Annotated in this window: 122 protein-coding genes and 2 pseudogenes (1 of these 124 running past the window's edge); 60 read left to right on the forward strand and 64 right to left on the reverse strand. The window is 52.3% G+C overall.

Annotation, left to right across the window (positions count from 1 at the left end):
- The first annotated feature begins 46 nt into the window (after window positions 1-46).
- The gene (locus HMPREF9334_RS02350; protein WP_006691897.1) at window positions 47-1663 is read left to right on the forward strand and encodes a nucleoside kinase; all 1617 of its coding nucleotides are present in this window, start codon (window positions 47-49) and stop codon (window positions 1661-1663) included.
- A gap of 56 nt (window positions 1664-1719) precedes the next feature.
- On the opposite strand, the gene HMPREF9334_RS02355 is transcribed toward HMPREF9334_RS02350, so the two are convergent.
- The 3 genes from HMPREF9334_RS02355 to HMPREF9334_RS11345 form a co-directional block, all read right to left on the reverse strand.
- On the reverse strand, window positions 1720-3108 hold the full coding sequence (locus tag HMPREF9334_RS02355) for a pyruvate carboxylase subunit B (RefSeq protein ID WP_006691898.1): 1389 nt from the start codon (window positions 3106-3108) through the stop codon (window positions 1720-1722).
- A gap of 194 nt (window positions 3109-3302) precedes the next feature.
- Entirely contained in the window at window positions 3303-4508 is a 1206-nt protein-coding gene (locus HMPREF9334_RS02360) for a site-specific integrase (RefSeq protein WP_006691899.1), read from the reverse strand.
- Window positions 4509-4831: 323 nt separating this feature from the next.
- Window positions 4832-5293, reverse strand: a complete 462-nt coding sequence (locus tag HMPREF9334_RS11345; protein WP_050803394.1) for a helix-turn-helix domain-containing protein — start codon at window positions 5291-5293, stop codon at window positions 4832-4834.
- A gap of 122 nt (window positions 5294-5415) precedes the next feature.
- Here HMPREF9334_RS11345 and HMPREF9334_RS02370 point away from each other — a divergent pair, with 122 nt between their 5' ends.
- Complete coding sequence (locus tag HMPREF9334_RS02370) at window positions 5416-5622, forward strand: helix-turn-helix transcriptional regulator (protein ID WP_039957153.1); 207 nt, start codon at window positions 5416-5418, stop codon at window positions 5620-5622.
- A gap of 67 nt (window positions 5623-5689) precedes the next feature.
- Here the strand turns inward: HMPREF9334_RS02370 and HMPREF9334_RS02375 are convergent, their stop codons facing one another.
- Entirely contained in the window at window positions 5690-5917 is a 228-nt protein-coding gene (locus tag HMPREF9334_RS02375; protein WP_039957154.1) for a hypothetical protein, read from the reverse strand.
- A 72-nt stretch (window positions 5918-5989) separates the two neighbouring features.
- Here HMPREF9334_RS02375 and HMPREF9334_RS11350 point away from each other — a divergent pair, with 72 nt between their 5' ends.
- The 50 genes from HMPREF9334_RS11350 to HMPREF9334_RS02630 all read left to right on the forward strand — a co-directional run bounded on the left by HMPREF9334_RS11350 (window position 5990) and on the right by HMPREF9334_RS02630 (window position 38467).
- A complete protein-coding gene (locus HMPREF9334_RS11350; RefSeq protein WP_006691901.1) occupies window positions 5990-6370 on the forward strand; it encodes a hypothetical protein in 381 nt (126 codons plus the stop codon).
- Between the two features lie 29 nt (window positions 6371-6399).
- Window positions 6400-6738, forward strand: coding sequence for a hypothetical protein (locus tag HMPREF9334_RS02385; RefSeq protein ID WP_006691902.1), 339 nt, complete (start codon window positions 6400-6402; stop codon window positions 6736-6738).
- On the forward strand, window positions 6735-7049 hold the full coding sequence (locus tag HMPREF9334_RS02390; RefSeq protein WP_006691903.1) for a LysM peptidoglycan-binding domain-containing protein: 315 nt from the start codon (window positions 6735-6737) through the stop codon (window positions 7047-7049). The genes HMPREF9334_RS02385 and HMPREF9334_RS02390 overlap by 4 nt, the downstream gene beginning before the upstream one ends.
- A 7-nt stretch (window positions 7050-7056) precedes the next feature.
- Window positions 7057-7287 carry a hypothetical protein gene (locus HMPREF9334_RS02395; RefSeq protein WP_156792899.1) on the forward strand — a complete coding sequence of 77 codons (231 nt, stop codon included), beginning with the start codon at window positions 7057-7059 and terminating at the stop codon, window positions 7285-7287.
- Entirely contained in the window at window positions 7287-7532 is a 246-nt protein-coding gene (locus HMPREF9334_RS02400; RefSeq protein WP_245535205.1) for a hypothetical protein, read from the forward strand. The genes HMPREF9334_RS02395 and HMPREF9334_RS02400 overlap by 1 nt, the downstream gene beginning before the upstream one ends.
- Window positions 7529-7834: a hypothetical protein gene (locus HMPREF9334_RS02405; RefSeq protein WP_006691906.1), complete on the forward strand. Its 306-nt coding sequence runs from the start codon at window positions 7529-7531 to the stop codon at window positions 7832-7834. Before HMPREF9334_RS02400 ends, HMPREF9334_RS02405 begins: the two co-directional genes overlap by 4 nt.
- Window positions 7835-7935: 101 nt before the next feature.
- Window positions 7936-8076 carry a hypothetical protein gene (locus tag HMPREF9334_RS12440; RefSeq protein WP_245535206.1) on the forward strand — a complete coding sequence of 47 codons (141 nt, stop codon included), beginning with the start codon at window positions 7936-7938 and terminating at the stop codon, window positions 8074-8076.
- A 148-nt stretch (window positions 8077-8224) separates the two neighbouring features.
- Entirely contained in the window at window positions 8225-8461 is a 237-nt protein-coding gene (locus HMPREF9334_RS12255; protein ID WP_169311779.1) for a hypothetical protein, read from the forward strand.
- 184 nt (window positions 8462-8645) lie between these two features.
- A complete protein-coding gene (locus HMPREF9334_RS02420; RefSeq protein ID WP_006691909.1) occupies window positions 8646-8831 on the forward strand; it encodes an RNA-binding protein in 186 nt (61 codons plus the stop codon).
- 371 nt (window positions 8832-9202) lie between these two features.
- On the forward strand, window positions 9203-9550 hold the full coding sequence (locus tag HMPREF9334_RS02430) for a hypothetical protein (protein ID WP_006691910.1): 348 nt from the start codon (window positions 9203-9205) through the stop codon (window positions 9548-9550).
- A gap of 13 nt (window positions 9551-9563) precedes the next feature.
- Window positions 9564-10058 (forward strand): siphovirus Gp157 family protein, encoded by a 495-nt coding sequence (locus tag HMPREF9334_RS02435; RefSeq protein ID WP_006691911.1) that lies wholly within the window; start codon window positions 9564-9566, stop codon window positions 10056-10058.
- On the forward strand, window positions 10055-10741 hold the full coding sequence (locus HMPREF9334_RS02440; RefSeq protein WP_006691912.1) for an ERF family protein: 687 nt from the start codon (window positions 10055-10057) through the stop codon (window positions 10739-10741). Before HMPREF9334_RS02435 ends, HMPREF9334_RS02440 begins: the two co-directional genes overlap by 4 nt.
- 15 nt (window positions 10742-10756) lie before the next feature.
- Complete coding sequence (locus HMPREF9334_RS02445; RefSeq protein WP_006691913.1) at window positions 10757-11305, forward strand: single-stranded DNA-binding protein; 549 nt, start codon at window positions 10757-10759, stop codon at window positions 11303-11305.
- Between the two features lie 6 nt (window positions 11306-11311).
- Window positions 11312-12676 (forward strand): DEAD/DEAH box helicase, encoded by a 1365-nt coding sequence (locus HMPREF9334_RS02450; RefSeq protein WP_006691914.1) that lies wholly within the window; start codon window positions 11312-11314, stop codon window positions 12674-12676.
- A gap of 3 nt (window positions 12677-12679) precedes the next feature.
- Window positions 12680-13078 (forward strand): VRR-NUC domain-containing protein, encoded by a 399-nt coding sequence (locus tag HMPREF9334_RS02455; protein ID WP_006691915.1) that lies wholly within the window; start codon window positions 12680-12682, stop codon window positions 13076-13078.
- 19 nt (window positions 13079-13097) lie between these two features.
- A complete protein-coding gene (locus HMPREF9334_RS02460; protein WP_006691916.1) occupies window positions 13098-16043 on the forward strand; it encodes a DUF927 domain-containing protein in 2946 nt (981 codons plus the stop codon).
- A 345-nt stretch (window positions 16044-16388) separates the two neighbouring features.
- A complete protein-coding gene (locus HMPREF9334_RS02465) occupies window positions 16389-16835 on the forward strand; it encodes a hypothetical protein (protein WP_006691917.1) in 447 nt (148 codons plus the stop codon).
- Window positions 16836-16862: 27 nt separating this feature from the next.
- Window positions 16863-16988 (forward strand): hypothetical protein, encoded by a 126-nt coding sequence (locus tag HMPREF9334_RS12775; protein ID WP_281042389.1) that lies wholly within the window; start codon window positions 16863-16865, stop codon window positions 16986-16988.
- 154 nt (window positions 16989-17142) lie between these two features.
- Window positions 17143-17544, forward strand: a complete 402-nt coding sequence (locus HMPREF9334_RS12865) for a YopX family protein (RefSeq protein WP_006691918.1) — start codon at window positions 17143-17145, stop codon at window positions 17542-17544.
- Complete coding sequence (locus HMPREF9334_RS02485) at window positions 17528-18004, forward strand: hypothetical protein (protein WP_006691919.1); 477 nt, start codon at window positions 17528-17530, stop codon at window positions 18002-18004. The genes HMPREF9334_RS12865 and HMPREF9334_RS02485 overlap by 17 nt, the downstream gene beginning before the upstream one ends.
- A gap of 103 nt (window positions 18005-18107) precedes the next feature.
- Window positions 18108-18509 (forward strand): hypothetical protein, encoded by a 402-nt coding sequence (locus HMPREF9334_RS02490; protein WP_006691920.1) that lies wholly within the window; start codon window positions 18108-18110, stop codon window positions 18507-18509.
- The gene (locus tag HMPREF9334_RS11515) at window positions 18506-18637 is read left to right on the forward strand and encodes a single-stranded DNA-binding protein (protein ID WP_425358151.1); all 132 of its coding nucleotides are present in this window, start codon (window positions 18506-18508) and stop codon (window positions 18635-18637) included. The genes HMPREF9334_RS02490 and HMPREF9334_RS11515 overlap by 4 nt, the downstream gene beginning before the upstream one ends.
- A gap of 13 nt (window positions 18638-18650) precedes the next feature.
- A complete protein-coding gene (locus tag HMPREF9334_RS02495) occupies window positions 18651-18971 on the forward strand; it encodes a hypothetical protein (protein ID WP_039957159.1) in 321 nt (106 codons plus the stop codon).
- Between the two features lie 64 nt (window positions 18972-19035).
- Window positions 19036-19224 carry a hypothetical protein gene (locus HMPREF9334_RS02500; protein ID WP_169311780.1) on the forward strand — a complete coding sequence of 63 codons (189 nt, stop codon included), beginning with the start codon at window positions 19036-19038 and terminating at the stop codon, window positions 19222-19224.
- A gap of 64 nt (window positions 19225-19288) precedes the next feature.
- Window positions 19289-19717 carry a hypothetical protein gene (locus tag HMPREF9334_RS02505; protein ID WP_006691922.1) on the forward strand — a complete coding sequence of 143 codons (429 nt, stop codon included), beginning with the start codon at window positions 19289-19291 and terminating at the stop codon, window positions 19715-19717.
- Between the two features lie 110 nt (window positions 19718-19827).
- The gene (locus tag HMPREF9334_RS11520) at window positions 19828-20184 is read left to right on the forward strand and encodes an HNH endonuclease signature motif containing protein (RefSeq protein WP_039957160.1); all 357 of its coding nucleotides are present in this window, start codon (window positions 19828-19830) and stop codon (window positions 20182-20184) included.
- 110 nt (window positions 20185-20294) lie between these two features.
- Entirely contained in the window at window positions 20295-20861 is a 567-nt protein-coding gene (locus HMPREF9334_RS02515; RefSeq protein ID WP_006691924.1) for a P27 family phage terminase small subunit, read from the forward strand.
- A 12-nt stretch (window positions 20862-20873) separates the two neighbouring features.
- Window positions 20874-22475, forward strand: a complete 1602-nt coding sequence (locus HMPREF9334_RS02520) for a terminase large subunit (RefSeq protein ID WP_006691925.1) — start codon at window positions 20874-20876, stop codon at window positions 22473-22475.
- Between the two features lie 14 nt (window positions 22476-22489).
- A complete protein-coding gene (locus HMPREF9334_RS02525) occupies window positions 22490-23746 on the forward strand; it encodes a phage portal protein (protein ID WP_006691926.1) in 1257 nt (418 codons plus the stop codon).
- Window positions 23736-24431: a head maturation protease, ClpP-related gene (locus HMPREF9334_RS02530; protein WP_006691927.1), complete on the forward strand. Its 696-nt coding sequence runs from the start codon at window positions 23736-23738 to the stop codon at window positions 24429-24431. Before HMPREF9334_RS02525 ends, HMPREF9334_RS02530 begins: the two co-directional genes overlap by 11 nt.
- Before the next feature lie 13 nt (window positions 24432-24444).
- The gene (locus HMPREF9334_RS02535; RefSeq protein ID WP_006691928.1) at window positions 24445-25617 is read left to right on the forward strand and encodes a phage major capsid protein; all 1173 of its coding nucleotides are present in this window, start codon (window positions 24445-24447) and stop codon (window positions 25615-25617) included.
- A gap of 28 nt (window positions 25618-25645) precedes the next feature.
- Window positions 25646-25921: a head-tail connector protein gene (locus HMPREF9334_RS02540; RefSeq protein ID WP_006691929.1), complete on the forward strand. Its 276-nt coding sequence runs from the start codon at window positions 25646-25648 to the stop codon at window positions 25919-25921.
- Between the two features lie 12 nt (window positions 25922-25933).
- The gene (locus HMPREF9334_RS02545) at window positions 25934-26260 is read left to right on the forward strand and encodes a phage head closure protein (RefSeq protein ID WP_006691930.1); all 327 of its coding nucleotides are present in this window, start codon (window positions 25934-25936) and stop codon (window positions 26258-26260) included.
- Window positions 26253-26651, forward strand: coding sequence for an HK97 gp10 family phage protein (locus HMPREF9334_RS02550; protein WP_006691931.1), 399 nt, complete (start codon window positions 26253-26255; stop codon window positions 26649-26651). The genes HMPREF9334_RS02545 and HMPREF9334_RS02550 overlap by 8 nt, the downstream gene beginning before the upstream one ends.
- Complete coding sequence (gene gp17, locus HMPREF9334_RS02555; RefSeq protein ID WP_006691932.1) at window positions 26648-27010, forward strand: tail completion protein gp17; 363 nt, start codon at window positions 26648-26650, stop codon at window positions 27008-27010. Before HMPREF9334_RS02550 ends, gp17 begins: the two co-directional genes overlap by 4 nt.
- 1 nt (window position 27011) lies before the next feature.
- A complete protein-coding gene (locus HMPREF9334_RS02560) occupies window positions 27012-27611 on the forward strand; it encodes a major tail protein (RefSeq protein WP_006691933.1) in 600 nt (199 codons plus the stop codon).
- An 11-nt stretch (window positions 27612-27622) separates the two neighbouring features.
- The gene (gene gpG / locus HMPREF9334_RS02565; protein ID WP_006691934.1) at window positions 27623-27937 is read left to right on the forward strand and encodes a phage tail assembly chaperone G; all 315 of its coding nucleotides are present in this window, start codon (window positions 27623-27625) and stop codon (window positions 27935-27937) included.
- A 185-nt stretch (window positions 27938-28122) separates the two neighbouring features.
- A complete protein-coding gene (locus HMPREF9334_RS02570) occupies window positions 28123-30675 on the forward strand; it encodes a hypothetical protein (RefSeq protein ID WP_006691935.1) in 2553 nt (850 codons plus the stop codon).
- A complete protein-coding gene (locus tag HMPREF9334_RS02575; protein ID WP_006691936.1) occupies window positions 30647-30988 on the forward strand; it encodes a hypothetical protein in 342 nt (113 codons plus the stop codon). Before HMPREF9334_RS02570 ends, HMPREF9334_RS02575 begins: the two co-directional genes overlap by 29 nt.
- A 2-nt stretch (window positions 30989-30990) precedes the next feature.
- Window positions 30991-31404, forward strand: a complete 414-nt coding sequence (locus HMPREF9334_RS02580) for a hypothetical protein (RefSeq protein ID WP_006691937.1) — start codon at window positions 30991-30993, stop codon at window positions 31402-31404.
- 12 nt (window positions 31405-31416) lie between these two features.
- A complete protein-coding gene (locus HMPREF9334_RS02585) occupies window positions 31417-32325 on the forward strand; it encodes a hypothetical protein (RefSeq protein ID WP_006691938.1) in 909 nt (302 codons plus the stop codon).
- Window positions 32322-34058, forward strand: a complete 1737-nt coding sequence (locus HMPREF9334_RS02590; protein ID WP_039957162.1) for a hypothetical protein — start codon at window positions 32322-32324, stop codon at window positions 34056-34058. The genes HMPREF9334_RS02585 and HMPREF9334_RS02590 overlap by 4 nt, the downstream gene beginning before the upstream one ends.
- Entirely contained in the window at window positions 34055-34276 is a 222-nt protein-coding gene (locus tag HMPREF9334_RS02595; protein WP_039957163.1) for a hypothetical protein, read from the forward strand. The genes HMPREF9334_RS02590 and HMPREF9334_RS02595 overlap by 4 nt, the downstream gene beginning before the upstream one ends.
- A 5-nt stretch (window positions 34277-34281) precedes the next feature.
- Window positions 34282-35355 (forward strand): hypothetical protein, encoded by a 1074-nt coding sequence (locus tag HMPREF9334_RS02600; protein ID WP_039957164.1) that lies wholly within the window; start codon window positions 34282-34284, stop codon window positions 35353-35355.
- Between the two features lies 1 nt (window position 35356).
- Window positions 35357-35782 carry a phage holin family protein gene (locus HMPREF9334_RS02605; protein ID WP_006691942.1) on the forward strand — a complete coding sequence of 142 codons (426 nt, stop codon included), beginning with the start codon at window positions 35357-35359 and terminating at the stop codon, window positions 35780-35782.
- Window positions 35779-36315, forward strand: a complete 537-nt coding sequence (locus tag HMPREF9334_RS02610; RefSeq protein ID WP_006691943.1) for an N-acetylmuramoyl-L-alanine amidase family protein — start codon at window positions 35779-35781, stop codon at window positions 36313-36315. The genes HMPREF9334_RS02605 and HMPREF9334_RS02610 overlap by 4 nt, the downstream gene beginning before the upstream one ends.
- An 11-nt stretch (window positions 36316-36326) precedes the next feature.
- A complete protein-coding gene (locus tag HMPREF9334_RS02615) occupies window positions 36327-36941 on the forward strand; it encodes a hypothetical protein (RefSeq protein ID WP_006691944.1) in 615 nt (204 codons plus the stop codon).
- A 67-nt stretch (window positions 36942-37008) separates the two neighbouring features.
- Complete coding sequence (locus HMPREF9334_RS02620; RefSeq protein WP_039957165.1) at window positions 37009-37620, forward strand: HhH-GDP family DNA glycosylase; 612 nt, start codon at window positions 37009-37011, stop codon at window positions 37618-37620.
- Window positions 37621-37801: 181 nt separating this feature from the next.
- Window positions 37802-38074, forward strand: coding sequence for a hypothetical protein (locus HMPREF9334_RS02625; protein ID WP_006691946.1), 273 nt, complete (start codon window positions 37802-37804; stop codon window positions 38072-38074).
- A 48-nt stretch (window positions 38075-38122) separates the two neighbouring features.
- Window positions 38123-38467 carry a hypothetical protein gene (locus tag HMPREF9334_RS02630; RefSeq protein ID WP_006691947.1) on the forward strand — a complete coding sequence of 115 codons (345 nt, stop codon included), beginning with the start codon at window positions 38123-38125 and terminating at the stop codon, window positions 38465-38467.
- Window positions 38468-39473: 1006 nt separating this feature from the next.
- Here HMPREF9334_RS02630 and hisIE read toward each other — a convergent pair.
- Genes hisIE through hisG form a run of 8 tightly spaced genes read right to left on the reverse strand, consistent with a single transcriptional unit; the run spans window position 39474 to window position 45999 of the window.
- Entirely contained in the window at window positions 39474-40178 is a 705-nt protein-coding gene (gene hisIE / locus HMPREF9334_RS02635; RefSeq protein WP_006691948.1) for a bifunctional phosphoribosyl-AMP cyclohydrolase/phosphoribosyl-ATP diphosphatase HisIE, read from the reverse strand.
- Complete coding sequence (gene hisF / locus HMPREF9334_RS02640) at window positions 40178-40978, reverse strand: imidazole glycerol phosphate synthase subunit HisF (RefSeq protein WP_006691949.1); 801 nt, start codon at window positions 40976-40978, stop codon at window positions 40178-40180. Before hisF ends, hisIE begins: the two co-directional genes overlap by 1 nt.
- 1 nt (window position 40979) lies before the next feature.
- On the reverse strand, window positions 40980-41702 hold the full coding sequence (gene hisA / locus HMPREF9334_RS02645) for a 1-(5-phosphoribosyl)-5-[(5-phosphoribosylamino)methylideneamino]imidazole-4-carboxamide isomerase (RefSeq protein ID WP_006691950.1): 723 nt from the start codon (window positions 41700-41702) through the stop codon (window positions 40980-40982).
- Window positions 41699-42328 carry an imidazole glycerol phosphate synthase subunit HisH gene (gene hisH / locus HMPREF9334_RS02650; RefSeq protein WP_006691951.1) on the reverse strand — a complete coding sequence of 210 codons (630 nt, stop codon included), beginning with the start codon at window positions 42326-42328 and terminating at the stop codon, window positions 41699-41701. The genes hisA and hisH overlap by 4 nt, the downstream gene beginning before the upstream one ends.
- Window positions 42329-42337: 9 nt before the next feature.
- Entirely contained in the window at window positions 42338-42937 is a 600-nt protein-coding gene (gene hisB / locus HMPREF9334_RS02655; protein ID WP_006691952.1) for an imidazoleglycerol-phosphate dehydratase HisB, read from the reverse strand.
- Window positions 42934-43998 (reverse strand): histidinol-phosphate transaminase, encoded by a 1065-nt coding sequence (gene hisC, locus HMPREF9334_RS02660; protein ID WP_006691953.1) that lies wholly within the window; start codon window positions 43996-43998, stop codon window positions 42934-42936. Before hisC ends, hisB begins: the two co-directional genes overlap by 4 nt.
- Window positions 43982-45337: a histidinol dehydrogenase gene (gene hisD, locus HMPREF9334_RS02665; protein WP_006691954.1), complete on the reverse strand. Its 1356-nt coding sequence runs from the start codon at window positions 45335-45337 to the stop codon at window positions 43982-43984. The genes hisC and hisD overlap by 17 nt, the downstream gene beginning before the upstream one ends.
- Entirely contained in the window at window positions 45334-45999 is a 666-nt protein-coding gene (gene hisG / locus HMPREF9334_RS02670; RefSeq protein WP_006691955.1) for an ATP phosphoribosyltransferase, read from the reverse strand. Before hisG ends, hisD begins: the two co-directional genes overlap by 4 nt.
- Before the next feature lie 155 nt (window positions 46000-46154).
- Here hisG and HMPREF9334_RS02675 point away from each other — a divergent pair, with 155 nt between their 5' ends.
- On the forward strand, window positions 46155-47111 hold the full coding sequence (locus HMPREF9334_RS02675; RefSeq protein WP_006691956.1) for a D-2-hydroxyacid dehydrogenase: 957 nt from the start codon (window positions 46155-46157) through the stop codon (window positions 47109-47111).
- 9 nt (window positions 47112-47120) lie between these two features.
- Here HMPREF9334_RS02675 and HMPREF9334_RS02680 read toward each other — a convergent pair whose 3' ends face one another.
- The 17 genes from HMPREF9334_RS02680 to cobO all read right to left on the reverse strand — a co-directional run bounded on the left by HMPREF9334_RS02680 (window position 47121) and on the right by cobO (window position 66198).
- Complete coding sequence (locus HMPREF9334_RS02680) at window positions 47121-47657, reverse strand: HD domain-containing protein (RefSeq protein WP_006691957.1); 537 nt, start codon at window positions 47655-47657, stop codon at window positions 47121-47123.
- Window positions 47654-48832 carry an ATP phosphoribosyltransferase regulatory subunit gene (gene hisZ, locus HMPREF9334_RS02685; protein WP_006691958.1) on the reverse strand — a complete coding sequence of 393 codons (1179 nt, stop codon included), beginning with the start codon at window positions 48830-48832 and terminating at the stop codon, window positions 47654-47656. The genes HMPREF9334_RS02680 and hisZ overlap by 4 nt, the downstream gene beginning before the upstream one ends.
- The gene (locus HMPREF9334_RS02690) at window positions 48822-49148 is read right to left on the reverse strand and encodes a YerC/YecD family TrpR-related protein (RefSeq protein ID WP_006691959.1); all 327 of its coding nucleotides are present in this window, start codon (window positions 49146-49148) and stop codon (window positions 48822-48824) included. The genes hisZ and HMPREF9334_RS02690 overlap by 11 nt, the downstream gene beginning before the upstream one ends.
- A 95-nt stretch (window positions 49149-49243) precedes the next feature.
- Entirely contained in the window at window positions 49244-50230 is a 987-nt protein-coding gene (locus tag HMPREF9334_RS02695) for an HlyD family secretion protein (protein ID WP_245535208.1), read from the reverse strand.
- Window positions 50231-50235: 5 nt separating this feature from the next.
- Window positions 50236-52857, reverse strand: coding sequence for an alanine--tRNA ligase (alaS, locus tag HMPREF9334_RS02700; protein ID WP_006691961.1), 2622 nt, complete (start codon window positions 52855-52857; stop codon window positions 50236-50238).
- 133 nt (window positions 52858-52990) lie between these two features.
- Window positions 52991-53767, reverse strand: a complete 777-nt coding sequence (locus HMPREF9334_RS12870) for a DNA translocase FtsK (RefSeq protein WP_006691962.1) — start codon at window positions 53765-53767, stop codon at window positions 52991-52993.
- Complete coding sequence (locus HMPREF9334_RS02705) at window positions 53724-55586, reverse strand: DNA translocase FtsK 4TM domain-containing protein (protein WP_006691963.1); 1863 nt, start codon at window positions 55584-55586, stop codon at window positions 53724-53726. Before HMPREF9334_RS02705 ends, HMPREF9334_RS12870 begins: the two co-directional genes overlap by 44 nt.
- Window positions 55587-55662: 76 nt before the next feature.
- Window positions 55663-56940 carry an amidohydrolase gene (locus HMPREF9334_RS02710; RefSeq protein WP_006691964.1) on the reverse strand — a complete coding sequence of 426 codons (1278 nt, stop codon included), beginning with the start codon at window positions 56938-56940 and terminating at the stop codon, window positions 55663-55665.
- Between the two features lie 11 nt (window positions 56941-56951).
- Window positions 56952-58193, reverse strand: coding sequence for an adenosylhomocysteinase (locus HMPREF9334_RS02715; protein ID WP_006691965.1), 1242 nt, complete (start codon window positions 58191-58193; stop codon window positions 56952-56954).
- Window positions 58194-58206: 13 nt separating this feature from the next.
- On the reverse strand, window positions 58207-58776 hold the full coding sequence (locus HMPREF9334_RS02720; protein ID WP_006691966.1) for a cob(I)yrinic acid a,c-diamide adenosyltransferase: 570 nt from the start codon (window positions 58774-58776) through the stop codon (window positions 58207-58209).
- Window positions 58776-60845 (reverse strand): polyribonucleotide nucleotidyltransferase, encoded by a 2070-nt coding sequence (locus HMPREF9334_RS02725; RefSeq protein WP_006691967.1) that lies wholly within the window; start codon window positions 60843-60845, stop codon window positions 58776-58778. Before HMPREF9334_RS02725 ends, HMPREF9334_RS02720 begins: the two co-directional genes overlap by 1 nt.
- A 129-nt stretch (window positions 60846-60974) precedes the next feature.
- A complete protein-coding gene (gene rpsO / locus HMPREF9334_RS02730; protein ID WP_006691968.1) occupies window positions 60975-61241 on the reverse strand; it encodes a 30S ribosomal protein S15 in 267 nt (88 codons plus the stop codon).
- Window positions 61242-61325: 84 nt separating this feature from the next.
- Window positions 61326-62285: a bifunctional riboflavin kinase/FAD synthetase gene (locus tag HMPREF9334_RS02735; RefSeq protein WP_006691969.1), complete on the reverse strand. Its 960-nt coding sequence runs from the start codon at window positions 62283-62285 to the stop codon at window positions 61326-61328.
- Between the two features lie 38 nt (window positions 62286-62323).
- Entirely contained in the window at window positions 62324-63235 is a 912-nt protein-coding gene (gene murB / locus HMPREF9334_RS02740; protein ID WP_006691970.1) for a UDP-N-acetylmuramate dehydrogenase, read from the reverse strand.
- Window positions 63232-63726 (reverse strand): tRNA (cytidine(34)-2'-O)-methyltransferase, encoded by a 495-nt coding sequence (locus tag HMPREF9334_RS02745; protein WP_006691971.1) that lies wholly within the window; start codon window positions 63724-63726, stop codon window positions 63232-63234. Before HMPREF9334_RS02745 ends, murB begins: the two co-directional genes overlap by 4 nt.
- A 113-nt stretch (window positions 63727-63839) precedes the next feature.
- The gene (gene ilvD / locus HMPREF9334_RS02750) at window positions 63840-65492 is read right to left on the reverse strand and encodes a dihydroxy-acid dehydratase (RefSeq protein WP_006691972.1); all 1653 of its coding nucleotides are present in this window, start codon (window positions 65490-65492) and stop codon (window positions 63840-63842) included.
- Between the two features lie 169 nt (window positions 65493-65661).
- Entirely contained in the window at window positions 65662-66198 is a 537-nt protein-coding gene (cobO, locus tag HMPREF9334_RS02755) for a cob(I)yrinic acid a,c-diamide adenosyltransferase (RefSeq protein ID WP_006691973.1), read from the reverse strand.
- Between the two features lie 43 nt (window positions 66199-66241).
- Here cobO and HMPREF9334_RS02760 point away from each other — a divergent pair, with 43 nt between their 5' ends.
- The gene (locus HMPREF9334_RS02760; protein ID WP_006691974.1) at window positions 66242-67864 is read left to right on the forward strand and encodes an SGNH/GDSL hydrolase family protein; all 1623 of its coding nucleotides are present in this window, start codon (window positions 66242-66244) and stop codon (window positions 67862-67864) included.
- 34 nt (window positions 67865-67898) lie between these two features.
- On the opposite strand, the gene queA is transcribed toward HMPREF9334_RS02760, so the two are convergent.
- The 17 genes and pseudogenes from queA to smc all read right to left on the reverse strand — a co-directional run bounded on the left by queA (window position 67899) and on the right by smc (window position 89110).
- Complete coding sequence (gene queA, locus HMPREF9334_RS02765; protein ID WP_006691975.1) at window positions 67899-68930, reverse strand: tRNA preQ1(34) S-adenosylmethionine ribosyltransferase-isomerase QueA; 1032 nt, start codon at window positions 68928-68930, stop codon at window positions 67899-67901.
- A 17-nt stretch (window positions 68931-68947) separates the two neighbouring features.
- On the reverse strand, window positions 68948-70096 hold the full coding sequence (locus tag HMPREF9334_RS02770) for a SpoIID/LytB domain-containing protein (protein ID WP_006691976.1): 1149 nt from the start codon (window positions 70094-70096) through the stop codon (window positions 68948-68950).
- A 21-nt stretch (window positions 70097-70117) separates the two neighbouring features.
- On the reverse strand, window positions 70118-70714 hold the full coding sequence (locus HMPREF9334_RS02775; RefSeq protein ID WP_006691977.1) for an epoxyqueuosine reductase QueH: 597 nt from the start codon (window positions 70712-70714) through the stop codon (window positions 70118-70120).
- A gap of 1 nt (window position 70715) precedes the next feature.
- Window positions 70716-71744, reverse strand: coding sequence for a Holliday junction branch migration DNA helicase RuvB (gene ruvB / locus HMPREF9334_RS02780; protein ID WP_006691978.1), 1029 nt, complete (start codon window positions 71742-71744; stop codon window positions 70716-70718).
- A gap of 24 nt (window positions 71745-71768) precedes the next feature.
- Window positions 71769-72371: a Holliday junction branch migration protein RuvA gene (gene ruvA, locus HMPREF9334_RS02785; RefSeq protein ID WP_006691979.1), complete on the reverse strand. Its 603-nt coding sequence runs from the start codon at window positions 72369-72371 to the stop codon at window positions 71769-71771.
- An 18-nt stretch (window positions 72372-72389) separates the two neighbouring features.
- A complete protein-coding gene (gene ruvC, locus HMPREF9334_RS02790; RefSeq protein WP_006691980.1) occupies window positions 72390-72884 on the reverse strand; it encodes a crossover junction endodeoxyribonuclease RuvC in 495 nt (164 codons plus the stop codon).
- Window positions 72885-72942: 58 nt separating this feature from the next.
- Window positions 72943-73671 carry a YebC/PmpR family DNA-binding transcriptional regulator gene (locus tag HMPREF9334_RS12260; protein ID WP_169311784.1) on the reverse strand — a complete coding sequence of 243 codons (729 nt, stop codon included), beginning with the start codon at window positions 73669-73671 and terminating at the stop codon, window positions 72943-72945.
- Between the two features lie 16 nt (window positions 73672-73687).
- A pseudogene (tyrS, locus tag HMPREF9334_RS12265) lies at window positions 73688-74889 on the reverse strand (tyrosine--tRNA ligase).
- Between the two features lie 15 nt (window positions 74890-74904).
- On the reverse strand, window positions 74905-76989 hold the full coding sequence (locus HMPREF9334_RS02800; RefSeq protein ID WP_211204834.1) for a transglycosylase domain-containing protein: 2085 nt from the start codon (window positions 76987-76989) through the stop codon (window positions 74905-74907).
- Between the two features lie 117 nt (window positions 76990-77106).
- Window positions 77107-79461 (reverse strand): endonuclease MutS2, encoded by a 2355-nt coding sequence (locus HMPREF9334_RS02805; protein ID WP_006691983.1) that lies wholly within the window; start codon window positions 79459-79461, stop codon window positions 77107-77109.
- A gap of 9 nt (window positions 79462-79470) precedes the next feature.
- On the reverse strand, window positions 79471-81975 hold the full coding sequence (locus HMPREF9334_RS02810) for a U32 family peptidase (RefSeq protein WP_006691984.1): 2505 nt from the start codon (window positions 81973-81975) through the stop codon (window positions 79471-79473).
- A gap of 5 nt (window positions 81976-81980) precedes the next feature.
- Window positions 81981-82640: an SMC-Scp complex subunit ScpB gene (gene scpB / locus HMPREF9334_RS02815; RefSeq protein ID WP_006691985.1), complete on the reverse strand. Its 660-nt coding sequence runs from the start codon at window positions 82638-82640 to the stop codon at window positions 81981-81983.
- Window positions 82627-83355 carry a segregation and condensation protein A gene (locus HMPREF9334_RS02820; RefSeq protein ID WP_006691986.1) on the reverse strand — a complete coding sequence of 243 codons (729 nt, stop codon included), beginning with the start codon at window positions 83353-83355 and terminating at the stop codon, window positions 82627-82629. Before HMPREF9334_RS02820 ends, scpB begins: the two co-directional genes overlap by 14 nt.
- A gap of 8 nt (window positions 83356-83363) precedes the next feature.
- Complete coding sequence (locus HMPREF9334_RS02825; protein WP_006691987.1) at window positions 83364-83993, reverse strand: site-2 protease family protein; 630 nt, start codon at window positions 83991-83993, stop codon at window positions 83364-83366.
- Window positions 83994-84009: 16 nt separating this feature from the next.
- Window positions 84010-84555, reverse strand: a complete 546-nt coding sequence (locus tag HMPREF9334_RS02830) for an NUDIX domain-containing protein (protein ID WP_006691988.1) — start codon at window positions 84553-84555, stop codon at window positions 84010-84012.
- Window positions 84556-84590: 35 nt separating this feature from the next.
- On the reverse strand, window positions 84591-85526 hold the full coding sequence (gene ftsY / locus HMPREF9334_RS02835; RefSeq protein ID WP_006691989.1) for a signal recognition particle-docking protein FtsY: 936 nt from the start codon (window positions 85524-85526) through the stop codon (window positions 84591-84593).
- Window positions 85527-85543: 17 nt separating this feature from the next.
- Window positions 85544-89110, reverse strand: coding sequence for a chromosome segregation protein SMC (gene smc, locus HMPREF9334_RS02840; RefSeq protein WP_039957169.1), 3567 nt, complete (start codon window positions 89108-89110; stop codon window positions 85544-85546).
- 142 nt (window positions 89111-89252) lie between these two features.
- Between smc and fba the strand changes: the two genes are divergently transcribed.
- From fba to HMPREF9334_RS02870, 6 genes are all read left to right on the forward strand, one after another.
- Window positions 89253-90245: a class II fructose-1,6-bisphosphate aldolase gene (gene fba, locus HMPREF9334_RS02845; RefSeq protein ID WP_006691991.1), complete on the forward strand. Its 993-nt coding sequence runs from the start codon at window positions 89253-89255 to the stop codon at window positions 90243-90245.
- A gap of 192 nt (window positions 90246-90437) precedes the next feature.
- Window positions 90438-91667 (forward strand): aspartate kinase, encoded by a 1230-nt coding sequence (locus HMPREF9334_RS02850; RefSeq protein WP_006691992.1) that lies wholly within the window; start codon window positions 90438-90440, stop codon window positions 91665-91667.
- 158 nt (window positions 91668-91825) lie between these two features.
- Complete coding sequence (locus tag HMPREF9334_RS02855) at window positions 91826-93067, forward strand: pyridoxal phosphate-dependent aminotransferase (RefSeq protein WP_006691993.1); 1242 nt, start codon at window positions 91826-91828, stop codon at window positions 93065-93067.
- Window positions 93068-93212: 145 nt separating this feature from the next.
- Window positions 93213-93638, forward strand: a complete 426-nt coding sequence (gene rplM / locus HMPREF9334_RS02860) for a 50S ribosomal protein L13 (protein ID WP_006691994.1) — start codon at window positions 93213-93215, stop codon at window positions 93636-93638.
- Between the two features lie 26 nt (window positions 93639-93664).
- A complete protein-coding gene (gene rpsI, locus HMPREF9334_RS02865) occupies window positions 93665-94057 on the forward strand; it encodes a 30S ribosomal protein S9 (RefSeq protein ID WP_006691995.1) in 393 nt (130 codons plus the stop codon).
- A gap of 124 nt (window positions 94058-94181) precedes the next feature.
- Entirely contained in the window at window positions 94182-94625 is a 444-nt protein-coding gene (locus HMPREF9334_RS02870; protein ID WP_006691996.1) for an RrF2 family transcriptional regulator, read from the forward strand.
- Here HMPREF9334_RS02870 and HMPREF9334_RS02875 read toward each other — a convergent pair.
- The 18 genes and pseudogenes from HMPREF9334_RS02875 to argB form a co-directional block, all read right to left on the reverse strand.
- Window positions 94618-95912, reverse strand: a pseudogene (locus HMPREF9334_RS02875) (DUF445 family protein). The gene HMPREF9334_RS02870 and the pseudogene HMPREF9334_RS02875 overlap by 8 nt on opposite strands.
- On the reverse strand, window positions 95909-97138 hold the full coding sequence (locus HMPREF9334_RS02880; protein WP_006691999.1) for a DUF445 domain-containing protein: 1230 nt from the start codon (window positions 97136-97138) through the stop codon (window positions 95909-95911). Before HMPREF9334_RS02880 ends, HMPREF9334_RS02875 begins: the two are co-directional and overlap by 4 nt.
- Window positions 97139-97148: 10 nt before the next feature.
- On the reverse strand, window positions 97149-98030 hold the full coding sequence (gene galU, locus HMPREF9334_RS02885; RefSeq protein WP_006692000.1) for a UTP--glucose-1-phosphate uridylyltransferase GalU: 882 nt from the start codon (window positions 98028-98030) through the stop codon (window positions 97149-97151).
- A gap of 76 nt (window positions 98031-98106) precedes the next feature.
- Window positions 98107-99171 (reverse strand): tartrate dehydrogenase, encoded by a 1065-nt coding sequence (locus HMPREF9334_RS02890; protein WP_006692001.1) that lies wholly within the window; start codon window positions 99169-99171, stop codon window positions 98107-98109.
- Between the two features lie 30 nt (window positions 99172-99201).
- Window positions 99202-100380, reverse strand: a complete 1179-nt coding sequence (locus HMPREF9334_RS02895) for a flagellar biosynthesis protein FlhF (protein ID WP_006692002.1) — start codon at window positions 100378-100380, stop codon at window positions 99202-99204.
- A 43-nt stretch (window positions 100381-100423) separates the two neighbouring features.
- On the reverse strand, window positions 100424-101077 hold the full coding sequence (locus tag HMPREF9334_RS02900) for a hypothetical protein (protein WP_006692003.1): 654 nt from the start codon (window positions 101075-101077) through the stop codon (window positions 100424-100426).
- Entirely contained in the window at window positions 101074-101565 is a 492-nt protein-coding gene (locus HMPREF9334_RS02905) for a CinA family protein (RefSeq protein WP_006692004.1), read from the reverse strand. Before HMPREF9334_RS02905 ends, HMPREF9334_RS02900 begins: the two co-directional genes overlap by 4 nt.
- The gene (gene rimO / locus HMPREF9334_RS02910; protein WP_006692005.1) at window positions 101565-102893 is read right to left on the reverse strand and encodes a 30S ribosomal protein S12 methylthiotransferase RimO; all 1329 of its coding nucleotides are present in this window, start codon (window positions 102891-102893) and stop codon (window positions 101565-101567) included. The genes HMPREF9334_RS02905 and rimO overlap by 1 nt, the downstream gene beginning before the upstream one ends.
- A 24-nt stretch (window positions 102894-102917) precedes the next feature.
- Complete coding sequence (locus HMPREF9334_RS02915) at window positions 102918-103970, reverse strand: ABC transporter substrate-binding protein (protein ID WP_006692006.1); 1053 nt, start codon at window positions 103968-103970, stop codon at window positions 102918-102920.
- Between the two features lie 668 nt (window positions 103971-104638).
- On the reverse strand, window positions 104639-105580 hold the full coding sequence (locus HMPREF9334_RS02920) for a transketolase family protein (protein WP_006692007.1): 942 nt from the start codon (window positions 105578-105580) through the stop codon (window positions 104639-104641).
- Between the two features lie 2 nt (window positions 105581-105582).
- On the reverse strand, window positions 105583-106434 hold the full coding sequence (locus tag HMPREF9334_RS02925; RefSeq protein WP_006692008.1) for a transketolase: 852 nt from the start codon (window positions 106432-106434) through the stop codon (window positions 105583-105585).
- 390 nt (window positions 106435-106824) lie between these two features.
- Entirely contained in the window at window positions 106825-108528 is a 1704-nt protein-coding gene (locus HMPREF9334_RS02930; protein WP_039957176.1) for a ribonuclease J, read from the reverse strand.
- Window positions 108529-108856: 328 nt separating this feature from the next.
- The gene (locus tag HMPREF9334_RS02935; protein WP_006692010.1) at window positions 108857-109360 is read right to left on the reverse strand and encodes a hypothetical protein; all 504 of its coding nucleotides are present in this window, start codon (window positions 109358-109360) and stop codon (window positions 108857-108859) included.
- Window positions 109361-109466: 106 nt separating this feature from the next.
- Window positions 109467-110891 carry an argininosuccinate lyase gene (gene argH, locus HMPREF9334_RS02940; RefSeq protein WP_006692011.1) on the reverse strand — a complete coding sequence of 475 codons (1425 nt, stop codon included), beginning with the start codon at window positions 110889-110891 and terminating at the stop codon, window positions 109467-109469.
- A complete protein-coding gene (locus tag HMPREF9334_RS02945) occupies window positions 110891-112102 on the reverse strand; it encodes an argininosuccinate synthase (RefSeq protein ID WP_006692012.1) in 1212 nt (403 codons plus the stop codon). Before HMPREF9334_RS02945 ends, argH begins: the two co-directional genes overlap by 1 nt.
- A 28-nt stretch (window positions 112103-112130) precedes the next feature.
- Complete coding sequence (argF, locus tag HMPREF9334_RS02950; RefSeq protein WP_006692013.1) at window positions 112131-113072, reverse strand: ornithine carbamoyltransferase; 942 nt, start codon at window positions 113070-113072, stop codon at window positions 112131-112133.
- Complete coding sequence (locus HMPREF9334_RS02955; protein WP_006692014.1) at window positions 113072-114289, reverse strand: acetylornithine transaminase; 1218 nt, start codon at window positions 114287-114289, stop codon at window positions 113072-113074. The genes argF and HMPREF9334_RS02955 overlap by 1 nt, the downstream gene beginning before the upstream one ends.
- 12 nt (window positions 114290-114301) lie before the next feature.
- Window positions 114302-114334: the final stretch of an acetylglutamate kinase gene (gene argB, locus HMPREF9334_RS02960; RefSeq protein WP_006692015.1), read on the reverse strand. It continues 852 nt past the right edge of the window; 33 of the gene's 885 nt are visible here — the last part of the coding sequence; its start codon lies beyond the right edge, outside the window; its stop codon occupies window positions 114302-114304.

Here is a 114334-nt window from a genome sequence, read left to right on the forward strand (position 1 = left end):
GCTTGGAGAGAGATTTTTTATATAGAGGAAAGGAAAGGGAATCTCCATGGAAAAAGACTTGATAACAATGGCAAAGGAGAATCAAATCTTCTGTTCCGACTTGATTGTTGCAGCGAAAATCAATGGGGAAGTACATGATATCCAAACGTCCTATGAGGCTGCAGATCAAATCGAATTCATAGAATTGGATTCTCCCTTGGGATGGACCATCTATCGCCGTTCTGTACTCTTTCTTTTGATTGCAGCGGTAAACAAACTAGATAAAAAAAGTGATGTAATTGCTAAGTTCACGGTAAATAAAGGGTTATATTGCGAAATAAAAATCCCAAATCGCGTGATTGACCCACAGTTTATAACAGAAATAGATCATCAAATGAGAGAAATGATTGCGGCCAACCTTCCCATAGTCAAACACAGCATTCCACGTCAGGAAGCGATTGATATTTTCAAAAATCTCGGACGAACAGGCAAGGTAAACCTCATTTCTGCACTATCAAAGCCCATCATCAGCATATACACCTGTGAGGACTATACAGATTATCTATATGGTCCGATGCTCTCTGAGACAAGCGAGCTTGGCAGGTTTGAACTGGACTACGAGCCCGATGGGGTGTTAATTCGCACCCCTGATGAAATGACAAATGGTCAGGTCAGGGAGCGCATCAATCAGCCGAAATTCGGTTCAATCCTTGCAGAATCGAAGGCTTGGGCAGATATTTTGGACTGTCGCTTTATCTCTGATCTCAATCGAATCAACAAAGAAAATACGATAGGGGACCTCATTCGTGTTTCAGAGGCACTGCAAGAGAAACGTATCGCGCAGATTGCAGACCATATTTTCTCTCATCGTGAAAATATCCGTCTGATCCTGATTGCAGGACCGTCCTCATCCGGAAAGACCTCATTTGCACAGAGACTGCGGGTTCAATTGCGTGTCAACGGACTTCGCCCCGTTATGATTTCTTTGGATGACTATTTCCTCAACCGCGAGGATACGCCACTGAATGAGAAGGGGCAGTATGATTACGAATCCCTTGATGCACTCGACACAAAGCTCTTCAATCAGAACATGATCGACCTTCTTGAGGGGAAGGAGGTCCAAATTCCACGTTATAATTTCATAACAGGGAAAAGGGAATGGAAAAAGGAGGCTGTTCTGTCCATTCACAGCAATCAACCTATCATTATTGAAGGAATTCACGGACTAAATGAATATCTGACAAAGGATATCCCCCGCGTCAACAAATATAAAATTTATATCAGCGCGTTGACACAACTGAATATCGATGCACATAACAGGATTCCAACGACAGAAGTACGTTTTCTGCGTCGTCTGGTGCGTGACTATCAATTTCGTGGAGCAAAGGCGCTCAAAAGTATTCGCCAGTGGCCGGATGTCAGAGCAGGAGAGGAGAAATACATCTTTCCATTCCAAGAAGAGGCAGATGTCCTGTTCAACTCGGCACTGATCTATGAGATCGGTATCTTGAAGAAATATGCCGTTCCGCTCTTGGAAGAAATTCATCGAGGGGAAGAAGGTTATACCGAAGCCCGACTGATTCTACGTTTTCTTCAGTATGTCGACGAAATCAACGCCATAGACAATATTCCCAACAACTCCATTCTTCGTGAATTTATCGGGAAATCCGTATTCTTCTCATAAAAAAGCTCGGGCTCTTTTCATAGAGCTCGAGCTTTTTTTGAGAAAACCTCTACAGATTACTCTTTGACATAAGCGGTGATCGGCTTATAGTGTTTCTGGAAGAACTCCTCTGCGACCTGCGGGAAGAGTGCATAGGAGAGGACATCCTCATCCGACGGGTTGATATAACCCTTGTTCTTGAGCTCCTCTTTGAACTCTGCGAACGTCGTTGCTTTTGCATCTTCGATGGAGCAGTCATCAATGATGTCCTCAGGAGCGATACCGAGAGTGTCAGTCAGGAACTTGCGATCAATCTCAACAGGTGTCCTGCCAAACTTGCCGCGCGCGAGGTCTTTGAACTCGGTCGGTACCATCTTGTAGCGCTCACCAGTCATGACATTGAAGGTTGCCATCGTACCAACAATCTGCGAGGACGGCGTAACAAGCGGGGGATAGCCAACATCCTTGCGAACACGCGGCATCTCATCCAGAAGATCCTGATACTTGTCTTCCATGCCCGCTTCCTTGAGCTGATTCGCAAGGTTCGAGAGCATACCACCAGGAATCTGGAAGTCAAGAACATTCGGGTTCACATCAAAGTAGCCTTTGAGGTTGAAGGTCTTGATAAGATCCTGCTTAACCCCAAGGAAGTACTTGGAAATTGGCGTCATTGCCTGACGGTCAAGCCCTGTATCGCGCTCCTCCCCCTCAAGCATTGCCACCATTGTTTCCGTACACGGCTGTGAAGTGTCGCTGGAGAAGGGAGCAAGTGCAGTATCAATGATATCAACACCTGCTTCGACCGCCTTCAAATAGGTTGCATGGCCAAATCCGGAGGTGCAGTGCGTATGAAGGTCAATGGGAATCTTTACCGCAGCCTTAAGCTTCTTAACAAGATCCTCTGCCACATACGGCTTCAGAAGTCCCGACATATCCTTGATGCAGACGGAATGGCAGCCCATCTTTTCAAGCTCAACCGCCAGCTCAACAAAGCTCTCATTCGTGTGAACAGGGCTGATCGTATAGACCAGGCAGCCCTGAACATGTGGTTTCTCAGGGCACTTGAGTGCTGCATCAATCGCGACTTTGAGGTTACGAATATCGTTAAGTGCATCAAAGATGCGGAATACGCCGATACCATGCTCCGACGCCTTCTGAACGAACTTCTCTACCACGTCGTTGGAATAGTGGTTATAGCCGAGCAGGTTCTGACCACGGAGAAGCATCTGAATCGGCGTCTTGAGGTTTTTCTTCAGAATATCCAAGCGCTCCCACGGATCCTCATCAAGGAAGCGCAGGCAGCTATCAAACGTAGCACCACCCCATGCTTCAAGAGAATTGTAGCCAATGGCGTCGAGCGCCGCGAGCTGCGGAAGCATGTCCGAGATTCTCATGCGGGTTGCCAGCAGTGACTGGTGACCGTCACGGAGGACAGTCTCAGTGATTTTGACCGGATTCTTTGCCATAAAAGAACACTCTCCTTGATTAAAAGTATAATCAAAAATTATATAACCCAACATCTAAATTATAGATTCAAATTGCGTTATTGTCAATGACAAGTTATAAAATTCACATATTTTTACACAGTATTTTCAAGCCTTTTATTTTTCGCGGTTCTTCCGCAATTTAGAAGCGATTTGTCTACCGTTTGTCTACCATGTCACTTGTCTACGAAACGGGCGAAGATGGCGGCAGTTTCACGCTGCATCTCCTCGGTATCATGCGCATAAAGATTTTGCGTGATAGATACGTCCGCATGACCGAGACGGGCGGCGACATCAATGGGGTTCGCTCCGGCTTCAATGAGCCGTGTCGCATGCGTGTGCCTAAAACTGTGCGAGTTCAGCCCGTGCGCAGATAGGAGACGGCGCAGCGAAGCATAGCATATGGGGAGCCCGAAACGGTCAGAGCAGACAAGCGGGCGGCGTACCATGCCTTCAGGCGCGGCTTCAATTTTTGGCGCGGTGTAGACACGGCGATCAGGACACTCATAGACAATCTGATAGGCATTTCCAAGCCGCAGTTCATTTCGTGCCTGTATCGTTTTCCATTGCCGGAGCGCATTGACCATCCCGCCATCGATGTAGATCTTACGCGTGCTTGCGCTGCTCTTGGGCACTGAAAAGAACATGCGGCATCTGCGTCCAGCACTTGACAGTTGACGGCAGATATGGATAGTACTGTTTTGGAGATCCACATCGTCCCATGTCAGCCCCAGCACTTCACCGATACGCGCACCTGTATGGTAGGCGAGCCGCAGAAGTATGTGATACTTATGTCCGATAGGGCATTTCTTGAGGAGCGCCGCGAACTGCTCCGGCGTGATGATGCTCCGCTCAACGAGCTTCTTTGGTGCCGAGCGGGGGATGCTGATACCTGCACAAGGGTTAGATGTAATAATCTCTGCTGGATATACGGCGTATTTCAACGCGTTTGAAAGAACCGTACGGGAGAGTGATAACGAGTTTTTTGAAAGCCCCTTTTCCGCAAGCCTCTTCATCCAAGAATCGACATCGCGGGGACGCAGGTCTTGGACATAAATATCGCCAAGGATCGGATTGATCCGCACACGGATCGCGGACTCATAGTCGTAATGCGTCCCGCGTGAGACGTTTGGACGCATGACGTTCTCAAGCCATGCAGCGAGATAGTCGCGCAGCTTCACCCGCTCGCTCGTGATCCCGATGTTGCCGGACTTCCAGTCTGCATAAGCAGCGACACCTGCGTCATACGCCTCCTGCTCCGTCGCATAGCCGCCCTTCTCGATTGCTTTGCGCTTTCCCGTCATTGGGTTCTTTCCTGCGTCAAAGGAATAGGAGTAAGTCTTACCTCGTTTGCGGGTGCGGATAGTTGCTTTCTTTGCCATAATGTTATACCTCCAGAAATTATGTGGAATAATCCCCGAAGGTGTGATATACTTTGCTTGCTATGGCTTGTATATCTCTCCGGAGATTGCTTGCTTCACCGTTCATCGTGCGCCAACACGGTGGGCGGTTTTTTTTTATGTGGGAAGAAACGCGATTTTTTTCCCATACAATTATCTAACTAGGAAAAAAAGCCAAATTTTTCATAGTTGGTTGTCGTGACTGGATAAAGGTGTTTGACGAAATCCTTATTTTTCGCTGAGATTAACGCTGTCGAACTCCTTGTGCTACATGTCTCCTTTTTTGTGTGGATTTTTTGATTGAATTAGCCGCCGGTAGTTTCGCTCCACGATTCGTCGGATTTTGCGGAACGCTGTTCATGCAGAGTGTCGAGGAGCCCATCTACGAGCTCACGCCCATCTTCGTCCAGTGCACGGTATTTTTTAAGATGATCGGCTTCTTTTTGAGTGCAAACGTTCGTAGAAGGTGGGCTGGTAACAGGTGTTTGCATAGGAAGATTGTCAGAAGAACCATAATCCAAGGAAACTAATTGCCCCTTATCTACTGATCTCATCAACGCTTCAACACTTGTAGACATTGCTTTTGCGAGGCTTTGAAACGTTTGGATGGATGGTATGATTACTTTTCCCGTTTTTGGGTTTTTGTTTTTCTCAAGCATGGATATGTAGCCTTTACTTAAGGCGCTTCGTTTCGCAAATTCATCCATGCTTAGCTTATGACTTTTTCGATATGCTTTTATAACATCACCTAGCGTCACTAGTATCACCTCGCTAGCCTCTATTGTATAGTATGATAAACATTTTTTCAAGGATTTTGTTTATCTCACTTGACATTTTTTGTTTAATAGGCTAAACTTTTTCTTGAAAGAAGAAGGGAGGAGGAGAAACTATGGGGGGCGCCAATAGACTCAGGGAATACCGTAAGAAGAAGGGGTTGACACAACAAAAACTCGCGGATAAAGCTAATGTTTCCAGATCCATCATTATTGGTCTTGAGCGTGGTACTATTGCTACAACAACAACGGATACGCTTCTAAAGTTGTCTACTGCATTAAACGCGACTGTACCTCAAATTTTTTTTAGAGAGAATGTTTAATCTATTAAACATTCTCTCTAAAAAAAGAGTACGGCGTTCGCCGTACTCTTTGCACCGAGATTAGCTTTTAGCACTCTAAGAAAAAGGTGATATAGGAGATCAGCTTACCATCGACGATACACGTCTGCCGCTTGCCAATAAAAGAGTACCTATGTACTGCCAGCCAGAAAAAGTCAAAGAACTGTCCTGGCTTGATGGAGTCAAGATGTTCTTGCTCATCCAGTACTCGAATCTCTGTCAGACCGTGGACTGTAATCGTTTTTCCGGTAGTCAACGTAATATTGATTCCGTACATTCTAATCGCCTCCTTATTGTGATTGTATCACTGCAGGGAGGGAGCAGCAACCGAAACAAAGGAGGATCAGCCATGAAGCTCAAGTGGAACATGAACAACGTCGTTGCCGCACGGGGCAACACCTACACCTGCATCGCAAGGTTTGACAACAGCCGCTTTTGGCTCAAGGTCAATGCGATCACGTCCGTGCAGAACTTCAAGGGAGATATCCGCCGCATCGCGCAGCTTGTAGGGGCGAAGGAGGTCGAGATCAAGTACCTCCACATGGATGACGAGGCGGGCACGCTCACCGAGCCGCGCGAGAACATCGTACTCTTCTCCGATCGCGGTGGCGACGACTACAGGTATTTCACCGAGTCAATCGACCCCGTAACGAATCGGCGCACCATCCACTACCTCGCCCCCGAAGATGTCTTTATCCTTACAAGTGTAGGAGCAATCAAAGCGGCGTAATTGCCGCAACAGAGAGGAGGAAAGAAAAGATGGCGAACAACAACCCATTCGACGTATTGAAGGACGAATTTGCGGAAGTTGTCCGCAGTGTTGTCCGCGAGGAATTGCACAAGCTCCGTGCGCAGCAGCCAGAGGCACAGCCCGTACCGGAAGAGGACGATCGGCTCGTCGGGCGCGAGGAGATTGCGCGGCGTTTGGATCTGACACCAGATACGGTATCCGCCAAGATGGGGAAAGGTGAGCTGATCTGGACGATTGATCCGATCAGCGGTCAGCGAAAGATGAAAAAGAGTACGCTCGATCAGTACATTCGTGACCTGCCCGAATATACGGGACTTTTGAGCGCACGAAAGGAGGCAGTCGCATGAGCGGCAAGAAGGCGGTGACGGGCGCGGCGATCGCACTTGCGGCGATTATCTGTGCGGGTGCGGCAAGCGATCACGCGCAGGGCGATGTACGGGATGCGGTCTTGGTTGAAGAGGTCTACATCGTCAAGAATGGCGACACTCTTTGGGGGATCGCCGAAGAGTACATCAAAAAAAACACAGGCAGCCGTAGATATATCCTTGAATACAAAGAAGGTATCTACGAGAACAACCCTTGGCTTGTAGACCGTAAGGGCTTGATCCGTCCGGGTGACGAGCTGCGAATAACCTACTGGGTGAAGGAAGGAACGTGAGATGTGTATGGAAGGGTTATCACGCAAGACCATTTTTCGGCGTGATGAGGTAGAAGGCGTAATCCTCACGTACAAACTCCCCTGCGACGATGGCTGGACAACGAATCTCTGTGTGTATGCGGAGAATGAGAATCCGGGAATCTGGAACGAGGCGAGTACACGGGAAATGGCAGAACGTCAGCATGAGGAAACCATCCGCATGGTGAAACTGATGGGCTTTGAAACGGAGGACGCATGATGGAGTACATCGATGCACGCGGATGGCGATATCGTGTCATGCAGGGACTTGATGGCAGCTGGAAGGGACGCTATCGAAAGCCCGATAAGCCGTGGCAGAAGAATCGGGCAGACGATGTTGGCTGGAAGAACGTCGCTACTCTGCCTTGGCGCAAAACGCAGGAAGAGGCGGAACGTGACCTTGCTGAGTACGCGAAGCGCAAGGAGATGCGGGTTTATCAGAAAGACGCGGAGGACGTGACATGACTAAGTTTTTCACGATGAGCGGCGTGATTGCAGCTGCCGGCTCTTACACGAAGGTCGTCAAGCACATGTCATCGCATGAGGAGAAGGGCAGACGGTTCATCCAAGGCTATCGTGTCTGTACGTATTACACGGAGGGGGACGGCCGGGACTACAGTGTTCTGGCGGAGTTCCCAGGGACGCGGGAGGGGCATGCCGCTGCGGAATCTCTGGTGCTCTGGATCTGGGAGGAGATGCTGGAGGGCAAGGAGCACATCGTTATCCATGATGCGCCGCCGGTGCGAAAGTTTATGTCGATGGCATAAACAGAAAGGACGGAGATATGCATATCAAGAAAATTTTGCATCAATACCGACGCGACTTTCGGGCACTTTTTATCTGTGAGAATTGCGAGCACGAGTGTGAAATGCTGGGATACGACGATGCCTATTTCCATGCGAAGGTCATTCCCGACAAGGTATGCCCGAAGTGCGGAAAGACGGAGCGGGAGATCGACCCGAATTACCGCCCGCTCACCACAAAGTATCCTGAATGGATGCAGCTCTAGGAAGCAAGTGAAGGAGGGATCGCAGTGACCCCCGAGGAGCGGAGAGCGAAGGAGTGCGCGCAGCACCGGGAGCGCTATTATTGGTACAAAGCGCATGGGATCTGTGTGAGCTGTGGGCAAGCGGACGCCGCGCCAGGGAAGGTAAAATGTGAAGAGTGCGCTGCGAAAGTGGCAGACCGAAGCATGGCCGCCTACTACCGGAAAAGAGAGGAGCGGAAAGAGGCGATGCGTCGGCGGCAGAGAGAGCGGTATGCAAAGCGCAGGACAGAGGGGCTCTGTACTGATTGCGGCAAAAAAGCGTCCGCAGGAAAACGGCTTTGTCTGGATTGTTTTCTGCGACGCCGCCGCTATGACAAACGGTACTTCGATGCATATCGCCGCGTGAAGACGGATTTCTCTGACGGGCTCTGCCGCCTGTGCAATGAGCCAGTTGTACCGGGAAAAAAGCTCTGCGCAACGCATTGCGATATCTTGAGGGAGAACCTGAAAAAAGCGAATGCGCAGCAATCTAATGTCGACCATCCGTGGAGACATGGCAACCAGTTAATTTTTAAGAAAGGAGATACGCAGTGAAGAGTGAGTGGAAAATCTCAAGTATGTACCTCGGCGGCAAGAAGGTCTATCAGGTCTACCGCATCAAGGATATGCGCGTTGTCGATCACAGCGGCAACCGTGAGTATGCGGGCAGGTGGTACAAGGACAAAGCGGACGCGCAGGCGGTCGTAGATGAGATGAATGCGAAAGAAGGAGAATAGCATGGATCCATACACACAGCGCACAACGATTATGAAATGTGACAATCGCACCATGCGTATTATGACAAGTGTAGGTCGATTGCCTAGCGCATGGGACTTGTGCGCATCGTCCGAGGCGTGGGTAACAAGCCTCGCGGTCTCCGCTGGGGACAACAGTCTTAGCATCACAAGGTTTTCGTTGACGCAAGAGGAGGCCGACAAGAAGCACACGGATTTCGTGCACATGGCGTTCTTGATGGGGTTTGAACTGTCCAGCGGGCACACGTCCTATAGGCGCACAAACAAAAAGAACCCGTAACGGCGACAACCGTTACGGGCGACAAGAAAGATTTACAGACACAGTATAACACGACTCAAGGAGGATTTACAATATGACGAACTGCGAAAAACTCTATAACTACTTTCTCGAGCACCCGAAGGCGTCCGCCGACGAGGTGATGGAGGCGCTTAACTGGGAGCGCAAACAAGTGAGCAAGTACAAGCATCGCCTCAAAGAGCGTGGTTTCATCGATGTGGATGCAATCGAAGGAGTGAAGATCCTGCGTCCATACCGCAAGGAGGATAAAAACAATCCGATCCACGACTACAAGCAGGACGCATATATGGAGGCAGCGGACGCGTGCCTGGATCGGATCCACGACCCGGAGACGACGATCCCGCAACTGATTGAGCTGATCCGCGAGCTGCGGATGGTGCTCAAGGCAATCATTCCCGCGTAAGGAGGCACAGGTAATGAGAACATTATATGACCTTGGCGACGCCTTTAACGGCGTTATGGACATGGTGCTGGATGAGACGATGGATCTCACGGTACTCGAGGCGTGTCTGCAATCGATTGAGGCAGACATCGCCGTCAAATGTGAGAACGGCATCGGGCTGATCCGCTCGCTCGAGAATCTGCGCGACGGTATGAAGGCAGAGGCAGCCCGCCTTACGGATCGGCAGAAGATCATCGACAACCGCATCCGAAGCATTAAGGAGTGGTATCAGCGCAATCTTGACGCGATGGGCAAATCCAAGGTTACCACGACACGCGGCACGATGGCCGTGCAGAACAATTCGCCGGCACTCAAAGTCACGGATGAAGATCAAATTCCCCTCTGCTATCTGGATCTCATCCCTGCGCGGTATGAGGTGAATAAGGACGCTGTGAAGAATGCACTCAAAGCAGGTGAGGAGGTTCCGGGCGCACATCTTGAGCAGGGAAGGAGTCTTCACATTCGATGAATATTTTCGAAAAGATTCAGGCTGTCCGTGTGCAGCTCGCTGCGGACAATCTGAAGAAGGGGAAGAAGAACGAGTATGCGGGGTACACCTACTATGAACTCGGCGACTTCCTTCCGCGCATCATGACACTGTGCAGCGAGCAGAAAATCTTTCCCGTGATCTCATTCACGGCGGAGATGGCGACACTGACGATCTATGACTGCGAGAAGCCGGATGCGAAGGTGGAGATCACAACACCAATGTCCACGGCGCAGCTTAAGGCGTGTCATCCGGTGCAGAACCTCGGCGCAGTGCAGACGTATCTTCGGCGGTATCTCTACATCGCCATGTTCGAGATTGTGGAGTCGGACAAGATCGAGGCGACGATGAGCAAGGATCCCGTCGAAGTACCTGCAGCAACATCCGCACCGTCCGATATCTCTCCGAGCGGCCGCGCGTTCCGCTGCGATATCAATAAACCGGCGCGCGAGGAGCTAGTCCGTCTCTGGCAGTTCATGGGATGGGATACGGCGAATATCGAAAACTACCTTGCCACGCGGGCACTCAATATGAATACATCACAAACGCCCGCGTTTTTTCAAAAGGTCTTGCAGGAGCAGATCGAGTTCTGCATCACGGAGTCACGCAAGGGAACACCGGGCTATGCGGGACTGCTGTTTGATGACGGCTACCCGTTCCAATAAGAGAGGAGTATTTCAATGAATGTATCATTTTTTGGCCGACTGACAAGGAACCCCGAGGTCAAGACGAATCAGACGGGGACATCCTACACAACGTTCACGGTTGCGACACAGGTGCAGGCAAAGGGGCAGGACGGCAAGGCGAAGACGCTCTTTATCGATGTGTCGGCATTCGGCAAGCAGGGCGAAAATATTATGAAGTACTTCGGCAAGGGCAGCCGCATCGTGATCCACGGCGATATCTTCGACGCAAATGCGTGGGTCGGCAAGAATGACGGTCAGCCGCACATCGGCGTGAATGTGACGCTGAACGGCTTTGACTTTGTGGACACGCAGGCAGAATCGGCGGCACGTCAACAGAGCGCCCCGCAACAGATGGCACCGCCTCCGCAGGCTCCTCCACCGGTAGTACCTACGGGCTACGCAGCGCAGATTCCGGCACCGATGCAGACGGGCGTCGCACCGTGGGCACCGCCCGCATACGGGGGGCAACCGCAGCAGGGCGTCGCCTACGGAGCAGCCCCTCCGCCGCCCACAGGGCAGAACTATGCGGCAGCTCCGTACTGATGCGCTATGGATATCAGCCTCAGACCATATCAGCAGCAGTTCATTGATGATGTTGGGTATGAGTTCACGCAGGGGCGGCGGCGCGTGTGCGCTGTGGCACCCTGCGGCGCGGGCAAGACGATTATGACGGCATGGATGGCGCGCGGCACAGCACTTTCGGGGCGGCGCGCTATTTTCATGGTGCATCGACAGGAACTCATCGAGCAGACGTCTGCGACGTTCACGGCAATGGGCATTCAGCATGGTCTTATTGCTGCAGGGGCAGCGAAGGAATATGATTTGCCTGTGCAGATCGCCTCGGTGCAGACGCTCATTCATCGTCTGCACGAGGTGCAGCCGCCCGATCTTTTGATCTGCGATGAGTGTCATCATATCGTTGCCAATACATACCGCAGGATTTTGGAGCATTTCGCCGCTGCCTATGTGCTCGGCGTGACGGCGACGCCGGAGCGGATCGGCGGGCAGGGACTCGGTGAGATTTTCCAGTCGCTTGTGCTCGGACCAACCGCCGCAGAACTCATTGCCGCCGGCAATCTGACGCCGTACGACTACTACGCACCGCCCTCGAAGTTCGACCCCGCTGCGGCGCACGTGCGCTTCGGCGAGTACGTCAAGGGCGATCTCATCCATCAGATGGATGATGCGGATGTGATCGGCGACATTGTGAAAAACTATCAGAATCTCGCAGCAGGGCGGCGTGCGATCTGTTACTGCATCAACCGCGCGCACAGTGAGCACGTCGCAGCGTCGTTCCGCACAGTGGGCATTTCTGCCGTACACATTGACGGAGAGACGCACAAGACCGTCCGTGCGCGTACCGTCGAAGATTTTCGCCTCGGCAAGATTCGGATTCTATGCAACGCGGAGCTCCTCGGAGAGGGCTTTGACGTTCCGGCGATGGAGGCAGTGATTCTTGCTCGCCCTACGGCATCACTGACGCTCTATATCCAACAGAGTATGCGGCCGCTGCGTCCCGATCCTGCAAATCCCGATAAGCGTGCGGTCATTATCGATCATGTGGGCAATGTGTTCCGGCACGGTATGCCGGATGAGGAGCGCGCATGGACGCTTGAAACGAGGAAAAAGAAGCCGCGCAGTTCATCTATTAAGGTATGCCCCGCCTGTTATACCGCCGTTCCAAGTACGGCGCGTGTGTGTCCCTGCGGGCATGCTTTTGCTGCTGCGCCGGAGGAGCACAAATACACTGAGAGGGACGGTACACTCACGAAGATCGAGGAAATCAAGCGAAAGAAGCGGCAGGAGGTCGGTATGGCACGCAGCGTTGCAGACCTTACGGCAATCGCCTTAAAGCGCGGCTACTCGCTGCGCTGGGTGTCGCGCATGGCAGACCTGAAACGACTGAGAGGATAACGCATGAAGAAATCAGAGCATGACATTCAAAACGAGATTCGCGTCGCGATCGGCGCAAAGCAGACGGCGACACTCTTTCGCGCGAACGTCGGCGAGGCATGGACGGGGATTTGTCGAAGGATGAATTGGATACCGGATCGTGTTGTAATTGATGGTGCGCGGCGGTTTCAGAGCGGTCTGCCCGTCGGATTTCCGGACCTCTTCGGATTCCGAACCATCGAGGTAACGCCCGAGATGATCGGCAAAAAGATCGCCGTTTTTGTCTTCCTCGAGGTCAAAAAACCCGGCGGGCGCACGAGCAAGGCACAGAAGGAGATGCACGCATTCCTGCAATCGGCGGGTGCGATCGGCGGTGTGGCACGCTCCGCCGAGGAGGCGGCGGCTCTGCTGCAGCGTTTATAGCCGGGCGGGTTGAAACGAGGTGAGTGTCATTGACACCATAGAATTTTTCCGCGCGTTCTATCCGGAGGAGAGCGAGGGGCATACCTATCTCTGGACGCTGCCAGATAAGCGGACGCAAGTGTTTGCCGCCGCTGCGCACGCTGAGATCGCGCAGGCGGCGCGAAATACAGGGGACGCGGGCAAGGATGTGTATTTCTCTGTTGGGCTGTCTGAGCGCCTGTTCAAGGCGCATGAGCGGGCGAAGAGCGCGGACATTATCGCGATCCCTGCGCTCTGGGTGGACATCGATATCGCAGGTGACGCTCATGCAGCGAAGTCCCTGCCGCCGGACTATACAGCGGCGCGGGCACTTCTGCCGGAGATGCTTGACCCGTCGATCGTCGTACACAGCGGGCATGGGATCCATGCATACTATATTTTTCGCGAACTGCTCGACACGCGCACGGAGGAAGAGCGTAGCGCCGCCGAGGATCTATTGCGCCGTCTGCAGGGCGCTGTGCGTGCGCGTGCCGCCATCTATGGCTGGCATGTGGACAGCGTCCCCGATCTCTGCCGTGTGCTGCGCGTCCCTGGGACGCTAAACCGCAAGGGCGGCGATGCGGTGCCCTGCATGATTACGGAGTACTCCGAGGGGCTGCGGTACAACGCGGAGGATTTCGATGTGCTGCCCGAGGTGCAGGAGATCAGCAGGGCGGAGCGTGCGGAGAAATTCGAGCGACGACCGACGGACGGGGACGCGCGGCTGATGCTCGCGAACTGCGCGTTCCTGCAGCATTTTCAGCAGAACTATAAAACCCTCCCCGAGCCTGTCTGGAAGGCGGCGTGCACGAATCTCATGCGCGGTGTTGGCGGCGAGGAGATCATTTTGCCGCTCGTCAAGGAATGGCTCGGCACGAAGTACAACAAAGAGGATACCCGCAAGAAGCTCGCGCATTATCTAAACGAGTGCACGCCGCAGACGTGTGTACACATTCAGTCAGAACTTGGCTTCAAAGGCTGCGCGGATTGTCCCGACATCAAGTCGCCCTGCGCGTGGTCGCTCGGCAAGGTGCCGCAGGCAATCGCAAAGCTCCGGCAGATCGCGCTGCCGAATGCGGAGAATACACTGAATGAGGAGACGATCGGTGCGCTTGCGCTCGTCAAGAAGGAAAACGGGCTGGAATACGCACGCTTTAAGGAGCGGTGCAAGGGGAATGTCAATCTGAACGACCTGCAGCGCGAGGTAAAACGCGTGCAGGCGTCACAGGCGGGGCTTTCGGTCGTGGAGGGGGGCGCACTCGAGGCGGGGCAAAAGCTCGGCGATATCACCACGCGCTCATTTGTCCCGGATACGCCGCTCGATCTTGCGCTCCCCGCGAACTTTTCCTACGGCGCCGATGGCGTCTATGAGGTACGCATGACGGAGATGGGGCAGGTGGCGCGGCTTGCTGCAGGTACGCCCGTCATCATCTCGGAAAAGCAGTACAATGTCGATACGCAGACGGAGAAAGTGCAGCTTTCCTTCCGCTACTATGATCATTGGGTGCATGTGGTCTGCAAACGTTCGGAGGTATTCTCTGCGCGCGGCATCATCGCGCTCACGGATCGCGGGCTGAACACTTCGAGTGAGTCGGCAAAATATCTGGTGAAATACCTCCAAGCCCTTGAGGCGGCGAATCCGAATATTCCGCTTGTTCATGCCGTCTCCAAGATCGGCTGGCGGCCATATGGGCTGAGTGAGTTTGTGATCCCATCATCGAGCAGATACCACGTCGACATGGACGACGACGGAGAGCTTGCCGCCGCCTTTACGCAGCGTGGGACGCTCGCAGAGTGGCAGGAGGCGGCGCAGGAGATACGTAAACACACTTTTGCGCGTTTTGTATTGGCAGCTGCGTTTGCGACTCCGCTGTTGCACATCTGCAAGAACCGCAATTTTATGATTTACTTCTGGGGCACGTCGGGCGGCGGCAAGACGGCGGCGCAGCGATTTGCGCTCACGGTCTGGGGCAATCCGACACGGCTGATGAAGTCGTTCTATGGGACAACGAACGGACTTGAACGCGCTGCCGAATACAGCAATGATTTCCCGCTCGTCATCAATGAGCGTCAGGTCATGATGGGGAGCAACAAGCAGGAGGCGCTTGAGAGCCTTGTCTATATGCTTGAGGGCGGTCATGGCAAGGTGCGCGCGAGCAAGTCCGGCATCCGAAAGATGGCGACGTGGCGCACGATCGCAATGGCATCGGGCGAAGAACCCTTGTCGAAAGAGTCGAGCATTCAGGGCGTCAAGACGCGTCTGATCGAACTGAACACCTATCCCGTACTGCCGGAGGAAACGGCGAAGATGGTCTATGCCATCGACGAGGAGCGGCATGGCACGGCGGGCAGGGCTTTTATGGAGCGCCTGCTGCAGGAGGCGGAAACGGCATACACGGAGATTCTTGCGGCGCGTCAGGCACTCATTGAACGGCTGCACACGGACTATCCCGAGCATTTTGAGCCGCATATTGACAACGTGGCGACGGTCGCCATCGCGGATATGCTTGTGAGCATGTGGCTGTTTGGTGAAACGCCCGAGGCGGCACAGCAGGGCGCCTATGATATGGCAGCTGTTATCATGGAAGGGCAACCAACAAAGCGTGAAATCTCCGATACGCGGCGTGCATGGGACTTTGTAGAGGCGTGGCTTGTCAGTAACTGGCAGCATTTCAGCAACGATATCGGCTATGAGTCACGTGCCAAGCTCTCACCGGAATACGGCTTCATTCGCAACGGATATGTCAATGTGTATCCGATGTATCTGCGCGCGGCGCTCGATGATGCGGGCTTCTCGTCCAATAAGTTCTTGAAGGAGTTCGCCGAAAGCGGGCTGATCTGCTCGACGCCCGAAAAAAGCAATCGTCGATTCACAAAACGGGTCAGTTATAGCGGGACGAAGATTCATGTGATTCAGATTCCACAGGAAATGGAGCGTCTTTTATGAATTTGCGGGAACTATGGGAACTCTGTGGGAACCGTTGTGGGAACCGCAAAAATCCAGTAATTTCAAGGGCTAAGCGTATATATAAGAGAGAGTTCCCACAGTTCCCACATAATATATATATACTCTTATACCACCCTTACCTTGGTACTAAATATAGGGTAAGGGGGAGGGGGTAAAAAGGTATATATATGTATTTCAAAATTTGTGGGAACTGTGGGAACCTTTGCCCCTAAAGGCTTGTGGCTCTAAGGAAAGTGCGGTTCCCACAAATGCCAAAAAGCACGGGAACCGGCGCGGGAACCCTGCTGTTTTTGCGGGAACCCTAGTTCATTCGGAGGTGATTTTATGGGCTATTTCGAACATGTGAAGCCAAAAACACAGACGCAGCCGAAAATGTCAGACACAAGTCCGTATATGTCCATGATCGAACGCATTGAGCAGCGTGCCTATGCGATGCTCGAACGAGAGGAGCAGCAGACAACCGACTATGCATGCGTGGATCCGTTCGTGGAACTTTCGCCGGAGGATTCGGATGCGTGGATTGAGCTACTGAGCAAGGCACGTGAGATCGACAAGGAGTTCTATGCACGGCTCTATTACATACGCGGAGGTGGCACAAGGCTCGTACGAGACTACCGATGGGGCTATGTGCTACAGCCAATTATCACGGGTAATAATGCAACAGGGTGGCTGAACTATGAGCAGTACGAGGAGGAAAAGCACTGTCTTGACGGCTATGTGCAGCAGCTCATCCGTCTTCTGCGTATGGTTGCGTACGATGGTGCTGCATAAGTACAATGCCAGAAGGAGGTCAAAAAAATGGCAGAGCAGAAATACCCGCAGAATGCGGAGTCGAATGAGTATCGGTACATTGAATTCAAATGGCTGGATGAGGCCGTCAAAGGGCTGACAGCAGGCGCAGAAAAGCATCCGGGCGAAACGTGACGGGATATTCCGGCAGAGGAACATGCGGCGCGCGCACTGCGGCATCTCTCGATGTGACATGCAGGGGATCGGAGTGACAGCCACATCATCAACGCAAGTATGCGCTGCATGATGGCGCGAGCGATGGAATGTGACGTATTGGAGGTGTCGAAAAATGCGTGAGTTAAAATTTAGGGCGTGGGATCTACAGACGAAGAAAATGCACACGGTCGAGAGTATAAATTTTTGTGGACGTAAAACAGTAACAGTGCAATACAATCCGATCAAGAAAATCCTATTAGACAGCGTGTGCCTTATGCAGTACACCAGAGTGAAGGACAAGAACGGCGTCGAAATTTACGAGGGTGATATCATTCATTTCCCGTATGATTGGTTTGGTGATTCGGGAAAGGATTTTATAGTCCGATGGAATGAATCATGCTGTGCGTTTGTCAGAGAGCCTATCAGTGGGAGTCGTATGTGGGGACATGCAAGTAGAGAGATACTGTCAATGTGCGAAGTGGTCGGCAACATCTACGAGAATCCGGAGTTGGTGAGCAATGAAACAGATACTTGATGCATGCTGCGGCTCTCGGATGTTCTGGTTCGACAAGAAAAACCCGCATGTGGAGTTCTGCGACAATCGGGAAGTCCCATATCATGAGTTCTACCCGAACCGTTATATCGAGGTTTGTCCGAATACGGTATGCGATTTTCGTGCGCTGCCATTCGAGAGCTCGAGTTTTTATCTTGTAGTGTTTGACCCGCCGCACCTTACGAATGCAGGGCCGACATCGTGGACGCGGCTCAAGTATGGGTGTCTTGACAAGAATTGGCCGCAGGTGCTGCATGATGGATTCTGGGAATGCATGCGTGTACTGAAACCATATGGAACGCTCGTGTTCAAGTGGAGTGAGGTGGATGTCCCGCTTCGCGAGGTGCTTGCAGCAATCCGGGCAGAGCCGCTATTCGGGCACCGCAGCGGAAAGAATATGAATACACATTGGATGTGTTTTATGAAGTTTCCAGAGGAATAACAACTACAAGCGCAAAAATGCGGTTGAAAGTATCGAATATCGTCCAAAAAGCGGGAAATATGACACTTATCTACGCGGAAAACGAGATGAAGGAGCGAAGATCATGAGTAAGAAATACGCCTACATATACAATCTGGAAGATGAAAAGTGGCATACAGATTATTGGTTTTTGTCGGATGCATTATATGTTGCGAGAGCAAATAATCCAGATGCTCAAACCGTCTATATCGCAGAGACAGAGGATTACGTGCCGCCTATTTGGGTTGATTGCGTGGTTGATAACTTGCGCAAGGCTGCCGATGATGTGCTGGCGAAGAGTTCCGAGGATTTTCTTTGTGATTTGATAGATCAGGAACTGGAAGATCTGGAAGACGCTCTAGCAGAAGCGTTCGAAAAGTGGGGGCGCGAAACTGGAAATCCATATTGGATTGAAATACCGATAAAAGGTACAGAACGCCTGTATAATCTGAAAACAGGAAAGCCCGTAGAGGAGGAATCCAAATGAACCACTGGGTAGGTATCGGACGGCTTACGCGAGACCCGAATGTGAAGTACACGCAGAGCGGGAAGGCATACGCCTCGTTTACGCTGGCGATTGACCGCCGAAAGAGCACGGACGGGAATCAGCTTTGAGGAGGGGCGCGACTTGCAAGAATACACCTTAGAGCAAAAACTTCCTGCGGATTATCAAAACGGCAGTACCTTGAAAGCCTTTACGCTGAATCTCTTTCGTTGGCATCAGGTTGCTATGAGTGACGACCTTGAGGCTTTGGAAGAATACGCAAGGCATTGTTGGCGGATCGGAACGGAGCTGCGTATCGTTGACAGGGGACTGAATGTGCAGTTCAAGATAACAGATTACGGGAGTGAACAGCCTGTTGAATACATTACGCCCTGCAGAGAATACGACATCGCAAGGGAGCAGTCGGCGCGGGAGGTGCACAGTGGCAACACTCACACCGGATGAACAGACGTTATACTTCTTCGCATTTCGGTATGCCCTACCGCGACAATCCTATGCACTGTCTTTTGTGTCTCATCTCATCCTGCAGCGCGTGAATGACTTCGATGATTGGCAGCTGCGAGACATGATTGGTGAGATCGAGGCACATTGGGAGTGGAATAAGGATATCCATCCGATTGACCGAGATGTGCAGCGGCTTTTTCGAGATTGGCTGCAAAAGGCTCTTTTGGAGCGAGGTGTGAAACAAGCGATATAAGGAAAAGAGTGGCGTATCACCGCTCTTTTGGTGCGCATGGACATGAGGAAACAAGGGGAGCAGAATGGTCGAAATCAAACAAGTAAGGGCATACCTCTGGCGTGTCCGTGATATAGAGCGGGATCTGAAACTGCTTGAACAGGAGTACGAGCAGGCAAAAGACGATATCTTGCATCTGAAAGCGATCCAGTATGATGCGAATAAGGTCAGTGGAGGCAAGATTGGCGATCTTTCTGATGCGATCATAATGTTGGAGAAGTACGCGGAGGAGATCAACTTTCAATGGAATTGCTTGATTGCGTTACGGAAAGAGGCAAGAGTTCAGATTGAGCAGATACCTGACGGGCGATATAGAGCAATATTGCTGGGGAGGTATTTATACGGGCAGTCATGGGAGCAAGTGGCGGTCAGCATGGGATATACCTATCGAAATGTACTGGGGCTGCATGGTAAAGCACTGCAAAGTTTCGCTGTTGTCGGAAAGTTTTCATAGATTTTCACATTATTTCTGTGATATAGTATAAACTGGAAAAAGCAAGGGGCACAGCTACGGCGGTGCTCTTTTTGCATGCGATGAAAACGGTAAGAAGGGAGGTAGTGCAGATGCCGAGAAAGCCGAAACGACCATGCCGCATGTCGGGCTGTCCGAATCTTACGGACAGAAAAAGCTGTTATTGCGAGATGCACGAGAAAACAATGCAGCGGCACTACGATCACTTCACGCGCGGCTACGATCAGCACGCGAGATACGGTAGCGCGTGGCGTAGGATTCGTGACCGACACTTGGCAGGGCATCCGCTCTGTGAGAAATGCAAAGAACAGGAGCGCTACGTTCTCGCAACACTCGTGCATCATATCAGACCTCTCGCCGATGGCGGCACACATGATGAGGACAACTTGATGTCGCTTTGCGCGTCATGCCATGAACGGATTCACCGACGCGGCACGGGCGACCGATAGACCCCTAGGGGGCGGTCAAATCTCTAAAAACGCATTGCTGCGCGACCGGTGCTGGAGCATACGTGAAAAAATGGTAAATCAAACAGGGTATTAAAAAATGGGGTGAGAAGATGGCGCGGGACGGTACGAACCGTGGCGGCCGACGCCCCCGCGCCGGAAGAAAGCCGCAAACAAGGTCGGATAGGGTCGCGCCGGGGCAGACGGCAAATGTTTTGGAATTTCCGGGAGTGGATCTCGGCAATGCTGACGGCATGAAGGCGGCAGATCTATGCGGCACTGACATGCCGCGCCCGAGTGCATATTTGTCGGCGTGTCAGAAGAATGGAAAGACGCTCGGTGCAGACGATATTTTCCGTGAAACGTGGCAGTGGCTCAAGGAGCGCGGGTGTGAACGTCTTGTAAATCCTCGGCTCATCGAGAGCTATGCACAGGCATTCGCTCGCTATATCCAATGCGAGGAGGCTGTGAGTCAATACGGTCTGCTCGGCAAGCATCCGACCACGGGCGGTGCGATTGCAAGTCCGTTTGTACAGATGGCACTTTCGTTCCAGAAGCAATCCAATCTGCTTTGGTATGAGATTTTCGACATTGTAAAGCAAAACTGCACGACAAACTTCAGCGGCTCGGCGCAGGAAGATCCTATGGAGAGATTACTGCGGACGCGCATGCAAAAGTAGGGAGGTGACTCTTTGCGGAAATTGACGGACTACAAACCGACAAAGTTCATGGCGGAGGACGCACACTACGACCAAGCCGCTGCGGACTACGCGGTTCGATTTATCGAGTGTCTGTGTCACACGAAGGGGACGTGGGCAGGAAAGCCCTTCGAACTCATTGATTGGCAGGAGCGCATTATTCGCGACCTCTTTGGCGTGTTGAAGCCGAACGGCTATCGACAATTCAACACGGCATATATCGAGATTCCGAAGAAACAGGGAAAAAGTGAACTCGCGGCCGCCATAGCGCTACTTCTCTGCTGTGGTGATGGGGAGGCTGGAGCAGAGGTATATGGCTGTGCTGCTGATCGGCAGCAGGCAAGCATCGTGTTCAAAGTTGCTGCCGACATGGTGCGTATGTGTCCAGCACTCAACAAGCGGGTGAAGATTCTTGCTTCACAGAAGCACATGAAATACCTACCAACAAACAGTACCTATCAGGTACTCTCGGCAGAAGCCTATACGAAACATGGATTCAATATTCACGGCGTTGTGTTCGACGAGCTTCACACGCAGCCGAACCGCAAGCTCTTTGACGTTATGACGAAAGGCTCCGGCGATGCGCGTATGCAGCCGCTCTACTTTCTCATTACTACGGCGGGGACGGATACGCAGTCCATCTGCTACGAGACGCACCAGAAAGCGAAGGATATTCTTGAAGGGCGAAAGATTGATTCGACTTTCTACCCTGTGATCTACGGAGCGAAGGAGGATGAGGATTGGACAGATCCCGAGGTATGGAAGCGGTCGAATCCGTCCCTCGGGATTACGGTCGGCATCGACAAGGTACAGGCGGCCTGTGACTCTGCGCGGCAGAACCCTACCGAGGAGAACAGTTTCCGACAGCTTCGACTGAACCAATGGGTGAAGCAGTCCGTGCGGTGGATGCCGATGAACAAGTGGGATGCGTGTGCCGTGCCCGTGGATGCAGAAGCCTTGGAATGTCGCATCTGCTACGGCGGCCTTGATCTTTCCTCAACAACGGATGTTACGTCGTTTGTTCTGGTGTTTCCTCCGATGGAGGAGGATGAACCGTTTGCCGTGCTTCCGTACTTCTGGATTCCCGAGGAGAATATCGACCTTCGTGTACGGCGCGACCATGTTCCTTATGACGTGTGGGAGAAGCAGGGTTTTCTTATGACTACTGAAGGGAATGTCGTGCATTATGGTTTCATCGAGGCATTCATCGAAAAACTGGGTGAAAAGTACAACATCCGCGAGATTGCCTTTGACCGATGGGGCGCGGTGCAGATGGTGCAGAACCTCGAAGGGATGGGCTTCACCGTTGTTCCATTCGGGCAGGGATTCAAAGATATGAGTCCGCCGACCAAGGAGCTGATGAAGCTGACGCTGGAAAAGAAAATAGCGCACGGCGGGCATCCCGTCATGCGCTGGATGGCAGACAACATCTTCATTCGCACCGATCCTGCGGGGAACATCAAGGCGGACAAGGAGAAGTCCACCGAGAAGATCGACGGTGTGATTGCGCTGATTATGGCACTGGATCGTGCGATCCGCTGCGGAAATGACCTCTCGGAATCTATCTACGATACGCGCGGCATACTGGTGTTCTGAAAGGAGTGATGCGCATGAATTTTTTCAGCAGATTTTTTCGATCGAGGGACAAGCCGCAGAATTTACTGGGCGGTCTGACTTTTTTGTTCGGACAGACGGCTGCGGGAAAGGTTGTCAACGAACGCTCTGCGATGCAGACGACGGCAGTCTACGCCTGTGTCCGTATTCTCGCGGAATCTATCGCGGGACTGCCGCTTCACGTCTATACTTACCAAGGGAAGGGAAAAGAGCGTGTGCCGGAGCATCCGCTCTATCGGCTACTGCACGACGCACCAAATCCAGAAATGACGAGTTTCGTGTTCCGCGAAACACTTATGGCACATCTGCTCCTGTGGGGCAATGCCTATGCGCAAATTCTTCGTGATGGCAGAGGACAGGTTGTCGGCCTCTATCCGCTGTTGCCCGATCGGATGGATGTGAACCGAGACAGCCGTACGGGTGATCTGTACTATCTCTACACGCGAAACGCCGAGGAAAATCCAAACTTCAAAGGTGCAGGGCAGATTCGTCTGAACCGGATGGATGTGTTGCATATTCCGGGACTCGGTTTCGATGGTCTTGTCGGGTATTCTCCCATTGCTATGGCAAAAAACGCCGTCGGCATCGCACTTGCAACGGAGGAATATGGTGCGACATTCTTTCAGAATGGGGCACGCCCCGCAGGTGTGCTTGAACATCCCGGTGTACTCAAGGATCCGTCGAAGCTGCGCGAGAGCTGGCAGTCCATCTACGGCGGTACGAAGAATGTAGGCAGAATCGCCGTACTCGAGGAAGGCGTGAAGTATCAGCAGATTGCCATACCACCCGAGGAGGCGCAGTTCCTTGAGACGAGAAAGTTCCAGATTGACGAGATTGCACGGCTCTACCGTGTGCCGCCGCATATGGTCGGGGATTTGGAGAAATCCTCGTTTTCGAACATCGAGCAGCAGTCGCTTGAGTTCGTGAAATACACACTGAACCCGTGGGTGGTGCGGTGGGAACAGGCCCTTCAAAAAGCGTTGCTCTCGGAAAAGGAGAAGCACGGGCACTTCATCCGCTTCAATGTAGACGGGTTGCTGCGCGGGGACTACAAGAGCCGCATGGAGGGATATGCCATCGGGCGGCAGAACGGGTGGCTCTCTGCGAACGACATCCGCAGCCTTGAGGACATGAATCCTATCAATGCAGACGAGGGCGGCGATCTCTATCTCATCAACGGAAATATGACGAAACTCGAGGATGCGGGACTCTTTGCAGGTCAGCCGCAGAAAGGAGAGGGCAATGAAGCGTAAATTTTGGAACTGGGTACGGAATGAAGGGGAGGGGCGGACGCTCCTGCTCGATGGTGTGATTTCGGATGAGACGTGGTGGGGCGATGAGGTAACACCTCAAATGTTCCGCTCGGAGCTGAACGCCGCCGATGGAGATATTACCCTCTGGATCAACTCGCCCGGCGGAGACTGCTATGCGGCGGCACAGATCTACAATATGCTCATGGAGTATAAGGGAAACGTCAATGTCAAGATTGACGGGATTGCCGCCTCTGCTGCATCCGTTGTTGCAATGGCGGGGGCGACCGTCGAGATTTCTCCTGTGGGCATGTTGATGATCCACAATCCCGCGACGATCTCCATCGGCGACACACACGAAATGGAGAGGACGATCACGTTCCTTGCCGAGATCAAGGAGAGTATCATCAACGCCTACGAGATCAAGACGGGCCTGTCCCGTGCGAAGATTTCACGGCTGATGGATGCCGAGACGTGGATGAATGCAAAGAAGGCGGTGGAGCTTGGATTTGCAGATTCTGTTCTCTATGAGAATCGGGAACATCCCGCAGACGATACGGCAGACGGGTTGATCTTCTCCCGCGCCGCTGTTACGAACTCCCTGCTCTCCAAGATCTGGCAGGGGAAGACGAGGAATCATGTCGATGCGGAGCCGCTGAAAAGGCGGCTCTTTTCTATGGCACATTGAAGGAGGACTATTTATGGACAAGGTTTTGGCAATGCGCGAGAAGCGCGCCGCTCTCTGGGAGAACGCAAAGGCTTTTTTGGAGGAGCATACGCATGACGGCCGACTTTCGGCCGAGGATGCAAAGACGTATGAGCAGATGGAGCAGGAGGTGTTGGCACTCGGCAAGGATATCGAGCGCATGGAGCGTCAGGCAATTCTCGACGCGCAGCTTTTGCAACCGATGACGACGCCAATCACGAACACGCCGAATGGAAGTGTCGGTGCAGAAAAAACGGGCAGGGCGAGTGATGCGTACCGTGAGGCGATGCTCCGCGCCCTCCGTTCGAAGTTCCAGCGGGTTGACAATGAGCTCATCGAGGGGACGGACGCGAGCGGCGGCTATCTTGTGCCGGAGGAGTATGACCACCGTCTGATCGATGTGCTGCATGAGGAGAATGTGCTGCGCCCGCTTGCGACGACGATTACGACGAGCGGCGAGCACAAGATCAACATCACAGCGACGAAGCCCGCTGCGGCGTGGATTGATGAGGGGGCGGCGCTGACCTTCGGGGACGCAACGTTTGCTCAGATGATTCTCGATGCGCACAAGCTCCACGTCGCGGTCAAGGTATCGGAGGAGCTGCTCTATGACAATGCGTTCAACCTCGAGCACTATCTGATTACCGAGTTCGGCAAGGCACTCGGCGATAAGGAGGAGGAGGCATTCCTGCTCGGCGATGGGGCGCACAAGCCGACGGGGCTTTTGGGGGCGGCGCACGCACTCGAGACGGAGGAAGCGAAGCTCAAGGCAGATGAACTGATTTCGCTGGTCTACGCACTGAAGCGTCCCTACCGCAAGAATGCAGCATTCATCGCGAACGATCAGACACTTGCGGCGATCCGCAAGCTGAAGGATGCAAACGGCGTCTATCTCTGGCAGCCGTCGTATCAGATGGGCGAGCCTGACCGCATTTTCGGCTATCCTGTCTATACGACGCCCTATATGCCGACTGTGGAGGCGGGCAAGATTGTTCTGGCGTTCGGGGATTATTCCTACTACAACATCGGGGATCGTGGCGTGCGCTCGATGCAGGTCCTCAAGGAGCTTTTCGCAGAGCACGGTATGGTCGGCTTTGTCATGAAGGAGCGCGTGGACGGCAAGCTGGTGCAGAAGGAAGCCGTGCAGGTGTTGAAGATCAAGGCGTAAGCTGCGGCGGCAGAGGGGAGGTGGTTTTATGCTTGTGCCGCTTGAGGAGGTCAAGCAGTACCTTCGCATTGATGGAAACGACGAGGATCTGCTTCTATCGAGTTTTGCAGAGACGGCAGAGCAGCTTTGTACGGCGCTCCTGCGCGTAAAGGATCTGTCGGAGGTGGAGGATAGTGCTATCGTACGGATTGCGATTCTCTACGCAGTATCCTATCTCTACGAACACAGGGAGGAAGCCGACCACAGGGGGCTTGCGCTGACGCTGCGTGCGTTACTTTTTGGCGTTCGAAGGGAGGTCTTTTAAGTGCGAGTGTCCATGAGTGAGCTGCGTCATCGGATTACACTCCTGCGCCCTGTCATGGATGCGGATGATGAGGGGAATATCCTCTCCTCGTCTGTGCAGGAGATTGCAAAGGCATGGGCGCTCGTTCTGCCGTTCGCGGCGAAAATCTCCGACGGTTATGCGGAGAAGGTGCAGGAGGTGGATTATCGTGTAGTCATTCGTTACCGCACGGATGTGCGTGTGACAGATCGTATCCGTTGGGGCGACAAAACACTCACACCGATTTCGCCGCCGTATCCGCTTGGCGGGAAGAAACAGTGGCTTGTTCTGGAATGCAGGGAGTTGGTGGAAGATGGCTAGATACCGAGGTTTCGTCTCTGCCGAGAAGATTCTCTCGGAACTCGGCGTGGAGGCGACGACTGCGGCAAAGGAAGCCCTCGCGCATGGCGCGGACGATGTGGTCGCAGAGGCAAAGAATCGCTGTCCCGTCTATACGGGAACAGATAAGCGTGTGGTCAAAGGCGCACTGCGAGATTCCATCCACAAGCGACTGCGCAGAAAAGACGGCTCTGTTTGGAGGATTGCAGCGGATGCAGAATCCAGTGACGGCGTATTCTACGGCGTACTCGTCGAGTTCAGCCCGCGCATCAACAAGCCGTTTCTCTATCCCGCGCTCGATGCCAAGAAGGACGGGATCCGTTCTGCCATCGCCGATGCCGTGCGGTCTGCCATTCGGAGGCGGGGGAAATGAGCACGGCACGGATGGTGTATCAGGCACTTGTACGCACAAAGGAGTTGACACAGCTTCTTGCACACGGGAAGAAGAGCATCTATCACGGGCACAGTCCCAATGCAGGGACGTATCCCGTTCTCGTTTACTCCGTTATTTCGGATGTTCCTGCGCTCTCGGCAGACGGTACGGAACTGGAACGCCGAATCACGGTACGTATCCACATCCTGACAAAGGACGGACGCTGTCGGGCGATTCATCGGGCCGTGCAGAACACACTTTTGCCGCTTGGTTTTGTAAGAGCGCAGACGCAGGAACTTGTCGAAAAGGATATATTCGTGGAAATCACAGACTATAAAACAGCAGTAGAAGGAGAATAATATGCCAAGTCCAACACCAACAGGAAAGCCCGCAGGGAATCTGACAAGCGGGCAGTTTATCAACATCCAGAAGTTACATATCGCCAAGATGCTCACCGATGAGGCGGGCGGCACGGCGACCTACGAGAAGCCGATTCCGCTCGGGAAGCTCCTGCGCAAGGTGGACATCAAGCCGCAGACGAATCAGGCGGAGCTTTTTGCCGACGGTCAGTCCGTGGATACGGCATCCAATACCGCATCCTATGACCTTACCTTCGATACCGCCGCGCTTCCTTTGGAATACACGGCGTATCTTCTGGGACACAGTATCGAGAACGGCGTAATGAAGGCGGGCAAGGACGATGTCGCTCCGTACTTCGCCGTGCTCTTTCAGTCGGATAAGCGCAACGGCAAGAAGAGATACACCAAATTCTACAAAGTCCAATTCCTCGAACCCTCGGAATCTGGCAACTCGAAGCAGGAGAGCATTCAGTTCGATACGCCGACTCTGACGGCAAAGGCGATCTATCGACTCTCTGACGGGCTGTCCTACGCCAAGGCTGACGAGGAGGCGGCAGGCTTTGCCGCAGAGACAGGCTCGAAGTGGTACGAGCAGGTCTGAGGGAGGACACGATGGATACGCCGAAACTGCATATTGCGGGCAGGGAGATTACGCCGCATCCTCCGAAGATGAAGGTATGGCGCGAGTTCCTTGCCTTTTTTGATGCCGACAAACAGGACATGGATCTTGAGACGTTCTTGGACGAGCACGTCCGCCTGATTGTCCTTGGATTCGGACGGGAGGAAGTGACAAGGGAATCCGTGGAGGAAAATGTGGATGTGGCGGACATCGTGCCGCTCACCCGTGCACTCTTTCGTTGGATTCAGTCGCTGACCTTCTCCAAACTGGTGAACCTCCCAAACGAGGAGACGGGGAAAGAGGCGTAGTTCTTTCCCCGTACCAGAATTTACTGCGCTATTACGAGCGACTGCAGTCCGCCTACGGGTGGACGATGCACGAGATTGATTCACATGAGATTGGATTCCTGCTCGATCAGCTTGTGGTAACGGCACTGTGCGAACAGCAGCAATGTGAACGCTTTATTGACGATGTGATGTAGGGAGGGGATAGGGTGGCAAAGCGCGGACAAAAGATTGATGAACTCTATCTCGATATCGGCCTTAATATCGCACAGCTGCAGCTGGACTTTGACACAGCGGGGAAAACCGTCTCGGATTCCATTGCACGCCTCAACAGCAAGGCGAATAATATCCATCTGAAGTTGGATGCCGACCTCGCGAAACTCGATGGCGTGGGGACGGAGCTGGATAAGATCAAGGTGCGCCATCAGGCGATCAACCGAGAACTGGACATTCAGCGGCAGAAGGAACAGATTCTTGCGGCTGTTTTGCAGTCTGCCAAGAAAAATGACGGTGTGGACAGCGCGTCTTATCGGCGTGCGGAGAGCAATCTCCTGCGTCAGCAGAGAACCGTCGCCCAGACCGAAGCCGAGGTGCGGAAACTGAATAACCGCCTCAAGGAGAGTACGGTTCTCTCCGGCACGCTCGGTGGACGTATCTCAGCGGGCATGACGGCGGCACAGGCAGGTGTCAAGAATCTAACGAGCGGCTTCAATGTGTTGTCTGCAAAGATGGCTGCCGTTATGGCAGTCGCGGCGACGGGTGCGGGGCTGTTCAATATCACGAAAGATGCGATGCTTGCGGGCGAGAACGTCTACAAACTCACACAGCGGCTTCACGTCTCTGCGGGGGAGGCGGCGACACTCAATCGGGTGTTTCAGCTTGCGGATACGGATATCAAGAGCATTATTCCGCTGATTGCACGTCTCGACAAGCAGGTATCTGCAGCGGGCAATTCCGGCAATGACACGTCTCGCGCACTCTCGCGCTTCGGCATCGCACTCAAAGATCAACAGGGAAATCTCCTGCCGCTCAACGAGCAGCTGGCACAGCTCGCCAAAGGGTACAAGACCGCAAGCGAAGCGGGGATGGAGGAGGCGTATACCGCAGAAGTCCTCGGAGCACGCGGGGCTGCGCTCATCCCCATTCTCGAACAATACGAAGACCTTATGACCATTTCTTCTCGCGTCAAGACCACGGGACTGCTTGACCCGGAGCAGGCGCATGAGACCTATCTCAAGTGGCGTGCGATGGAGATGGAAGCGGGACAGCTGAAACTTGCCCTCGGTGCGGCTCTCCTTCCTGTCGCCGAGGAACTCATGCCGGAGATCAATGACGGCTTCGAGTCTCTGGTTGAAGTGATTCGGGACAACAAGGACGAAATCAAGGACGCCGTGCTCGGATGGGGTGAAGCACTCAAGATCGTCGCGGAGCTTGCGGGCTTCGTCGGAGAACAGATTCATAAGGTCAATGAACACGCCGAGGCGAATGCGTGGCTCGTAAAGAATCATCCTGTGGCATCTCCGCTGATTGCAATTCCGTTTCTCGGTGGTACGGTTCTCGACGCCCTCTATGGCGATGAGTACAAGCAATATCAAGAACAACAGAAAATCGCTAAAGAGAAAGCGGCGGCAGAGGAGAAGGCGCGTGCCGAAGCGGAGAAGAACGCCAAGGCGCAGGAGCAGAATGCCAAGGCTGCGAAAATCCGTGCGGCAGCCGAGAAAGATGCCGCAAAAACGGTCAGCGAGTCTGCAAAGGCGACCGCACAACTGACGGATAGCCTATATACACTGACGCATACAGACATACAGAACAGCCTTCACGCTCTGGGTCGTGAATCCTTCGAGTTTTTCCAGAAGGGCGCAGACCCGCACCTCATTGACGAATATCGCTTGGCAAAGGAAGCGAAAATCTACGCAGACTTTCAGCGCGACGTTGTGGACAAGGCGAATGCTCTCTATAAGACTGATTTGCAGAACAAATTGGACTCCATCGCTCGGGAAGCCGACGCCTTTCGTCAGAAGGGCTTGGACGAGGCACAGACACAGGCGTGGCTGAGTGAGAGCAAGGCGCGGGTGATGGAACAATGGGAGCGAGACGTTGCTTCCAATATTGACTCCATATGGAAGACTGAGCTTGAAAACCGCCTTGCGGAGATTGAACGCGAGAAGGATGCTTGGGTGCAGAAGGGACTGGACGAGGTCGAGGCGACACGCTGGGCAGAGAAGGAAAAACTTGATGCCAAGCGCAACGCCGCTCTGGAAGTCCTCCGCTCCCAGAAAGAGGAACTGAAGGTATTCAAGGAGTCCGGGCAGGTCGGATTGATGCAGTACCTTCGCAAGAAAAACAAGTTCACGGCAGAGGACTTGGGGCTTACCCCGGAATTGCTTCAACAGTTCCAGTCGGGGCGAAAATGGGCGATGGAGAATCTATTGCCGAATTTTGCCCCCGAGAAGCGTGAAGACAGTTCCCGCATCCGTGTAAACGGGCAGGAGTTCTCGTATGCGCAGATGATGGCAGGGCTTGAACAACAGGCACAGAGCATCCAAACTGCGGGGCAGATTGGAAGTGCTTCACAGCAGGGGAATCAGACATCTACCTCTATGACGGATAACCGGCAGGTTCACATACAGGTGCAAATCGAGAACGCCGTTACGGAGGACAACGAGGGAATGCGTATGCTTGCCGATCATGTTGCCGACCGTATTCGCCCTGCTGTTGAAAATGCCCTAGGGGGTGATTCCAATTCATATTCACATTGGTGAGGTGCGGACATTATCCGTTGAAAACTGGCAGACCATTCCCGATGACCGTCAGCAACTCCTCGAAATTGTCGGCGGCGCGGTGGTTCAAGACTTCGGTCATGTGACAGAGGGCGACCGTATTTCCTGTTCGGTCACGGTTATTGCTGCCGATTGGGAGAAAATCAAGAGCTACTGGGACAGCCGCACGATGGTGTCCGTAACGGATGAGGGCGGGAGCGTCCTGCCCTCCATGCGTGTGGTAGTGAAGTCCTACGAGTATATGGCTCATTTCCCGAAGGTATATAAACTGTCTTTAGAATTTTGGAGGGTGTGACAATGGCAGAACTCTTGCATATCTATATGAACAATCCGACGGAGGGTGCCAAGGATGGGACGGAGGTCAGCTCTGGCACGGAACTCGCTCCGATCTCGGTTTTGCTCGATGCGGGCAAGAGCGAGCAGAAAGCCGTCAAGTGTGCTGTCCGCTGTGAGAGCGGCTTCCATATTGACGGAGCGTTGACGATTAAATTTGTCGGTGACCATGCAGACAAGTGGAAAGCGGCACTGAATAACGGATACACTGCCGAGACCGCATTGAACTCTGCCGAATGGAAGGACGAGATTGCACTCTCAGGTGTTGGTGCCGTGAATGTCATCTTCTGGGTGAAGGCAATGAGCAGTTCTGACGAAAAGCCGCAGCAGGATACGAGTGTGGACATTCAAGTTGAGGGACTGTTGGCTACGACATAGGAGGTGCTTGTTATGTCGTTCAAGTACATCAATCCGGGTTATGCGGAACTACTTTCGACTAGCGACGGTACAACGGTGACAGGGGAGCAGTACAGTAAAACGGGCGTATCCTTCTGGCAGCCGAACTACTACAAGGGACTCGATCTTTCCGAAGTGCCGCCGGAGCTTTACGGTAGATTCGATATGTATATCAAGAACTCTGAGAATGCAAACAGTGCCAGATTATCCATTGCTATTGGGAGTTACAAAATCGTTAAAGCTGAAACATCATGGAACTCGTGGAAGATTCATGGAAATAACAACAATAATATACTTGTTGCATCGGATGCCGTTCATACAAAAGCAATCAGTACAGTGTGGTTTCATATCAAGCCGGGAGAGAACAACAACGGCGTTTTTCACGCCATAATTGATGAACGTGAAGTTTGCAATATACAGAATGCGAATATTGGATATCTCACGGACTCAGATGCAAAGACAATCAAGATCAGCAGTCTTACCGATGAAATTCTCATTTCAAGCCTCATCCTCTCAGATGAGGAAATCAACCCACGGGAACAGGTCATTATGCTACCCGTCCAATCGACACAGACGGATATGACCGACTGCGGCGATGGCAGCTATGAAGCGACGGCGGCAGGACAGGAGCTTCTGCAGTCGGTCGATGTCGCAGCTCTTATCACGCAGTACGGAGGGAACTCCCGTGTGGTCAGTATTGCTCCGTTTGCAAAGCCCGCCTATCGGACGGCAGAGGGGCTGTGCGCTCTGACAGCAATCGAAAAGAGTGGCAGCGCAATCACGGAACACGGCAGACATATCGCAGGGCAAGATCAGAATGGTTTCGTTATAGGAACATATGACACGTCTCTAAATATTGCAGGTCTTGCGGGGCGGCAATTCGGATGGAGAGCAGGGACATGAGCATCAAACTGAAGCCCGGTGTCATCATTTCATGGTTGCCGTTTGGGCGTATAAAGTTACGTCCTATAGTTTATGTTACGTTTATCCCAATGGTTCGGGATCCAGTAAAGCTGAGGTGTGACTTAAAGCGGGAACTTCATACATCCTGCGTGGTTCACGCCGACACACGCCGACTGCTCAAAACAGGAGTGAAAGTCTCAATCAGGGGGAAGCTGATCCGACGAATTGGTCGTACGGAAGCGACAAATGCCGATACAGTGCGGCGTATCGGACAATTCTGCTCCGTCGCTACAGATACAGCACGTCAGCTTGTCAAGTCTCTGCATATATTATTGGCAGATACGAGAATTGAGATTCCACACACACTTACCTACGCAGACTTCAAAAACCGTGGGATTCGCTCGTTCTCTGTGACGCTCGAGGAACTCAGTCTATCGGACAATATTCAACTCGAAACCGTGAATCCTCTTTCCATCGGTGCGTGCGTAGAGGGGCGATTGGTGGACTACGACTTCTGTTTTCTCGTGGAGGAGACGAGTCAGCGCGGCATCATACAGTCCGTTAAGGGAACATACAGTAAGGACACGCTCCTCTACACACCCATCCATATCTACGTGGAGCGGGCGAAGGTGTCGCGCTATGCGGCGGAGATTGCGGCGGCGCTCGGGCTTCGGCTTCATCGTCTGACGGACGACTTTACACCGTCACAGAACTTCGAGGGTAGCGGTATGACCTACCATGACTTCATCTCGGCACTGTTCGGATGGACAGCAAAACTCCCGCAGCGTCAGATCAACGTCTTTATTCGCGGAGACACACTCCATATCATTCAACGCGGCATGGAGGAATCTGTCGTTGACATTACGAATTGGCCGCACGCACAGCCGACCGTAGAGCGAAAACTCCTGCGTTCCGTCTGGCACAGTTCCCATAACGATTCCACCGGGGCGCATAACGAGGAGGACACCGTACCCGTTCCCTTCACGGGGACGATTTCGTTCCACGAGATCAGCCGAACGTATTCCAACGGCTTTCTTGTCCGTGAGACGAATGAAAACGGCTACAGCACCTACTCCTACGATGGGGAATATCTCGCGGAAAAACGCACGCACAATGTGGACGGTTCGACAAGCCGCACGGATTATGCCTATGCCGCCACAGGGCGCGACGTTTATCTCTTCAAGGAGTGGGAGCGTACAACAGAACCCGTCAATGACGGAAAGAAGCATACGGAGTATGACTGGGAGGATTGGAGCCGCGAGAAGGGGACGGAGCGCATCACCTACCATGCGCCGCTTGGTTATGGTTGGTATGCGACCACGGTTTACGTCGATGGCGTGCTTGAAGGAAGCTCTTTGTCACAGGGCAAGCCCGGCGGCAAGGCGAGTCTATTCACGATTGAGCAGTCGAATCTGAGCCTCGGCGGTCATTACGCCAGTGACGATACGCTTCCGTATTCCTCGCTCATCGACACCGAATTTCCCGTTGTAGGCGCGGACTATTTGCAGATGCTGACGAGAGAGATTGAGTGGCTCAACCGCAAGACGCAGGAGACGGTCACGGTGGAGATTCGCGCACGGATTCAGAACGGCGTTCCCGACATTGACCACATCGTCGATTTCACTGAGCGCATCCGCTTCGAGGGGCATGAGTATTTTTTGCAGTCGAACACGGTGGAACTTACGCCGCGGCTTCTGCGGCAGACAATCAAGATGGTGAGGTGGTACGGATGAACGGTGTCATAGGGCTTGCTGCGGCAATACGGGCGGGGATAAAGAACTCGCAGGTGGGTGAATCACAGGCGCAGCGCGGCAGGATTCAGAATGGGCGCGTCCATATCGGGGAGCGATCCTATCCCTTCCGTGCGGCAGTAGATTGCAATACGTCAGACGGCAGTCTAGTGTGGGTACAGATTTCAAAGGGTGGTACCGCCGTTATCGTGGGAGCGTGAGGGGTATGCACAGGGCGCGAGTGAAAGCTGTGAGCGGAAATCGGGTGCTTTCGGATGGCGCATGGCTTACCTGCATAGGGAATCGAACGGTTCGTGAGGGAGAGTGGATCTGGACGGACGGTCGTTGCGTCTACGGGCATGAATCCGAGGGCGGCGGCAGCTACATTCCGACGAATGTCCTTTCCGGCATACCGCTCCTCCAAATAAAGTGGAAGGATCAAAAAAACCAGATGCTTCATTTGTACTACGCAAAAGGAAAGATTCATCCGCTCGGCTTTTCCAAAGAGGATATATGGATGGTCAACAGCAGCCGCCACTTTGCGTATGTCTCAGGTCATGGAATGCTGGATGCCGAAATGGATGAGCGGGGAAATCTCTATACCCTCGAAGCTGTGAATGTCCTCGTGTACCCGCTCATCGGAGCAGATCAGCGTGATGGCATTCTTCGTGTCAAATGTAATGGAGAAGTCATCGCCGCATACGATCTTGTGCCAATGTTTGGTGCTCCCGCCGTATCCGGCCCCACTGACCTCTATAGCTGCCAAACAGTAGGCGGGCGGGTGGATAAAACAGGGAACTTCAAAGTGATGATATGGCATTCCATGTCAGAGCATGGGGAAAACGGAAGCCATGTCAGCACAGACCGTTATGTATTCTTCGATGGCAGCAATCTTGAGCCGTGGATGGAGAACACCAAAACAACATCAAGAGACTCTGTTACAGGGGAATCTCATACTTCGGAAAGCAGATGGAGCGCACCGGATTACAGTATCCGCTATCCAATCCATGACGGCATGTATATGCGCTTTCCTGCAAATCTTGATTATCTCACTTTTGGGAAGAGCTACATTTCAAAGATTTACAGTGCAAAAGACAACCTGCTCATGGAGCTTCCTACGAATCCGACTACTCGTACAAGCCTTTGCTCTCTGGGACAGGGGAGATATCTGGTCAGCACTGGATCTCCCTTATATTTATGGAAAGAGGAGCAGCTTACGGAACTGCTGCGTGGGTGCTACAACTTCCGTCTGCGTAGGATGAAGCATCTCGGAAAATGGAAGAAAGCAGGAGGTATTTGACATGGATCAGATTTTGACAATACGTCTCTATGCGGCGGGCATCGGCATCTTTGTTGGAGAGATCCTCGGCAGCTTTGACGATCTGCTTTATGCACTCGTCGCTTTTGTTGTGACGGACTACATCACGGGTGTACTCCGTGCGATTGTTGAGAAGAAACTGTCCAGTGCCATCGGCTTCAAAGGGATTTGCAAGAAGGTCTGCATCTTCACTCTTGTGGGCGTAGCGAATGTCCTCGATGTTCACATCATCGGCAGCGGGTGCGTCCTGCGTTCCGCCGTGATATTCTTCTACATCTCGAATGAAGGAATTTCCATCATCGAGAATGCGACGAGGATAGGGCTTCCCGTGCCGCAAAAACTTCAAGATATGATATTGCAGCTACAAGACAATAACGTTGCAAACAAGAAAGGGGAGAAGAACAAATGAAAGTATTTCTGAACCCGGGGCACGCCCCGAATGGAAATCCGGATCCTGGTGCTTGCGGATGTGGACTGCGCGAGTGTGACGTGGCGAAGAATGTCGCAGACCTTGTTGCGGGTTATCTCGCTGCCGCAGGTGTAGAAGTTGTGGGGAGTCTCCAATCCGACAGTCTGCATGAAGTCGTCTCGGCTTCCAACCGTGCGGATGCCGATGTGTTTATCTCCATCCACTGCAATGCCTGCAACGGCAGTGCGAATGGGACGGAGGTCTGGCACTACTACGGAAGCGGCGAGGGAGAAAAGCTGGCAGACTGCATCCAGAATCAGATTGTGGATGCGCTCGGAACTGTGGATCGTGGAGTGAAGGGGGCAAAGCCCGGTGTCAACGGTTTGTATGTTCTCAACAACACTGACGCGGTCGCCGTCCTCGTTGAGCTCGCCTTTATCGACAACGAAAGCGATGCAGCACTCTTGAGAGACCGGCAAGACGAGTTTGCCCGTGCCATTGCGCGCGGCGTGACTGACTACGAAGCACAGTGAGGTGATTCACAATGCTTGAACGGACATGGACAGCGGTCACAGCGCATAAAAAAGCACTGCTCGTAACTCTCCTCATTCTGCTCCTATTGATTCTGTGCATTTCTTTTTCAAGAGAAAAGCAGACGGCAACCGAAAAACCTGCTGTCCTGACGCAGGAGCAGACGCAGGACACTGCGGCACTGCGGGCACAGCTCGACATCTCGCGTGCCAACGCACGGGCACTGCAACAGCGTCTCACGGAGGCACAAGCGGGGCAACGTGCACCTACAGTGACATATGATGTCACCGCTCCTACCGTGGATCGGGCGGCGCAGGTCGTTGAGCGTCAGATCAGGGAGGACGACCCGACACTGCCACGGGCGGCGAGGGAAAAGACAGATCGGACGGTCGTCACGCCGATCACAAAGGACAAGGATGGCAATCAATTGTCAACCGATCAGCAGAAGGTTGACGTGTATAAGATCAACCTCCGCAAAGATCACCGCATCAAGGCGGGAGCATCCGTCATTGATGGCAAGGCGCTCATGTCGATTGGCTACGAGCAGGGGCGATTTGAGGCTCTTGCTCACTTCGACGGCTCCCGCTACAAGGGCACGACGGTGATGTACAACGTCGCAGAGTGGTGAATAGTTGAATCGACTGGGGGAGATGTTTTGTGGCGTCTCCTCTAGTTGGTTTAAGGAAGTATGGAGCATGCTTGAGAGGGAACTATGCAATTACGCAGAAAAACTTGCCAATTTTATTCGGGAAAAAAACTTTGCACCAGTTGCCAAAAGGAAGCCATACTATCACATGGGAGCAACAATAACTGACTCTATACTACAGGCAGGTTTAAATTATCATCATGTAGTCTATCCGCGTGTTCTTAAACTCCTCACAAAATATCCGGACTACAAGACGACATGTGATTTCATTATTTTAATGCAAGTGGTTCCTCTTGGAGAACTTATCGCTTGGAAAAACTCGAAGAAGTTACAACGCATTAGTGGGTTAAGCTGGTTCTTATATAGCAATGGTATCGAAAATGAAGATCAGCTTGCAAAATGGCTTGATATAGAAGAAAACATAAGTCAGCTAAGAAGGGTTGATGGCGTTGGACCTAAAACCGTTGATTATCTAAAAATGCTTTCTGGCGGTCAGGCGATTGCTATAGATCGTCACCTATTTGTATTCTTGGAGTTGGCAGGGATACCCCATTGCTCATACCAAGATGCCGCTCTCATATATGGTAAAGCGGCAGGGGTGTTGGATATGAGTCAATATGAGCTGGACAAGCAAGTGTGGCTGTATATGGCTAAAACTTAAAATTTGATGTTTGTGTATAAGCCCCGGGGCTACGGCTTCGGGGCTTATTTTTATGCCTCTAAAAATATAACCATAAAAATAAAAAAATATGTATATAAACTATTGACAAATATGTATATACCTGCTATAATGTAATCAAGATAAAGGTCAGGCGAAAGCCCAGAAAGAGGAGGAAATCAAAATGAAGGCAGAGAGAAAGTTCAAGGGAGTCAAGGCGGCGGTCGGAGAGATGCGCGGCTGCAACCGCTACGACGGCACGTACCTCGAGGTTCACTACGATGTGGACGAGGACGAGGTGTATACGCACTTCCACTCCTCCTTCGGCGGGAACTCGTGGACGGTGTACCACGATTCAGCGGTTATCCCCGTCGGAAAATATTCGAGCCCCGTCAAGATGGCGGAGCTCAAGGAGGACATCCGCCGAGCCATCGCACGGCGGGCAGAGGTGGCGTAACATCTAAGAGGGGCGCAAGCCCCTCTTAGATGTACACAGGAGGATATCATGAAAAAGAACAAGCAGATTTACATGAACCCTGCACTTGCGGGGCTCGAAGCGGACGTGAAGGAGGCAGGGACGAGCTTTTCCGCACGTCTCGGCGAGATCGTCGAGCGGTATCAAATGATGCTCGATCTCGAAGCACTGCCAGAGTTTTCGGAGGACGAAACGATGATCCTTAGTGAGGCAATCTGCGGCAGCGTAATCGACCGCCGCAAGATTCGCGGACTGTATCTCGATGTTTTGGACACGGCAATAGGAACAAAGGAGGAGCGCGATGCCCTGAGCGCGAAGATCGAGAACCTGACAGCAGGGCAGCGCCTCAAATTGATTGAGACATTGGGACAATGAAAAAAGGAGTTTCAACGAAACAGCCCCGCACCTGCCGAGAGTGCGGGGTTGTTTTTGAGGGTGGCCCCCGTGCCTGGTATTGCCCGAAATGCCGCGCGAAACGAAGAAAAGAGCAGGCGGCACGGTATAGACGCCGCCGCAAAGACAGGGTATCCCTTGTACTTGGTGAAAGTGTCGGAGAGTGCGTCGTGTGCGGAAAGGCATTTGTTTATGTATCCGCCCGCCAACAGTACTGCCCTGACTGTGCAAAAGGGGCGTGGAAAGCATCCGATCGGCAGCAGGGGCTGGAGTGGTATCACAAGCACATGGATTTAGGCAAGAGGAGGGAGCGCCGGAAAGAGCGTTATGTAAAGAAACCTCCTACAAGTTGCCCCGTGTGTGGGAGTAAACTGGAACGATCGCAAAAGAGCTACTGCACAGAGCGTTGCGCCCGCATCGCGCAGTCCTATCAATCTGCCCGGTGCTATTATCTGCAAGGCAAGCGAAAATCTCTGCCTACATGGGAGGACTGGATCCGGCAAGAAGAAAACAGGCTGGCTCGTGGATGTAAAGTGTGCGGCAAAAAGATAGGGAGCATGAGGCACAGTTACTGCTCGCCAGAATGTAGCAAGATCGGCAAGACGTACAGTACGGCGCTGTCGCATTACCTTGCGGGGACGCGAAGTGAGCCCCCGTCGTGGGAAGACTGGATAAAACTGCATAAGAAATAGAGGGACAGCGTTTCGTGCGCCGTCCCCTCTGTTTTTGTCTACAATTTGTCTACCGTGCCTACAAAAACCTTTGAAAAAAGCTCAAATCATCATTCGTGAAAGATTCTCCTAAAAATTACCGTGAAAGCGCACGATTGCTGGGATTACTGCGAATACCAACAACAAGAAAAAACATTGTAATTCAAGGCTTGAAAAATTCACATATTTTTACACAGCTCTCACGATAAAAGTGCTAGCCCCTCCAACTATCCATAATTACCATTATGGATAGTTGGAGGGGGAAATCACTGTAAAAATTACATATCCGGTCGCATTCCTGTTTTTCCGGCAAACTTATGATAGTTGCCGCCGTTATGTCTCCGCTTCAGTTCTTCGAGCAAATCCTCCGGTGTCATATTGTGGTACGCGAGCAAAACCAAGCAATGATACCAGAGATCTCCCATTTCATAGAGCACATCCTCACGGATGTTATTTTTAGACGCAATAATTGTCTCTGCTGTTTCCTCGCCAAGCTTTTTCAAGATCTTGTCCTGGCCCTTATCAAAGAGATAATTCGTATAGGAACCTTCGACCGGATGCAGACGGCGGCTCTGAATCACCTGATAAAGATCGGACAGAATCTCTGCAAGCGGCATCTCATCTCTCGCATCAACAGGAATAATACTGTTTTCACTGGCAGGATAGAGTTTTCTACCGTTAAAGCATGAATATGTACCCGTATGACAGGCTACACCCGTCTGTTTGACACGCAGCAGAATCGTATCACCATCACAGTCATAGGAAAGTTCCTGCACGCGCTGCACGTTTCCGGAGGTTTCGCCCTTTTTCCACAGCTTCTTGCGGCTGCGGCTGTAGTACCATGCGAATCCCGTTTCCATCGTTTTCTCAAGGGATTCACGGTTCATGTACGCGAGCATGAGGACTTGATTGTTTTCTTCCTGTACTATAACAGGAACAAGTCCGTGTTCGTCAAAATTCACCATTGAAATATCAACACTCATCAGAATCGAACCTCCAGTCCGCGTGACTTCAAATACATCTTCACTTCATTTATGGAAAGTTCTCCATAGTGGAACAACGACGCAGCCAATACGGCATCCGCTTTTCCTTCGGCAAGGACATCATAGAAATGCTCCAATTTTCCGGCACCTCCGGAAGCGATGACGGGTACGTTGACATTTTCCGATACCGCATGCGTGAGTGCAATATCATAACCGTTCTTTGTACCGTCAGCATCCATACTAGTCAACAGGATTTCCCCCGCACCAAGCGCGACAACATCCTTTGCCCAAGAAATACAGTCCATCCCTGTCGGTGTTCTGCCACCGTTGACATAGACCTCCCATGTGTCTATGCCATTACGTCGTGCATCAATTGCAACAACAATACATTGACTTCCGAACCGCAAGGCGCCCTCGCGTATGATTTCCGGATTTTTAACCGCCGCTGTATTGACAGAGATCTTATCCGCCCCTGCGTTCAGCATACGGTGCATATCTTCTAAATTGCGGATTCCACCGCCAACGGTAAGTGGGATAAAAACTTTTGAAGCGCATTCAGATACGACATCGACCATTGTGTTGCGTTCTTCATGTGACGCCGTAATATCCAGAAACACGAGCTCATCCGCACGTTCTTTATCATAACGTTCGGCTAATTCCGTCGGGCTTCCCGCATCCCTTAACCCGACAAAATTCGTCCCCTTGACAACGCGCCCATCCTTGACGTCGAGACATGGAATAATACGCTTTGCAAATGTTTTTCTCAAGACGAAATTCCCCCTTTCAGAAGATGCATTCATCTCAACGAGCTGCGGCAATCGCCTCAGGTAAGGAAAGCGTTCCTTCATAAATGGATTTTCCGGCAATTACACCGATAATACCGTCTTCCTCTCTGATTTTTAAGGCATGAATATCTTCCAATGATTTTACGCCACCGGAAGCGATGACATCTATACCGGACGCTGCCGCCAGCTTTGCCGTTGCCTCAATATTAACACCGGAAAGCGTTCCATCCCGTGCGATATCGGTGTATATAATTGTCTTCAAACCATAGGAAGCAAGCTCTTTCGCCAGTTCGACAGCAGAAATACCGCCCGATATGCCCCACCCGTCCACGGCGGCAATGCCATCCTTCGCATCAATGCCAACAACGATACGATCGCCATAGAGCCGACAAGCCTCTTTTACAAGGTCGCGGTTCTGTACTGCAGCAGATCCAAGAATCACGCGTGTCACACCAAGAGCTAAGGTGTTTTCTATCGTTTCGAGAGTACGAATGCCTCCGCCCAGCTCAACGGGAATTTGAACATTGCCGAGAATCTTCTTGATGACCTCAGTGTTTTTCGGCTTTCCGGCAAGTGCTCCATCAAGATCAACCACATGCAGGCACTCAGCACCCTCCCGCTCCCAACGCAGTGCAATCTCTTCGGGTGCGCTGCTGTAGATTGTTTCCTGTGCAAAGTCGCCTCTGAGGAGACGGACACATTTGCCGTCGCGCAAGTCAATCGCGGGGAAAATAATCATCTGCTTCCCTCCTGTCCGTGACAAATAAAGTTCTGAATGATGTTTAGTCCAATATCCCCCGATTTTTCGGGATGAAATTGTGTTGCCATGATATTTTCGGCAGATATGGATGCTGTAATTTCCTCTCCATAGAAGCAGGTCGATGAAACAATATCCTTATCCTCCGGTACTGCATGATAGCTGTGCACAAAATATACATAGGAACCCTGTGGTACCCCTACAAACAATCCATTATCCCTATGTGCCTGCGCGATATCGAGTGCATTCCAGCCCATATGCGGAATCTTTTCATGCGGTGCAGATATCTTTCGGACACAGCCATCCAGGAAACCAAGCCCCTCTACACCGGAGGATTCTTCACTGCCTGCAAAAAGAATCTGAAGACCGACACAGACGCCAAGCAGCGGCATCTTACGATCAACGCATTCGCGAATGGCAGGGATCAAACCGGATGCCTTGAGCTGCTTCATGCAGTCGCCAAAAGCGCCCACCCCTGGCAGGACGATTTTGTCCGAAGCAAGAATGTCGTCGGCTTTTCCGCTCACACGAACCTTCGCGCCCAATGCAGCAAAGGCCTTCTCAACGCTGAATAAATTTCCGGCTCCGTAGTTTATAATTGTAATCATAGCGTTTCCTTACAGAACACCTTTGGTCGACGGAATCATATCCCCCAGTCGCGCATCCTTCTCTGTGGCGATCCGAAGTGCGTGCGCGACTGCCTTAAATACCGCCTCCACTTTGTGATGTGAGTTCCTTCCGTAGAGAATCTTCACATGAAGCGTGAGCCCCGCATGAAAGGCAAATGCACGCAGGAACTCCTCCGTGAGCTCCGTATCATAGCCGCCGATCATCGGTGTCATCGGCGTATCCCCGGGATCGTAGACAAGAAAGGGACGCCCGCTGATATCCAGAGCCGCCAATACAAGCGTCTCATCCATGGGCAGATAGAACGATCCATACCTTGTAATACCGCGCTTTTCTCCAAGTGCGGCGCAAAATGCCTGCCCCATCGCAATACCGATATCCTCAACAGAATGATGTCCATCGACTTCAATATCGCCATCACATTTTACAGTCAAATCAAAGAGCCCATGAGATGCAAAGAGGGTCAGCATATGATCGAAGAAGCCGATGCCCGTATCAATCTCAGACACGCCCGTTCCGTCCAGTGAGACAGAGACACGCACATCGGTTTCCCCTGTCTTTCGATGTATGTCTGCATTGCGTGTGCTCATGGATTTCCCTCCACAAAAGACTTCATAACACGATATACCGCATCATTTTCATCCGGTCGGCCGATGGAGATACGCAGCATATTCGCCAACTGCGGTGCTTTTCCAAAACTACGTACCCCGATGCCGCATTGGATGAACTCTTCATTGAGTTCCTCTGCATGAGGATAATGAAGCAGAATAAAATTGGTATGAGACGGATAGACGGTTACCCCCGCGAGACGTTCATATTGTTCCCGCATACGCTCACGCTCTGCACAGATCATGTGAATCTGCGGCTCAAACTCCGACCTCATTTGGAACACAGTATCTGCTGTCACCAAGGACAGCACGTTCATATGATATGGCATATAGGTCTTTGCAATCATCTCGATCACATCCCCATGCGCCAACATATAACCGACGCGACATGAGGCAAGCGCATACGCCTTTGAAAAGGTGCGTGCAATCATCATATGCGAATATTTTTTCAGAAGCGGAATGGACGTGTCTCCATAAAACTCGACATATGCTTCATCAATCAGAAAGGCACATGAGATATGCTCCGCAATGTGCTCAATTGCTTCGAGCGGCAACACGCTCCCCGTCGGATTATTCGGGTTGCAGATGACCGCAAGCGAAGCATCATTTTGATTGACCGTCTGAATAAACGCATCTACATCCAGCGTAAAATCATCCCGCAGCGGAACAGGAATCCCCTCTGCATCTGCTGCCGCCGCATAGATTCCATACATGGAGAACGAAGGCGTTGGATAGACAATCTTATGCGCTTTGTTTCCGCCAAATGCATGAAAAACCTTCTCTATGATTTCACTGGAGCCGTTTCCTATGATGACGTTTTCCTGACGATATCCATAGGACTCCCCGATCTGTTCACAGAGCAAATTGTATTCCTCATTGGGATAGCGTGCAAAAGCAACACGCGACAAGCGTGACAGGATACGCTCCTCGACCAAGGGAGGCTGTCCGATATTGGACTCATTTGCATTGACTTTGATACGCCAGTCCAGCTCACACGTGTCGTACTTTGGCATGGACGCCAATCCATCACGGTAGTTCAGCATGTTCTCCCCTCCTGATCTGAATTGCACGCGCATGGGCATCAAGGCCTTCCGTCTCAGCGAGACGGATAATATCATCGCTGACCTCATCCAGAGCTTTTTGCGTATAAGAGATGATACTTGTACGCTTCATAAAGGTCTCAACGTTCAAAACAGAATAAAAGCGTGCAGTCCCCCCCGTTGGCAGCACATGATTTGGACCCGCAAAATAGTCCCCGAGCGGTTCCGGCGAATACGCTCCGACAAAGATCGCACCGGCACATCGAATCTGAGGCAGCATATGGAAAGGATCTTTGATGAGAAGTTCCATATGCTCCGGTCCCGATATATTTGCAAGAACGACTGCCTGCTCCATATTCTCCGTCACGATAATACATCCATTGTCCTCAATCGAGGCACGCGCAATGTCCTTGCGCGGAAGGCTTTCCAGCTGACACTGTACTTCGTTCAGAGTGTGCTCTGCCAAGGCTCGATCATTCGTGATAAGAATGCTTGAAGCAAGCGGATCATGCTCTGCCTGACTGAGGAGGTCGGCTGCAATGTACTTCGGAGAGGCACTGTCATCTGCAAGAATCAGAATCTCGCTTGGCCCTGCAAGCATATCAATATCTACATGACCATATACTTCTTTTTTCGCCAGTGTAACGAAGATATTGCCGGGGCCCGTAATCTTATCGACACGCGGAACACTCTCTGTCCCATATGCCATCGCCGCAATAGCCTGCGCTCCCCCCATTTTGAAGATCTTACGGATACCAAGGAAACGTGCCGCAACGAGAACATACGGATTGATCACACCATCCTTGGTCGGGACAGACATGATAATTTCCTCGACGCCCGCAACCAGTGCCGGAATTGCATTCATCAGAACGGACGAAGGATATGCCGCCGTGCCCCCAGGGACATAGATGCCAACGCGTGAGAGCGGAAGAATCTCCTGCCCAAGGATTGAACCATGTGCGCGGTAGGTCATCCACGAGCGTGGTTTTTGCTCCTCGTGGTAGGAAAAGATATTATCCGCCGCTTTTTTCAGTGATGCCACAACCTTCGGGTCAACACTGTGCTCCGCCACCTGAAATTCTTCCTCGAACACCATCAAATGATCCGATGTCAAATCAACGCAATCCAGTAATTTCGTATAGTGGAAGAGTGCCTGATCGCCCTTCTGACGTACGTCCTGAACAATATGGTGAACCAGCTCTGTCGCAGAAAGATCCGCGCCGAAAAGTTCTTTATTGCGCGCGCGAATACGGTCACTCAGTACAACCTCATCAAATGCCTTCTTCTGAAGCAGTCGCCCCGCTTGTTCCATGCCAATATCTGCAACAGATACGATATTCACCGTACTTCCCCACCTTCCAAAACTTGCTTCAGATCATTTACAATGCGATAAATACGATCAAATTTCAGCTTGAAGCTCACACGGTTGACAATCAGTCGTGCACTCACATCCATGATGTGGGCAATTTCCTCCAAATCGTTTTCGACCAGCGTTGTCCCTGTTTCTACGATATCGACAATGCTCTCCGAAAGCCCCACAAGCGGTCCCAGTTCAATCGATCCGTTGAGTTTTATATACTCCATCTGCATTCCCTGCTGTGCAAAGAATTGCTCTGCAATATGCGGATACTTGGTCGCCACCCGCGTATGTGCATAGTCCAACAGACGGCTGCGGCGTTCTTCCCGTGGAACTGCCATCATCAGCCGGCATTTTCCAAAGCCGAGATCGAGCAGCTCATAAACATCCTGCCCGGACTCCACCAAAACATCCTTGCCAATCACGCCAATATCCGCAGCACCATATTCGACATAGGTCGGGACGTCGGAAGTCTTTGTGATAATGAACCGAACCTTGCATTCATCATTTGATATAATGAGTTTGCGGGATTTTTCACTCAGGTGCTCTGCCGTAACGCCGACCCGCTCAAACAAATTTGCAGAAAGAGAGAACAGCTTTCCTTTTGGCAATGCTATAGTCAGATAATCGTCAACGTATTTCGCCATATAATCCCTTCTCATCCTTTAGTCAATTAAAGAACTAATATTAGTGTATAGTACCACGTTGCTGCCTGTAGGTCAATCCATCAAAAAAGGGTTTTCAACAATCATCGCGAATAATATTTAGAAAATCCATCCATACGTACGAAAAGGAGTCGCAGATGACACTTCAAATACTATCATTTGTGCGATTAAGCGACAAGCAAATGGAGCTGATCCACCAGAGTTATCCGGATTGCACGCTCAGATGCATACGTCCAAAAGACTTGAAAGACGATCTCTCGGATGTCGATATCTTACTGGGATATGATGCGCAGATGGAGATGGAGAAGTATCTCCCCCAAATGCCGCATCTAAAATGGATTCACACATACAGTGCGGGTGTTGAAAAACTGCTCTCGCATGAGGTTTTCTGCCAGTCTGATATATTGCTGACAAATTCACGCGGAATTCACGGCATCCCCATGGCGGAACACGTTCTCGGAACAATGCTCGCGTCCAGCCGCTGTCTCATCGAGGCATGGGAAAATCAAAAGGCACATGTTTGGAAACGGCTGACCGATCCCGATGAGCTGTTTGGTAAGACTGCCGCCATCATCGGCTTGGGAAGCATTGGCAGAGAGGTTGCAAAACACCTCAAAAACATGGGAATGCGGATCGTTGCCGTAAAACAAAAGGAGTCCACAGAACCATTCGTGGACCAGCTGTTCACCATAGATCATCTGTCCGATGCTCTGTCCTGCGCGGATTATATAATCGTTACGCTCCCGCTGACACCTCAGACAAAAAAATTGTTTAACACACATACCTTTCATATGATGAAAGAAAACGCCTTTTTTATCAATGTCTCCCGCGGTGACGTCGTAGAGGAGGACGATTTGGTGGAGGCACTCAGATCGAAATGCATACGGGGTGCTTCTCTGGATGTCTTTGCTGCCGAGCCGCTTTCCGAGGATTCCCCGCTGTGGAATGTTCCGAATCTCTTCATTACACCGCATTACTCTGCAATCTCGCCAATGTATTTGGATCGCTCGCTCAAGATCTTTCGCAACAACTTGCAGATCTTCCCGCAGCGTATCGGAATGCTCAATGTCGTCGATAAAGAACGTGGTTACTGAGCCATTGATTCAATTTTGCGCATCCGCCAGCTTTAATATGGACAGCACCGGAGAATCCTCCGGTGCTGCTTTTTTTTGATGCTGCTCAACAATTGCTGCCTCACGGATATCTCCGATCTCACGTAGTGCCGCTGCTCCGATATAGGGATGGGCAATATGGACATAGAGTGCCGTCCCTATGCGTCCACACACATCACGGGAATCCTTGTGCCGTAAGAAATAAGGAGATACAAAAGGAAAAAACCGATCTGCAAGAACGGCAAATACCTTGCCCCAGATATCCGCCGTCCCTTTGATACGACCGATATCATGAAGCAATGCGCATCGTATCAGCAGGATATACGCATCTGATTCCGAATACCCTTGCTGGGTATAGATTCTTTTTGCCGTAAGAGCGACACGAAAGGCATGGTACTGATCCGCTTCGTGCATTGCATAGAACAATTTTTGCTCTGCTGCACTCAAATAGGATTTAATAAACGTATGTCCTTCCGCATCCAAGCAACCGAACAATGCCCGCAGAAACTGCCGTACACGCTGTTTCATTCAAAATACTCAAGCTGCTCACATCCGCGTTCCGCACGCGAAGATTCCGCTTCCTCATAGGACTGCGAGTGAAGTCCAAGCTCTACGGTATTGCCTACATGACGCAATTCAGATGCCCGATGAATCGCGCTGTCGATGGATGATTCCCCATACCCAATATAGAAGTTCTTGGATGGAGACGGTATGCGCCTCCCCTGGCGTTCAAGCGTCAATAAAAGCCGCTCGATCCCGAGTGCAAATCCCGTTGCCGGCATGGGATGCCCATACTCCGTCAAAAGGCGGTCGTATCGTCCGCCTCCGCATAGGGGGAATCCCAGCCCGGGTGCGTATCCCTCAAAAACCATTCCCGTATAATAGTTGAAATCTCGAATGATGCCCAGATCAAAACAGATATAGTCCGAGAATCCGTAGGATTTCAATATTCGGTATATCTCTTCCAAATTGTCAATGGCAGAGTGACTTTGCTCACTGCGCGGGAAGTCATAAAGTTTTTGAAGGAGATCCTCTTTCCCGTTCAGAAGAGGAAGCTGCTTGATCGCCATCCTATCCTTTTCAGAGAGGGGCAATGCATCAACGATACAATCCATGAGCACGATATCGTGACATTCGATTGCAGACTTCAGCGTCTTTCTTTGCACATCCTCAATCTCAAAATAGGACAAGACAGCATCGAGAAAGGCAATCTGTCCCATGTGAATCTGAAAGTCCTTGATTCCGGACTTCAAAATTGCTTCGATTGCAAGTGCGATAATTTCTGCATCCGAAGCAGGGCTGTCACTCCCCATCAGTTCGACGCCTGCCTGATGAAATTCGCACTGTCGCCCCATCTGGGTCTGCTCCATACGGAACACATTACCAATATAGGATAACTTCAATGGCCTTGGATCATCCTTCAGACGGCTGCTGACAAGACGAACGATCGGCGTCGTCATTTCATTGCGAAGCGCAAGGAGCTTATTTTTGTTGCCGAGCAACATAAAAAGAGAGTTCTCATCCTGCATTCGTGGAGCAAGCGTTTCTAAGTGTTCGATCGTCGGTGTCACAACCTCATGATATCCCCAGCATAGGAACAAGGAGGACAACATATTCTCCATATGGCGCATTGCCGCCGCATCTGCAGGAAGAAGATCGCGCGTGCCATATGGCGTCTCCAAAATCAATTGTTCAGAATTCATCGCTCTTCTCCTTATGAATATCCGCCGTGGAAATGCCTTTTTCCAACACGAGGGTGTATCCATCCGCACCGTAATTCAGGCAGCGTTTCACACGGCTGATGGTTGCAGTGCTGGCACCGGTATGTGCAACAATATCGTCATAGGTATTTCCCTCGTGCAGCATGCGGGCAACGTCCAGACGCTGGGCCATGGCGCGAAGCTCTCCTATTGTGCAGATGTCTTCAAAGAATTGATAGCATTCCTCCATTGTATTCAATGAAAGAATTGCACGACACAGTTGATCGGTCAGATCATCTCTCAATTTCTCATTTACCATTACAGAGCCCTCTCATAAACGCCCCATCCTACCTTGCTATTCATTCACAGTATAGCACAGAATAAGATAGCCGAAAAGTTCAGTCGCATACCCTTTCAAGGCAGAAAATGTAGTGTAATATTTTCCTCATGCCCTGTGATTCGGTCATGCGGCACAGATATACGAACAATTTTTTTGTCTTCAGGCTCCGTGTCAGAATCTGTGATTTCTTCAACGGTAGCCTCAGCAGGCCGACCGCTCAGTTCATATCGGACAATTTGCCCCGGATAGATCCTATTCATATCCTCCGCAGAAATCTCGGCTTCAATCCAGCAGTTCTCCACAAGATCGAGTGTGAGAATCGAAGCTCCACTGTCGATAAGGTCACCTTTTTTTGCGTGGATCTTAGAGACCACACCTTCTCGCACAGCAAAGAAGCCTATTGTCTCCGCATGATCGCGTGCCTTTGCAAGGGTCTCCTCTGACTTTTTCAACTGTTCCTCTGCTGCCTTGAGTGCCGCAGCATTTGGTACGGTCATTTGTCCCCTTCCCATCGTCAGCGCGTTCTTTTCCTGTTCATATGCCGCAGCTGCCTCATTTCTTTTGGCTGCACTGACTGCCCCCATCTCATAGAGTTCGTTCATACGCTCCATACGCATTCGTGCGGCATCCATCCCTTCGGAGGATGCAGGTGTATTCTGAGATGCCACAGCTGCGCCGTATCGAATCTGTTCGACATTCCTTTGTGCAAGCTCGACATTCTTTTGCAAGCGCGCGAGTTCTTCATCCGAAAAGACACTTTGTACCGTAACAAGGAGCATCCCCGCTGTTACATGGTCACCCTCCGAAATATGAAACTCTTGAATGACAGATGTATTCCCTGCCTGCAACTCACTTTGTTCATAGACGATGCGTGCATTTGACAGCGTGAACGCATTCGATGCGTCCATTTTATGCAGCAGAATAAACGACGCACAGAAAACGATAAGCAGCAGACCGATAAGGAATAGGTACACTCTCTTTTTTAGCAGCTCGGTGATGTCATTTTCCATGAAAACCCTTCTAAAAAATATGGCTGTCAACCAGTGACAGCCATAGACCAATACGTTTATTCGGCTGAGACCTGCTGACGGATCACAGCAACTGCCTCTTCAAATGCCTGCGGGAGTTTTTCGGGATTCTTGCCACCCGCCTGCGCCATATCGGGACGTCCGCCGCCCCCGCCGCCGACCGCTTTTGCAGCCGCCTTAATGATATTGCCCGCATGAGCCCCGCGTTTTACGGCATCCTTATCCGCCTTGACGACAAGGCTGACCTTATCGTCAATAACAGCTCCAAGGACGACAATACCTATCTCAAGTTTCTCACACGTCAAATCTGCAATGTTACGAAGTTCATCCATCGCATCCACATTGGCTTTTCCAAGGACTACATGGAAGTTCCCAATCTCTTGAACCCCCATAAGCAGCTTCTGTGCATCTGCCTGATCACGGAACTCAGCAAAACTGCGCAGCTGTTCCTGCATGCTCTTGCGCTCACTCATAAACTTATCGACCTGAGCACAAAGTTCCTCGGGTCTCGTCTTCAGTTTATGCGCAATTTCCTGAACAGTCCTTGCCATCTCTGCCGCATATGCACATGCAGCACGCCCGGTAATCGCCTCGATGCGGCGCACCCCCGCAGCGACACCCGACTCACTGACAATCTTGAACAAACCAATTTGTCCTGTATTCGTCACATGAGAACCGCCGCAAAGCTCGATGCTAAAGTCTGGAACACGAACAACACGAACAATATCACCGTACTTCTCTCCGAAGAGTGCCATAGCCCCCAGTGCCTTCGCCTCATCAATCGGCATCATGGAGATATGAAGATCGGTTGACCGCAGGATCTCCTCATTGACCAATTCCTCGACATCACGCAGCTGCTGCTCGCTCACAGGCTCAAAATTCGTGAAATCAAAGCGCAGCCGTTCCGGTGTGACAAGAGAGCCCGCCTGCTGAACATGATCGCCGACAACGCGCCGAAGTGCCGCCTGCAGGAGATGTGTCGCCGTATGATTTCGCGCGGATGAGAGTTTTTTCTTGGTATCAAGTCCAATCTCTACTGTGTCACCACACTGTATCTGCCCTTCTTCGACATAGGCAAGATGATAGACTGTTCCATCAGGGAGTCTCTTTGCATTGCTGACGGTGAGATACCCTAGATCACTGCGAAGGATACCTTCATCGCCAACCTGTCCGCCACCTTCTGCATGAAACGGCGTCGTGCTCAGGATAATACCGGCACTCTCACCATCGCGCAGTGAATCAACAAGTTCGCCATCACGCCAAATCGCAACAACTACAGCAGTTGTGGCCGTGGCATCCTCCGTGAGGCTTCCGGTATCGATGCCCGAAAGATCCGGAACAGCAACCGCCTGATTTTCTCCGCGTGCACTTCTTGCACGCGTGCGCTGCTTCTCCATCTCACGGTGAAAGCCTTCATCATCCAAGGTGATTCCATGTTCGTGAAGAATCTCCTCGGTGAGTTCCCGCGGGAATCCATAGGTATCGTAGAGCTTGAAACCAATCTCACCATTCAGAACAGTCTCATGCACATCCTTCAGACGGGTGACCTCTTCATTCAAAAGCTCAATCCCCTGCGCCAGCGTAGAGGCAAACCGATCCTCTTCCACACGGATCACGCGTTTGATATAATCCTGTTTTGTCAGGAGCTCGCTAAAATCCTTTGCATCGCGGAAAATCTCAACGACTGCATCCACCGTGCCGTCAAGGAATGGCTTTGTGATCCCAAGCATACGTCCATGGCGGATTGCACGACGGAGCGTACGACGCAGAACGTAACCGCGCCCCTCATTCGACGGAAGGATTCCGTCCATAATCATGATGGCAACAGAGCGCGCATGATCTGCAATGACTTTGAGCGAAATATCCTTTTTCGGATCCACACCATAGGCTATACCCGAAATCTTAGATGTGTATTCGATGATCGGATAGAGGAGATCTGTCTCAAAGTTTGTTCTCTTGTTCTGAACGACCGAGGCAAGCCGCTCCAAGCCGCAACCAGTATCAATATTCTTGTGTGCAAGGAGATTATACTCCCCCTCCTCCGTACGATCATACTGCGTAAACACAAGATTCCAGATCTCGAGGAAGCGGTCACAGTCACAGCCAATCCCACAGGTCGGTTCACCACAGCCACGTTCCTCACCGAGATCAATGTAGATCTCAGAATCCGGACCGCAGGGACCTGGTCCGATCTCCCAGAAGTTATCTTCCAACGCAACAATATGATCCGGCAGCACATCTGTCTCTGACAGCCATATGGAGCGCGCCTCATCATCCTCGGGATAAATGGAAACCCAAAGTTTATCTTTTGGAAGTTCAATAACCTCTGTCAGGAATTCCCACGCCCACGGAATCGCCTCCTTCTTGAAGTAATCACCGAAAGAGAAGTTTCCAAGCATCTCAAAAAAGGTCTGATGACGTGCTGTACGTCCGACATTCTCGATATCACCTGTACGAACAGAACGCTGACAGGTGGTAATACGAGGACGTGGAGGTTTCACCTTACCAGTAAAAAAAGGCTTCAGAGGTGCCATACCGGCGCCAATCAAAAGAAGCGTAGGATCGTTTTCCGGCACAAGGGAGTAACTGGGCAAACGAAGGTGGCCCTTTTTTTCTGCGAAAAACTGCAAATACGCTTCTCGCAGTTCATTTCCGGTCATATTCTTCAACGTAATCGCCCTCCTAAAATCACGTTCATCAAGAACTTGAGTGTGCGTAAGTATAGCATAAAATCAAGAAAAAATATAGAAATCCCAGCATCACAAATCGGTATACATGATACGTCGCCCCACATCACATGAGACTTTTTACCAATTCTTTTGCCTGTTCTGATGTCATAAGGATTTCCCGAGGCTTATTACCGCCGGCACTTGGGCCGATGATCCGCAATTCCTCCATTGTATCGACCAGACGTGCTGCTCTCGTATAGCCAACACCGAGCCTGCGCTGAATATTGGATGAAGATGCTTGACCCGTGGACATGACGAGTTCCACCGCATTGGGAAGAAGTTCATCATACCGCACAGAAACCTCATCTGCATCTGCACGTTCGTCTTCCGCCGCCTCATTCTCCATAAAGTCGATCAGTTCCTCATTCTCACTGATCTCCTGTCCCTGTGCACGGATGAAGTCCAGCAGCATTTCAACCTCTTCATCGCTGATAAATGCTCCCTGCACGCGAATCGGCTTCGGAGCCCCCTGCGGAGAAAAAAGCATATCGCCTTTCCCAAGAAGAGTCTCTGCTCCACCGCGATCCAATATCGTACGCGAATCTACCTGTGACGAAACCGCAAACGAAATACGCGACGGAAGATTTGCCTTGATAATTCCCGTGATAACATTGACCGATGGACGCTGCGTTGCAAGGATCATGTGAATTCCCGCCGCACGTGCTTTTTGCAGGATACGGCAGATGGCATCCTCCACGTCCTTTGGCGATACCATCATCAGATCTGCCAGCTCATCGATGACAATGACGATAAGAGGGAGCTTTTCCTCCGGATACCGGCGGTTGAAAGACTTGATGTCACGAACACCGTGATTTGCGAAGATCGAATAGCGTTTTTCCATCTCCTGTACTGCCCAATTCAGGACAGAGGACGCTTTTTTTCGGATCGGTCACAACGGGAACCATGAGATGGGGAATCCCGTTGTAATTCGAGAGTTCCACCATCTTCGGATCGATCAGGATGAGCTTTACTTCATCGGGGGTTGCCTTAAACAGGATGCTCGAAATCAAGGTGTTGATGCAGACGGATTTTCCCGAACCTGTTGCACCTGCAACCAGGAGATGCGGCATTTTTCCGATATCCGCAAAAATGGCTTTTCCGCTGATATCCATACCAAGACCAACGGTAAGCTTAGACGAAGCCTCCTGAAACTGCGGATTCTCCAAAACCTCGCGGAGCTGAACGCTTTCTAACGTGCGATTTGGAATCTCAATGCCGATGGCAGCCTTTCCCGGAACCGGCTCAATACGAACCGAGGAGGTCGCAAGCTGCAGTGCAATGTCCTCGGCAAGATTCGTGATCTTGCTCACCTTCACCCCGGGTGCAGGTTCAAGGTCATATCGTGTTACTGCAGGACCGTGACAGAAGCTGACAACCTTTGCATTCACATGAAAGCTCTCAAGTGTATGCTGTAAAACATGTGCATTTTCCTTGATTTCCTGTGCCAGCGTATCATTCTCTTTCTTGATGTGTTTGGAAAGAATATGCGTGACCTTGGGAAGCTCATAAGGACACTCACCCGTCTCATCGGCGATGGCGGAAGTTGGTGTCACAGGAGGCGGAGAAGCGAGCGAAACGACAGGTTCTTCCCCTGAAAGGAGATCGGTTACATCCACATGTCCCTCAGTCTCATCGCCCGCCTCTTCCTCCACAGGTATGCACTCCTCCATTACGATGGAAGCCTTTTCCACAGGCATAACAGGCATATCATCCTGTGTTTCAATTTCCCGTTCATAGTCAAAGAGAATCGGTGTCCGAGCCTCCTGCTCTTCCTCTATAGGAATTGGCTCTGCTGCCGAAACAGGAACATCATGTACCTGCACAGGCTCTGGTTCATGCACCTCATTTTCTTCATGGGGAACAGATTGTGCTTCCGATTCAAGCGGTGGTGTTTCCACGTTATCTTCCATAGCTGGATGGTCAGGTTCTTTGTGTTCCTCTGCAAACATGGGATCGTTTGCCTGATTATACGGAACGGCGGACAGCGTATCATGGACAATCGCCGATGTTTTTGTTTCAATTTTCTCTGCCGCCACGCTCACCTTTTCGCGCGTCGTTTGAAGGGCTGCCCCCGCTGCATTTGCTCCTTTTTTTGCCTGTTCTTTCGTTTTCATATAGCCGGAGGCAAGCGACCATGTCGTAGCCAAAAGAACCGATCCGACAATGATGGTACTCAGCAAAATAATTGCGCCATCCACACCAAAGCAGGCCCGGAGGAGGAAGAGAAGCCCACCGCCGACCAATCCCCCGCCATCTGCAAGATTCTGCGGGAGTATCTCCTCGTCAACAGGAACAACAACGTGATGCCATATGGCAAGAAGTGAAATGAACAAGCCGATGACACCAAAGAATTTTTTTGTATAGAGCAGCCCGCGATGGTGTATGATGTATTGCAGGCTTATGAGGGCGATGATCAAAAGAGCGAAGGGGGCTCCCCAACCAAAGAGATAGCGAAAGAAGTCCGCGAAAAAGAATCCGACAAAACCAACATTCAGTCCGAGAGTCCCAACCCCTGAAATCAGAGCAAACGCAAGAAGGATAAGACCAATGAGTTCATACTTCCGTCCTGATCCGTTTGGCGCCGTACTCCTCCGTTTGGCGGAAACAGACCGCGACGTTCGTCGGCCAGAACTTTTCTTGCCCAACAACAATCCCTCCATATCACATTATGCCCCCGCCCTAAGAGAGCGGAGGCATAGCAAATGAAATCACCTTTGTCTACGGTACATCAGTATACTATTTTGTCAGGCGATCTGCAACTTTTTGTGCTTCAAACAGGATGTGTTCTTCATCCAAGGTCGTGAGTGCACCATTCTCCATGAGGAGCTTTCCATCCACCATCACCGCGTCAACAGATGAGGATTTCGCAGCGTACGCAAGGAGTGACACGGGGTTGTAGCACGGCGTCCATGCCGCCCCGTGCATGGAGAAGAGTACAATATCCGCCTTATCCCCCGCCTGCAGACGACCAACATCACGAAGGGAAAGTGCCTGTGCACCGTACTCCGTCCCCATCTTGACCGCAGTGAGTGCAGGAACGGCGAGCGGATCAAGCGTATGAACCTTGTGCATCAGAGCTGCTAACTGTACTTCGTCCAGCATATCCAGATTGTTGTTGCTGGATGCCCCATCTGTACCGAGTGCGACACAGATGCCCTCTTCCAACAAACGAGGCACGGGGGCTGTTCCGCTGGCGAGCTTCATATTGCTGCCGGGATTATGTGCAACACGGATCTGGTACTTCTTGATGATATCGATATCCTCATCATCCAGATGCACACAGTGCGCCGCAAGCGTTCCATTCTCAAACAGACCTGTCGAAGCAACATGGGCAAACGGCCGCTTGCCATATTCCTTTAGACAGTTCTCGATCTCACCCACGGTCTCCGACATATGGATATGAACCTCAGCACCAAGTGCCTGTGCCTTAGCAGCAATCTTTTTCAAGTAGTCCGGCGGGCAGGTATAGAGAGCGTGGGGGCCAAACATAACGGTAATGCGCCCCTGTGCCGCTCCATGATAGTTCTCATAGAGTGCAGCATTCTCCTCCAGCTTCTTGTCACTGTCAGGCGCAACACCAATAAGACCACGCGAAAGCACACCGCGCAAACCTGAGACCTCAACGACCTCGGCAACGCGCTCCATATCCGGTCCGTACATATCGGCAAACGCCGTCGTACCACTGCGGATCATTTCGACCGCCGCAAGCATTGCACCCCAGTAGATATCATCCGAACGCAGCTTTGCTTCGATCGGCCAGATCATCTGCTCCAGCCAATCCATGAGCTTCATATCGTCCGCATAGCTGCGCAGGAGTGTCATGGACGCGTGTGTATGAGCGTTGACAAATCCGGGAATTGCAAAATGCTGCGTTCCATCAATAACCTTGTCCGCTTGAAAGTTCTCCGGAACGTCTCCCACAGCCGCAATCCGATCATCGATAACAGCAATGTTGGCAACTGGAGTTGTCCCGTCAGGCAAAAGGACGATGGCATTTTTGATCAGCGTATTCAATACAGTCTCTCCTATGCCAGCCCGAGGTATTCTTTTTGATCCGCGCTGAGTTCATCGATGGTGACACCAAGAGAATTCAACTTGATATTTGCGATCTCAACGTTGATCTCATCCGGCATCAGATGAACCCCCTTCTTCATTTCTTTTCCATGCCGCATTAGATGAAGAGCAGAGAAGAACTGTACGCCAAAGGAAAGATCCATGATCTCAGCAGGATGCCCGTCTCCCGCTGCGAGGTTGACCAGTCGCCCCTCTGCCAAGAGATAGAGACGACGCCCATCCGGCTGGACGAACTCCCTGATATTCTCGCGCACGACTTTATTGGATGCCGAGCCCTCGGTCAGCTCCGGAATGTTGATCTCAACATCGAAGTGTCCGGAGTTCGCCATCATAGCTCCGTCCTTCATCACATCGAAGTGACGCTTGCAGAGGATGTCCTTATTGCCCGTAAGCGTCAGGAAGATGTCGCCCACCTTTGCCGCCTCGTCCATCGGCATGACATAGAAACCGTCAAAGACCGCCTCAATCGCCTTGATGGGATCGACTTCCGTGATGATAACATTTGCGCCAAGTCCGCGTGCACGCATCGCTCCGCCCTTGCCGCACCATCCGTATCCTGCGATAACGACCGTCTTCCCCGCTATGACGAGGTTCGTCGTACGCATGATGCCGTCCCATGTGGACTGGCCCGTCCCATAGCGGTTGTCAAAGAGATACTTGCAGTATGCGTCATTTGCCGCAATCATCGGGAACTCAAGCTTGCCCTGACGCTCCAACGCCTTTAGGCGATGTACGCCCGTCGTCGTTTCCTCCGAGCCGCCAATGAGTCCGGGAAGAAGATCACGCCGCGTCGTATGGAGCATATCGACCAGATCCCCGCCGTCATCAATGACAATGTCCGGCTTGATATCGAGTGCTTTATTGAGAAATACGGAATATTCTTCCTCCGTGCAGCCATGCCACGCGAAGACATGAATTCCTTCTTCGACAAGCGCAGCCGCAACATCATCCTGTGTGGACAGCGGATTGCTGCCCGTAACAGCAACCTCTGCGCCGGCATGCTTGAAGATCGTGGCCATGTAGGCCGTCTTCGCCTCAAGGTGCAGGGTAATGACCATCTTGATGCCGGCGAACGGCTTCGTGACTGAATACTCCTTGTCGGCTGCCGCCATCACCGGCATAAAACGTTTGACCCAGTCAATCTTTGCGTGACCGGATGGTGCCAGTGCAATATCCCGAATCATCGACTCCATCATAAGTCTCCCTTCAATTTTCAATTCCTTTTCGTGCAGAAATTCCTCGCTCATAATAGTGGCGCACTTCCCGCATTTCCGTAATCAAATCAGCGCGTTCAAGCAGCCATTTAGGTGCATTTCTGCCTGTGCAGACAAGCTCAGTTTTTGCAGGAAGAATATCCAGCAGTTCCTCCATCTGTATTCTCTGCAAGAGTCCAAAAGAAAGCGCAATATTTATCTCATCCAATATGACAAGCTCTGCTTCTTGCTTGGCAATAACACCCATCACACGGTCAAAACCAACAGTCAGCAAGGAAACATAATCTGCCGGGGGTTTTCCTTTTGGAAAGATGACGACATCATCGCCAAGCTGTTCCCGCGCTTTTTCATCCATCATCCCCTCTTCTGCGACAAAGAAGGGTTTTCCACTGGTCTCCAGCGTCATATTCGACATTTCACGCAAGAGTCTCTGCTCACTATAGGCAAGGCTCTTCATAAACTGCATCATGAACACGCGATACCCAGCTCCGAGGGCGCGTATGGCAAGACCAATTGCCGCTGTCGTCTTCCCCTTTCCGTTTCCGGTGTAAACCTGAATCATCAGAGGAGTGCCTTATGGCTGACGTTAATGCGTCCCTTTTCATCAATTTCGATAACCTTGACTTCGAGCTGGTCGCCAATCTTTACCACATCTTCGACACTTTCCACGCGGTGTTTTGCGAGCTGTGAGATGTGGCAAAGCCCTTCTTTGCCGGGCAGAAGTTCAACGAAGGCACCGAACTTCAGGAAACGCGTAACGCGCCCCATATAGACCTCCCCCACCTCGACCTCGCGCACAATGTCCTCAATCATCTTGCGGGCGCGATCCATCGCATCCATATTCGGAGATGTGATGAAAATATTTCCATCCTCGTGAATATCGACATCCACGCCCGTTTCGTCAATGATCTTACGGACAACCTTGCCGCCCGTTCCAATGACGTCGCGAATCTTATCAATGTCAATGGTAATGACTTCCACACGCGGTGCATAGGGTGAGAGCTCTGCGGCAGGCTTGTCAATGCACGCAAGCATTTTCTCAAGGATGAACGCGCGTCCCTCCTTTGCCTGAGCCAAAGCGGATGCGAGAATATCCCTCGTGATTCCGGCAATCTTGATGTCCATCTGAATTGCCGTAATCCCCTTGGTCGTTCCGGCGACCTTGAAGTCCATATCGCCGAGCGCATCCTCCATCCCCTGAATATCCGTCAAGATGGAGTAGTCATCGCCATCGCGCACGAGCCCCATCGCAACACCGGACACAGGCCGTTTGATCGGAACGCCGGCACACATAAGCGACAGCGTGCTCCCGCAGACGCTCCCCATTGAGCTCGAGCCGTTCGATTCGAGAATCTCCGAGACGAGGCGAATCGTATAGGGGAAGTCCTCGATCGATGGAATCATCGGGAAAAGAGCACGCTCTGCGAGCGCTCCATGCCCAATCTCACGCCGTCCGGGACTGCGCATGGGGCGAGCCTCACCGACACTGTATCCTGGAAAGTTATAGTGATGCAAATAGTGCTTTGTTGTCTCAGGGCCAAGACCGTCAATGATCTGCTCGTCTCCAATGGAGCCAAGCGTCGTGACGGTAAGCACCTGCGTCTGTCCTCTGGTGAAAAGCCCCGAGCCGTGCGTACGCGGCAGGATGCCAACCTCGCAGCTGACAGGGCGCACCTCGTCCAGCGCACGTCCGTCCGGACGGATCTTCTCGTGCGTAATCATATGACGGACAATGCCCTTTTCGATCTTGTAGAGGATCTGTGCAATTTCTTTTGCGGCATCCGGGTATTCCTCGATGAAATGCTCGACCGTCTCCGCCTTAATTGCGGCAATATCCGCATCGCGTGCGAGTTTGTCACTGTTCCGCGTTGCGGCATCAAGACGCTCCTCTGCATACGCACGCACCTTAGACTCCAGCTCCTCGGAAACAGTGAAAATTGCAGGAACGATCTTTTCTTTTCCACAGGCACTCCGAATATTGTTCTGAAACTCGACAAGGCGACGAATCTCAGCATGACCGAATAGGATCGCGTCGAGAACGACTTCTTCAGAAAGTTCATTTGCGCCCGCTTCCACCATCATCACGGCATCGTACGACCCAGCTACGGTAAGGTTGAGATCCGAAACAGCACGTTGAGCCTCCGTCGGATTGATGACAAAGGCTCCATCAACATAACCAACACGAACGCCCGCAATCGGTCCCATGAAAGGAATATCAGACACCGTCAGCGCACAGGAAGCACCGATCATCGCAGCAATTTCCGGAGGATTGTCCTGTTCTACGCACAAGACCGTCGCAACGATTTGGATATCGTTGCGAAAGCCATCGGGGAAAAGAGGGCGGATGGGACGATCAATGAGGCGCGCACAGAGCACGGCATCGTTGCTCGGACGACCCTCCCGCTTGATAAAGCCGCCGGGAATCTTTCCTGCTGCATACATCTTCTCTTCATAGTCCACTGTCAAGGGGAAAAAATCAACGCCCTCACGCGGTGCACTCGAAGCAGTTGCCGTCACTAGGACAACAGTGTCGCCATAGCGAACCAGTACAGCACCATTCGCCTGCTTTGCCATCTTCCCATGCTCTATTGTCAGCTTACGTCCGCCCAGCTCAATCTCAAAGCATTGCATACAAATCCTCCTAGATTCGTTTCTTAAATCGTTCCGTATAACAAAAGCATTCGACACAATATCATAGAATCCTTGTCTCGATAGCAAAAAAGCGGGGAAGTCCCCGCTCTTACTCTTTGTCCTAAAATATTACTTACGCAGGTTGAGCTTCGCAATGATCGAACGATAGCGCTCAATATCCGTCTGATACAGATAGCTCAGAAGGCGACGGCGATGGCCAACCATCTTCAAAAGCCCACGGCGTGAGTGATGATCTTTCTTGTGTTCCTTCAGATGTTCCGTCAGGTACTGGATGCGTGCCGTCAGGACAGCAATCTGCACCTCGGGTGATCCTGTATCTCCCTCATGTACCGCATATTCCTTGATGATTTCCTGTTTCTTTTCCTGTGTGAGCATATCGAATCCTCCTCATAAATTTTCACCACTGACCAAGAAAACGTCGGATTATTCGCTATCTGAGTCATGGTTCTGTTGCGCTCATCATATTACCATAGAAATATTTTCTTGTAAACGAAAACTTTTATCAAAAATATGTTCGACAGTCTCTTTATCATCTGCAATCTGACGAATTAAATCATCGATGGAAGAAAAACACTGCTCGTCTCGTATTTTTTTGTAAAATGAAATCATGAGCTCTTCATCGTAAAGATCCCCTGAAAACTCCATGATATGAACTTCCAGCCGTCGATCACAACCGTCAAATGTTGGATTGTTCCCAATGTTTGCGGCCGCATGATAAAGACGCCCCTGGTAGAAGACTGATACAGCATAGACGCCGTTCGGCAGATGCTCAAATTCTTCGCGCAGTGCCAGATTCGCTGTCGGAAAGCCAAGCCTGCGCCCGCGTTCCTGTCCGTGAATCACCGTCCCATTGATGGTAAACGGATAGCCGAGGTATTCATTGACTTTGGACAGATCCCCATTTGCAATGAGGGCACGAATTCGCGTACTACTAACCGGTGCGCCGTCACGCATGACCGATTGGCATACGATCACCTGAAAACCGTATGTCACGGCACTGTCCCGCAAGAGTGTCGGCGTCCCGTGCCCCCCTCTGCCAAAGGTATAATTCTCCCCCACAACAATGTATTTCGGCGAAAAATGCCGCTGCAAAAGTCCAATAAAATCCGCTGCACCCGTCTCAGCAAAATCAGCCGTAAAAGGGATTTCCACCAAGGCGTTCACGCCAAGATTCTTCAGAACACAAAAGCGTATGGCGCCGCTTGCAATGCGGTGCGGCACGGCATTTGGAGCAATGATGGAACGCGGGTGGTTGGAAAATGAAAAAACAAGCGCAGCCCCATTGATTTCCTGCGCCTTTGCAACTGCCGTCCGTATGATTTCCTGATGACCGATGTGGACGCCATCAAACATACCAAGTGCAATTACGATATTTGAATATTTTGATGAAAAATCAGCAAGCTCTTTATATTTTTCCATGGGGAAAAAGCATTCTCCTCATATGTATATTCCGTTAGTCACGGCTCTCCAATGATGCGCAGCTCCGGAAAAAGTTCTACCGCGTGTTTCGCATAAACCCGTTTCTGCACGGCTGCGATCAGTCGCTGAACGTCATCTGCTGTCGCATTGCCAATGTTGATGATGAACCCCGCATGTTTCTGTGAAACCTGTGCACCGCCGACGGTAAGCCCCTTTAACCCCGTCTGATCGATCAGTGTTCCGGCAAAATATCCCGGAGGACGCTTGAATGTGCTTCCTGCACTCGGATATGCCAGGGGCTGCTTGCTTTCACGTCGCTGGTTCAGATCCTCCATGCGCGCCAAGATCTGCGCACGGTTATCTTCGTGTAAATGCAGACGTGTTTCGCAAATTGCCTCATCACAGCTCTGAAAGATGCTGTGACGATAGCCGAAATCAAGCTCCTTGGCAGAATACGTCCGAACCTCCCCCCTTGGGGAAACGGTCGTTACCGAAACGACGACAGACTTCATCTCATCGTCATAAGCCCCCGCATTCATAAAGATCGCACCGCCGATGCTCCCCGGAATCCCACAGGCAAATTCAAGCCCCGCAAGACCATTCTCCTGTGCATATGAAGCAACATCCCGCAGCAGAGCACCCGCACCAACGACGAGATCCGTATCCTCACACGATACGAATGCCATCTTACGACTAAATCGTATTACGAGGCCACGGATACCGCCGTCGCGCACCAATATATTTGACCCGTTACCGAGCCATGTAATCGGCTCGCCATATTCCCTTGCAAGACCGATGATCTTCTGTACTTCTCCCGTATTCTGCGGATAAAAGAGCAGATCGGCAGGCCCCCCGATCCGAAAGGTCGTGTGAAAACGAAGAGGCGCATCCGTAAAGAGACGCGATGAATCGAATTCCTGATAACAGACACGAACGAATTCCTTGTTCATATTTTATGCGATCCCCCACAGCCTGTTCCGGCAAGACTTAATTCAACAAAAGCATTTTGACGCAGAGCCTCGTATGCAACGACAGCAACAGCATTGGACAGATTCAGAGAACGTGCTCCCGCGTGCATCGGAATACGAATCGTGTGCGCCTCATTGGCAGCCAGCAACGATTCCGGCAGCCCCGCCGTCTCCTTGCCAAAGACGAGAAATACATCCGATGTATAGGCAATGTCGGAGTAGATCTGTGCTGCTTTCGTCGTACAGAAATAAAATGGATGCCCCTCGTACTTCACTTGAACCTCGTCAAAGCTGTCATGATAATGCACCTTGACAAGATGCCAATAATCCAGTCCCGCGCGTTTCAAATATTTGTCATCCGTCGAGAATCCAAGCGGCCGCACGAGATGAAGCTCGATGCCCGTTCCGGCACATAGCCGTGCAATGTTCCCCGTATTCCCCGGAATCTCCGGCTCGACCAGAACAATGTGCATATGTTATGAGCCTCCACTCTCTTTCAGAAATAATGCACCGTCATTATAGCGAATTACACATATAAAAACAACCCACAGGCACAGAAACTCCCGTGGGTTGCACGATGTTCTTCTTAGCGCAGAATTGCACCTTCATTCGCAGATGTCGTCAGCTTTGCGTAGCGGGCAAGATACCCCGTTTTGATCTTAGGTTCGGGCCGTACCCAGTTTGCACGACGCTTTGCAAGTTCTTCATCGCTGATTTCGAGTTCAAGTTTACGATTCGGAATATCAATCGTAATCATGTCGCCGTCTTCGATCAGTGCAATCGGTCCGCCCGACATCGCCTCCGGTGATACATGACCAACACAAGCCCCCTGACTTGCGCCGCTGAACCGTCCGTCTGTAATCAGACCGACCTTCAGCCCCATGCCTGTAATGACCGCTGTCGGGTTTAGCATCTCCTGCATTCCGGGACCGCCCTTTGGCCCTTCGTAGCGGATGACAACGACATCCCCATCGTGGATCTTCCCTTCAATGATGGCATTGACGCCCTCCTCTTCAGAGTTAAAGCAGCGTGCTGTTCCACGATAGGTGAGCATATCGTCCGCAACCGCCGATGCTTTGACAACTGCGCAATCGGGTGCAAGGTTGCCGCGCAGAATCGCAAGACCTCCCTCGGGACGATAGGGGTTCTCGACACTGTGAATCACCGTGGGATCAAGGATCTCGGCATGGGCAATACGCTCACGCACCGTGCCCGTAACCGTCAGCGCATCCAGGTGCAGCAAGTTCTTCTTCGAGAGCTCCTTCATAACAGCCGAAATTCCGCCCGCCTCGTTCAGATCCTGCATATGATGCGTTCCTGCCGGGCTCAGCTTCGTAATATACGGTGTACGTCTGCTGATCTCATCGAAGAGCGGCGGCGGGAGCTCGATCCCGGCCTCGTGCGCGATCGCAGTGAGGTGCAGTACTGTGTTCGATGAGCCGCCAATGCCCATATCGACCGTAATCGCATTTTCGAAAGCTTCGAGTGTCATGATATCACGCGGACAGATATTTTTTTCAACGAGATCGAGAATGACTGCCCCCGCCTGTTTTGCGAGCAAGCGACGCTCACCCGTATAGGGTGCGGGAATCGTACCATTGCCGGGAAGCCCCATGCCGAGCACTTCGGTCAAGGAGTTCATCGTATTCGCTGTGAACAGTCCGGAACAGGAACCGCAGCTCGGGCAGGCATGTTCCTCAATCGCCGTCATTTCATGCGCATCCATCTTGCCTGCAGCAAACATCCCCGCAGCCTCGAACGCCTGACTGACACTGATGTCACGTCCGCAGTGGCGTCCTGCAAGCATGGGACCTCCACTAACGAGGATTGCCGGGATATTGAGACGTGCCGCCGCCATGAGCATCCCAGGCACAACCTTATCGCAGTTCGGAATGAGGACAAGTCCATCAAATCCCGATGCCATCGCAACGGCTTCGATGGAGTCCGCAATCAGCTCACGGCTTGCAAGGGAGTATTTCATCCCCGTATGCCCCATGGCAATTCCATCACAGACACCGATCGACGGAAATTCAATCGGCGTTCCACCTGCAGCTGCCACGCCGAGCTTCACAGCTTCCGCAATCGTATTCAGATGAAAGTGCCCCGGAATGATCTCGTTAAATGAGTTACAGACACCGATCAGCGGCTTTTTGAGATCATCCGAACCATATCCGTTCGCATGAAAAAGCGAGCGATGCGCACAGCGTGTCGCTCCTTTTTTTACAACATCACTTCTCATAAAAACTCTCCCAATCTACATTGATTTATGGATAATACACACATCCATAAACCAACCACAGTTTACAAAGGCATGACAGAGATTTTAACGCATTCCATGTTTTTTTTCAATAGCTTTGCCGCAATGAGTTTATCGCTCATGGCACACATGCGATGAATGTGCTATAATATTAAAACTCAATTCCCTTTTGGGCTTTGATTCCCTGCTGAAAGGGATGCTTGATAAGACGCATTTCGGTAACGAGATCCGCGCGGTCGATGAGTTCCTGTGCCGCATTTCGCCCCGTAAAAATCAGATGTGTTTTCTCGGGACGTACGGAAAGCAACTGCTCCAATTCATCCAATGAGATGAATCCAAAGGAATAGGCATAGTTAAATTCATCGAGGATGATCATATCCCACGCATCGCTCCGAAGCTCATCCATAGCGGTCTGAAGAAGCTCTGCGGCAGCACACCGATGCTCTTCCTCTGCGCCGCTGCCTCTCTGTGAGAATCCGAGACCGCCCTGCCGAATTTCAATCTGATCGTTGATCGAAGCGAGTGCCTTGATGGATTCAAGTTCACCATACTTCCAGCTGCCCTTGATGAACTGGAGGATGAGCACGCGCAGATGATTTCCCCATGCACGTATTGCCATCCCGAGTGCCGCTGTTGTCTTCCCCTTTCCGTCACCGGTATGAACAATGACAAGACCTCTATTTTCCATAGGAATCCCTCAACTTTCTGAATGATATATGTTAGGTGAATACATGAAGCATTATTTTTTCTTCACGGGCATTATTTTCCTTGCAGTTCTTGGATGTATCTTTAGCATTGAGCGCATGGACCTCCTGAATCTGAGGCAGATCGACGTGACCGCCCAAGTGCAGGAGACGGATGGAAACGCAACACTCTTGTGGGAACGTCTTCCCTATCCCTGCTATTATCGCGTTGATACATACCTCAAGACGACAGGAACGGTTTCTGACGAGTCAATCTACGAACACGTAAAGACAGAGTTTACCACATCGCCTTCCTGCCCGATCTCCTCCGCACCGATCCCATTTTATTATCGGATTACGGCCTACGGTATGTTTGGTGCAGTGACAGCCCCATCATCGCCAATTCCAACACCCTACTTTATGGCAAAATCCCCAATTTCCATCTACCACTATACAAAGGAGCACCCCGCAAGCCTCAAGCCCTTTCTCGTGTGGCACAGCATTCCAAACGCCGTTCTCTACGAGGTCGAGATTCTGTCTGCCCCCCCCTCAAAAGAAAGTGGCACGGAGCTTTCCCCAACAAATCACCTGATGAGTACGCGCAATATTTTCACGAATGGATGGCAGGCGGATCTTCGTGCCTATTCGTCATATGAAAAACTGTATTGGCGTGTCCGTGCCCTCAGTCTCGAACATGAGCCAATCGGAGAGTTTTCCATAGCAGAGCCGCTGTATCTGGATAAATCCGCCGAGTTTCCGAACCGTCCGATTCCAAACACATACGATCAGGTGATGAATTTCCATCAGCCAATCTATCCCGTCTATCAATGGATTCCGCTGAACGGCGTAACGCATTATGAGGTTGAGCTGCTGACTGATCCCCCTGCACAGGAGCACGGGATACTGCCCGATCCAAACCGCGCATGGGCGCAGATGATCACTGCCACCAATGCCATCTACGACGAATATGCGAGACCTTATGCAGGTAAATATTACTGGCGCGTGCGCGGATTAGATACGCAAGGAAACACGGTGGGAACATGGTCCGATCTTGCCTCATTCACGGTCGATGCGCCGCCCAAGAATCGCCTCTACGCTGCAGCACTCGGGGACAGCATTACACACGGAGGGGGTGCAATCTCGAGCTCGCCTGCATTCCTCGAGTACAGCTATACCACATATCTGCCGTTTACCTGTCTCAACCTCGGACGGAGCGGTGATACCGCTCATACAACACTGGAACGCTTCGAGCAGGACGTGCTTCCCCTGCATCCTGAAAATCTTCTGATCCTGACGGGATCAAACAGTCTGCGAGCAACAGGCATAACGGCACAGGACATCGTCGATGATTTGGATGAGCTGCAAAAAAAATGCCTTGCCCATGACATCCGCCCGATCTTCCTAACACTTCTGCCGCTCAACCCAGAACGTATTTCTCTTGCTTTCCACTCGGAAACAGATCTCTCCTGGAAATGGAAGCTGACTGCCGTCAATATGTGGATTCGGTCGCAGGATTTCTACATCGACATCGAACCGTATTTCTATGATGTACAGAAGCAGATTCTTGATCCACGCCTTTCCACGGACGGACTGCACCCGGATATTGATGGGAAACGGATGATGGCGGAGATCATCAATCAACACCGCGACGTCTTCCAAGAACTTCCATAATGCAAAGCAGCGCGATTCTCGATCGCGTTGTTTTTTACGATTTGGATGAAATGAACATCGCGTCGCCAAAGGAAAAGAAGCGATACTGTTCTTTCACTGCTGTCCGATATGCCTCAAGCGTAAACGTACGTCCTGCAAATGCACTGATGAGCATAATCAATGTGGATTTTGGCAGATGAAAATTCGTAATCACAGCATCTACGACTTTGAATTCGTATCCGGGGTAGATAAATATATCCGTCCATCCCGATCCTGCCTCAATATGCCCCGTGCTTGCAGCCGATGCCTCAAGCGTGCGGATCGACGTTGTACCGACCGCGACAACACGTCGACCTTCCAGTTTTGCCCGTTGGATAAGCTCCGCTGTCTCAGTGGGAACAGAATAAAATTCGCGGTGCATCACATGGTCTTCAATCACATCCACATGAACAGGTCGAAAGGTCCCAAGTCCGACATGGAGGGTAATAAAGCCGAATTGGATGCCCTGTTCGTGCAGTCGTTCCATGAGGTTTTTCGTAAAATGGAGACCTGCCGTCGGCGCAGCAGCAGATCCTTTTACACGGCTGTAGATCGTCTGGTAACGCTCACGATCTTCGAGTTTTTCATGAATGTAGGGCGGCAGAGGCATAGAACCCAAGCGATCCAGAATTTCCTCAAAGATACCGTGGTAGATAAAACGTACGATACGTCCGCCGAAATCCGTATCGGCGATGATCTCACAGGAAAGTTCATCACCAAACTGAATGACAGAACCAACACGCGCTTTTTTCCCCGGTTTAACAAGCACTTCCCATTGGTCTTTGTCGATTTGGCGCAGGAGAAAGACCTCGACCTTCCCGCCCGTTTGACTGCGTGCGCCGATGAGCCGTGCAGGAATGACACGCGTATCGTTGAAGATCAGAACGTCACCGTTTCTTAGAAAATCGCCAAGTTCATAAAAATGCCGATGCTCAATCGTATGCTCTTTGGGGTGCAAAACCATAAGACGTGCGCTGTCACGCGGCTCTAGCGGTGTCTGAGCAATACGCGCCTCCGGCAGATCATAGTCAAAATCAGAAATATCCATCTCGTAGTTCACCTGGTCTAGTATAGCTTCTCAAGGATAACGTCCGTATAGTAGTGAAAGAGGATGTCCTTATAGCTCTTCCCCTTGTCCGCAAGTGCCTGTGCCCCCCACTGGGAGAGTCCAAGACCATGACCGGAGCCATAACCGCTGAAGTTTATGTCCGTCTTGCCGATGCGTATGGAAAACAGCGTGCTTGGTAGGGAAAATGCAGAGCGCAGGTCGTTGCCCGAGAGTGTGATGCGCCCCTTTGTTCCGACAAACTCTGCCGAACGAACGCGTCCGGAGGGGCTTCGGTCAGAACTCCCCTTGCCCACAGTCAGAGGTGACAAGCGAACTTCTTTCAGCGTTCCAATCGCCCTTCCATTCTTTTCCAGTTTTTGTACAAATTCACTCATGGAAACAGTACGGTTCCATGGCTGCGTCTGCATTTGAACCTCAGCAACAGAGCGCAGGTATGGCACAGAGCTGCCCCATACATATTCACTGGACTCTGTCATGCCACCGGAATCCGTATGAAAGAGCGCATCCATAATTGCGCCCTTATAGAAAAGAACTTCTCCGTGCGTGCTGTCAACCGCCGCTGTTGTCGTCCGTGTCTCTGCAGACATCCCCTCATAGACCTGACAATGCGAGGTGCTGCAGAGGTCAAATCCTTCCGCGCTGTGACGCTTTCGATTTTTCAAGGCAAAGGTACGCGCCGCCACGCTCTGTGCCCGCAGAGCCTCCGCATTCCAGCTCGGCGGCATCTCTTTCGGGACGACGCCGTAGAGATAGTCCTCTACAAGGACATGATTGACAACGGTAAGCCCCGTCCTCTTTAAAATGGCGATGCAGCCACGATACGGTGTATGATTCACCTGGATAAATCCGGAGGTCTCTGGCTGAATCACTAGACGCTCCCCATTGATCTCCCGTCCGTTTACGACAAGCTGGTCCCGCATCATACGAACATCGAGTGTTCTCCCCTGCGGCACCACAAGAATCGGCTTTTGCTCCGGATTCTCATAGACGGACAGCTTTCCGTTTGTTGCCGAAAGTTGAACCTCAGATATCCCCTGACTAAGCCCTACAGAGATTTCCGGCTGCCATGAAGCAAACACCTGCAGCGGCAGTATGGCAAACACGGCACAGAGGAAGAACATACACAGGCGGAGATAAGATTTCATCGTAAGCCCTTCTTTCGCTTATCATGCCATCAGGCGCAGACGTTTCTTCTCTTTGTTCTCCTTGCGTTGGAGCTTCCGAAGCACCCGACTGTACCGCTCCTCCTCGCTGAACACACAGCCGCAGTAGGACTGGCGATAGAGCCCGAGCTCCTTGCTCAGATCGATGCCCTCCTGCCAGCCGACGCGGAAGTCCTCGTAGTAAAAGGCAATCCCATATTCTTTTGCAAAGTGCTCCGCAACAGAGCGCATCAGATCATGCTGCTGATAAATACTGTAAAACAGCGTCGAGGTAAAGCTGTCAAATCCGTGTTCTGCCGCGTACCGTACCGATTCTTCCAGACGCCATGTATAACACATACGACAGCGCCCCTTCTTTGTCCCCTCCGCCGGGAGAGCTTTTTTGAGGAATTCGCGCATGGCATACATCTCATCTGCAATGAAGTCCATCTGCATCAGATCTGCAAATTTCCTTGCATTTTCCAGTCTCTCCTCCCACTCCTTATAGGGATGAATATTCGGATTGAAAAAATAGCCGGTCGGCTCAATGCCATCGGAACGCAGTTTTTTGAGTGGATAGCAGGAACATGGTCCGCAGCACATATGCATGAGCAGTTTCATCTCAGAGCAGTTCTCCTTGTCTGTTATCATTTTTGGGAAACATCATCCCCATATGCTCGTATCCGCCGCGCGTGACAACCCGTCCGCGTGCCGTACGTGCAATAAAGCCGAGTTGAATCAGGTACGGTTCGTAGACATCCTCGATGGTCTCCACCATTTCACTGAGTGCCGCTGCGAGAGTCTTCAGTCCAACGGGACCGCCGGAAAACTTTTGGATCATGACTTCGAGCATATGACGATCCTTGTTTTCAAGCCCCATCTCATCAACCTCAAGAGCTTCCAGTGCCTCCATCGTCACCGCTTTGGAGATAATGCTCTCTCCAGCCACCTGTGCGATGTCACGGACACGCTTTAGAATGCGGTTCGCAACGCGCGGCGTTCCGCGCGAGCGACGCGCGATCTCCAGAGCACCCTCACGCTCGATACAGACGGAAAGAATCTCCGCCGTACGTTCGATGATGAGCAAAAGAGCCTCGGGGGTATAGTATTCCAGACGCAACTGAATCCCGAATCGGTCACGCAGCGGAGCAGAAAGAGCCCCTGTCTTTGTCGTCGCACCAACCAGAGTAAACGGTGCGAGATCCAACCGCAGAGAGCGAGCACTCGGCCCCTTGCCGATGATGATATCAATCGCGTGATCCTCCATCGCCGAATAAAGGATCTCCTCGACATGATGAGAGAGGCGGTGAATCTCATCGATAAACAGAACATCATGTGCCTGCAAGTTCGTGAGCAGAGAGGCAAGATCCCCCTGTCGCTCGATGGCAGGAGCAGACGTTTGACGAAAATTCGCCCCCATCTCATTCGCAATAATCGCCGCGAGTGTTGTTTTGCCAAGCCCGGGCGGTCCATAGAGAAGGACGTGATCCAGAGCTTCGTTGCGGGAAAGCGCCGCCTGGATAAATTTGGACAGATTCGACTTCGCCTTGTCCTGCCCGATATACTCACTCAGCCGACGCGGGCGCAGACTGTACTGCCATCCGTCCGCACTCTGCTCCTCAAAGGACACCAACTCCTCATCCTCGTACATATCCAACGGTGAATCCCCCCTTTCTCAAAAACGCTGCAGCTCTGCCAATGCGTAACGGATGATTTCTTCCGTGCTTTCCCAATCGGACTTTTTCTTGAGCACAGACTGGACTTCACTCTGCTGGAAGCCAAGACTGAGGAGTGCCTCGATCGCCTCCGAAACCATATCCCCCATCGCATCCCCCAAGGAGGCCGTGTCATCGGCTGCATCGGACACATCAAAGGAGGTAGCCGAGAGCTTATCCTTGAGTTCTAAGATGATGCGTTCGGCCGTCTTTTTCCCGATCCCGGGAAGCTTTGTAATCGCCTTAACATCCTTCCGATGAATCAGGTGATAAAAATCATTTGCCGTAATTGCGGACAGAATTCCCTGTGCCACCTTCGGCCCGATGCCGGAAATGCCGATCAAGTGCTGAAATAGATCATACTCCTCCTGTGAAAAGAAACCATAAAGGAGAATTGCATCCTCGCGCACATGGGTATGGATATAAAGCATGACCTCTGTACCAACAGAGATCTGATTGCGCGTCTGATGTGAGATAAACACTCGATAGCCAACATCGTGCACATCCAAAAAACAATAGTCCGGAAATGTATATGCAACTCTTCCGCGTAAAAATCCAATCATTGACTCTGTACTCCCCGTCTACATTCGATTGCGCCAAGCGATGCTGTCCACACAGTGTGCCGCACTGATGGCAATGGCAAGTGCATCTGCCGTATCGTCAGGATGGGGCGGAGCAGGCAGGTTCAAGAGCTTCGTTACCATGTATATAACCTGTTCCTTCGTCGCCTTTCCATACCCCGTTACCGACTGCTTTACCTGCAGCGGTGTCCGCTCTACGATTGGAATGTTGTTCTGAGCCGCAGCTAGAAGAACAATACCGCGCGCCTGACCGACCGGAATCGCCGTCGTCACATTCCGATTGAAGAAAAGCTGCTCCACCCCCATTGCATCGGGGGAATACGTTTGAATAAGTGATGCCAGTTCTGTATGAATTTTCAAAAGTCGTTTTTCCACCGCCATTTTCGACGGTGTTGTGATCGCGCCGTAGGCATGTGCCCGCAGACGCGATCCATTCTGCTCTACAAAACCGTAGCCGCAGATGGCAGTGCCTGGATCGATACCGAGTACTAACATCTTATTTCCCTAAAAAAGTGCAGACACCTTGTCTGCACTTTCATCGGTGAACCTCCGTTTATTCGTCCATTTCGTAGTTGCTGTAGACGTTCTGGACATCGTCGTTGTCCTCGAGCGCATCGATCAGGGTTTGCATCTTTTCCGCATCCTTGTCGGCAAGATGAACCGTGGTATCCGGAACCATCGTCACCTCGGCAGATGCCGTCTCAATCCCCTTTTCTCCGAGAACCGCCTCAATCGCCTCAAAAGCTTCCGGCTCGGCAGTGATTTCAAAGACATCGTCCTCCGAACGCATATCCTCCGCACCTGCCTCAAGGACAATCTCAAGGAGAGCATCCTCATCATCGAACGATTCACGCTCGACAATAAAGACCGCTTTCTTCTTGAACATCCATGACACGCAGCCGTCCTGACCGAGATTGCCGCCATACTTTGAGAAGAGATGACGAACATCTGCCGCCGTACGGTTACGGTTGTCCGTCAGAATGTCGAGCATGACAGCTGTGCCGCCGGGACCATAGCCCTCGTAAAAGAGTTCTTCGTAGTTGCTTCCCTCGGTTGCGCCAAGTCCCTTCTGAATAGCACGGTTGATATTGTCCTTCGGGATATTGTTTGCCTTCGCCTTGGAAAGAGCAAGTTTCAGACGCATATTGCCTGTCGGGTCGCCGCCGCCCATACGGACGGCAATCGTGATCTCACGCCCAATCTTCGTAGTAATCTTGCCGCGAATGGCATCATTAGCGCCCTTCTTGCGTTTGATATTAGCCCATTTGGAATGTCCTGACATTGTTTCGATCTCCTTCTTAATATACAAGCTGATAGTGCTTCTTTTTCCTTTTTTGACCAATGCGGTACCATCAGAGAAATCCGCTTCGCTGAGTACATAATGCTCGTCCGTAACACGCACATCGTTGAGCGTGAGCCCGCCCTGCTGAATCAGGCGACGTGCCTCGCCCTTCGAGGGGAACACATTTCCGCGCGTGAGGGCATCGACTAACTTTTCACAAAGCTCCACGCGAATCTGCGGAAGCTCTGCCGATGCACCGCCGCCAAAGAGTACCTTTGCAGTCTCTTGCGCCTTCTGCGCCTCCTGCTCTCCATGAACGATCTTGGTCACCTCGTATGCAAGGATCTCTTTGGAGTGGTTGATCTCCTGCCCCTCAGCGGCGGCAAGACGGCGCACCTCATCCATCGGAAGATAGGTAAGCAGCGAGAGACAGATCTCGACATCGGCATCGTCAATATTGCGCCAGTACTGGTAGAAATCATAGGGCGAAGTCTTTTCCGCAGCCAGCCAAAGCGCACCGCCCGCCGTCTTGCCCATCTTCGTTCCGTCGCTCTTTGTGAGCAGCTTGTTGGTAAGACCAAAGACCGTAACATTCTTCTTGCGGCGGCAAAGTTCTACACCCGCGATGATATTCGACCACTGATCGTCACCGCCCATCTCCAGCTTGCAGCCATAGCGTTTGTTGAGCTCCATGAAGTCGTACGCCTGCATAATCATATAGTTGAACTCGAGAAAGGTCAGTCCCTTCTCCCACCGCTGCTTATAGCTCTCTGCAGCGAGCATACGATTGACAGTGAAATGCGCTCCGATATCACGGAGCAGGTCGATATAGTTGAGCTTACGCAGCCAATCCCCGTTGTCCACCATAATTGCACGTTCATCCGTAAAGTCTATGAAGCGCGATATCTGTTTGCGGAAACAATCACAGTTATGGCGGATAATGTCATCGGTCATCACCTTGCGCATATCCGTACGCCCCGAGGGATCGCCGACCGTTCCTGTGCCGCCGCCGACAAGGCAGATCGGACGATGCCCTGCTCTCTGCAAATGCGACATCGCCATGAGGGCAATCAAATGCCCTGCATGAAGGCTGTCCGCCGTCGGATCAAATCCGGTGTAAAAGGAAACCTGCTCCTGTTCGAAAAGGTTGCGCAGCCCCTCCTCATCCGTACACTGCGCGAGAAAACCGCGTTCTTTCAGTATATCAATGGCATTCAATCTATTACCTCTTTCTCAGTTCTGCCCTTTTTCTACACCCATGCCAGGCTCTGGAACCTCTGCCGCAGATGATGGTGTGTGCGTTGAGGGTGTAGTATTTGTGGCGGCGTCTCTCTTTCCTGCGTCAGCAGTGCCCTTCGTCCCTGTTTCTTTCCCATGTGCGTCCGACTTTTTCTTCGGATCTTTTTCTTTTTCATGATCTTCAACGGGGAAATCATCCGATGAGGCAGCAAAGGAAGGAGCACCTTCAAAGTGACGCACGGGCAGACCCGCATGCGCTTTCAGCATAAATGACTGCCATATAACTGCAGGGGTCATTCCTCCCGCCATGCCATGCAAGTCGCCATTGCTGTCATTGCCGATCCAGACTCCTGCGACCAGATCCGGCGTATACCCAACAAACCATGCATCATGATAGTCACTGGTTGTCCCCGTTTTTCCTGCAGCAGGACGACCAATGTTGGCGCGTGTTCCTGTACCACGTTGAATAACGTCCTCCATCATCGCGGTCATGGTGGCAGCATTCGCTGCAGAAATAACACTTTTCTCCTTCCGCTGAACCTCCTCAAGCACCTTGCCCGTACGCGAAACAACACGGAGGATGGCAACCGGCTCAACATGAATGCCGCGATTTGCAAACGTACCATATGCGCTCGTAAGTTCAAGCGGTGTGACACCACGCGTCATACCGCCAAGTGCAATTGCGAGATTGCGGTCATTCGTTGCACCATCGAGGACAAAGGTCGATATCCCCATCTCCTGTGCATAGTAAATCGCCTTGTCAATGCCAATATCCTGTGCAATCCGAACCGTCGGCACATTGAGCGACCAACGCACGACATCGCGCAGTCGCACCTTTCCGGAGAAGTTACGGCTATAGTTCTGCGGCTCCCATCCGCCAATCTTCAGCGGCTTATCGTCAATGATGGAATCCGCTGTATATTTATTCTCGAGTGCCGCTGCAAAGACAAAGGGCTTGAATGCTGAGCCGGGCTGACGGACTGCCTGTGTTGCACGATTGAACTGATCCGTGCCACGTCCGCCGACCATGGCTTTGATATATCCCGTATGCGGGTCAATCGCAACGAGAGCCCCCTGTGGCTGCACAATGCCGTTTGCATCAGTAAAATATGTAGGGAGATTCTGCATGGCAGTCTCTGCAGCCGCTTGCAAGTTCATATCGATGGTTGTGTAGATCTTCAGGCCATCCTTATAGATGGCATCATCTCCGTATTTTTCAGAAAGCAACTGAAGCACATAGTCCACAAAATAGGAAGGACCTTCAATACCATCACTGTTGTTCTTTGCAATGGTAAGCTGTTCCTTCTTAGCAGCATTCGCCTCACTGTTACTAATATAACCGTATTTCGCCATTTGGTCGAGAACAACAGCTTTGCGCTCCGTCGCCGCTTCCATGTTGTTGAGGGGAGAATAGTAGTTCGGACTCTTTGGAATACCTGCAAGCATGGCACATTCGTTCAGTGTCAAATCCTTGACATCTTTACCGAAATAGGTGCGAGCCGCAGCCTGAACGCCATAGGCTCCCTGACCGAAATAGATTTGGTTCATGTAGAGCTCTAGAATTTCCTGTTTTGTATACTGGCGTTCAAGCTGAAGCGCAAGGAACACCTCCTGTATCTTACGCTTCATCGTCCGATCCTGCGTCAGATATGCATTCTTTGCGAGCTGCTGCGTGATCGTAGAACCGCCCTCTGTGAGCTCGCGCCCCTGAATATTCGCCCAAACAGCACGCATGATTCCGCGTGGATCGATACCAATATGCTCATAGAATCGATTGTCCTCGACGGCAATAAATGCATTCTGAAGATTTTTCGGAATCTCATTGATACCGACAGGTCTTCGGTTTTCAGCTGCATGTATGTTGGCGATCTCGTTGCCGTTGATATCGTAGATCTGTGATGATGCCGGAGGCACGATATCCTCCGCGAGATTCGGTCTGGTATTCAGACTTGCCGTGAGGAATCCGCAGCCAACGCCGATAATCATGACAAACAGAATTAGACCTATGGCAAGAATTGCTTTCCCAAGAACAGAGCCGTTATTTGACTTCTTTTTTGCTTTCTTTTCGCTTTTCTGCATAGATACCTTCCCGTCCGGAGATTTCTCCATTGCACCTGCCTACAATCCAATTTCTTTATTTTATCACAAACTCCAAGTTTTGTAAGGATGTTTTGCGAAAAAGGACAATATTCCTACTTACTTCAATTCTACAACCGTTGCCCCGGTTCCACCCTCGGAAATATCTGCAAATGTAAATGACAGGACAGAACGATGATGCTTCAAATAATCCTGTAAGCCCTGTCGCAGTGCCCCCGTCCCCTTGCCGTGAATCACAAGGATCTTGGACAGCCCAGTAAACACTGCATCATCGATAAATTTTCCGAGGACGGCCTCCGCCTCTAGGACGGTCATGCCGCGCACGTCGATCTCTGGTCGAATCTCTGCCGTTTTCTGTGCAATCGATGTTCCGACATGCACCTTGGTATTCTTCTTTGGTTTTTTTCGCGTGACAAATGTGCACGCACTCATCTTGACGATGGTACGCAGTCCACCCACCTGAACAGTGAGTTCCTTGCCTTGAACAGACAGGACCGTTCCCTCCTGTGCAAGACTTTCGATATAGACAATATCGCCGCTCCGAATATCGTCGGGGCGGATTGTTTTTCCGACCGCCGGATTTTTTTGCAGAGAATCCTGGATATACGCCTCGTCCAGTCGGTTTCTTGCCTCCTGAATCACCTTGCGCCGCTCCTTCACCCCGTGATCATCAAACTGGTCCTTGAGCGACTTGATCGTTTCCTCTGCGCTGCGCCGCGCTTCACGAACGATGTTGTTCGCCTCTTCACGCGCCTTATGCAGAAGTTCCTGCCGCGTATTTGAGAGCGTTTCGCGTTCGGCACGGAGACGAGCCTCCACGGATTTTATCTCCGCCTCTTTATTACGCAGTTCGCGGTTTTTGGTCTCGTAATCCTGCTTTTCCCGTTCGAGTTCGTTGACAACATGTTCAAAATGCGTGTGTTCCTCACTGATATAGATCTCAGCACGCGCGACAATATCCTGCGGCAGACCGAGCTGACGGCTGATGGAAAAGGCGTTGCTCGCCCCGGGAATTCCGATCAGAAGCCGATAGGTCGGGCGCAGTGTCTTGAGATCGAACTCGACGGAGGCATTTTCAATCCCCGACTCTGCATAGGCATAGGTTTTTAATACAGCATAATGCGTTGTGGCAACCACAGCAATGCCCTGCTGCAAAAAATGTGCGATGATACTGCGTGCAAGAGCAGCCCCCTCATCCGGATCGGTGCCCGCCCCGACCTCGTCCAGCAGGATGAGGTCGCCCTGCTCCGCCTTGTCGATGATACGGACAATGTTCCGCGTATGCGCCGAAAAGGTGGAGAGGCTTTGCTCGATGCTCTGCTCGTCTCCAATATCCGCATAGATATTACGGTAAACGGGAATCTCCGAATCGGGTGCGGTCGGCAGGAAGCAGCCGGACTGTGCGAGCAGTGCAAGAAGACCAAGTGTTTTCATACTCACGGTCTTGCCGCCCGTGTTCGGACCTGTAATCAGCAGAATGGAAAAGTTCTGCCCGAGCTCGATGTCAATCGGTACAACCTTGTCCTTCGGGAGCAGCGGATGTCGTGCCCTCTTCAGATGAACGACACCGCTTTGATTCAATGTGGGCGGATACGCCTGCATTTCACGCGCAAGCCCCGCACGGGCAAAGATAAGATCCATCTCCGAGAGAATCGTGCAGTTCTCCGAAAGAATGCCTGCATTCTGTGCAATCTCAGTCGAGAGCTTCTGCAAGATCCGTTGAATTTCCTGCTCGCGTGCAAGCCCCATCTGCCGCACGGTATTGTTCAGCTCCACGGTCGCGAGCGGCTCTACAAAGAGTGTCGCCCCGCTGGCAGACTGATCGTGGATCACGCCCGGAAAATAATTGCGGTATTCCTGCTTGACCGGAATGACATAGCGCTCATCACGTACGGTGACAATGGCTTCCTGAAAGTATTTCTGATTCGCTGCATCGTGCAGGATCGCGGAGAGGCGCTCCTTGACGCGCGCCTGCGCCGTTTGAAGTTCGCGTGTGATCCTGCGCAGTTCAGGGCTGGCATCGTCACGGAAATTGCCGTGTTCATCAATGGTATCCTTGAGATGACGCTCCACCATGCCGAGAATTTCGATCGGTTTTGCCATCGTCTTCAGATGCGGGACATCCAATACGAGATCGCGAAAGAAGTATTTTACATTCCGCATCCCGCACATCGTACTCATCACGGAGCGCAGTTCATCGATCTCAAGAACAGCGCCCATCGACGCTTTTTTCAGCAGTGTACGCAGATCATAGATCCCCCCGAACGGCGGCGACTGCGTCTGCTGAACCTGTACCGCCTCCGCCGTCTCATGATGGAGGCGCACAACTTCGTCGTAATCTCCGCTTGGTATGACGCTGCGGCAAAGTTGCTTGCCGCATATGGTGGAGGCAAACGAAGCAAGCCAATTTGTGATTTTCCCGTATTCCAAAACCTTAAATGACTCAGTGTCCATGTGTACCTCTTATAAAATGCCGCGGAAATAATGCCCGCGCGTAATGTCTTTGCCCTCCTGCATACGCAGATATTCCTCATCTTCCTCGCAGCGCGGGGCTTTGCGCCTGAGTGCATCCCGATACATCCGAACGATGCTCTGCAATTCGCTGCAGGAAAGACCACGACCTTCGATCCGCAGGGTTGCAACCCCCATGCGCCGAAGCTGATGCACATAGGGAAGCAGGGACAGCTTTTTACTGTTGAGTATGTGCATACGACAGAACTGATCCGTCATCACAGGGAAATCCACATTCTTGCGGTCACGGAGGAAAAATTCCTGTCTACGGCATGGCATGGAGCATTTTCCCGTATCAAGCCCCCCGAGGAAGCTGCCCAAGACACAGTACTCCGAAATCATGAGCGGGAGACGCCCGCTGACAACCACGGTGAGCGAAATGGGACTATCCTTGACAAGACGTTCCATCTGTCTGCCGTTGAGTTCCGGTGACAGCGTTGCCTCGCCGAATCCATGCACATGCAGAAACCGAAGTGCAGACGGATTATAGGAGATCATCGAATAATCCGCATGGAGTGTCACGGGCACACGATCCCGCGCAAGGTATGCCGTTCCAATATGATGAACGTGCAAGGCTGCGGGCTGTTTCTCTCCAAAGCTCTCAAACAGACGGATCAGAGCCGCCTGCTCGTCCCCTCGTACAATGCGCGGTGTATTGTAGTCGATACGGATTCCACAGTCCTTCGCATAATCCCAAGCCGCCGCATAATCCCTCGGTTGGAGTGCCACTCCACGAAACGATTCCCCGCCGTAGAGAATGCCATCCGCCCCCGCAGCAACGGCGGCTTTCATCGCCTCCATGGCGTCGACAGCAACCATGAGTGTCGCCGGCTGCAGCGCACCAAAACCCGAGGATTGCACGAGCGAATCCACTGCGTTCTGCCGGGCGAAATGCACGCTGGAGGTACGGTTTTCCTCAAAGTGCTGTATACGCATCTCTTCCAGTGCGGAAATGGCGGAGCGACGCAGATTGTTCAGTTCACTGACCGGCACCATTACCGCATCATCCATATCACAGGAAAGCTCTGCAAGGGAAAACAATGTCGTACCAAGACGCCCCATCTGCTTTTCAGCGGTCTCGACCGTGAGCGGCCGATTGTTCGCCGAAACAACGATGTAGTCGCTTTCTGCCGTCGCTGTGTTCCCCTCATCGTCCGTAAGTGAGAGGCGCAGCCTTTCTCCAAGTCGCGCACGGAGAATGGCGCGAAGCGGGATGCGGTCACAGGAGTCGGCGTCATAGGAGCGCCTTGCCGCATTCATGAGTTTTGCATCATAGACCTTGAATACACGGTCATGAATGTGCACTTTTCCCCGAATTGGAAATGAAACAATCTCCCCCGCAGCAGCCTCCGCACATTCCTTTCCTCGTTGATCATATAGGTGCTCGATCTCAGCACTGACACGCCCGCCGACCTTGACCCAGAAATCCACCTGATCGTGTACGGCGAGTGCTCTGGTAAGCTTCATAGAAACCATCTGCGCAGCGTGATCATATGCCGTAACGCGTCCAATCAGAAGGCCGCGATTGTTTGGGCGACGGTCGCTCATCATATACCTGCCCTGTCGCTTTTCCATATATGCCGTTGTAAAATCACGATTGAACACCTGCGCCAGATGATCGCGATCTGTATCATCGACAGCATCCCTTTTAGGGTTGAGGTGGTGGTCAATCGCCTTGCGATAGGTATGCACAATCGTCGCAACATACTCCGGATGCTTCATGCGCCCTTCAATTTTGAGCGAATCAATCCCCGCATCAAGCAGCTGCGGAATGAGTTCGACGGCATTCAGATCGCGCGGTGAGAGAAGGAAGTTGCCGGCGGATTCGCCGAGCACGTCACTTCCCTTTGCATCAACCAGCGTATAGGGCAGACGGCAGGGCTGTGCACAGCGCCCACGATTTCCGCTGCGGCCGCCGATCATGCTGCTCATCAGGCACTGCCCCGAATAGCAGACACAAAGCGCACCGTGCACAAAGCTCTCGATCTCAGCACGGCTTTTCCTGCAGATATCCTGAATCTCGGCAATGGAGAGCTCACGCGCCAGCACCACACGCGAGAAACCGAGCTCCTCAAGCGCCTGAACACCTGCAATATTATGTACTGTCATCTGCGTGCTCGCGTGAAGCGGCATCTGCGGCACAATCTCCTTTGCCAGCCGCACTGCACCGAGATCCTGCAAGAGAATCGCATCCGCTCCCGCATCGTAGAGAAAGGAGAGGTACTCTTTTAATTGCGGGAGTTCTTCGCTGTCGACAATCGTATTGACCGCAACATGAACCTGCACATTTTTCAGATGCGCATGACGAATGACCTCCGCCATCGCATCTTCATCGAAGTTGGAGGCGTAGGCTCGTGCACCAAACATTTTTCCCGCCAGATAGACAGCATTCGCACCGTTTTCAACCGCCGCAAGAAACGCTTCCTTTGTCCCCGCAGGAGCGAGTAATTCAACCAATCCATTCAATCCTTTGCAGTATGCGAAAGTACAGAGACGTTCTGTTCCCCCATGTCAATATCGTCACGCGTCGCATCGTGTTCCACTATGTCCGCAGCAGCACGCATCTCCTCGAAAAGACGCAGCTGGTCGTCGTCCAACGTATCCTTTACATCATCCATATCAGGCAATGCAGGAAGATCCGCAATCTGCTCCAATCCAAATGCACGCAAAAACAGATCGGTCGTCCCGTAGAGAATCGGACGTCCGATCACCTGCTTGCGCCCCATTTCACAGATCAGCTCAAGTTCGAGCAAGCGCCCGATCGAACGCTCCGCACGAACACCGCGGATGTGCTCTATTTCCTGCTTCGTAATCGGCTGCTTGTAGGCAATGATGGAAAGCGTCTCCATCGCCGAGGACGACAGCGTCGGCTGCACTGTTTCCGACAGTTTCTTCACCCATGGAAAGGCATTCGGATGCGTCACAAGCTGATAGCCACCTGCAGATCTGCGCAAAAATATGCCACTCCCCCGATCCGACAGAATGTGTTCCAGCTGTGTCAGGGTCTCCTGTACCTCCCATTCGGGAGCTTCGATGATTTCAGCCAGTTTCGGCAGAGAGAGCGGAAGTCCGGCAGCAAACAGCACGGCTTCCAAAATACCCGCCCGACTAAGAGACTGCACGGCTTCCCTCCTTTTCCGAAATCACGATTTCATAGTAAAGATGCTCCTGCGAGAGATATACCATCTGCATCTTGGCAAGCTCCAAAAGTGCCAAAAATGCAGACAGCAGCTCCTCACGCGTCCCCGTGGGAAAGGCATCGCTCAGCTTGATCCTGCCGTTCCTGCGGCGCAGCAGTGTGAGGATATCCGACATCTTGTCCTGCACACGGTATTCCTCCGCAGATACAACGATTGCCGGAATCACAGGCTCCTCACGAATGCGCTGCACATCGGCAAAGATCCGCATAAGGGACTCGGCCGACAGCCCCGTAATCGGAAGACGATGTGCGGGAAGCGGCATCGGGGCACGCTCCACGTAGGGGCTCTGCGCATCGCTCAGAGAAAAGAGAATGGACGATACCTCTTTGAAGCATCGGTATTCGAGCAAACGCTCCACGAGCTCCATGCGCGGATCTTCTTCCGTCTCCTCCTCCGCATTGGTCTTCGGCAGCAGCATACGCGATTTGATCCGCAGAAGGGTCGCCGCCATCACCAAAAACTCACTCGCATATTCAATGTCAAATTGATACAGTGTATCGATGTAGTCAAGATACTGACGTGTCAGGTCTGCAATAGGAATATCATAGAGATCGATCTTATTCTTTTCAATCAGATGCATGAGGAGATCCATCGGCCCCTCAAACGCATCCAATTTCACAAGGTAATCTGTCGCCATAGAGGAGCCTAGAACAGAAGAATGCTGCCGACGATCTTATAGACACTGTATACCAATTGAAAAAGCGGCATCAGGACAACACTTAGCAGAGGTGTTGCAATGAACACAATCATAATGAGCAGACTGTATCGTTCGATCGACTGATAGCGATAGGCGAGATCCGGCGGAAGCAGGTTGCGCAGAATGTGCGAACCATCGAGCGGCGGAATCGGGAGCATGTTAAAGATTGCAAAGTTGACATTGTAGACGAAAATCATCTGAATGATCCCATAGGTAATGGAAGAAACGTCAACATTGTGCGTGCGGATGAACAGGATGATGTAGAATGCAATGAACCCAAGGAGCAGATTCATCGCAGGGCCTGCGACGGACACGAGAATATCATCCCGTTTCGGCTGGCGAAAATTACTGGGATTGACCATCACGGGTTTCGCCCAACCAAACCGTACGAGAAACAGCATAATCAACCCGATTGGGTCAATATGTGCACGCGGATCAAGCGTCAGACGGCCCATAAGGCGCGGCGTAAAATCCCCGAGCGATACAGCAGCGCGTGCGTGTGCGTACTCGTGAAACGTCATGGCAATGATGAGCCCGGGGATTCCGAGCAGCATCTCTTCAAAGTTAAATCCGAACATACACTTCTCCCACTCATTAGCCACGCAGACGTTCTTCTGCCATCATCAGCGAGATGATCGTCTTCGAGTCTATAATCTCCCCCGACTTCACCATTGCCAGCGCATCGGAGAACGGTATTTGAACGACGTTGACAAATTCGTCCTCGTCGGTGTGCTGTGTACCGACCGAAAGCTCCCGTGCGAGGTAGAGATGGATGTACTCATTGGAAAAACCAACTGTCGTCGCGATCACGGTCAGTTTATCATAGTTCTCCGCCGTGTAACCGGTCTCCTCCGACAGCTCACGCCGCGCACAATGCAGAGGGTCTTCGCCCACCATATCGAGCTTCCCCGCCGGAACCTCGAGAGTCACCTTCCCGATGGGATAGCGGAACTGACGCACCAAGATGACATTGCCGTTTGGCAGGACAGGCAGCACCGCCGCTGCCCCCGGATGGTGGATCCACTCGCGGACGGACTCTTTCCCATTCGGCAAACGCACCACATCACGGCGCACATGGAGCAGCGTCCCGTCAAAAATATTCTCACTGCTGCATTTTACTTCTACAAGATCCTCATACATGGCGGATCCCCCTCCCATCAAACATACACAAGACTTTATTCCTGTGTTTCATCCGCACGTTTTACAAACAGGGCACTCACAAAATCCTCCGCATGGAAGGGGCGAAGATCATCCATCCCCTCACCAACGCCGATCCACTTGATCGGGATGGAGAGCTGTGACTTGATTCCAATCGTCACGCCGCCCTTTGCCGTTCCGTCCAGTTTCGTGAGAACAACTCCTGACACAGGTGCTGCCTGTGTAAAAAGCTCCGCCTGACTGATCGCATTCTGCCCCGTGCCTGCATCGAGAACCAGCAGTGTCTCATGAGGTGCCGCAGGAATCTCGCGCCCAATCACGCGGTAGATCTTCTCAAGCTCCTGCATCAGGTTCGACTTGGTCTGAAGTCGCCCTGCCGTATCGACAATGACAATGTCGATATTGCGCGCCTTTGCCGCCTGCAGTGCATCAAAGACAACGGCAGCAGGGTCTGAGCCCTCACCGTGCTTGATGACCTGAGCATCGGCACGCTTGCCCCAGATCTCAAGCTGGTCGATGGCAGCCGCACGGAATGTATCCGCGGCTGCAAGCAATACAGATTTCCCCTGTCTGCGATAATAGGCACTCAGCTTCCCGATCGTCGTCGTCTTGCCAACACCGTTCGTACCGACCACGAGCAGCACTGTCGGTCCTTGTTCCGCCATGTGAAATGTATTCTCACCCGCTTCAAGGATGCGAACAATTTCCTTTTCCAAAAACGGAATCAGATCCTCGGGCGTACGGATCTCCTTCTGCTTGATGCCCTTGCGTACTGCAGTGATGAGCATCTCCGTCGTCTTGACGCCCACATCCGCCATCAACAGGGTCTCCTCAAGATCATCAATGAGTTCATCGTCAATATCAGCATATCCGATGATAAGCCGTTCAATATTATGTGTGAAGTTCTCGCGTGTTTTCGTCAGGCCTTTTTTGAGCCGATCAAAGAATCCCACAGTAACTCCTTCCTGTGCTATGCGGTCTGCTCCGCTTCATAATCCTTCAGACGTATGGAGAGGACCTTGGAAACCCCCGCATCCTCAACCGTAACACCGTACATGGTATCCGCCACACGCATAGTCCCCTTTCGGTGCGTTACAACAATGAACTGTGTGTTGACGGAGAACTCTTTCAGGAAATCGCCAAACCGCGAGACATTCGCCTCATCGAGTGGCGCATCAATCTCGTCCAAAATGGAAAACGGCGAAGGGCGATACCGCAGGAATGAAAAGAGAAGTGCAATGACGGTGAGTGCTCGCTCGCCGCCCGAAAGAGCCGATAGGTTCTGCCGTTTCTTATCGGGCAGGGTCACAAGGATCTCAACTCCGCTGCTCAGTATATCGTCTTTATCGGTCAGACGCAATTCCGCAATGCCGCCGCCAAAGAGACGCACGAAAATCTCGTTAAAATACTCCTGAATCTGGCGGAACGCCTCACGAAACGTGCGCGTCATATCCTGATCGATCTTTTGGATGATCTGCTCAATATCCTGTTTTGCGGCTCTCAAATCCGCAATCTGCTTCTCTTCCTCTTCGTACCGCGCCTTCTTCTCCGCATACTCCTCAACGGCATTGGGATTCACCGCACCGAGCGCACGAATCGCGGTATCAAGAGCGCGCAGACGCTCTTTCAAGACATCCGGATCTGCATCCTGCATAATCTCTGCAGCCGCAGTCTCGGGTGTCCGTCCAAAATCCGAAAGGAGCGTCCCACGGCAATCTCCCAGACGTATGCGAATGCCCTCCAGACTGTTGTCGCATCGATGCTGCTTGATACGGATATCCTCAATCCGTGCAACAGCACTCTTGATGGCACTGTCCAACATCCGACTCTCAGCCTCATGCGCCAATCGCTGATCCTTCAGCTCTTCGCCGCGTCTCTCACGTTTTTGGAACACCGCATCATGACGCTCAATCTCGCTCGTCAGTTCAGCAAGGCGATCCTTGTCCCTTTGCAGCTCATCGGCAAGCAGTGCATCCTGTGTGGTAAGGTCCTTCAGTGTGCGTTCTGCTTCTGCAAGGTCGAATGTACGGGATTTGCGGTTGCGCGTGCGCGTCTCGATCTCCGCCGAAAGAGCCGCAATCGAAACATCCAGCCCGTGTAAACGCTCCTCATATCCCTGCTGCTCATTCCGCAGCTCCACGCACCGATGACCGCTCTGCTCGGCTGCCTGTGTAAAGCGTTCCTCATGTGCCTCACAGCAGGAAATGTGACGTTCCATGCGCATCTGTATCTGCATGAGCTTCGCGCCGCTTGCCAGACGCTCCTCTTCCGCTCGCTCCATCTCATGAAGGGCGTTTGCCTGATCTGCAATGCGTTCCTTTAGAATATCGCATTTTCCACGCAGTTCCATGAGTTCCTGTGCCAGACGCTCCGCCGCAGCCCTTTGGTCCGCAGATTGCCCTCTCTTTTCCTTGAGCAGATGTCTTTGCTGCTCCAACGAGGAATGCAGCTCTTGATGCGCGGCCTCCTGCTCCTGCAGACGGCTGTGCAGGGCCTCGATGTCCGTGCGGCGGTTCAGCAGTGTGGATCGCTCCTTCTTGCGTCCGCCGCCCGTGAGCGAACCGCCCGGATTTAGGAGCTCGCCCGTGAGCGTCACAATGCGGAGGCGATAGCCCTCCTGTTTTGCTGCAATCAGAGCATCATCCAAGGTCTCCATCACAAGCGTCTGAGAGAGCAGATGATCCGCGACCCGCTGAAACTTTCCCTCTGCCTGAACCAGCGTATTCGCCCATCCGATGACACCGTGATAGCGTCCGAGGTTGATCTCACGGGGCGGGCGCACGGTAATCGTCGTCAGCGGAAGAAAGGTGACGCGTCCGCCGTTCTTTCGCTTCAAATACGATATGGCAGACTTCGCCGTATCCGTATCCTCCGTGACGACATTCCGCACACTCCCGCCGAGAGCCACGTCAATTGCCGTAAGATAACGCTCCGGGATGCGAATGAGATCGGCGACCGTTCCCGCGATGCCGCGCCGCCACCCCTCCGTCGCCTGCAGGACGGTCTGCACATCCCGCCCGAAGCCCTCATGGCTGTCCTGTATCCGCCGCTGAAAGTCAAGATTCTGTCGGAGGCGAAGGAGCTCCGCATCCGACTTTCGAAGCTGTGCCTCGCCATACTCAATCACACTGCGCAGTTTCTCAATGTCCTCATAAAGACGACTCTGTCCCTGCGATATGCTCTGCAAATTCTTTTCGGACTGTGCGAGCGTGTGATTTTTGCGCTCACATTCTGTCTGTGCCTCCACAAGGGCTGTGCGACGACGCTCGATTTCCTCCTGCCGACGCTCCTTGCTCTCATCCCCCTGCTCCGCAGCGTTCCGCGCAACTGCAAGCCGCTCCCTCAGGCGTGCCAGTACACACTGTACGGCTGTGCGCGATGACGCGTGCTGCGCCATCGTCCGTTCCTCATTGGAAAGCTCCGCCTGCACACATGCAATTTCCTGCTGCACGTCCGTTTGCTCCGCTTTTTTTTCCTGTATCACAGTGTTCTGCTGTGCCAAGATCGCATCGATTTGGGCAATTTCCTGCTCCGTTGCCTGCTTCTTTGCAACGGCAGATTGACGCATCCCCTCAACGTCCGTTTTGCGCTTGGAGCCTTGATCCTGCCGCCCCTTGATGTGGGATTCCTCCTGCCGGAGCACGTCCAGTTTCTCCTGCTGTCTGCGGAGCTTTCGGGTGTTCTCCTGCATGCGCCCGTCAATCAGCGCAATGTCCGCCTCGAGCGCATTCTTTTTCTCCTCAGCATCCCTGCGCGCGCGCATCTCGCGTGCCTCCTCCGCACGATGCTCGTTCAGGGTCTGTGTAAGTCCGTCCTGTTCCTGTATGAGTCTGTCATGCTGCTGCACAAGCGAGGTAAGCTGATATTTTCGCCGCTCCGCATCGAGCTGGCGAAACCGCATCGTTTTTTCCGCCTGCACAGCAAGCGGCTCAAGCTCCGCTGCCTGGGCATACATGATATCGTTTAGGCGAACGAGATCGCCCTCGTTCTCACGCAGTTTGCGCAGAGCCTCCTGCTTCCGTGCGCGGTACTTCGTAATGCCTGCCGTCTCCTCGAAGAACACGCGACGCTCCTCGGGGCGGCTGTCCAGGATGTCATTCAATCGGTTCTGTCCGATGATGCTCATGCCATCGTGACCAATTCCCGTATCCGCAAAGAGCTGATAGATGTCCTTGATACGGCAGCGCGAATCATTCAGATAAACTTCGCTGTCGCCGTTTCGATAAAGGCGGCGCTTCACGACGACCTCATCGTAGTCGATGGGCAGTTTCTTATCCGTGTTGTCAAAAACCAGTACAACCTCGGCCACACTGAGCGCACGACGCGCGGCAGAGCCGGCAAAGATGATGTCTTCGGAGCGCAGCCCGCGCAGCATACGAATATTCTGCTCGCCCAGAACCCAGCGAACGGCATCCGTGATATTGCTTTTGCCGCTCCCATTCGGTCCCACGACTGCAGTAATCCCCTGATCGAATTGGACGACAATCCGCTCGGCGAATGACTTGAATCCGTACGCTTCCAAGCGCTTTAACTGCACACAATGCACCTGCCTTTACAAATTAGTCCACTCATTATAACAGAACACATGGGAAATTTCAAAAAACGGTATCTTCCGTAAATAAATTATGTTATAATGAGAGCATTCGTGAGATGTTTTTTCTTTAATAGGGGGTAATCACATGCCACTTGTCGGAACAAAAGAAATGTTTAAGAAAGCCTATGAGGGCGGCTACGCCATTGGAGCTTTCAACGTCAACAACATGGAGATCGTTCAGGGCATCACCGATGCTGCGGGAGAGCTCAAATCCCCTCTGATTCTTCAGGTCTCTGCGGGTGCACGCAAGTATGCGCGCCATGAGTATCTGGTTCATCTCGTCAAGGCAGCTCTCGAAATCAACGACATTCCCATCGCTCTGCATCTCGATCACGGTGCGGACTTCGATATCTGCAAGTCCTGCATCGACGGCGGCTTCACGTCCGTCATGATCGACGGCTCCCACCTCCCGTATGACGAGAATGTCGCACTTGCAAAGCGCGTCGCCGAGTACGCACACGCACACGGCGTTGTCGTCGAGGCAGAGCTCGGTCAGCTTGCAGGCATTGAGGACGATGTCAATGTCTCGGCAGAGGATGCGTCCTACACGAAGCCCGAGGAAGTACAGGACTTCGTCGAGAAGACGGGCGTTGACTCGCTTGCAATTGCAATCGGAACATCGCACGGTGCATTCAAGTTTACGCCGGATCAGTGCACACGCAACGCAGATGGCGTTCTCGTTCCGCCCCCGCTCCGCTTCGACATCCTTGAGGAGATCGAGAAGCGCATCCCCGGCTTCCCCATCGTTCTGCACGGCGCTTCCTCCGTCATTCCGAAGTATGTGAAGATCATCAACGAGAACGGCGGACATATGCCGGATGCCGTCGGCATCCCCGAGGATCAGCTGCGCCGCGCGGCAAAGTCCTCCGTCTGCAAGATCAACATCGACTCCGACCTCCGTCTTGCGATGACGGCGGGCATCCGCGAGCACTTCAAGAAAGAACCGTCCCACTTCGACCCGCGCCAGTATTTGACCGATGGCCGCAGCTACATCAAGGAGCTCGTCACCCACAAGATCAAAGAGGTGCTCGGCTCTGACGGCAAAGCCGCCGAGATCCAGGCACTCCTCAACAAGTAAGATTACGCCTATGATATAACAACGTAAATGCGATATGACCTTATTTCGTGCTCAGCATGGAATAAGGTCATATTTTTCCCTATTCCCTGTTTATGGATACATCGGTTACTGGACAGTGTTCCATTTTCATTGTATAATGCGTTCAGCATTCGCCATTATGGGAATCATACTAATACCATAGGGGGACATTATATGGCACTAATTGTTAAGAAATTTGGCGGAAGTTCCGTTGCAACACCTGAAAAAATCAAAAATGTAGCAAAGCGAATCTTGAGTGAAAAAGCCCCCGATGATCGCATTGTCATGGTAGTATCGGCCATGGGTGACACGACGGATGATCTCATCGCGCTTGCTGGCGAGGTAGTGGAGAGCCCCTACCAGTATGCGCGCGAGATGGATATGCTCATGACAACAGGAGAACAGGTCTCCATCGCACTCCTTGCGATGGCATTCCGCTCGATGGGACAGCCTGCCGTTTCCCTCACGGGAGCGATGGCTGGAATGCGTACGGACAGCGCACATACGAAGGGGCGTATTCTAGGCCTTGAGCCAAAGCGTGTGCACGAGGAGCTGGACAAGGGCAATATCGTTGTCATTGCGGGATTCCAAGGAACGGATGCGGAAGGAAATCCCGTGACCCTCGGACGCGGCGGCTCAGACACTTCCGCTGTCGCGATTGCGGGTGCGATCGGTGCAGATACTTGTGAGATCTTCACGGATGTCGACGGGATCTATTCCGCAGATCCGCGCATTGCAAAAGGTGCACGCCGTATGCGTGAAATCACCTACAACGAAATGCTTGAGATGGCGCGTCTCGGTGCGGGTGTCATGCAGCCGCGCTCTGTGGAAATGGGGCAGCTCTATGGTATCCCCATTCATGTTCGCTCGACCTTTACCTCGGAGCCTGGTACCATCATTAGGGAGGAATATACAGTGGAAGAAAAGTCCTTTATCATTCGCGGTGTCACGCATGACGAGCAGGTCTCCAAGATCACCGTTCTCGGGGTTTCCAATGTTCCCGGTGTCGCACACAAGATTTTCTCTGCACTTGCAGATGCCAACATCGACGTGGATATGATCGTGCAGAGCATTCGCAGTGCCGAATCCAATATGACGGATATGGTCTTTACCGTCGCCACCATCGATGCGGAGGAAGCAAAACAGGTCGTCGAGGGCATCTCTGCAGAGATCAAGGCATCCGCCGTCGCCATTGACAACGATGTCGCGAAAATCTCAATTGTCGGTGCGGGAATGCTTGGCAGCCCCGGAATTGCCTCACGTATGTTCGGCGCACTCTCGAACGCAGACATCAACATTGAGATCATCAGCACGTCGGAGATCAGTATCTCCTGTCTCATTAAGGGCGGCAGTGTGAAGGATGCAGTCAACCGCATCCACGATGAGTTCTTCCCGAACGCATAAGAATACTTGTATACACCCACGTATCCTGTGGACATAAACAGAACAACGCGCTATCATCATAGTGCATTTTAGGGAAAGCACGGATTGAAGCTCTGCCGCTCTGTCGGAGGGTTTTACTCAATCCGTGCTTTCAGAACAAAAAGGAGAGCGTATTCATCATGGCAATTCAAATGGCTGCGTCCCATGCCGCTTCACGGAGACTCAAGGACGCAATTTTCGGTGCTGCTGCAGCGTGCCGCGCCGCCATCGTCGAACACGGCGAGGAACGCGTTGTGAACGCAACCATTGGGGCGGTGATGGACGATGCCGGAAAACTCGCCCATCTCCCTACAGTCGAGCGTGTCTTCCGCTCCCTGCCCATTGAGGATTATATTGCCTACGCACCGATCTCGGGGCTTCCGGAATATCTGGAGGCAGCGATCGACATCACCTTTGCCGGAAACCGTCCCGCAGGATATCTTGGTGCGCTTGCAACCGCAGGCGGAACGGGTGCACTGCGTACCGCTGTCGACAACTATGTGGAAAAGGGCGATCAGGTGCTCACCTCAGATTGGTTCTGGGGAACGTACAATGTCATCTGTCAGGAACTTGGCTCCTCTGTGACAAACTTCCAACTCTTTGATGAGTTGAACAACTTCAACCATACGGCGTTTGCCGCATCGGTCGATGCGCTCCTCAAGAAACAGGAAAGTCTGCTCATCATCCTCAATACACCGGCGCACAATCCGACAGGGTACAGCCTCTCCTCCGAGGACTGGGATCATGTGCTGGACTGCGTAAAAAAACACGCCGCCGCAGGAAAGAAAATCCATCTGCTCGTCGACATCGCCTACATTGACTTTGCGGGAGAAAAGCACGAAGCACGCGCCTTTATGCAGAAGTTCTCCAATCTGCCGGAAAACATCTTGACGCTCTTTGCCTTCTCCATGTCCAAGGCATACACATTCTATGGACAGCGCTGCGGTGCACTGATTGCACTCTCTTCGAGCAAGGCAGTCATCGACGAGTTCGGCGAAATCAGCAAGTATGCGGCACGCGCGACGTGGTCGAACATCAACCGCGGTGCGATGACCCTCCTGACGCGTATCCAGCAGGACAAGACCTCCTATGCCTCGTACGAGGCGGAACGCGATGCGCTCTATCATCTCGTGCAGGAACGCGGCGATATCTTTATGCAGGAAGCGGCACAGTGCGGACTTCCCGCACTCCCCTATAAGGGCGGTTTCTTCCTCGCCATTCCTGCCGCAGATCCGCAGGCGGTCTGCAACCTGCTCCACGAAGATCTCATTTTCGCTGTACCTCTGAAAATGGGCGTACGTATTGCGGCTTGTTCCGTGCCAAAGACAAAAATGTGCGGCATCGCAGAAAAAGTAAAGCACGCAATGGATAAAATGCCTTGACATTCCAGTCAAAATTTTTTAGAATAGCGACGTGTGATATTTTTCATGTGTCCATTAGCCCCGGAGGCATGAGCAGATATTGCATCAACTCTACATATTGAATGCTCTTACTCTCATAGGGGGGAATTACGTGAAAACCACGGTTATGGCAAAAGCCGCCGATATTGAACGCAAGTGGTATGTTGTAGATGCCGAGAATCAGACAGTCGGTCGTCTTGCGGCAGAGATTGCAAAGGTTCTGCGCGGCAAGAACAAGCCCATCTACACACCGCACGTCGATACCGGCGATTATGTCATCGTTATCAATGCTGAGAAAGTCAAGTTCACGGGAAAGAAGCTGACGGACAAAACCTACTTCCGTCACTCCGGCTACCAGGGCGGCACGACCTTTACGACTGCCGGCCAGATGCTCGACCGCTTCCCGACCCGCGTCATCGAACACGCTGTCAAGGGTATGCTGCCGAAGAACAGCCTCGGCGCACAGATCTTCCGTAAGCTGAATGTTTACGTCGGTCCCGAGCATCCCCACGCAGCACAGAAGCCCGAACCGCTGGCGTTTGATATTCGCTGAGTTTCGTAAAAGGAGGAATCTGTTCGATGGCACAAGTCACTTACTACGGCACGGGTCGCCGCAAGACCTCGGTTGCACGCGTTCGCCTCGTTCCGGGCGACGGCAAGGTTACGATCAACGGTCGTGAGATGGCAGAGTACTTTGGTCTCAAGACCCTTGAGCTGATCGTTCGTCAGCCACTCAACCTGACGGAGACGGTCGATAAATACGATGTCATTGCCAACGTATCCGGCGGCGGTGCGTCCGGTCAGGCCGGTGCAATTCGCCACGGCATTACGCGCGCACTCATCGAGATGGATGCAGAGCTGCGCCCTGCCCTCAAAAAGGCGGGCTTTGTCACACGCGACCCGCGTGAGAAAGAGCGCCGCAAGTATGGTCTCAAGAAGGCGCGTAAGGCATCCCAGTTCTCAAAGCGTTAATCCACACGAGCTGCAATATAAAATCCCTTTCTCTTATGAGAAGGGATTTTTTGTTTGACTTTTTTGCGTTTTTAACATATTATATTGATAGAATAACTATGTTTTACTGAAAGAGGATGAGTCAATGAAGATCTCCGCAAAGGGTCGCTACGGCATTGCCGCAATGGTGTATCTCGCACGCAACTACGATGCCTCCTCCCCCATTACAATCATCAGCATATCAGAACATCTTGGCATCTCCAAGATCTATCTTGAGCAGGTTTTCTCCCTCCTCAAGCGCAGCAACCTTGTGAATTCAATCAAGGGCTCGCAGGGCGGCTACCAGCTCTCGCGCCATCCGCGTGAGATCAGTGCCTATGATATTCTCTCCTCGATTGAGATTTCACTGATCGAAAAGACCGGACCAGCGTCTGAAAAGATGGATCAGCTCAATCATATTCTTGCCCGCGAAGTCTTTAATGTACTTGACAAGAGCATCTATGAGACGTTGAACGCAATCTCTCTGGAGGATCTTCTGACAGCGTTGGACCGTGAGGAGAGCAACGAGAACCTGATGTACTTTATTTAAGAGAGAAGATCCATGTGCCAATAAATAGAAGCAGCCCGATACAGCCGCCGACAAGGGAACCGTTGACGCGGATCCAAAGAAGATCCTCCTCTACCTTATCATAGACAAGATGATTGAGCTCCTCATCGGTAAGACGTGACAGGACGTTCCCGACGATGACACCGACGAGCGTCTGTGCATGGAGCGCCGAGCGCGCCAAAAGATCATAGAGCACCTTGGTGATGATCTTCTGCAGTTCCATCCGTTCCTCAATCAGAAAGAGCATATGCTGATATTCGACGTGGAGAATGCTCTGCAAATGTGTGTAAAACGCCGGCATGTGTTCCGCAATCGGGTCAACCTCCCGTTGGAGATCCATCTGAAAATGGTTCCGCAGCCCTTGAAACAGTCGACCAAGGGTTTCCTCAATGGGCAGTTCACAGGCAAGTCGCTCCTGCAATTCACGTGCAAGACGCAGGAGCTCTGCATCCTGCCGAAGATCTCCAATGCAGTCATGGAGGAGTGCGATGGCATTTTCCTGTAGAGGAGAGTGTTCCCTGCCCAGCTCATTCAAGACATGGCAGGTATGACGCTGGATCAGCTCCGCCCCTTCGTCCAGATTGACTGTATTGGTCACCTCAAGCAACCGCGATAAAAAGCCATCGCCAATTTTCTCACGTTCAAGCTCCGCAAGCGCGTCTCGAATCGACTGTCGCGTCTCCTCCGTCGATACTTCCTGGGCAAGGAGGCAGGAGATGCGGACAAGAGCCTTTTGATCCCATTCGTTTGTGCGAAAGAGCGCATCAAAGCGATTCATGAGTTCAGATGGATCTTCACGCAGGAGGATACTCTTGAGCCGCTCCGCCAGATAGGCGATCGCCTTCTTATTTTTTTTCGCAAAAATGACGCACGAATAAAATGAAGAACGGTTCCCGTCATTCTCGTTTCTGTTGCCTCTTTGTGCAGAAACTCTTGGAGCATGGGAAACAGGTGAATTTTCTCGATATGACGAAAGATCTTCCGCCGCGAAAAAAATTCCTTTTGCACCATTACAACGATTGCATGGATAAAACTGTCCCGTCGCCGCGGCAGAATCGCCGTATGATACGGAAATCCGAGTGGTCTGCGAAAAAGTGCCGTAACCGCGAACCAGTCCGCAACACCACCGACCAGAGCCGCCTCGCTGACCATGAGCAGCCCATCCGTCCAGATCGCAGACGGAACGTGCAGATGCAGATACAGGGCGAACAGAAAAAAGAGCGCGGACGATACGAGAGCTGCATTTGCCTTATTCCATGTTCGGCTCATAGCCCCCACATCCTTTCCGCACATACCACGAGGAGCGATAACCCCATGCCGACAAAAGCACCGACAATAGCACCATTCACGCGAATCATCTGCAAGTCAGTCTGCACCTTCCCCTCGACAAAGACGATGAGTTCGTCCTCCGATTTCTGGTTCAGATAGTCACGTACGAATTCCGCAATCATTCCGTGGTGCTTCTCCACCTCTCCCGCAGCCAGATTTTTCATCCATCGATCTGCACGATTCTGCCAGCTCTCCGAATGGGCAAATACATCTATTTTCTCATTCAGGAGTTCCTTAACGTATGGAATCCAGAAGGGGTGACTGCCCTTCATCCGATGCTCAATAAAGTCGATCAGAATATTTTCGATCTCAATATGCTCGATCACATGAACCTTGTACCGATGGAGCACCTCATGCAGGCTCGGATTGGTACGAAGTGTAGTCACAAAGGAAACAAGTGCCTGTACCCCGTCTCTGTGACGGCGGTCATCGTGCTCCATCGCCGATTGCAGAATATCCGCCAACCGCTCAGTGAGCCACGCCGCAATCATCTCATCATCGAAGAAGGACAGAACGAAGGCGCGAAACATTCCATCACCCTCATATTCCGTGCGTATGGATGCGATGTTCTCACGGAGCATCTCCTGAAATACCTGCGTCTGAATGAGCTGCAGCCCCATGCGGATCAGCATATTGAAAATGCGGTCTGCGTGGGGCTTTTCAGTCAGCACATCCAATAGTTCGACGAAGCTGTCCTCCAAGGGGAGTGCATGAAGCGCCCGTATGACATACGGAGCAAGCTCTTTTGAAATACGACGGCTGTCCACATCGGCAGCAACGTGGCGCAGAATATCCACGGTCGCCTCGATGAGGCGTTCACGCCCTCCGCGATGCTCCAGATACTCCACGAGCAGTGCACCAATATCTTCTCGTTCGATAACCTCCATGATATTCTGCTTGCTCAGCAGATCATCAGCAGAGAACTGAACCAGTGACTCCATGATTCGCGCACGATTGCGCCGAAGGATATCCGTCCGATGCGATATGCCGAGCGGACGACCGAAGATTGCCTTCACCGCAAACCAGTCTGCAAGCCCCCCGATCGTCGCCGCCAAAAATCCGTGATGAATCGTTGAAACGAGGAGGGAACTCCCCTGCCCTGCCGTCCCAACTGCACCAAATACACTGACGGCAAGTGCCAGATTTGCCTGATTTTCCTTTCGCAAATCGATCGCCTCACAGTGCCTTCACAAGTTTTTTCAAGTATGACCGAAAATCTGTTCCGAGATCAGCACGCCGCAGCGCAAACTCAACCGTCGCTTGCAAGAAACCTAATTTATCCCCCAGATCGTAACGCTTGCCCTCAAAGTCATAGGCATAAACTTCCTCAGACTGCGCCAAGACCTTGAGTGCGTCCGTCAGCTGGATCTCACCGCCCTTGCCCGGCCTCGTCTCGCGGAGAATCGCAAAGATCTCGGGACTGATGATATAGCGTCCGAGCACAGCCATACGGCTGGGTGCTTCCTCAAGGGCAGGTTTTTCCACCATATCAAAGACGCGCATGAGGCGTGGATTCTCAAGTGTCTCTCCCGCAACAATGCCATACGAGGATACCTGCTCATCCGCCACCATCTGACAGCCGAGAACAGAGCCGCCGCGCTCCTCGTAGACATCGATCAGCTGGCCCAGTGCCGAGCGCTCCGGATGATAGACAACATCGTCGCCGAGGAGGACGGCAAAGGGCTCGTTACCGACAAAGCTCCGCGCACAGAGGATTGCATCGCCCAGACCACGCATATATTTCTGCCGTACATAGTGCACATTGACATCGGTTGTCTCCCGTACAAGATCCAGCAAGTCCTGTTTTCCCTTGCGTTCAAGTTCATGCTCGAGCGCAGGAGCCGAGTCAAAGTGATCCTCGATGGCACGCTTGCCGTGTCCACTGATGATAAGAATGTCCTCAATCCCGCTCTCCAATGCCTCTTCTACAATATACTGGATGGTCGGCTTATCCACAATCGGAAGCATTTCCTTTGGGGTCGCCTTCGTCGCAGGAAGAAATCGTGTTCCGTATCCTGCTGCCGGAATGACCGCCTTGCGTATGCGTTTTTTTTGCATCTCATCTACTCCATCCGTTATGTAAATAAAGCGCGAGGCACATTCTCGCGCTTTTCTATTTGCCGTGCTTGTTGATTCAGCGTTCCAGAATCTCAAGAATTGCTGCGCCGATTTCCGATGTCTTAGCACTCCCGCCAAGATCAGGCGTCAATGTTCTGCGTTCCACGAGCAAGGTTTCAATCGCCGAAAGCACACAGTCTGCCCATTCCTGTTCTCCGAGGAAGTCGAGCATTTGGCTGATCGACCAGATTGAAGCAAGTGGATTGGCAACCCCCTGTCCCGCAATATCAGGGGCACTTCCATGAATCGGCTCAAACATCGATGGATACGTTCGCTCAGGATTGAGGTTCGCACCTGCGGCAAGCCCCATGCCCCCCGCAATCGCCGCACCAAGGTCGGTCAAAATATCGCCGAACAGATTACTCGTCACAACAATTTCGAAACGCTTCGGGTCTTTGACAAAGAACATACTTGCCGCATCGACGAGGAGGCTGTGGGTCTCCACATCCGGGTACTCCCTACCAATCTCCGCAAAGATCTCATCCCAAAATACCATGGAGTAGCGCAGAGCATTTCCTTTGGAAATCGACGTGAGTGAGCGTTTCTCCCTCCGCGCAAGCTCATAGGCATAGCGAATGACGCGTTCACAGCCATGCCGCGAAAAAACACCTGTCTGGAGTGCCATCTCGCGCTCTGATCCCGCATAGAGATGCGCACCGACATTCGCATACTCACCCTCACTGTTCTCACGCACGACAATCATATTGATATCGTCCGTTGATACATCTGCGAGAGGGCACGGAGCGCCCTTTAGGAGACGCACGGGACGCAGATTGATATACTCATCGAACCCTCGGCGAATTTGCAGCAGCAGACCGCCAAGAGAAACATGATCGGGAACACCGGGATATCCGACTGCACCGAGATAGACAGCGTCAAAGTTCTGCAGTGTATCCAGCCCATCCGCCGGCATCATTTCGCCCGTTTTCAGGTAGTATTCACAGCCCCACGGAAAATCCTCGAAGGAGACCGAAAAACCGCCGTCCATCTTTGCAATACCGTCAAATACTTTTTTCCCCTCGGCAATAACCTCGGGACCGATGCCATCTCCTGCGATCACAGCAATATTAAAATATTTCATTGTTCTTCCCCCATATCCTGTGCGCAGTGATCAGAACGCCTCTGCGATGGTCTTGATGAGAAGTGCCTCCTGTTGACGCGGAAGATCACTCTGATGAAGCGCACGCCCAAATCCGATGAGGAAGTCAATCTTCTGAAGCCGTGTCAACGTCGTATTCTCGCGAAGCACCTTCGTAATCGCACGCATTCCCGCGACACTTGGGTCGTGCTGCAGCTGAACCTCCATCGCAAGCTGTCCTGCGAGGATATGACGGCGCACCTCATCCGAAACACCGGCAAGATCCTCCCCATTGTCCCGTATAACCTGACGAGGAGCAAGATCCGGAACACCGGCAGGACGTACAGAATGTTCAACAGATGGTGTCACATCTTTGACGGGAGCGGCAACGGGATGCTGCTCCACTGTACTCCCGAGCGCCCCAAAACGATCCGGCTGTTTGGGTGGTGCACCGTTTTCGGCAGGAGGTGTCAACGAGAACTGTTCGTGCGGAAGCTGAGGGTAGCGTGCGCGTGTTGGCCGCTGCTCCTGCCCAGACGCCGCAGCAGACCCCACTGCGGCGACTTCTGCGGAACCGGCCTGCATCTGCTCCGCAGAATGTTGTTGGACGTGGCTCTCCTGCATAGGAGTAGTCTGCCGCATCGTATGCACATCCGAAACCGGATGAGTCACGTCCTTACTGACCGCATTCATCTCAGTTCCACGCATAGAGGAATACTCTTCCGTTGGAACAGCCGTAGTCTTTGGTCTTGGCGGCGGTGCGGGACGATTCATATTCACATCCCCGACCAACTCCTGTACAGGGCGACCTTCTTTTGCCGCCTGCTTCTCTTCACGTCGAATATCCTCCGCTGTGATGATGACAGGCTTTGCCTTTTGTGCAGCAAGTGTAAATGATGGATCGTTATTGCGCGCGGCAATTCGCGCATCAACGCTCTCCCAACGGAGGCGTGCCGGCTGTAACGCCTTCACGGGGGCTGCTGCAGGTTGTGGCGCACTTCCCTTTTTCTGCGTAGAGATTGATGCCTCATAATGGTCAGGCGCGCTGTTTTCCTCCAGTGCTGGATGTTTTCCAGGGTCTGTAACCAGTCGATTTGCATGGAACAGATCCTGAGAATCCACCGTTCCCGGCGTCGCTGCAAACGCAGTACTTGAGGAAAGTGTCACAAGTACAGCTGCAGTCAGCATTGTTTTCTTTGACGACATCTTCATTGATATTTCTCCTCCAACTCTCCCGTGTTATGAAAACAACTGCTCATGCCCGTGCGTGCAGCGTAGCCGCTCCCGCCAAAAAGGTAGCGACAGAAGCAGGGCGCAGTGTGGGGTTGTCGATGAGCTCCAGTCCGTAGCGTTCGCCGTTTTCCCCGCGGAAGAAGAGCACCGCCATCTGATTGTCAGCCGTTGCCGTCGCATCCGGCGTTCCATCGCCGTCCTCATCGATCTCGATCTCCTTTGCAGTCATCGCAAAGATTGCCTTGTTGGCCTCGGTCACATTCACAAGCATAATCCCCTCATAGGCGTTACTGCCCATGATCTTCTGCAGCAGTGTTACCGCTTCCTCCGGGTCGATCGTATTGAGATTCGGCAGAGTATTCTCGGGGAACGCATTCACTAGGACGACCCATGCATATTTGATATGATACTCCTCATTATCAAAGATCAGGATCTCGCCCTCTCGATTCTCAAAGAGAGCACTTGCAGGAATAATACCAACAGGCTTCTGTGGACACATGATCTGGTATTTGTACGCCGTGCTTTTATAGGTGTAGAGAAGCTTAGGTGTCACAGCATTCGCCGCGGCAGATTCCTGTACTGCCTGTGCGCCCTCCTCCGCCAATACGTATGATGGCTCCGTCAAAAATGCGACCGTGGCAATCAACGCGGCTATTTTTCGATATCTCTTCATCATAAGGAACTCCTTAGCATATCCCGTATCATAGCAAGGGCTTTATCTACAGCCGACTGCTTATTCTCAAGCCTTGTCCCGTGAAAATAATTCTTTTGAACGACTGTCTTGGCCTGATTGGAAACTGCAATATAGACAAGCCCAACCGGCTTTTCCGCAGATCCGCCGTCAGGTCCCGCAATTCCCGTAATGCCGACACCGAGATCCGTCTGCATGAGGGCTCGTACCCCCTCTGCCATCGCCCGTGCCGTCTGCTCGGAAACAGCACCATAAACAGAAAGTGTCTCCACCGGAACATGCAAAATACGCGCCTTCACATCATTGGAATAGGAGACGACGCTGCCCATAACGTATGAAGAGCTGCCCGACACATCCGTAAGGGTACTCGTCAGGAGCCCTCCCGTACAGGACTCCGCACAGGCAATCGTAAGACCTGCCGTGCGGAGTATCTGCCCTGTCTCCGATGACTGTGTCTCAAGTTCAGAGGTCATCAATGCACCCTCTCACCCACAATATCATAAGTAAATCCCTGCAAAAGACGGACGCGGACAATATCGCCGACGCGGCTCTCCGTATCCCCCTCGATATAAATCTGACCGTCCACCTCAGGTGCTTCCCGATAAGAACGTCCGACCGAAATCGCCTGCTGCTCCGCATCCCGTCCCTCGATCAAGACATCCGTTTCATGCCCTTCCAGTCCGATATTGATCTCCTCAGAGATCTTGCTCTGAAGGCTCATCAAATCATGATAACGCTCCTGCATGACCTCTTCGGAGACCTTCTGTGCCATTGCAGCTGCAGGTGTATCCTCCTCCTCGGAGTAGGTAAAGATTCCCACCTTGTCAAAACGCTGCTTCTCCACAAAGGAACGAAGCGTCTGATAGTGTGTGTCCGTCTCCCCGGGAAAGCCGACAATGAAGGTTGAACGGATGGTCACCCCCGGAATACGATTGCGCAGCTTTTGAATCAGCTTTTCCACACTTTCGCGCGTATCGGGACGATTCATCGAACGCAGAACCGCATTGTGTGCATGCTGAAGCGGGAGGTCGACATATTTCACAACCTTTGGCTCGGTTGCAAATACATCGATAAGCTCATCTGTAAAGTATTTTGGATAGCTGTAGAGAACGCGAATCCATGCAAGCTTTTCAATCTTCGCCAGTTCCCGCAGAAGCGCGGGAAGCATCGGCTTCTTATAGCAATCCACCCCATAGTTCGCACTGTCCTGTGCTATCAGAACGATCTCGCGTACACCGCTCTCTGCCAGTTCACCTGCCTCGGTTACAATATCCTCCATGGGGCGGCTGCGGAAGCTGCCGCGAATCAGAGGAATGGCACAGAACGCACAGCGATGATCACATCCCTCTGCAATCTTGATATATGCAGTATAGTTCGGGGTCGTGCGCAGACGTGGGGTCTTGGCATCATAGATGGTCTCATCCTTGCCCGCAATCAAGAGGCGCCGTCCTTTCAGTGTCTCTTGAATGACCTCCATGATACGGCTCCATGCTCCTGTACCGATAATAGCATTCGCCTCGGGAATCTCATCAAGGAGCTGCTGCCCATAACGCTGACCGAGGCAGCCCGCCACAATGAGACTGCGGCAGCGTCCCGTTTCCTTGTAATCCGCCATGCCAAGAACCGTTGTAATGGACTCTTCCTTCGCGGACTGGATGAATGCGCAGGTGTTGACAATCAGGATATCCGCCTCCGCAGGCTCATTGGTGATCTCAATGCCATGCTCCCGCATAATGCCGAGCATGACCTCCGTATCAACGAGGTTCTTTGCACAACCGAGACTGATAAAACCCGCTTTCACTGATAAACTCTCCTCCGGCTTTCGTTATTCTTCGTTGAACCGCACTTCCTTGATCCAGCGATCCATGAGGATCTCCTTTTCCTCCTTGCTGAAGTACGGTCTGCTCCTAAAAATATTGATATTCTTCCCTGCAAACATCTGATAGGAAAGAGTCATCGGATTCGTCGTCAGGAAATAAAACCGATGCTGTGCAAGTGCCAGCTGTGCCTCATCGGTCAGAAGCCAATCCGAGAACTCCTCCGCCATGTGGGCGTCATGATCCGATACACGGAAAACCAGTCCCGTCCCGTAGATAACGGCTGATGTGCCGTCCACGGGATAAAGGATACGGATCGGATATTCGTCATGGATGTAGCGCAGCGTCTCACTCAGAACAGCCACCGAGAGGTCCACCTCGCCCATCCCCGCCTGTCGTACCGGCGTATGTAGATATTTTGAGTACTGCATGATATTCGGCTGTATTTTGCGCCAGATCTCAAAGGCACGTTGATCGCCATACTCGGCGATCATGCTGTAAAGTAAATTCGACGAAGCGTCCGCCGCCATAAAATCCGTTGTTCCGATACGAATGTCACGCTGCTGTGCAAGCTGCTGCCACGAATTCGGCAAATCGAGATGTGTGCGCAGATAGTCCTGATTTACAACAAAAACAACGGGATCATACCATACTCCCGTCCAGTAGCGATTCGGATGGCGAAACACATCGGAAACCTGATCGCTCTTCTCCGAAATATAGGGAACGAGATAACCCGAGGCAGCGGCACGATCCAACGTCTCTCGATCCGTCAGAACAAGAGCGGCCTTTCCGTCACTCTCCTCCGCTGCCTGCTCATGCAAACGGCGGAGAAGTTGCTCGGACGACAACTGAACAAAGCTGACACGGATATTGTATTCTTTTTCGTATTCCTCGGAGAGTACCGCAGCGACCTCCGCGGGGAGCGAGGTGTATGCAACAACTTCCTGCATGGGGTGGCGCTGCACACTGCGCGAACCGGATGATGCGAGATAGGCGGAACCTGCGACGATTATGCTCACGAGAAGAGCTGTCACTACAATGAACAGCGTATACCGCTTCATAAATAATCCTCTTTTATACCACTAGACTTCTTACATTATAAACAAAGTCGGCGGTTGATACAAGTAATTTCATCACCACATAGCATAAACGAGTGTACGAAAGAACCTCTGTAAAAAACTTCCCACTCGAAGTAGAAGGACTTCTATGCCATTCAATTTCCTCCTAAAAAATAATATGCTTTCTTCGAACGCCCTTCTTTCTTCAATATAATAACGATTTTCTACATAAACTTTTCAATTCCTGCTTTCTGATAGAAAAGTTCCCCCCACACGCACACTCACTTCCGTCTCATCCTGATATACATTTCTCTGTTTTTCATATCAACACATAAACGCAACTTTTGTGATGCCCACCGCTTTTCTTGTTGCGTTATTGCATATAATGCTATTGTTATCCCCGTCGAGCGGCGCAAGGAGTATATCAACTACCTCAACACAGGAGACTTGAACGGATTCGCCGCCTTTGCCGCCGAGCTGCAGTCAGAGGAACGCGAACGCATGGCAGCATTCTCATAAAATAAAAATCGCCAGCCATGCTGCACACATGACAGGCACCCGAGGGGCAAATATCTTGCCGCATAACAAAAAGCGCAGGAATTTGCTTTCCTACGCTTTCAGGTCTAACTTTTGGGGGTCAGGTCAAAACAAAGGCATCTTTCTGTATCTCTTTATTTGCCGACAATCGTCTTCGTCTGTGCTACGATCTCGTCTGCGGTAAGCCCGAACTGCTTAAGCAGTGCCGCTGCAGGTCCGGAGTGACCGAACTCGTCCCGTACACCGATGCGGTGAACGGGAACAGGTGCATGCTCCGCAACAACGCCTGCAACCGCCTCACCGAGCCCGCCGAGAATATTGTGCTCCTCGACGGTCACAATTCTGCCACATTCCTTCGCAGCACGGATCACAAGCTCCTCATCGAGTGGCTTGATCGTCGCCATATTGATGATACGCGCTTTGATTCCCTCAGCAGCAAGACGTTTTCCCGCCTCGATTGCCTCCGGGACAAGAATCCCTGTAGCGATGATGGCGACATCCGCCCCATCCTGCAGGACTTCGCCCTTTCCAACGGTAAACGAGAAGGTCTCATCATGATAGACCGGTGTTGCCGCACGTCCAAAGCGGATATATACGGGGCCATCCATTTCGTATGCGGCGTGCACCATCTTGCGCGCCTCAACATCATCCGAGGGGCACATGACCGTCATGCCCGGGATCGTACGCATGAGACCGAAGTCCTCGCAGCACTGATGTGATGCACCATCTTCACCGACGGAGATACCACCATGGGTCGCACAGATCTTGACGTTCAGATGTGGATAGCCGATCGTATTGCGCACCTGCTCATAGGCACGTCCAGCCGCAAACATGGCAAAGGTAGAAACAAACGGAACAAGCCCCATCGTCGAGAGCCCTGCACCGACACCGACCATGTTGCACTCCGCAATGCCGCAGTTGAAGTGACGGTCGGGGAACGCCTTCTTGAAGGTTCCGCTTTTCGTCGCACCTGCGAGATCAGCATCCAGCACAACAATATTCTCGTGCATTTTACCAAGTTCTACCAGTGCGTTTCCGTAGCTGTCACGCGTTGCAATTTTCTTTACATCTGCCATGCTCATGCCTCCTCAATCGACTTACGAATCGCGGCAAGCTCCGAAAGCCCCTGTGCGAGTTCGTCATCATTGGGTGCCTTGCCATGCCAGCCGGCATTGTTCTCCATAAAGGAGATATCCTTCCCCTTCACCGTCTTCATCAAGATAACTGTAGGTTTCCCCGTGCCCTTATTTGAATGGAAGGTCTTGAATGCGTCTTCGAGTGCGTTGAAATCATGACCGTCAATCCAGAGAACGTCACATCCGAACGCCGCAAACTTCGCATCGATTGGTGCGGTGTTCATGACATCTGCCGTCGCACCGTCGATCTGAAGTCCATTCACGTCCACCGCAATGCAGAGATTGTCGAGCTTGTAGTGTGCGGCGAACATCGTCGCCTCCCACACCTGCCCCTCGGCAAGCTCGCCGTCTCCAAGCAGCGTATAGACGTTGATATCCTTCCCGAGATACTTTGCGCCCTTTGCCATCCCTGCCGCTGTCGAAATCCCCTGCCCGAGCGAGCCCGTGGACATATCCACCCCCGGCGTGAGGTTCATATTCGGATGCCCCTGCAGACGTGCGTCGATATGACGCAGCGTCAAAAGTTCGTCCACAGGAAAGAAGCCGCAGTTGGCAAGTGTCGCATAGAGACCGGGTGCCACATGCCCCTTGGAGAGGACAAAGCGGTCACGGTTCGGATCGTGCGGATTCTTCGGATCAACACGAATCTCCTTGTTGTAGAGATAGGTAAAATATTCCGTCGATGAAAGAGAGCCACCCGGATGTCCGCTCTTTGCGGCGTGTGTGCCGCGCAAAATGCCCTCGCGCACCTTTACCGCGAAAAGGCGGAGCTCTTTCTGTTCAGCTGCTGTCATAAAATTCCTCCTCGCCCCAATCAATACATCATCATACTCAACACATTCTACCCTTTTTTCTGATTGCCTGCAAGACACATTTTACGTCATTCATTGACAAGCGCCTCCTATGCTATTCTTCATTTGTGGTTGTCAGGCCACTTCTAGTTTAGCATAGGAGGCGCATCCCTTTTCTATTTGTCTGCACAGGAGCTGATGTGGATGTAGGCATCAATAGAAATAGGAGGCTGGTGATCGCAAAGACAATTCCACCGAACATGATCGCTGCCATACCTAAAGAATACTGACGTAAACACAGTGCTGCATAGGAAAAAGCGCAGGAAATCACTTTCCTACGCTTTCAGCTCTAACTTTTGGGGATCCTTTTCATCTCTTCTCTATTTGCTGCGTTCAGACTTCCATAATAATGGGCAGGATCATCGGGCGGCGGCGGGTCTTGTCGAAGAGGTAACGGCTGAGTGCATCGCGTACATTCGACTTGATCGCTGACCATTCGCGCACGTTCTCGTCCTCGCAGCGGTCGAGCGCCTGCTGAACACGTGCGCGAGCCTCATCCATCAGCGCCTCGGACTCGCGTACATAGACGAATCCGCGCGAGACGATGTCGGGACCGGAGACCACGCGATTGTTCTGCCGATCCATCGTCACCACGATGATGAGAATACCGTCCTGCGAGAGCTGACGGCGGTCGCGCAGAACAATGTTGCCCACATCGCCGACACCGAGACCGTCGACCATGACCATTCCGGACTGCACACGTCCGACGACCTGTCCCTTCTCCTTTGTGAACTCAAGGATCTGCCCGTTCTCGCTGATGAAGATATTCTCCTTCGGCATGCCGAGTTCGCGGGCAAGGTTCGCATGCTGTACGAGATGATGGTATTCACCGTGTACGGGCATGAAGAACTTCGGCCGCACGAGGTTGTGCATCAGCTTGAGCTCCTCGCGGCTGCCGTGCCCCGAGACATGGATGCCCTTGTCGCGTCCGTAGATAACATTCGCGCCGAGTTTCATCAGATTGTCCACGGTCTTTGAGACCAACTTCTCATTGCCCGGAATCGGGGTTGCCGAGATGATGACCGTATCGCCCGGCACAATTGTGATCTTGCGATGATCCGATGCCGCCATGCGCGAGAGCGCAGACATCGGCTCGCCCTGACTGCCCGTCGTCACGATGACGATCTGCTCGGGACGGAAGTTGTTGACCTCGTCGATGCCGATAACGGTCCCCTCCGGCGCATTCAGATAACCGAGTTCGAGGGAGATACCGACCACATTCTCCATGCTGCGGCCGAGGACGGCGACGCGACGCTTGTACTTTACCGCCGTGTCGATAACCTGCTGGATGCGGTGCACGTTCGAGGAGAACGTCGCAACGATGATACGCCCGCGTACGTTGTGGAACGCCTTGTCAAACGCCGCCCCGACTGTACGCTCGCTCGCTGTATGGCCCTCACGCTCCGCATTCGTGCTGTCGGCGAGGAGGAGCAGAACGCCCTTGTTGCCAAGTTCGGAAAAGCGGCGAAAATCCGTCATCTGCCCATCGACCGGCGTATAGTCGAGCTTGAAGTCACCCGTGTGGACGATCATGCCTACGGGGGTCTTGATCGAGAGCCCAACCGCATCGGGGATCGAGTGATTCACGCGGATAAAGCCGACACTGAAGCAGCCGATGTTGATGATATCCCCCGCCATCACAGAGTGCAGATTGCTCGAATCAACGCCGTTTTCCTTGAGACGCCCTTCGAGAATCCCGAGCGTCAGACGCGTCCCATAGACGGGTACAGGAATCTGCTTCATGACATATGGCAGGGCACCGATATGATCCTCGTGCCCGTGCGTCAGAACGATCGCCTTGACCTTATCCTTGTTCTCAATCAGATAAGTAATATCCGGAATGACAAGGTCGATGCCGAGCATGTCCTCCTCTGGGAACATGAGCCCGGAGTCGACCACAAGAATCTCATCATCCACGCGGATGGCAGTCATGTTCTTTCCGATCTCGCCCAGACCGCCCAGCGGTATGACCTGTACTTTCTGCACATTTTTCCCATGATTGCCATTACGATTTAACGACAAAAAACACACCTCCATAGAATATGGGACATTTGCATTGTGTCCCTCTTATCAAATTATGCTCATCCATTCGATCATGAAATCAGAATTCACCCACACGAAAATACAGCGACCGAAGAAGTCTCTTCTCCATCGTCGCCACATGGGAAAACGCGGTTTCCGTTCATCTTGCCGTGAAAAAATACGACCGCACAGCAATGCCGAAAACTGCAAGAAAAATGATCCGATCCATTCACTTAGCCGTTATTTTACCATTCCAACGCAGACAATGCAAATAAAATTTATCATCACACAAAAAAGGCACTCCCCGACTTATGCAGGGAATGCCAAATGCTCCAAGAAACAATCAGAAACGCATCGTCAGACCGACACCGATGCCGTTTTCACGACTTCCGTGATCCGGCTTGAAGTTGTGGTAATTCACATTGAGATCCAAATTTGCTATCAGGGATTTGTTCAGCCCTACTTGGGACTCGTTGAAGTCCTTGCCCGCGATGTAGGATGCGTACGCATTAAACCCGAACACCGTCGGTGTGCTGAGTCCAAGACCCGCAAAGACATTGTTCCTGTTTTCCTGCTTCATGCCCCAGCGATAGCCGCCGAGCAGACGGATGTTCTGGTCGAAGACGTTGTACTGCACATAGGCATCCTTCGGATTGCCGTACTCGTCACGATCATTGCGTACCACACCGACCGTGATCTCATCCGTTGCCTTATGCTCGATGTACGCTTCCTTCGTGCCAACACCGACAGCCGTATCATGCGTGCCGAGATGATTGAGCGGAGCCGCCATTGCCGCCGAGGAAACAGACAGAGCAATCGCCGCAGCCAGAGCCGCATATTTCTTCATCGTAATTCCTCCTTTCAGATATATTTGTATTATCCACTGAAAATATGGGAAATATATTATTTTCTATTTAGGATACAATGAAATTTTAACCGCTGGTGACAAGTTCTCAGAGAATTTCCTGCTTTTGCTCCCATGCAGATACAATGCGTGCCTCCTCCGCCATCAGATCACGCGCCGCCGCAAGCTGCATTTCCACCTGCTCGTACGAGGTGCCGCCGTAAGAGTTCCGATATGCGACGCAAGTCTCGGGGCGGATTGCCTCATAAATATCCTCCGCAAAGAGCGCGGAGAGTTTTTGATAATCCGCGAGCGGCAGGTCTGCGAGCCAGATGCCGCGCTCAATGCAGAGCGCGACCGCCTGTCCCGAGACGCTGTGTGCCTGACGGAACGGCATTCCCTTACGCACAAGATAGTCCGCAAGGTCGGTCGCATTCGAGAAGTCCGCCGCGACGGCATGACGCATGACATCCGCACGCACCTTCATCCCGCGGATGAGCTGTGCGTAGACGGCAAGGCTGAACTTCACCGTGTCAATGGTGTCAAACAGCCCCTCCTTGTCCTCCTGCAAGTCCTTGTTGTAGGCGAGCGGGAGCCCCTTCACTGCCGTGAGCATCGCCATGAGATGACCGACGACGCGCCCCGTTTTTCCGCGCACGAGTTCGGAGACGTCCGGGTTCTTCTTCTGCGGCATCATGGAGGAGCCTGTGCAGTGTGCGTCATCCAGTTCCACGAACGAGAATTCGCGCGAGCACCAGAGGATGATCTCCTCCGAGAGACGTGAGAGATGAACCATGAGTATGGATGCCGCAGAGAGGAATTCGAGAATGTAGTCACGGTCGCTGACCGCATCCAGACTGTTCGTATAGATGCGCTCGAAGTTCAGCCGCTTCGCGACAAAGGCTCGATCGATCGGCAGTGTCGTTCCTGCAAGAGCGCCTGCGCCGAGCGGCATGATGTCCGTCCGCGCATATACCCCTTGAAACCGCTCAAAATCACGCATGAGCATCCCAAAGTACGCCATAAGGTGATGGGCAAAGAGGATGGGCTGGGCACGCTGCAAGTGCGTATACCCCGGCATGATGACATCCTTGTTCGTCGTCGCTGATTCGACAAGTGCGTGTTGAAGTTCCCTGATACGAGCCAGCACATCCACAACTGCGTGCCGTACATACATATGCGTATCGAGTGCGACCTGATCGTTGCGGCTGCGTGCCGTATGGAGCCGGCTGCCCGCCTCCCCAATCGCATCCGTGAGGCGCTTTTCAATATTCATGTGGATGTCTTCGAGTTCGACACTAAACGCAAAATCTTCGCGCTCGATCTGCGCGAGGATGTCACGCAGCCCCTTCTCAATCGCCGCACGATCCTCCTCGGAGAGGATGCCCACTTTCGCCAGCATTTCGGCGTGCGCGATCGATCCCGCAATGTCCTCGCGGTACATCCGCCGATCGAACTGAATGGAGGCTTGGAACTCGTTGATCATCTCATCGGTTGTCTTGGAAAAACGACCGCCCCAGAGCTTCTCGCTCATTACTTCTGCCCCTCCTGCATGAGTGCACGCACCTTGAGCGGCAGACCGAAAAGATTGATGAAGCCGCCTGCATCTGCCTGATTGTAGACGTCGTCATGCTCGAACGTGACGAACTCCTGACTGTAGAGCGAATACGGCGACGTTGCTCCTGCCGAGATGATATTGCCCTTGTAGAGTTTGAGGCGCACCTCGCCCGTTACGGTCTCCTGTGTGCTGTCCACGAACGCAGCAAGTGCCTCGCGCAACTGGCAGAACCACATGCCGTCGTAGACGAGCTCGCCATAACGGATCGCCATTCCTTCCTTGTAGTGATAGGTTGCGCGGTCGAGGCAGAGGTACTCAAGTTCACGGTGCGCATAGTAGAGGATGGAGCCGCCCGGGTTCTCGTAGACCCCACGCGACTTCATGCCGACGAGACGGTTCTCACAGATGTCGACGATGCCGACACCATTTCGTGCTCCGATCTCGTTCAGCTTTGTCAGCAGTTCAACTGCACCGAGTTTCTCTCCGTTGACAGCAACGGGAATGCCTTTCTCGAACGAGATGGAGACGTATTCCGGCGCATCCGGGGCAGCCTCGGGTGCGCAGGAGATAAGGAACATGGAGTTCTTCGGCTCGTTCGCGGGATCCTCAAGATCAGAGCCCTCATGGGAGAGGTGCCAAATGTTGCGATCCATGCTGTACGTCTTGTTCTCCGTCGCAACGGGAATACCATGCTTCTTTGCATACGCGATCTCAGCCGTACGGGAATCGAGATCCCACTCGCGCCACGGGGCGATGATCTGGAGGTTCGGTGCGAGTGCCTTCACGGTCAGCTCGAAGCGTACCTGATCGTTTCCCTTGCCCGTCGCGCCGTGCGCGATTGCGTCCGCACCCTCACGCTTTGCGATATCGACGAGTGCCTTTGCGATCACGGGACGCGCAAACGATGTACCGAGCAGATACTTTCCCTCGTAGACGGCTCCCGCCTTGAGCGTCGGCCAAACATACTCCTCAAGGAACTCCTTCGTGAGATCGACAATGTGCACCTTCGACGCGCCGGAGGCAAGTGCCTTGTCATGCACGGGATCGAGTTCCTCCCCCTGCCCGACATCGGCACAGACAGCGATGACCTCGCAGTTGTCATAGTGTTCCTTCAGCCACGGGATGATAACCGACGTATCAAGACCGCCGGAATATGCCAGAACTACTTTTTTGATCTGCTTTGCCATGTTTGAAACATCTCCTTAGAAATATAAATCAGTCACCCATAACGAGTGCCATGATCGCCTTTTGGACGTGGAGGCGATTCTCCGCCTCATCAAAGATCACATCGGCAAACTCCTCAAAGACATCCTCCGTGATCTCCTCTCCCCGATAGGCAGGCAGACAGTGCATCACGATGCAGCGTGCATTGCCTGACTCGGCAACGAGTTCCCAATTCACCTGATAGGGACGGAACACCGCCGTACGCGTGTCGTGCTCCGCCTCCTGCCCCATGCTCGCCCACGTGTCCGTGACGATGACATCTGCGCCCGCAACCGCTTCCATCGGATTGTGCGTGATTGTGATCGTTGCTCCCGTTGCCGCTGCATCTGCATCTGCCTTTGCATTTGCAACGACCTCGGCATTTGGCTCGTAGCCCTCGGGAGTTGCCGCCGCGAAATTCATGCCGACCTTTGCCGCTGCATACATGAGCGAGTGCGTCATATTGTTGCCGTCGCCGACGTACGCCATCTTGAGACCCGCGAGATTCTTTCCCTTGTACTCACGAATCGTAAGCAGGTCGGTAAGTGCCTGACACGGATGCAGGAGGTCGCTGAGCGCGTTGATGACGGGAATGTCCGCATAGCGAGCCAGCTCCTCAATGCGTTCATGCCCATAGGTACGGATCATGATGCCGTCGAGATAGCGCGAGAGCACGCGCGCCGTGTCCTTGATCGGCTCGCCGCGCCCAAGCTGCAGGTCGCGGCTGCTGAGAAAGAGTGCCTGTCCGCCGAGCTGGTACATCCCAACTTCGAACGACACGCGCGTCCGCGTCGAGGATTTCTCAAAAATCATGCCGAGCGTCTTTCCCGCAAGCAGTTTATGCGGAATCCCCGCCTTCTGCTTTGCCTTGAGATCAGCGGCGAGCGTCAGAATCTCCTCCACATCGTCCGCACTCAGCTCATGAATGGAGAGTAAGTCCATGCCCTTGTTCATCATAATCCCCCTCGGTCACATATGTCAAGGATACAGTGATCCAGTACACGGATGAGTTCATCCACTTCCTTCTTCGTAAAGATCAGCGGCGGGATAAAGCGCAGGACATTCCCTGCCGTGCAGTTGATGATAACGCCCTGCTCCAGCATCCGTCGGGCAATTGCTGCCGCATCCTCATTCCTCTGCATCTCCATACCGAGGATCAGCCCTGCGCCACGCACCTCCACGATGTGTGCGGGATATTTGCGCTGCAAGTCCGTGAGTGCCTGTTTGAAATGTGTGCCCACGTCCCGCACACCTGCGAGAAAATGATCATTTGCAACCGCATCAAGCACGACATTTGCCGCCGCGCACGCCAGCGGATTTCCGCCGAACGTCGACCCGTGATCACCCGCGTGAAATGCCGCCGCGACCTTCTCCGTGACGACGAACGCGCCGATCGGAACGCCGCCCGCAAGACCCTTGGCAAGCGTCACAATGTCGGGGGTGACACCGCAGCTCTCATAGGCGTAGAAACTGCCCGTGCGCCCCATGCCCGTCTGGATCTCGTCGAAGATCAGGAGCGCATCATACTTGTCACAGAGTGCCCGTACCTGCTGCAAATATCCGTCCGCAGGGGTACGCACGCCGCCCTCGCCCTGAATCGGTTCAAGCATGACCGCCGCCGTATTCTCGCTCATCTGTGCTTCGAGTGCCGCAATGTCGTTGAACGGCACATAGTCAAACCCCTGCGGCAGCGGCGCGAAGCCTTTGTGAAACTTCTCCTGCCCCGTTGCGGTCAGGGTCGCGAGCGTACGCCCGTGAAAGCTGCCCAGAGCCGTGATGATCTGCGACTTCTCGGGATGGATCATATGCCCGTATTTGCGCGCTGCCTTGATTGCCCCCTCGTTCGCCTCGGCGCCCGAGTTTCCGAAGAACACCTTGCCGCCCGCCGTAAGTCTCGACAACTTTGCCGCCGCATCTGCCTGCGGCTCGGTATAGTAGAGGTTCGACACATGGATGAGCCGTTTTGCCTGATTGGCAATCGCCTCTACGAGCGGCACATAGTTATGCCCGAGCACATTGACTGCGATGCCGCCGAGCGCATCGAGATACTTGCACCCGTTCACATCCCATACATACGAACCTTCCCCGTGGTCGAGGACAATCGGATAACGGGAAAATACCGGCAGATAACTCGCCGTATCCCGTGCCATAATTTCATGTTCGTTCTTCATGATCGCTCCTGCCTACCGAAGTACCATTGTTCCAATACCGCGCGA

Origin of the sequence: Centipeda infelix ATCC 43532 (assembly GCF_000234095.1) — a bacterium.
Classification (GTDB): domain Bacteria; phylum Bacillota; class Negativicutes; order Selenomonadales; family Selenomonadaceae; genus Centipeda; species Centipeda infelix.

What these genes read in the sequence shown, in the direction of transcription:
- HMPREF9334_RS11515 (WP_425358151.1), top strand. Translation starts at nt 18,506, where the DNA reads ATGAACCACTGGGTAGGTATCGGACGGCTTACGCGAGACCCGAATGTG.
- HMPREF9334_RS02605 (WP_006691942.1), top strand. Translation starts at nt 35,357, where the DNA reads ATGGATCAGATTTTGACAATACGTCTCTATGCGGCGGGCATCGGCATC.
- HMPREF9334_RS02900 (WP_006692003.1), bottom strand. Translation starts at nt 101,077, where the DNA reads ATGATGAAGAGATATCGAAAAATAGCCGCGTTGATTGCCACGGTCGCA.
- HMPREF9334_RS02825 (WP_006691987.1), bottom strand. Translation starts at nt 83,993, where the DNA reads ATGTTCGGATTTAACTTTGAAGAGATGCTGCTCGGAATCCCCGGGCTC.
- ruvB (WP_006691978.1), bottom strand. Translation starts at nt 71,744, where the DNA reads ATGTACGAGGATGAGGAGTTGGTGTCCTTTGAGGAGCAGAGTGCGGAC.
- HMPREF9334_RS12260 (WP_169311784.1), bottom strand. Translation starts at nt 73,671, where the DNA reads ATGTCAGGACATTCCAAATGGGCTAATATCAAACGCAAGAAGGGCGCT.
- HMPREF9334_RS02725 (WP_006691967.1), bottom strand. Translation starts at nt 60,845, where the DNA reads ATGCAATGCTTTGAGATTGAGCTGGGCGGACGTAAGCTGACAATAGAG.
- HMPREF9334_RS12775 (WP_281042389.1), top strand. Translation starts at nt 16,863, where the DNA reads ATGGCAGAGCAGAAATACCCGCAGAATGCGGAGTCGAATGAGTATCGG.
- rpsI (WP_006691995.1), top strand. Translation starts at nt 93,665, where the DNA reads ATGGCACAAGTCACTTACTACGGCACGGGTCGCCGCAAGACCTCGGTT.
- hisF (WP_006691949.1), bottom strand. Translation starts at nt 40,978, where the DNA reads ATGAATGCATCTTCTGAAAGGGGGAATTTCGTCTTGAGAAAAACATTT.
- HMPREF9334_RS02870 (WP_006691996.1), top strand. Translation starts at nt 94,182, where the DNA reads ATGAAGATCTCCGCAAAGGGTCGCTACGGCATTGCCGCAATGGTGTAT.
- HMPREF9334_RS02370 (WP_039957153.1), top strand. Translation starts at nt 5,416, where the DNA reads ATGGGGGGCGCCAATAGACTCAGGGAATACCGTAAGAAGAAGGGGTTG.
- HMPREF9334_RS02515 (WP_006691924.1), top strand. Translation starts at nt 20,295, where the DNA reads ATGGCGCGGGACGGTACGAACCGTGGCGGCCGACGCCCCCGCGCCGGA.
- HMPREF9334_RS02630 (WP_006691947.1), top strand. Translation starts at nt 38,123, where the DNA reads ATGAAAAAGAACAAGCAGATTTACATGAACCCTGCACTTGCGGGGCTC.
- HMPREF9334_RS02430 (WP_006691910.1), top strand. Translation starts at nt 9,203, where the DNA reads ATGACGAACTGCGAAAAACTCTATAACTACTTTCTCGAGCACCCGAAG.
- HMPREF9334_RS02530 (WP_006691927.1), top strand. Translation starts at nt 23,736, where the DNA reads ATGAAGCGTAAATTTTGGAACTGGGTACGGAATGAAGGGGAGGGGCGG.
- HMPREF9334_RS02560 (WP_006691933.1), top strand. Translation starts at nt 27,012, where the DNA reads ATGCCAAGTCCAACACCAACAGGAAAGCCCGCAGGGAATCTGACAAGC.
- ruvA (WP_006691979.1), bottom strand. Translation starts at nt 72,371, where the DNA reads ATGATTGGATTTTTACGCGGAAGAGTTGCATATACATTTCCGGACTAT.
- HMPREF9334_RS02800 (WP_211204834.1), bottom strand. Translation starts at nt 76,989, where the DNA reads ATGCAGAAAAGCGAAAAGAAAGCAAAAAAGAAGTCAAATAACGGCTCT.
- HMPREF9334_RS02895 (WP_006692002.1), bottom strand. Translation starts at nt 100,380, where the DNA reads ATGAAGATGTCGTCAAAGAAAACAATGCTGACTGCAGCTGTACTTGTG.
- cobO (WP_006691973.1), bottom strand. Translation starts at nt 66,198, where the DNA reads ATGGAAAATAGAGGTCTTGTCATTGTTCATACCGGTGACGGAAAGGGG.
- HMPREF9334_RS02820 (WP_006691986.1), bottom strand. Translation starts at nt 83,355, where the DNA reads ATGGCGACAGATTACCTTGTGAAATTGGATGCGTTTGAGGGGCCGATG.
- rpsO (WP_006691968.1), bottom strand. Translation starts at nt 61,241, where the DNA reads ATGCTCACACAGGAAAAGAAACAGGAAATCATCAAGGAATATGCGGTA.
- ruvC (WP_006691980.1), bottom strand. Translation starts at nt 72,884, where the DNA reads ATGTTAGTACTCGGTATCGATCCAGGCACTGCCATCTGCGGCTACGGT.
- HMPREF9334_RS02600 (WP_039957164.1), top strand. Translation starts at nt 34,282, where the DNA reads ATGCACAGGGCGCGAGTGAAAGCTGTGAGCGGAAATCGGGTGCTTTCG.
- HMPREF9334_RS02905 (WP_006692004.1), bottom strand. Translation starts at nt 101,565, where the DNA reads ATGACCTCTGAACTTGAGACACAGTCATCGGAGACAGGGCAGATACTC.
- argF (WP_006692013.1), bottom strand. Translation starts at nt 113,072, where the DNA reads ATGAACAAGGGCATGGACTTACTCTCCATTCATGAGCTGAGTGCGGAC.
- gp17 (WP_006691932.1), top strand. Translation starts at nt 26,648, where the DNA reads ATGAGCACGGCACGGATGGTGTATCAGGCACTTGTACGCACAAAGGAG.
- fba (WP_006691991.1), top strand. Translation starts at nt 89,253, where the DNA reads ATGCCACTTGTCGGAACAAAAGAAATGTTTAAGAAAGCCTATGAGGGC.
- HMPREF9334_RS02745 (WP_006691971.1), bottom strand. Translation starts at nt 63,726, where the DNA reads ATGCACATTGTTCTGGTCGAGCCGGAGATTCCGGGGAATACGGGGAAC.
- hisG (WP_006691955.1), bottom strand. Translation starts at nt 45,999, where the DNA reads ATGGCGAAATACGTTGACGATTATCTGACTATAGCATTGCCAAAAGGA.
- HMPREF9334_RS02355 (WP_006691898.1), bottom strand. Translation starts at nt 3,108, where the DNA reads ATGGCAAAGAATCCGGTCAAAATCACTGAGACTGTCCTCCGTGACGGT.
- HMPREF9334_RS02540 (WP_006691929.1), top strand. Translation starts at nt 25,646, where the DNA reads ATGCTTGTGCCGCTTGAGGAGGTCAAGCAGTACCTTCGCATTGATGGA.
- HMPREF9334_RS02930 (WP_039957176.1), bottom strand. Translation starts at nt 108,528, where the DNA reads ATGGAGGTGTGTTTTTTGTCGTTAAATCGTAATGGCAATCATGGGAAA.
- HMPREF9334_RS02805 (WP_006691983.1), bottom strand. Translation starts at nt 79,461, where the DNA reads ATGGACACTGAGTCATTTAAGGTTTTGGAATACGGGAAAATCACAAAT.
- HMPREF9334_RS02395 (WP_156792899.1), top strand. Translation starts at nt 7,057, where the DNA reads ATGGAAGGGTTATCACGCAAGACCATTTTTCGGCGTGATGAGGTAGAA.
- hisH (WP_006691951.1), bottom strand. Translation starts at nt 42,328, where the DNA reads ATGATTACAATTATAAACTACGGAGCCGGAAATTTATTCAGCGTTGAG.
- HMPREF9334_RS02770 (WP_006691976.1), bottom strand. Translation starts at nt 70,096, where the DNA reads ATGAAATCTTATCTCCGCCTGTGTATGTTCTTCCTCTGTGCCGTGTTT.
- HMPREF9334_RS02935 (WP_006692010.1), bottom strand. Translation starts at nt 109,360, where the DNA reads ATGAAGAAATATGCGGCTCTGGCTGCGGCGATTGCTCTGTCTGTTTCC.
- HMPREF9334_RS02735 (WP_006691969.1), bottom strand. Translation starts at nt 62,285, where the DNA reads ATGGAAAAATATAAAGAGCTTGCTGATTTTTCATCAAAATATTCAAAT.
- HMPREF9334_RS02385 (WP_006691902.1), top strand. Translation starts at nt 6,400, where the DNA reads ATGGCGAACAACAACCCATTCGACGTATTGAAGGACGAATTTGCGGAA.
- HMPREF9334_RS02760 (WP_006691974.1), top strand. Translation starts at nt 66,242, where the DNA reads ATGAAGCATTATTTTTTCTTCACGGGCATTATTTTCCTTGCAGTTCTT.
- HMPREF9334_RS11520 (WP_039957160.1), top strand. Translation starts at nt 19,828, where the DNA reads ATGCCGAGAAAGCCGAAACGACCATGCCGCATGTCGGGCTGTCCGAAT.
- HMPREF9334_RS02690 (WP_006691959.1), bottom strand. Translation starts at nt 49,148, where the DNA reads ATGGTAAATGAGAAATTGAGAGATGATCTGACCGATCAACTGTGTCGT.
- HMPREF9334_RS02625 (WP_006691946.1), top strand. Translation starts at nt 37,802, where the DNA reads ATGAAGGCAGAGAGAAAGTTCAAGGGAGTCAAGGCGGCGGTCGGAGAG.
- HMPREF9334_RS02360 (WP_006691899.1), bottom strand. Translation starts at nt 4,508, where the DNA reads ATGGCAAAGAAAGCAACTATCCGCACCCGCAAACGAGGTAAGACTTAC.
- HMPREF9334_RS02610 (WP_006691943.1), top strand. Translation starts at nt 35,779, where the DNA reads ATGAAAGTATTTCTGAACCCGGGGCACGCCCCGAATGGAAATCCGGAT.
- HMPREF9334_RS02450 (WP_006691914.1), top strand. Translation starts at nt 11,312, where the DNA reads ATGGATATCAGCCTCAGACCATATCAGCAGCAGTTCATTGATGATGTT.
- HMPREF9334_RS11350 (WP_006691901.1), top strand. Translation starts at nt 5,990, where the DNA reads ATGAAGCTCAAGTGGAACATGAACAACGTCGTTGCCGCACGGGGCAAC.
- HMPREF9334_RS02915 (WP_006692006.1), bottom strand. Translation starts at nt 103,970, where the DNA reads ATGAAGCGGTATACGCTGTTCATTGTAGTGACAGCTCTTCTCGTGAGC.
- HMPREF9334_RS02350 (WP_006691897.1), top strand. Translation starts at nt 47, where the DNA reads ATGGAAAAAGACTTGATAACAATGGCAAAGGAGAATCAAATCTTCTGT.
- hisZ (WP_006691958.1), bottom strand. Translation starts at nt 48,832, where the DNA reads ATGAATTCTGAACAATTGATTTTGGAGACGCCATATGGCACGCGCGAT.
- rplM (WP_006691994.1), top strand. Translation starts at nt 93,213, where the DNA reads ATGGCAAAAGCCGCCGATATTGAACGCAAGTGGTATGTTGTAGATGCC.
- HMPREF9334_RS12440 (WP_245535206.1), top strand. Translation starts at nt 7,936, where the DNA reads ATGCTGGGATACGACGATGCCTATTTCCATGCGAAGGTCATTCCCGAC.
- HMPREF9334_RS02375 (WP_039957154.1), bottom strand. Translation starts at nt 5,917, where the DNA reads ATGTACGGAATCAATATTACGTTGACTACCGGAAAAACGATTACAGTC.
- HMPREF9334_RS02590 (WP_039957162.1), top strand. Translation starts at nt 32,322, where the DNA reads ATGAGCATCAAACTGAAGCCCGGTGTCATCATTTCATGGTTGCCGTTT.
- hisB (WP_006691952.1), bottom strand. Translation starts at nt 42,937, where the DNA reads ATGAGCACACGCAATGCAGACATACATCGAAAGACAGGGGAAACCGAT.
- HMPREF9334_RS02440 (WP_006691912.1), top strand. Translation starts at nt 10,055, where the DNA reads ATGAATATTTTCGAAAAGATTCAGGCTGTCCGTGTGCAGCTCGCTGCG.
- HMPREF9334_RS02535 (WP_006691928.1), top strand. Translation starts at nt 24,445, where the DNA reads ATGGACAAGGTTTTGGCAATGCGCGAGAAGCGCGCCGCTCTCTGGGAG.
- HMPREF9334_RS02485 (WP_006691919.1), top strand. Translation starts at nt 17,528, where the DNA reads ATGAAACAGATACTTGATGCATGCTGCGGCTCTCGGATGTTCTGGTTC.
- HMPREF9334_RS02490 (WP_006691920.1), top strand. Translation starts at nt 18,108, where the DNA reads ATGAGTAAGAAATACGCCTACATATACAATCTGGAAGATGAAAAGTGG.
- HMPREF9334_RS02545 (WP_006691930.1), top strand. Translation starts at nt 25,934, where the DNA reads ATGAGTGAGCTGCGTCATCGGATTACACTCCTGCGCCCTGTCATGGAT.
- HMPREF9334_RS02680 (WP_006691957.1), bottom strand. Translation starts at nt 47,657, where the DNA reads ATGAAACAGCGTGTACGGCAGTTTCTGCGGGCATTGTTCGGTTGCTTG.
- argH (WP_006692011.1), bottom strand. Translation starts at nt 110,891, where the DNA reads ATGAGCGAGAAGCTCTGGGGCGGTCGTTTTTCCAAGACAACCGATGAG.
- HMPREF9334_RS02615 (WP_006691944.1), top strand. Translation starts at nt 36,327, where the DNA reads ATGCTTGAACGGACATGGACAGCGGTCACAGCGCATAAAAAAGCACTG.
- HMPREF9334_RS02855 (WP_006691993.1), top strand. Translation starts at nt 91,826, where the DNA reads ATGGCAATTCAAATGGCTGCGTCCCATGCCGCTTCACGGAGACTCAAG.
- HMPREF9334_RS02595 (WP_039957163.1), top strand. Translation starts at nt 34,055, where the DNA reads ATGAACGGTGTCATAGGGCTTGCTGCGGCAATACGGGCGGGGATAAAG.
- HMPREF9334_RS02945 (WP_006692012.1), bottom strand. Translation starts at nt 112,102, where the DNA reads ATGGCAAAGCAGATCAAAAAAGTAGTTCTGGCATATTCCGGCGGTCTT.
- alaS (WP_006691961.1), bottom strand. Translation starts at nt 52,857, where the DNA reads ATGACCGGAAATGAACTGCGAGAAGCGTATTTGCAGTTTTTCGCAGAA.
- HMPREF9334_RS02505 (WP_006691922.1), top strand. Translation starts at nt 19,289, where the DNA reads ATGGTCGAAATCAAACAAGTAAGGGCATACCTCTGGCGTGTCCGTGAT.
- HMPREF9334_RS12870 (WP_006691962.1), bottom strand. Translation starts at nt 53,767, where the DNA reads ATGGAAAAACGCTATTCGATCTTCGCAAATCACGGTGTTCGTGACATC.
- HMPREF9334_RS02850 (WP_006691992.1), top strand. Translation starts at nt 90,438, where the DNA reads ATGGCACTAATTGTTAAGAAATTTGGCGGAAGTTCCGTTGCAACACCT.
- HMPREF9334_RS02525 (WP_006691926.1), top strand. Translation starts at nt 22,490, where the DNA reads ATGAATTTTTTCAGCAGATTTTTTCGATCGAGGGACAAGCCGCAGAAT.
- HMPREF9334_RS02775 (WP_006691977.1), bottom strand. Translation starts at nt 70,714, where the DNA reads ATGAAACTGCTCATGCATATGTGCTGCGGACCATGTTCCTGCTATCCA.
- HMPREF9334_RS02705 (WP_006691963.1), bottom strand. Translation starts at nt 55,586, where the DNA reads ATGGAGGGATTGTTGTTGGGCAAGAAAAGTTCTGGCCGACGAACGTCG.
- HMPREF9334_RS02390 (WP_006691903.1), top strand. Translation starts at nt 6,735, where the DNA reads ATGAGCGGCAAGAAGGCGGTGACGGGCGCGGCGATCGCACTTGCGGCG.
- HMPREF9334_RS02920 (WP_006692007.1), bottom strand. Translation starts at nt 105,580, where the DNA reads ATGGCAGATGTAAAGAAAATTGCAACGCGTGACAGCTACGGAAACGCA.
- HMPREF9334_RS02435 (WP_006691911.1), top strand. Translation starts at nt 9,564, where the DNA reads ATGAGAACATTATATGACCTTGGCGACGCCTTTAACGGCGTTATGGAC.
- HMPREF9334_RS02585 (WP_006691938.1), top strand. Translation starts at nt 31,417, where the DNA reads ATGTCGTTCAAGTACATCAATCCGGGTTATGCGGAACTACTTTCGACT.
- HMPREF9334_RS02465 (WP_006691917.1), top strand. Translation starts at nt 16,389, where the DNA reads ATGGGCTATTTCGAACATGTGAAGCCAAAAACACAGACGCAGCCGAAA.
- queA (WP_006691975.1), bottom strand. Translation starts at nt 68,930, where the DNA reads ATGGATATTTCTGATTTTGACTATGATCTGCCGGAGGCGCGTATTGCT.
- HMPREF9334_RS12865 (WP_006691918.1), top strand. Translation starts at nt 17,143, where the DNA reads ATGCGTGAGTTAAAATTTAGGGCGTGGGATCTACAGACGAAGAAAATG.
- ilvD (WP_006691972.1), bottom strand. Translation starts at nt 65,492, where the DNA reads ATGAGAAGTGATGTTGTAAAAAAAGGAGCGACACGCTGTGCGCATCGC.
- HMPREF9334_RS02830 (WP_006691988.1), bottom strand. Translation starts at nt 84,555, where the DNA reads ATGTATGAGGATCTTGTAGAAGTAAAATGCAGCAGTGAGAATATTTTT.
- hisC (WP_006691953.1), bottom strand. Translation starts at nt 43,998, where the DNA reads ATGCTGAACTACCGTGATGGATTGGCGTCCATGCCAAAGTACGACACG.
- HMPREF9334_RS02580 (WP_006691937.1), top strand. Translation starts at nt 30,991, where the DNA reads ATGGCAGAACTCTTGCATATCTATATGAACAATCCGACGGAGGGTGCC.
- HMPREF9334_RS02550 (WP_006691931.1), top strand. Translation starts at nt 26,253, where the DNA reads ATGGCTAGATACCGAGGTTTCGTCTCTGCCGAGAAGATTCTCTCGGAA.
- HMPREF9334_RS02620 (WP_039957165.1), top strand. Translation starts at nt 37,009, where the DNA reads ATGCTTGAGAGGGAACTATGCAATTACGCAGAAAAACTTGCCAATTTT.
- murB (WP_006691970.1), bottom strand. Translation starts at nt 63,235, where the DNA reads ATGAACAAGGAATTCGTTCGTGTCTGTTATCAGGAATTCGATTCATCG.
- HMPREF9334_RS02890 (WP_006692001.1), bottom strand. Translation starts at nt 99,171, where the DNA reads ATGAAATATTTTAATATTGCTGTGATCGCAGGAGATGGCATCGGTCCC.
- HMPREF9334_RS02720 (WP_006691966.1), bottom strand. Translation starts at nt 58,776, where the DNA reads ATGATTCAGGTTTACACCGGAAACGGAAAGGGGAAGACGACAGCGGCA.
- HMPREF9334_RS02445 (WP_006691913.1), top strand. Translation starts at nt 10,757, where the DNA reads ATGAATGTATCATTTTTTGGCCGACTGACAAGGAACCCCGAGGTCAAG.
- HMPREF9334_RS02925 (WP_006692008.1), bottom strand. Translation starts at nt 106,434, where the DNA reads ATGACAGCAGCTGAACAGAAAGAGCTCCGCCTTTTCGCGGTAAAGGTG.
- HMPREF9334_RS02455 (WP_006691915.1), top strand. Translation starts at nt 12,680, where the DNA reads ATGAAGAAATCAGAGCATGACATTCAAAACGAGATTCGCGTCGCGATC.
- hisIE (WP_006691948.1), bottom strand. Translation starts at nt 40,178, where the DNA reads ATGAGTGTTGATATTTCAATGGTGAATTTTGACGAACACGGACTTGTT.
- HMPREF9334_RS02955 (WP_006692014.1), bottom strand. Translation starts at nt 114,289, where the DNA reads ATGAAGAACGAACATGAAATTATGGCACGGGATACGGCGAGTTATCTG.
- HMPREF9334_RS02715 (WP_006691965.1), bottom strand. Translation starts at nt 58,193, where the DNA reads ATGGAGTCGATGATTCGGGATATTGCACTGGCACCATCCGGTCACGCA.
- HMPREF9334_RS02675 (WP_006691956.1), top strand. Translation starts at nt 46,155, where the DNA reads ATGACACTTCAAATACTATCATTTGTGCGATTAAGCGACAAGCAAATG.
- HMPREF9334_RS02400 (WP_245535205.1), top strand. Translation starts at nt 7,287, where the DNA reads ATGGAGTACATCGATGCACGCGGATGGCGATATCGTGTCATGCAGGGA.
- HMPREF9334_RS02405 (WP_006691906.1), top strand. Translation starts at nt 7,529, where the DNA reads ATGACTAAGTTTTTCACGATGAGCGGCGTGATTGCAGCTGCCGGCTCT.
- hisA (WP_006691950.1), bottom strand. Translation starts at nt 41,702, where the DNA reads ATGATTATTTTCCCCGCGATTGACTTGCGCGACGGCAAATGTGTCCGT.
- gpG (WP_006691934.1), top strand. Translation starts at nt 27,623, where the DNA reads ATGGATACGCCGAAACTGCATATTGCGGGCAGGGAGATTACGCCGCAT.
- galU (WP_006692000.1), bottom strand. Translation starts at nt 98,030, where the DNA reads ATGCAAAAAAAACGCATACGCAAGGCGGTCATTCCGGCAGCAGGATAC.